The organism is Natronorubrum halophilum (assembly GCF_003670115.1).
In the GTDB taxonomy this organism is placed as follows: domain Archaea; phylum Halobacteriota; class Halobacteria; order Halobacteriales; family Natrialbaceae; genus Natronorubrum; species Natronorubrum halophilum.
In genome coordinates, this window is record NZ_QQTY01000002.1 from 729,915 (window position 1) to 840,451 (window position 110,537).

General features: G+C 64.1%; 122 protein-coding genes, 1 tRNA gene and 5 pseudogenes (2 of these 128 cut by a window edge). 74 read left to right on the top strand and 54 right to left on the bottom strand.

The annotated features are described in order from the left end of the window. The 4 genes in view from DWB23_RS09625 to DWB23_RS09640 are tightly spaced (at most 21 nt apart) and all read right to left on the bottom strand, a layout consistent with a single transcriptional unit that may run on beyond the window. On the bottom strand, window positions 1–305 hold the 5' portion of the coding sequence (locus DWB23_RS09625; protein WP_121742593.1) for a 30S ribosomal protein S3ae. Its footprint begins 337 nt before the window's first position; only the first 305 of its 642 coding nucleotides appear in the window; it begins with the start codon at window positions 303–305; the stop codon falls past the left edge of the window. Continuing rightward, window positions 298–597: a KEOPS complex subunit Pcc1 gene (locus DWB23_RS09630; RefSeq protein ID WP_121742594.1), complete on the bottom strand. Its 300-nt coding sequence runs from the start codon at window positions 595–597 to the stop codon at window positions 298–300. Before DWB23_RS09630 ends, DWB23_RS09625 begins: the two co-directional genes overlap by 8 nt. After that, the gene (locus DWB23_RS09635) at window positions 594–1,820 is read right to left on the bottom strand and encodes an exonuclease (protein WP_121742595.1); all 1,227 of its coding nucleotides are present in this window, start codon (window positions 1,818–1,820) and stop codon (window positions 594–596) included. Before DWB23_RS09635 ends, DWB23_RS09630 begins: the two co-directional genes overlap by 4 nt. Before the next feature lie 21 nt (window positions 1,821–1,841). Continuing rightward, window positions 1,842–2,309, bottom strand: coding sequence for a 30S ribosomal protein S15 (locus DWB23_RS09640; RefSeq protein WP_121742596.1), 468 nt, complete (start codon window positions 2,307–2,309; stop codon window positions 1,842–1,844). Window positions 2,310–2,876: 567 nt separating this feature from the next. On the opposite strand from DWB23_RS09640, the gene DWB23_RS09645 reads away from it, so the two are divergent. From DWB23_RS09645 to DWB23_RS09665, 4 genes and pseudogenes are all read left to right on the top strand, one after another. After that, a tRNA-Ala gene (locus tag DWB23_RS09645) sits at window positions 2,877–2,948 on the top strand. Window positions 2,949–3,106: 158 nt separating this feature from the next. Beyond that, window positions 3,107–3,349, top strand: coding sequence for a DUF7563 family protein (locus tag DWB23_RS09650; protein ID WP_121742597.1), 243 nt, complete (start codon window positions 3,107–3,109; stop codon window positions 3,347–3,349). Between the two features lie 560 nt (window positions 3,350–3,909). After that, complete coding sequence (locus DWB23_RS09660; RefSeq protein ID WP_121742599.1) at window positions 3,910–4,227, top strand: hypothetical protein; 318 nt, start codon at window positions 3,910–3,912, stop codon at window positions 4,225–4,227. Between the two features lie 2 nt (window positions 4,228–4,229). After that, window positions 4,230–4,533, top strand: a pseudogene (locus DWB23_RS09665) (DUF7845 domain-containing protein); the annotation flags it as partial. 56 nt (window positions 4,534–4,589) lie between these two features. Here the strand turns inward: DWB23_RS09665 and DWB23_RS22975 are convergent. Further along, complete coding sequence (locus DWB23_RS22975; protein WP_162989781.1) at window positions 4,590–4,949, bottom strand: YvcK family protein; 360 nt, start codon at window positions 4,947–4,949, stop codon at window positions 4,590–4,592. A 438-nt stretch (window positions 4,950–5,387) separates the two neighbouring features. Here DWB23_RS22975 and DWB23_RS24105 point away from each other — a divergent pair, with 438 nt between their 5' ends. The 3 genes from DWB23_RS24105 to DWB23_RS09680 are packed head-to-tail and all read left to right on the top strand — an operon-like array spanning window position 5,388 to window position 6,145. After that, window positions 5,388–5,558, top strand: a complete 171-nt coding sequence (locus tag DWB23_RS24105) for a DUF7692 domain-containing protein (RefSeq protein ID WP_455429439.1) — start codon at window positions 5,388–5,390, stop codon at window positions 5,556–5,558. 60 nt (window positions 5,559–5,618) lie between these two features. Further along, window positions 5,619–5,771: a hypothetical protein gene (locus DWB23_RS22980; protein WP_162989782.1), complete on the top strand. Its 153-nt coding sequence runs from the start codon at window positions 5,619–5,621 to the stop codon at window positions 5,769–5,771. Continuing rightward, window positions 5,768–6,145 carry a type II toxin-antitoxin system VapC family toxin gene (locus DWB23_RS09680; protein ID WP_121742601.1) on the top strand — a complete coding sequence of 126 codons (378 nt, stop codon included), beginning with the start codon at window positions 5,768–5,770 and terminating at the stop codon, window positions 6,143–6,145. Before DWB23_RS22980 ends, DWB23_RS09680 begins: the two co-directional genes overlap by 4 nt. A 12-nt stretch (window positions 6,146–6,157) precedes the next feature. Here the strand turns inward: DWB23_RS09680 and DWB23_RS09685 are convergent. Then, window positions 6,158–6,489, bottom strand: a pseudogene (locus tag DWB23_RS09685) (hypothetical protein). Window positions 6,490–6,684: 195 nt separating this feature from the next. Between DWB23_RS09685 and DWB23_RS09690 the strand changes: the two are divergent. Then, entirely contained in the window at window positions 6,685–6,870 is a 186-nt protein-coding gene (locus tag DWB23_RS09690; RefSeq protein ID WP_121742602.1) for a hypothetical protein, read from the top strand. Between the two features lie 183 nt (window positions 6,871–7,053). Here the strand turns inward: DWB23_RS09690 and DWB23_RS09695 are convergent, their stop codons facing one another. Both DWB23_RS09695 and DWB23_RS09700 read right to left on the bottom strand, forming a co-directional pair. Further along, on the bottom strand, window positions 7,054–7,476 hold the full coding sequence (locus DWB23_RS09695) for a type IV pilin N-terminal domain-containing protein (protein ID WP_394341745.1): 423 nt from the start codon (window positions 7,474–7,476) through the stop codon (window positions 7,054–7,056). A gap of 84 nt (window positions 7,477–7,560) precedes the next feature. After that, window positions 7,561–7,980, bottom strand: a complete 420-nt coding sequence (locus tag DWB23_RS09700; protein ID WP_121742603.1) for a type IV pilin — start codon at window positions 7,978–7,980, stop codon at window positions 7,561–7,563. Between the two features lie 358 nt (window positions 7,981–8,338). On the opposite strand from DWB23_RS09700, the gene DWB23_RS09705 reads away from it, so the two are divergent. From DWB23_RS09705 to DWB23_RS09715, 3 genes are all read left to right on the top strand, one after another. Next, window positions 8,339–8,518 (top strand): hypothetical protein, encoded by a 180-nt coding sequence (locus tag DWB23_RS09705; protein ID WP_238717382.1) that lies wholly within the window; start codon window positions 8,339–8,341, stop codon window positions 8,516–8,518. Between the two features lie 91 nt (window positions 8,519–8,609). Then, window positions 8,610–9,050 carry a response regulator gene (locus DWB23_RS09710; RefSeq protein ID WP_121742604.1) on the top strand — a complete coding sequence of 147 codons (441 nt, stop codon included), beginning with the start codon at window positions 8,610–8,612 and terminating at the stop codon, window positions 9,048–9,050. Window positions 9,051–9,095: 45 nt separating this feature from the next. Continuing rightward, window positions 9,096–9,629: a hypothetical protein gene (locus tag DWB23_RS09715; protein ID WP_162989784.1), complete on the top strand. Its 534-nt coding sequence runs from the start codon at window positions 9,096–9,098 to the stop codon at window positions 9,627–9,629. 180 nt (window positions 9,630–9,809) lie between these two features. Here the strand turns inward: DWB23_RS09715 and DWB23_RS09720 are convergent, their stop codons facing one another. After that, window positions 9,810–10,196 carry a hypothetical protein gene (locus DWB23_RS09720; protein ID WP_121742606.1) on the bottom strand — a complete coding sequence of 129 codons (387 nt, stop codon included), beginning with the start codon at window positions 10,194–10,196 and terminating at the stop codon, window positions 9,810–9,812. 843 nt (window positions 10,197–11,039) lie between these two features. Between DWB23_RS09720 and DWB23_RS09730 the strand changes: the two genes are divergently transcribed. Then, window positions 11,040–11,327, top strand: coding sequence for a HalOD1 output domain-containing protein (locus tag DWB23_RS09730; protein WP_121742608.1), 288 nt, complete (start codon window positions 11,040–11,042; stop codon window positions 11,325–11,327). A 159-nt stretch (window positions 11,328–11,486) separates the two neighbouring features. On the opposite strand, the gene DWB23_RS09735 is transcribed toward DWB23_RS09730, so the two are convergent. The 6 genes from DWB23_RS09735 to DWB23_RS09760 form a co-directional block, all read right to left on the bottom strand. Further along, window positions 11,487–11,633, bottom strand: coding sequence for a DUF1328 domain-containing protein (locus DWB23_RS09735; RefSeq protein ID WP_121742609.1), 147 nt, complete (start codon window positions 11,631–11,633; stop codon window positions 11,487–11,489). Between the two features lie 236 nt (window positions 11,634–11,869). Beyond that, a complete protein-coding gene (locus DWB23_RS09740) occupies window positions 11,870–12,256 on the bottom strand; it encodes a helix-turn-helix transcriptional regulator (RefSeq protein WP_121742610.1) in 387 nt (128 codons plus the stop codon). A gap of 202 nt (window positions 12,257–12,458) precedes the next feature. Continuing rightward, entirely contained in the window at window positions 12,459–12,689 is a 231-nt protein-coding gene (locus tag DWB23_RS09745; protein ID WP_121742611.1) for a SelT/SelW/SelH family protein, read from the bottom strand. Window positions 12,690–12,757: 68 nt separating this feature from the next. Further along, window positions 12,758–13,567 carry a 5'/3'-nucleotidase SurE gene (gene surE, locus DWB23_RS09750; protein WP_121742612.1) on the bottom strand — a complete coding sequence of 270 codons (810 nt, stop codon included), beginning with the start codon at window positions 13,565–13,567 and terminating at the stop codon, window positions 12,758–12,760. Between the two features lie 47 nt (window positions 13,568–13,614). Continuing rightward, window positions 13,615–15,189, bottom strand: a complete 1,575-nt coding sequence (locus DWB23_RS09755; RefSeq protein ID WP_121742613.1) for a small ribosomal subunit Rsm22 family protein — start codon at window positions 15,187–15,189, stop codon at window positions 13,615–13,617. Further along, a complete protein-coding gene (locus DWB23_RS09760; protein WP_121743069.1) occupies window positions 15,186–16,037 on the bottom strand; it encodes a prephenate dehydrogenase/arogenate dehydrogenase family protein in 852 nt (283 codons plus the stop codon). Before DWB23_RS09760 ends, DWB23_RS09755 begins: the two co-directional genes overlap by 4 nt. A gap of 173 nt (window positions 16,038–16,210) precedes the next feature. Between DWB23_RS09760 and DWB23_RS09765 the strand changes: the two genes are divergently transcribed. Beyond that, a complete protein-coding gene (locus DWB23_RS09765; protein WP_121742614.1) occupies window positions 16,211–16,942 on the top strand; it encodes a GNAT family N-acetyltransferase in 732 nt (243 codons plus the stop codon). 88 nt (window positions 16,943–17,030) lie between these two features. Next, on the top strand, window positions 17,031–18,074 hold the full coding sequence (locus DWB23_RS09770; protein ID WP_121742615.1) for an NAD(P)/FAD-dependent oxidoreductase: 1,044 nt from the start codon (window positions 17,031–17,033) through the stop codon (window positions 18,072–18,074). A 189-nt stretch (window positions 18,075–18,263) separates the two neighbouring features. Here the strand turns inward: DWB23_RS09770 and DWB23_RS09775 are convergent, their stop codons facing one another. Then, entirely contained in the window at window positions 18,264–19,451 is a 1,188-nt protein-coding gene (locus DWB23_RS09775) for a M24 family metallopeptidase (protein WP_121742616.1), read from the bottom strand. 129 nt (window positions 19,452–19,580) lie between these two features. Between DWB23_RS09775 and DWB23_RS09780 the strand changes: the two genes are divergently transcribed. Further along, window positions 19,581–20,726, top strand: a complete 1,146-nt coding sequence (locus DWB23_RS09780; protein WP_121742617.1) for a LolA family protein — start codon at window positions 19,581–19,583, stop codon at window positions 20,724–20,726. 139 nt (window positions 20,727–20,865) lie between these two features. Next, window positions 20,866–22,170 (top strand): 3-phosphoshikimate 1-carboxyvinyltransferase, encoded by a 1,305-nt coding sequence (gene aroA, locus DWB23_RS09785; RefSeq protein WP_121742618.1) that lies wholly within the window; start codon window positions 20,866–20,868, stop codon window positions 22,168–22,170. Window positions 22,171–22,233: 63 nt separating this feature from the next. Here aroA and DWB23_RS09790 read toward each other — a convergent pair whose 3' ends face one another. Next, a complete protein-coding gene (locus DWB23_RS09790) occupies window positions 22,234–23,265 on the bottom strand; it encodes a hypothetical protein (protein ID WP_121742619.1) in 1,032 nt (343 codons plus the stop codon). Between the two features lie 263 nt (window positions 23,266–23,528). Between DWB23_RS09790 and DWB23_RS09795 the strand changes: the two are divergent. From DWB23_RS09795 to DWB23_RS09825, 7 genes and pseudogenes are all read left to right on the top strand, one after another. Then, window positions 23,529–24,766, top strand: a pseudogene (locus DWB23_RS09795) (alkaline phosphatase family protein). A gap of 116 nt (window positions 24,767–24,882) precedes the next feature. Further along, window positions 24,883–26,025, top strand: coding sequence for a thiolase family protein (locus DWB23_RS09800; protein WP_121742620.1), 1,143 nt, complete (start codon window positions 24,883–24,885; stop codon window positions 26,023–26,025). 79 nt (window positions 26,026–26,104) lie between these two features. Continuing rightward, window positions 26,105–27,256: a chorismate synthase gene (gene aroC, locus DWB23_RS09805; RefSeq protein ID WP_121742621.1), complete on the top strand. Its 1,152-nt coding sequence runs from the start codon at window positions 26,105–26,107 to the stop codon at window positions 27,254–27,256. An 83-nt stretch (window positions 27,257–27,339) separates the two neighbouring features. Beyond that, window positions 27,340–27,774 (top strand): universal stress protein, encoded by a 435-nt coding sequence (locus DWB23_RS09810; RefSeq protein ID WP_162989785.1) that lies wholly within the window; start codon window positions 27,340–27,342, stop codon window positions 27,772–27,774. A 118-nt stretch (window positions 27,775–27,892) separates the two neighbouring features. Further along, on the top strand, window positions 27,893–28,975 hold the full coding sequence (locus DWB23_RS09815) for a thiamine pyrophosphate-dependent dehydrogenase E1 component subunit alpha (RefSeq protein ID WP_121742623.1): 1,083 nt from the start codon (window positions 27,893–27,895) through the stop codon (window positions 28,973–28,975). Continuing rightward, entirely contained in the window at window positions 28,975–29,982 is a 1,008-nt protein-coding gene (locus tag DWB23_RS09820; RefSeq protein WP_394341747.1) for an alpha-ketoacid dehydrogenase subunit beta, read from the top strand. Before DWB23_RS09815 ends, DWB23_RS09820 begins: the two co-directional genes overlap by 1 nt. A gap of 13 nt (window positions 29,983–29,995) precedes the next feature. Further along, complete coding sequence (locus DWB23_RS09825; RefSeq protein ID WP_121742625.1) at window positions 29,996–31,045, top strand: NAD(+)/NADH kinase; 1,050 nt, start codon at window positions 29,996–29,998, stop codon at window positions 31,043–31,045. 8 nt (window positions 31,046–31,053) lie between these two features. On the opposite strand, the gene DWB23_RS09830 is transcribed toward DWB23_RS09825, so the two are convergent. Beyond that, window positions 31,054–32,910 carry a 2-oxo acid dehydrogenase subunit E2 gene (locus DWB23_RS09830; RefSeq protein ID WP_121742626.1) on the bottom strand — a complete coding sequence of 619 codons (1,857 nt, stop codon included), beginning with the start codon at window positions 32,908–32,910 and terminating at the stop codon, window positions 31,054–31,056. Window positions 32,911–33,143: 233 nt separating this feature from the next. Here DWB23_RS09830 and DWB23_RS09835 point away from each other — a divergent pair, with 233 nt between their 5' ends. Both DWB23_RS09835 and DWB23_RS09840 read left to right on the top strand, forming a co-directional pair. Continuing rightward, window positions 33,144–35,048 (top strand): 2-oxoacid:acceptor oxidoreductase subunit alpha, encoded by a 1,905-nt coding sequence (locus DWB23_RS09835; RefSeq protein ID WP_121742627.1) that lies wholly within the window; start codon window positions 33,144–33,146, stop codon window positions 35,046–35,048. Window positions 35,049–35,050: 2 nt separating this feature from the next. After that, window positions 35,051–35,986, top strand: coding sequence for a thiamine pyrophosphate-dependent enzyme (locus DWB23_RS09840; RefSeq protein ID WP_121742628.1), 936 nt, complete (start codon window positions 35,051–35,053; stop codon window positions 35,984–35,986). A 151-nt stretch (window positions 35,987–36,137) separates the two neighbouring features. On the opposite strand, the gene DWB23_RS09845 is transcribed toward DWB23_RS09840, so the two are convergent. Continuing rightward, on the bottom strand, window positions 36,138–37,307 hold the full coding sequence (locus DWB23_RS09845) for a LolA family protein (RefSeq protein ID WP_121742629.1): 1,170 nt from the start codon (window positions 37,305–37,307) through the stop codon (window positions 36,138–36,140). Window positions 37,308–37,433: 126 nt separating this feature from the next. Then, entirely contained in the window at window positions 37,434–37,760 is a 327-nt protein-coding gene (locus DWB23_RS09850) for a hypothetical protein (protein WP_121742630.1), read from the bottom strand. Window positions 37,761–37,964: 204 nt separating this feature from the next. Here DWB23_RS09850 and lrpA1 point away from each other — a divergent pair, with 204 nt between their 5' ends. From lrpA1 to DWB23_RS09865, 3 genes are all read left to right on the top strand, one after another. Beyond that, window positions 37,965–38,393 carry an HTH-type transcriptional regulator LrpA1 gene (lrpA1, locus tag DWB23_RS09855; RefSeq protein ID WP_121742631.1) on the top strand — a complete coding sequence of 143 codons (429 nt, stop codon included), beginning with the start codon at window positions 37,965–37,967 and terminating at the stop codon, window positions 38,391–38,393. Between the two features lie 75 nt (window positions 38,394–38,468). After that, entirely contained in the window at window positions 38,469–38,966 is a 498-nt protein-coding gene (locus DWB23_RS09860) for an SRPBCC family protein (protein WP_121742632.1), read from the top strand. A gap of 92 nt (window positions 38,967–39,058) precedes the next feature. Further along, window positions 39,059–39,676 (top strand): nitrous oxide reductase accessory protein NosL, encoded by a 618-nt coding sequence (locus DWB23_RS09865; RefSeq protein WP_121743070.1) that lies wholly within the window; start codon window positions 39,059–39,061, stop codon window positions 39,674–39,676. Between the two features lie 40 nt (window positions 39,677–39,716). On the opposite strand, the gene DWB23_RS09870 is transcribed toward DWB23_RS09865, so the two are convergent. After that, window positions 39,717–40,580 (bottom strand): DMT family transporter, encoded by an 864-nt coding sequence (locus DWB23_RS09870; RefSeq protein WP_121742633.1) that lies wholly within the window; start codon window positions 40,578–40,580, stop codon window positions 39,717–39,719. A gap of 154 nt (window positions 40,581–40,734) precedes the next feature. Here DWB23_RS09870 and DWB23_RS09875 point away from each other — a divergent pair, with 154 nt between their 5' ends. Further along, entirely contained in the window at window positions 40,735–41,634 is a 900-nt protein-coding gene (locus tag DWB23_RS09875; RefSeq protein WP_238717383.1) for a DMT family transporter, read from the top strand. Between the two features lie 23 nt (window positions 41,635–41,657). On the opposite strand, the gene DWB23_RS09880 is transcribed toward DWB23_RS09875, so the two are convergent. From DWB23_RS09880 to DWB23_RS09895, 4 genes are all read right to left on the bottom strand, one after another. Continuing rightward, the gene (locus DWB23_RS09880; protein ID WP_121742634.1) at window positions 41,658–41,873 is read right to left on the bottom strand and encodes a helix-turn-helix domain-containing protein; all 216 of its coding nucleotides are present in this window, start codon (window positions 41,871–41,873) and stop codon (window positions 41,658–41,660) included. A 109-nt stretch (window positions 41,874–41,982) separates the two neighbouring features. After that, window positions 41,983–42,825: a BKACE family enzyme gene (locus tag DWB23_RS09885; RefSeq protein WP_121742635.1), complete on the bottom strand. Its 843-nt coding sequence runs from the start codon at window positions 42,823–42,825 to the stop codon at window positions 41,983–41,985. After that, window positions 42,822–43,070, bottom strand: coding sequence for a hypothetical protein (locus DWB23_RS09890; protein ID WP_121742636.1), 249 nt, complete (start codon window positions 43,068–43,070; stop codon window positions 42,822–42,824). The genes DWB23_RS09885 and DWB23_RS09890 overlap by 4 nt, the downstream gene beginning before the upstream one ends. A 115-nt stretch (window positions 43,071–43,185) precedes the next feature. Continuing rightward, window positions 43,186–43,812, bottom strand: a complete 627-nt coding sequence (locus DWB23_RS09895) for a class I SAM-dependent methyltransferase (RefSeq protein ID WP_121742637.1) — start codon at window positions 43,810–43,812, stop codon at window positions 43,186–43,188. A gap of 289 nt (window positions 43,813–44,101) precedes the next feature. Here DWB23_RS09895 and DWB23_RS09900 point away from each other — a divergent pair, with 289 nt between their 5' ends. Next, window positions 44,102–44,728, top strand: coding sequence for a TlpA family protein disulfide reductase (locus DWB23_RS09900; protein ID WP_121743072.1), 627 nt, complete (start codon window positions 44,102–44,104; stop codon window positions 44,726–44,728). Window positions 44,729–44,770: 42 nt separating this feature from the next. On the opposite strand, the gene DWB23_RS09905 is transcribed toward DWB23_RS09900, so the two are convergent. From DWB23_RS09905 to DWB23_RS09925, 4 genes are all read right to left on the bottom strand, one after another. After that, complete coding sequence (locus tag DWB23_RS09905) at window positions 44,771–44,962, bottom strand: helix-turn-helix transcriptional regulator (RefSeq protein ID WP_121742638.1); 192 nt, start codon at window positions 44,960–44,962, stop codon at window positions 44,771–44,773. Between the two features lie 3 nt (window positions 44,963–44,965). Then, the gene (locus tag DWB23_RS09910) at window positions 44,966–45,361 is read right to left on the bottom strand and encodes a hypothetical protein (RefSeq protein ID WP_162989786.1); all 396 of its coding nucleotides are present in this window, start codon (window positions 45,359–45,361) and stop codon (window positions 44,966–44,968) included. Window positions 45,362–45,670: 309 nt separating this feature from the next. Next, entirely contained in the window at window positions 45,671–48,154 is a 2,484-nt protein-coding gene (locus tag DWB23_RS09915; RefSeq protein WP_121742640.1) for a DNA topoisomerase I, read from the bottom strand. Window positions 48,155–48,484: 330 nt separating this feature from the next. Then, window positions 48,485–48,712, bottom strand: coding sequence for a DUF7860 family protein (locus DWB23_RS09925; protein ID WP_121742642.1), 228 nt, complete (start codon window positions 48,710–48,712; stop codon window positions 48,485–48,487). Window positions 48,713–48,877: 165 nt separating this feature from the next. On the opposite strand from DWB23_RS09925, the gene DWB23_RS09930 reads away from it, so the two are divergent. After that, window positions 48,878–50,335, top strand: a complete 1,458-nt coding sequence (locus tag DWB23_RS09930; RefSeq protein WP_121743073.1) for an MATE family efflux transporter — start codon at window positions 48,878–48,880, stop codon at window positions 50,333–50,335. Window positions 50,336–50,367: 32 nt separating this feature from the next. Here the strand turns inward: DWB23_RS09930 and DWB23_RS09935 are convergent, their stop codons facing one another. Further along, window positions 50,368–51,939, bottom strand: a complete 1,572-nt coding sequence (locus tag DWB23_RS09935) for a flippase (protein WP_121743074.1) — start codon at window positions 51,937–51,939, stop codon at window positions 50,368–50,370. Between the two features lie 120 nt (window positions 51,940–52,059). After that, a complete protein-coding gene (locus DWB23_RS09940) occupies window positions 52,060–52,449 on the bottom strand; it encodes an FxLYD domain-containing protein (RefSeq protein ID WP_121742643.1) in 390 nt (129 codons plus the stop codon). Window positions 52,450–52,728: 279 nt separating this feature from the next. Here DWB23_RS09940 and DWB23_RS09945 point away from each other — a divergent pair, with 279 nt between their 5' ends. Continuing rightward, complete coding sequence (locus tag DWB23_RS09945) at window positions 52,729–53,658, top strand: sulfide-dependent adenosine diphosphate thiazole synthase (RefSeq protein WP_121742644.1); 930 nt, start codon at window positions 52,729–52,731, stop codon at window positions 53,656–53,658. A 219-nt stretch (window positions 53,659–53,877) separates the two neighbouring features. Here DWB23_RS09945 and DWB23_RS22985 read toward each other — a convergent pair whose 3' ends face one another. After that, the gene (locus DWB23_RS22985) at window positions 53,878–54,048 is read right to left on the bottom strand and encodes a hypothetical protein (protein ID WP_162989787.1); all 171 of its coding nucleotides are present in this window, start codon (window positions 54,046–54,048) and stop codon (window positions 53,878–53,880) included. 1,034 nt (window positions 54,049–55,082) lie between these two features. On the opposite strand from DWB23_RS22985, the pseudogene DWB23_RS23860 reads away from it, so the two are divergent. The 3 genes and pseudogenes from DWB23_RS23860 to DWB23_RS09960 all read left to right on the top strand — a co-directional run. Next, window positions 55,083–55,316, top strand: a pseudogene (locus tag DWB23_RS23860) (AAA family ATPase); the annotation flags it as partial. Between the two features lie 18 nt (window positions 55,317–55,334). Continuing rightward, window positions 55,335–55,667, top strand: a complete 333-nt coding sequence (locus tag DWB23_RS23865) for an ATP-binding protein (RefSeq protein ID WP_338067812.1) — start codon at window positions 55,335–55,337, stop codon at window positions 55,665–55,667. 227 nt (window positions 55,668–55,894) lie between these two features. Beyond that, entirely contained in the window at window positions 55,895–56,470 is a 576-nt protein-coding gene (locus DWB23_RS09960) for a hypothetical protein (RefSeq protein WP_162989788.1), read from the top strand. A 321-nt stretch (window positions 56,471–56,791) separates the two neighbouring features. Here DWB23_RS09960 and DWB23_RS09965 read toward each other — a convergent pair whose 3' ends face one another. Beyond that, window positions 56,792–56,965: a DUF1059 domain-containing protein gene (locus DWB23_RS09965; protein ID WP_121742648.1), complete on the bottom strand. Its 174-nt coding sequence runs from the start codon at window positions 56,963–56,965 to the stop codon at window positions 56,792–56,794. A 361-nt stretch (window positions 56,966–57,326) separates the two neighbouring features. On the opposite strand from DWB23_RS09965, the gene DWB23_RS09970 reads away from it, so the two are divergent. From DWB23_RS09970 to DWB23_RS09985, 4 genes and pseudogenes are all read left to right on the top strand, one after another. Beyond that, on the top strand, window positions 57,327–58,229 hold the full coding sequence (locus DWB23_RS09970; protein WP_121742649.1) for an NAD-dependent epimerase/dehydratase family protein: 903 nt from the start codon (window positions 57,327–57,329) through the stop codon (window positions 58,227–58,229). Between the two features lie 60 nt (window positions 58,230–58,289). Beyond that, a pseudogene (locus tag DWB23_RS09975) lies at window positions 58,290–59,050 on the top strand (DUF7001 family protein). Between the two features lie 109 nt (window positions 59,051–59,159). Continuing rightward, on the top strand, window positions 59,160–59,570 hold the full coding sequence (locus DWB23_RS09980; RefSeq protein ID WP_121742650.1) for an acyl-CoA thioesterase: 411 nt from the start codon (window positions 59,160–59,162) through the stop codon (window positions 59,568–59,570). A 72-nt stretch (window positions 59,571–59,642) separates the two neighbouring features. Next, on the top strand, window positions 59,643–60,983 hold the full coding sequence (locus DWB23_RS09985; RefSeq protein ID WP_121742651.1) for a metallophosphoesterase: 1,341 nt from the start codon (window positions 59,643–59,645) through the stop codon (window positions 60,981–60,983). A gap of 59 nt (window positions 60,984–61,042) precedes the next feature. Here the strand turns inward: DWB23_RS09985 and DWB23_RS09990 are convergent, their stop codons facing one another. Continuing rightward, window positions 61,043–61,795 carry a class I SAM-dependent methyltransferase gene (locus tag DWB23_RS09990; RefSeq protein WP_121742652.1) on the bottom strand — a complete coding sequence of 251 codons (753 nt, stop codon included), beginning with the start codon at window positions 61,793–61,795 and terminating at the stop codon, window positions 61,043–61,045. Between the two features lies 1 nt (window position 61,796). Beyond that, the gene (locus DWB23_RS09995; protein ID WP_121742653.1) at window positions 61,797–62,696 is read right to left on the bottom strand and encodes a thiamine-phosphate synthase family protein; all 900 of its coding nucleotides are present in this window, start codon (window positions 62,694–62,696) and stop codon (window positions 61,797–61,799) included. Window positions 62,697–62,948: 252 nt separating this feature from the next. Between DWB23_RS09995 and DWB23_RS10000 the strand changes: the two genes are divergently transcribed. Together DWB23_RS10000 and DWB23_RS10005 are read left to right on the top strand one after the other, a co-directional pair. Further along, window positions 62,949–64,847 (top strand): hypothetical protein, encoded by a 1,899-nt coding sequence (locus DWB23_RS10000; RefSeq protein WP_121742654.1) that lies wholly within the window; start codon window positions 62,949–62,951, stop codon window positions 64,845–64,847. Between the two features lie 6 nt (window positions 64,848–64,853). Beyond that, the gene (locus tag DWB23_RS10005) at window positions 64,854–66,170 is read left to right on the top strand and encodes a DUF7405 family protein (RefSeq protein WP_121742655.1); all 1,317 of its coding nucleotides are present in this window, start codon (window positions 64,854–64,856) and stop codon (window positions 66,168–66,170) included. Between the two features lie 69 nt (window positions 66,171–66,239). Here the strand turns inward: DWB23_RS10005 and dcd are convergent, their stop codons facing one another. Beyond that, window positions 66,240–66,842 carry a dCTP deaminase gene (gene dcd, locus DWB23_RS10010; RefSeq protein ID WP_121742656.1) on the bottom strand — a complete coding sequence of 201 codons (603 nt, stop codon included), beginning with the start codon at window positions 66,840–66,842 and terminating at the stop codon, window positions 66,240–66,242. A 59-nt stretch (window positions 66,843–66,901) separates the two neighbouring features. Then, window positions 66,902–67,474, bottom strand: a complete 573-nt coding sequence (locus DWB23_RS10015; RefSeq protein WP_121742657.1) for a YIP1 family protein — start codon at window positions 67,472–67,474, stop codon at window positions 66,902–66,904. A gap of 91 nt (window positions 67,475–67,565) precedes the next feature. On the opposite strand from DWB23_RS10015, the gene pth2 reads away from it, so the two are divergent. After that, entirely contained in the window at window positions 67,566–67,904 is a 339-nt protein-coding gene (gene pth2, locus DWB23_RS10020) for a peptidyl-tRNA hydrolase Pth2 (protein ID WP_121742658.1), read from the top strand. Window positions 67,905–67,943: 39 nt separating this feature from the next. On the opposite strand, the gene DWB23_RS10025 is transcribed toward pth2, so the two are convergent. Continuing rightward, a complete protein-coding gene (locus DWB23_RS10025) occupies window positions 67,944–68,543 on the bottom strand; it encodes a GNAT family N-acetyltransferase (RefSeq protein ID WP_121742659.1) in 600 nt (199 codons plus the stop codon). Window positions 68,544–68,676: 133 nt separating this feature from the next. Here DWB23_RS10025 and DWB23_RS10030 point away from each other — a divergent pair, with 133 nt between their 5' ends. Next, window positions 68,677–68,934 (top strand): hypothetical protein, encoded by a 258-nt coding sequence (locus tag DWB23_RS10030; protein ID WP_121742660.1) that lies wholly within the window; start codon window positions 68,677–68,679, stop codon window positions 68,932–68,934. Window positions 68,935–69,103: 169 nt separating this feature from the next. Here DWB23_RS10030 and DWB23_RS10035 read toward each other — a convergent pair whose 3' ends face one another. Both DWB23_RS10035 and DWB23_RS10040 read right to left on the bottom strand, forming a co-directional pair. Next, the gene (locus tag DWB23_RS10035; RefSeq protein WP_121742661.1) at window positions 69,104–69,343 is read right to left on the bottom strand and encodes a hypothetical protein; all 240 of its coding nucleotides are present in this window, start codon (window positions 69,341–69,343) and stop codon (window positions 69,104–69,106) included. Window positions 69,344–69,504: 161 nt separating this feature from the next. After that, on the bottom strand, window positions 69,505–69,666 hold the full coding sequence (locus DWB23_RS10040) for a hypothetical protein (protein ID WP_162989789.1): 162 nt from the start codon (window positions 69,664–69,666) through the stop codon (window positions 69,505–69,507). 140 nt (window positions 69,667–69,806) lie between these two features. On the opposite strand from DWB23_RS10040, the gene truD reads away from it, so the two are divergent. Further along, on the top strand, window positions 69,807–71,165 hold the full coding sequence (truD, locus tag DWB23_RS10045; protein WP_121742663.1) for a tRNA pseudouridine(13) synthase TruD: 1,359 nt from the start codon (window positions 69,807–69,809) through the stop codon (window positions 71,163–71,165). Window positions 71,166–71,283: 118 nt separating this feature from the next. Then, window positions 71,284–71,595 carry a hypothetical protein gene (locus DWB23_RS10050; protein ID WP_121742664.1) on the top strand — a complete coding sequence of 104 codons (312 nt, stop codon included), beginning with the start codon at window positions 71,284–71,286 and terminating at the stop codon, window positions 71,593–71,595. 58 nt (window positions 71,596–71,653) lie between these two features. On the opposite strand, the gene DWB23_RS10055 is transcribed toward DWB23_RS10050, so the two are convergent. Beyond that, window positions 71,654–72,169, bottom strand: coding sequence for a hypothetical protein (locus tag DWB23_RS10055; protein ID WP_121742665.1), 516 nt, complete (start codon window positions 72,167–72,169; stop codon window positions 71,654–71,656). 120 nt (window positions 72,170–72,289) lie between these two features. Between DWB23_RS10055 and DWB23_RS10060 the strand changes: the two genes are divergently transcribed. Next, window positions 72,290–72,733, top strand: coding sequence for a zinc ribbon domain-containing protein (locus DWB23_RS10060; protein ID WP_121742666.1), 444 nt, complete (start codon window positions 72,290–72,292; stop codon window positions 72,731–72,733). Window positions 72,734–72,805: 72 nt separating this feature from the next. Then, a complete protein-coding gene (surE, locus tag DWB23_RS10065) occupies window positions 72,806–73,636 on the top strand; it encodes a 5'/3'-nucleotidase SurE (protein ID WP_121742667.1) in 831 nt (276 codons plus the stop codon). Between the two features lie 77 nt (window positions 73,637–73,713). Here surE (DWB23_RS10065) and DWB23_RS10070 read toward each other — a convergent pair whose 3' ends face one another. Beyond that, on the bottom strand, window positions 73,714–75,012 hold the full coding sequence (locus DWB23_RS10070; RefSeq protein ID WP_121742668.1) for an MFS transporter: 1,299 nt from the start codon (window positions 75,010–75,012) through the stop codon (window positions 73,714–73,716). 500 nt (window positions 75,013–75,512) lie between these two features. Between DWB23_RS10070 and DWB23_RS10075 the strand changes: the two genes are divergently transcribed. The 6 genes from DWB23_RS10075 (at window position 75,513) to DWB23_RS10100 (ending at window position 77,975) form a co-directional block, all read left to right on the top strand. Then, on the top strand, window positions 75,513–76,268 hold the full coding sequence (locus DWB23_RS10075; RefSeq protein WP_121742669.1) for a DUF2103 domain-containing protein: 756 nt from the start codon (window positions 75,513–75,515) through the stop codon (window positions 76,266–76,268). A 116-nt stretch (window positions 76,269–76,384) separates the two neighbouring features. Further along, window positions 76,385–76,588, top strand: coding sequence for a hypothetical protein (locus DWB23_RS10080; RefSeq protein ID WP_121742670.1), 204 nt, complete (start codon window positions 76,385–76,387; stop codon window positions 76,586–76,588). A gap of 73 nt (window positions 76,589–76,661) precedes the next feature. After that, window positions 76,662–76,925, top strand: coding sequence for an eL43 family ribosomal protein (locus DWB23_RS10085; RefSeq protein ID WP_121742671.1), 264 nt, complete (start codon window positions 76,662–76,664; stop codon window positions 76,923–76,925). Between the two features lie 22 nt (window positions 76,926–76,947). Further along, entirely contained in the window at window positions 76,948–77,082 is a 135-nt protein-coding gene (locus tag DWB23_RS10090; RefSeq protein WP_121742672.1) for a DNA-directed RNA polymerase subunit P, read from the top strand. Window positions 77,083–77,092: 10 nt separating this feature from the next. After that, on the top strand, window positions 77,093–77,359 hold the full coding sequence (locus DWB23_RS10095; protein WP_121742673.1) for a KEOPS complex subunit Pcc1: 267 nt from the start codon (window positions 77,093–77,095) through the stop codon (window positions 77,357–77,359). Window positions 77,360–77,480: 121 nt separating this feature from the next. After that, a complete protein-coding gene (locus DWB23_RS10100) occupies window positions 77,481–77,975 on the top strand; it encodes a DUF2243 domain-containing protein (RefSeq protein ID WP_121742674.1) in 495 nt (164 codons plus the stop codon). A 40-nt stretch (window positions 77,976–78,015) separates the two neighbouring features. On the opposite strand, the gene DWB23_RS10105 is transcribed toward DWB23_RS10100, so the two are convergent. Then, entirely contained in the window at window positions 78,016–79,089 is a 1,074-nt protein-coding gene (locus tag DWB23_RS10105; protein ID WP_121742675.1) for an iron transporter, read from the bottom strand. Between the two features lie 108 nt (window positions 79,090–79,197). On the opposite strand from DWB23_RS10105, the gene DWB23_RS10110 reads away from it, so the two are divergent. The 3 genes from DWB23_RS10110 to hflX all read left to right on the top strand — a co-directional run bounded on the left by DWB23_RS10110 (window position 79,198) and on the right by hflX (window position 81,494). After that, window positions 79,198–79,599, top strand: coding sequence for a prefoldin subunit beta (locus DWB23_RS10110; protein WP_121742676.1), 402 nt, complete (start codon window positions 79,198–79,200; stop codon window positions 79,597–79,599). Continuing rightward, entirely contained in the window at window positions 79,600–79,857 is a 258-nt protein-coding gene (locus DWB23_RS10115; RefSeq protein WP_121742677.1) for a DUF3194 domain-containing protein, read from the top strand. It abuts the gene before it with no gap. Between the two features lie 323 nt (window positions 79,858–80,180). Further along, the gene (hflX, locus tag DWB23_RS10120) at window positions 80,181–81,494 is read left to right on the top strand and encodes a GTPase HflX (protein WP_121742678.1); all 1,314 of its coding nucleotides are present in this window, start codon (window positions 80,181–80,183) and stop codon (window positions 81,492–81,494) included. A gap of 199 nt (window positions 81,495–81,693) precedes the next feature. On the opposite strand, the gene DWB23_RS10125 is transcribed toward hflX, so the two are convergent. Together DWB23_RS10125 and DWB23_RS10130 are read right to left on the bottom strand one after the other, a co-directional pair. After that, window positions 81,694–82,599: an NmrA/HSCARG family protein gene (locus DWB23_RS10125; RefSeq protein WP_121742679.1), complete on the bottom strand. Its 906-nt coding sequence runs from the start codon at window positions 82,597–82,599 to the stop codon at window positions 81,694–81,696. Window positions 82,600–83,173: 574 nt separating this feature from the next. Further along, window positions 83,174–83,728 carry a GMP synthase subunit A gene (locus DWB23_RS10130; RefSeq protein WP_121742680.1) on the bottom strand — a complete coding sequence of 185 codons (555 nt, stop codon included), beginning with the start codon at window positions 83,726–83,728 and terminating at the stop codon, window positions 83,174–83,176. A gap of 241 nt (window positions 83,729–83,969) precedes the next feature. Here DWB23_RS10130 and DWB23_RS22990 point away from each other — a divergent pair, with 241 nt between their 5' ends. Together DWB23_RS22990 and DWB23_RS22995 are read left to right on the top strand one after the other, a co-directional pair. Continuing rightward, entirely contained in the window at window positions 83,970–84,143 is a 174-nt protein-coding gene (locus DWB23_RS22990) for a DUF7556 family protein (RefSeq protein WP_162989790.1), read from the top strand. A gap of 94 nt (window positions 84,144–84,237) precedes the next feature. Then, window positions 84,238–84,375: a hypothetical protein gene (locus DWB23_RS22995; protein ID WP_162989791.1), complete on the top strand. Its 138-nt coding sequence runs from the start codon at window positions 84,238–84,240 to the stop codon at window positions 84,373–84,375. 198 nt (window positions 84,376–84,573) lie between these two features. Here DWB23_RS22995 and pan1 read toward each other — a convergent pair whose 3' ends face one another. After that, a complete protein-coding gene (gene pan1, locus DWB23_RS10135) occupies window positions 84,574–85,791 on the bottom strand; it encodes a proteasome-activating nucleotidase Pan1 (RefSeq protein WP_121742681.1) in 1,218 nt (405 codons plus the stop codon). 125 nt (window positions 85,792–85,916) lie between these two features. On the opposite strand from pan1, the gene DWB23_RS10140 reads away from it, so the two are divergent. From DWB23_RS10140 to rad50, 3 genes are all read left to right on the top strand, one after another. Next, window positions 85,917–86,186, top strand: coding sequence for a MarR family transcriptional regulator (locus DWB23_RS10140; protein ID WP_121742682.1), 270 nt, complete (start codon window positions 85,917–85,919; stop codon window positions 86,184–86,186). A gap of 564 nt (window positions 86,187–86,750) precedes the next feature. Further along, window positions 86,751–88,145 carry a DNA double-strand break repair protein Mre11 gene (mre11, locus tag DWB23_RS10145; RefSeq protein WP_121742683.1) on the top strand — a complete coding sequence of 465 codons (1,395 nt, stop codon included), beginning with the start codon at window positions 86,751–86,753 and terminating at the stop codon, window positions 88,143–88,145. Next, window positions 88,142–90,874, top strand: coding sequence for a DNA double-strand break repair ATPase Rad50 (rad50, locus tag DWB23_RS10150; protein ID WP_121742684.1), 2,733 nt, complete (start codon window positions 88,142–88,144; stop codon window positions 90,872–90,874). Before mre11 ends, rad50 begins: the two co-directional genes overlap by 4 nt. Before the next feature lie 75 nt (window positions 90,875–90,949). On the opposite strand, the gene DWB23_RS10155 is transcribed toward rad50, so the two are convergent. The 3 genes from DWB23_RS10155 to DWB23_RS10165 form a co-directional block, all read right to left on the bottom strand. Beyond that, window positions 90,950–91,429, bottom strand: a complete 480-nt coding sequence (locus DWB23_RS10155; protein ID WP_121742685.1) for a DUF7346 family protein — start codon at window positions 91,427–91,429, stop codon at window positions 90,950–90,952. 68 nt (window positions 91,430–91,497) lie between these two features. Next, complete coding sequence (locus DWB23_RS10160) at window positions 91,498–92,022, bottom strand: DUF7322 domain-containing protein (RefSeq protein ID WP_238717384.1); 525 nt, start codon at window positions 92,020–92,022, stop codon at window positions 91,498–91,500. Window positions 92,023–92,112: 90 nt separating this feature from the next. Beyond that, window positions 92,113–92,295: a DUF7331 family protein gene (locus DWB23_RS10165; RefSeq protein WP_121742686.1), complete on the bottom strand. Its 183-nt coding sequence runs from the start codon at window positions 92,293–92,295 to the stop codon at window positions 92,113–92,115. Window positions 92,296–92,436: 141 nt separating this feature from the next. Between DWB23_RS10165 and DWB23_RS10170 the strand changes: the two genes are divergently transcribed. From DWB23_RS10170 to DWB23_RS10200, 7 genes are all read left to right on the top strand, one after another. After that, a complete protein-coding gene (locus DWB23_RS10170; RefSeq protein WP_121742687.1) occupies window positions 92,437–95,166 on the top strand; it encodes a DNA-directed DNA polymerase in 2,730 nt (909 codons plus the stop codon). 337 nt (window positions 95,167–95,503) lie between these two features. Continuing rightward, window positions 95,504–96,415: an ABC transporter ATP-binding protein gene (locus tag DWB23_RS10175; RefSeq protein WP_121742688.1), complete on the top strand. Its 912-nt coding sequence runs from the start codon at window positions 95,504–95,506 to the stop codon at window positions 96,413–96,415. 61 nt (window positions 96,416–96,476) lie between these two features. Next, the gene (gene sufB, locus DWB23_RS10180; protein WP_121742689.1) at window positions 96,477–97,907 is read left to right on the top strand and encodes a Fe-S cluster assembly protein SufB; all 1,431 of its coding nucleotides are present in this window, start codon (window positions 96,477–96,479) and stop codon (window positions 97,905–97,907) included. Between the two features lies 1 nt (window position 97,908). Next, window positions 97,909–99,129 carry a Fe-S cluster assembly protein SufD gene (gene sufD, locus DWB23_RS10185; RefSeq protein ID WP_121742690.1) on the top strand — a complete coding sequence of 407 codons (1,221 nt, stop codon included), beginning with the start codon at window positions 97,909–97,911 and terminating at the stop codon, window positions 99,127–99,129. A gap of 158 nt (window positions 99,130–99,287) precedes the next feature. Further along, entirely contained in the window at window positions 99,288–100,253 is a 966-nt protein-coding gene (locus DWB23_RS10190) for a hypothetical protein (protein ID WP_121742691.1), read from the top strand. A gap of 141 nt (window positions 100,254–100,394) precedes the next feature. Next, window positions 100,395–100,889: a M41 family metallopeptidase gene (locus DWB23_RS10195; RefSeq protein ID WP_121742692.1), complete on the top strand. Its 495-nt coding sequence runs from the start codon at window positions 100,395–100,397 to the stop codon at window positions 100,887–100,889. Between the two features lie 142 nt (window positions 100,890–101,031). Beyond that, a complete protein-coding gene (locus DWB23_RS10200) occupies window positions 101,032–101,466 on the top strand; it encodes a metal-dependent transcriptional regulator (RefSeq protein ID WP_121742693.1) in 435 nt (144 codons plus the stop codon). Between the two features lies 1 nt (window position 101,467). Here the strand turns inward: DWB23_RS10200 and DWB23_RS10205 are convergent, their stop codons facing one another. The 4 genes from DWB23_RS10205 to DWB23_RS10220 form a co-directional block, all read right to left on the bottom strand. Beyond that, complete coding sequence (locus DWB23_RS10205; RefSeq protein WP_121742694.1) at window positions 101,468–101,908, bottom strand: DUF6653 family protein; 441 nt, start codon at window positions 101,906–101,908, stop codon at window positions 101,468–101,470. A 52-nt stretch (window positions 101,909–101,960) separates the two neighbouring features. Then, the gene (locus tag DWB23_RS10210) at window positions 101,961–103,760 is read right to left on the bottom strand and encodes a phospholipase D-like domain-containing protein (RefSeq protein WP_121742695.1); all 1,800 of its coding nucleotides are present in this window, start codon (window positions 103,758–103,760) and stop codon (window positions 101,961–101,963) included. 122 nt (window positions 103,761–103,882) lie between these two features. Next, window positions 103,883–105,244 (bottom strand): HEAT repeat domain-containing protein, encoded by a 1,362-nt coding sequence (locus DWB23_RS10215; protein WP_121742696.1) that lies wholly within the window; start codon window positions 105,242–105,244, stop codon window positions 103,883–103,885. 72 nt (window positions 105,245–105,316) lie between these two features. Then, window positions 105,317–106,042: a protein sorting system archaetidylserine synthase gene (locus DWB23_RS10220; protein ID WP_121742697.1), complete on the bottom strand. Its 726-nt coding sequence runs from the start codon at window positions 106,040–106,042 to the stop codon at window positions 105,317–105,319. A 122-nt stretch (window positions 106,043–106,164) separates the two neighbouring features. On the opposite strand from DWB23_RS10220, the gene DWB23_RS10225 reads away from it, so the two are divergent. The 6 genes from DWB23_RS10225 (at window position 106,165) to DWB23_RS23725 (ending at window position 110,127) form a co-directional block, all read left to right on the top strand. Further along, entirely contained in the window at window positions 106,165–106,599 is a 435-nt protein-coding gene (locus DWB23_RS10225) for a cupredoxin domain-containing protein (protein WP_121742698.1), read from the top strand. 304 nt (window positions 106,600–106,903) lie between these two features. After that, window positions 106,904–108,415: a phosphoenolpyruvate carboxykinase (ATP) gene (locus tag DWB23_RS10230; protein ID WP_121742699.1), complete on the top strand. Its 1,512-nt coding sequence runs from the start codon at window positions 106,904–106,906 to the stop codon at window positions 108,413–108,415. 202 nt (window positions 108,416–108,617) lie between these two features. Then, window positions 108,618–108,809 (top strand): HEWD family protein, encoded by a 192-nt coding sequence (locus DWB23_RS10235; RefSeq protein WP_121742700.1) that lies wholly within the window; start codon window positions 108,618–108,620, stop codon window positions 108,807–108,809. A 111-nt stretch (window positions 108,810–108,920) separates the two neighbouring features. Next, window positions 108,921–109,223 carry a divalent-cation tolerance protein CutA gene (gene cutA / locus DWB23_RS10240; RefSeq protein ID WP_121742701.1) on the top strand — a complete coding sequence of 101 codons (303 nt, stop codon included), beginning with the start codon at window positions 108,921–108,923 and terminating at the stop codon, window positions 109,221–109,223. 116 nt (window positions 109,224–109,339) lie between these two features. Continuing rightward, complete coding sequence (locus DWB23_RS10245) at window positions 109,340–109,828, top strand: 50S ribosomal protein L11 (protein ID WP_121743075.1); 489 nt, start codon at window positions 109,340–109,342, stop codon at window positions 109,826–109,828. A 164-nt stretch (window positions 109,829–109,992) separates the two neighbouring features. After that, complete coding sequence (locus DWB23_RS23725; protein ID WP_275086300.1) at window positions 109,993–110,127, top strand: hypothetical protein; 135 nt, start codon at window positions 109,993–109,995, stop codon at window positions 110,125–110,127. Window positions 110,128–110,230: 103 nt separating this feature from the next. On the opposite strand, the gene DWB23_RS10250 is transcribed toward DWB23_RS23725, so the two are convergent. Next, a protein-coding gene (locus DWB23_RS10250) for a hypothetical protein (RefSeq protein ID WP_121742702.1) crosses the window boundary here: on the bottom strand, window positions 110,231–110,537 show its 3' portion. The gene runs 302 nt beyond the window's last position; 307 of the gene's 609 nt are visible here — the last part of the coding sequence; its start codon lies beyond the right edge, outside the window; its stop codon occupies window positions 110,231–110,233.

Sequence of the window (110,537 nt, forward strand, 5' to 3'; positions counted from 1 at the left end):
GCCTCGATCTTCGAGGCACCGCGTCGGACCAGCGAACGCAGGTAGTCGCGGGTCAGCGAGTGTTCGACGAACTCCGTGTACGCCGAGTCGCTGCCGACGTCGTCGATCTTGAAGGTCAGCTTGGTGTTGTTCTCGCTCGCGTTGTTGGTCAGGTCGCCGAGCGTCGTTTCGATCGTTCGGCCGTAGACTTTCTCCGGTTCGTCAGCGGGGGTTTCGCCGAGCTCCTTCCGGTCGAACTGCTCCGGTGCAAGCACGGTGTACCACCGCTTCTCCTGTTTTGCGCGTGAAACTGATCGTTCACTCATTGTGTGTTGTGTGTTCTGGATTGTGGTCGGACACAGGTCCCGTGTCCGTCGGTTGATCGTGCTGTCCGGCTCGTGCCTGCGCGGCGACGTCGACCGCGACCTCGAGGTTGACGACGTAGTCGTCGACCGTCGAGTGGAGCCCGCCGGTCGAGTCGCGGTCGATCCGCGTGACGACCGCATCGCCGTCGTCGGCAACGACGGTCTCCATCTCGTCGGTGTTGTCCGGGCGCAGCGCCCGTGCGACGAGCGCCGGATCGTCGTGCTCCGTCCGGATCGTCGCTCGTCGACTCACAGTAGGTCCCTCACTGTCGCGATGATCGTCGATTCGTCCCTCCCCGTGTCGTACCGAAGGTAGCCGCGGCGGCGACCGCTGTCGTACGCGATGGTTCCCTCGTGGCTCGGTTCCGAGTCCGCGTTCGAGTCCGCGTCGGCGGCGGTCTCGAGTTCCCGCGCAACGGCCTCGACGGTCGCGCCGAGAGCGTCGTCGTTGCGGGTCGCGATCGCGGACTCACCGGTACCGATGGCGAGGACGACCGGTTCCGGCGATCGAAACGCGACGGCGAGACGGGCGACCGCCTCGACCGGTCCGTCGTCGACGCCGACGACGAACAGCCCGTCGTACCGCCCGGTCGAGCCGGCCTCGAGTGCCAGCTGCGCGCGACGGCCGTACTCGCGCCACGCTTCGAGCGCGGGTTCGTGGGCGTCGTGGCCCATCGCGAGCGCGGCGCCCGTCCCGGCTTCGGCCCGGGCGGTCGCCTCGAGGACGTCGGCGTAGCCGCCGACCGTCGCGAACGCGTGCTCCGGCGTCGCGTACGGGCGAAGCGCCCGCTGAACCGTCTCCGCCGCGCCCGCGTCCGCTCCGTCGGCACCGACGACGTCGAGCGCGACGGCGGAACCGATCGCTCGATGGTCGTCCGCGTCGAAGGATTCGGGCTCGTCGAGGTCGACGGCGACACCGGCGAGAGCGTCGCGGGCGGCGTCGATATCGCCCGACCACGACGCACAGAGGCGCGTCGAGTGGGCGACGCCGTCGACCGGGTCCGCGGTCGGAACCGCGACACCCGGACGGCGCTCGACGAGACCGCGTTCGCGTGCGGTCTCGAGAACCCACTCGCTCTCGCCGGCACCCGGTTCGACGTCGGCGGCAACGAGGCCGGCGAGTGCGAGTACGGGATCCGGTGTCGTACCGAGTTCGCGAGCGAACTCGAGCGCGGCGAGCGTGGCCGGCCGATCGTCCGCGTCGAGTCGGGTCACGTCCGCATCGACGGCGCCGACGCCGATCGTTACGTCGTCCGCTGCCGGTTCTCGAGCCCGAACGCGTGCGGTTCGATCCGCGACGGTCCGATCGACGCTCACCTGAAACGGCGTCCCGCGTTCGGCCAGCGCCCTCGCGAGGAGGCCGCTCGCGGCGAGTGCGTCACCGTCGGCTCGGGCGACGATATGGACGAAGCCGGCGCTCTCGAGTCTCCTCGAGGCGGCGGACGGCGACTCGGCGGAACGACCCTCGGTTGCCATTGTGTACAGGGATGGGGGCGCTTACTCCTCGAGGAGTTCCAGCGCGACGTCGTAGGAGTACTGGAAGTCCGCCTCGAGTTCGTTGCCGCGGTAGTAGTTGGCCAGTCGGCGCACTTTCGACTCCGTGTTCTGCAGGGCGCGCTTGTTCTGGTAGTCCTGTGGGTTCTGCTGGATGTGCTCGCGCAGACGCACGGCACGGACCATCAGGTTCCGCAGGTCCTCGGGAAGGTCGTTGTCCGCGTCGTTTTCCTCGAGGATTTCGGTGAGCTTCTTGCCGGTCGCCAGCTTGACGTCCGGAATCGGCGTGCCCGTGACACCCTCGTCACGCAGCTTCATGCCGATCTGGCTCGGTTCGTAGCCTTGCTCTGCTAGTTCGACGACTCGGTCTTCGATCTTGTCCGAGTCGACGTCGCTCCACTCCGGCGGTTCGTCTGCCGCTGGCTTGTCCGAACCGGACGAGCCTCGGCGGCGGGTGTGCATTCGTGCCATTGGCTGAGGATAGGAATCGCACTGACCGCTCGAGTTACTCAACAGTCGGACCACCCGGCTGTCGTGCACTTCCGCAATCCCAAGCCATCCGAAACAGTGGATGGCACAGTCAGATTTGCGGCCGTGCGCTTCCCAGGGAACGGTTCCGGTCGGACGGACTAAAGGGTTTCTAGACCGGCCCGTGGTCCCGCCTGCGTGCGAGTCGGCCGAGCGATACGGTCTTGAGACGGCTGTGGTTCTACAGCAGCGTTCGAATTCTCGCGGATGCTCGACGGTCAGCCACACGGATTCACGTGATGCGCGTGCATCTTCTCTCGTGACGGGTGCTAGCAGCGGTTCGTCGCTCACGGCTATTTCAACGCCTGTCCTCGCGACGGGTCGGAGCCGCAGATCTGTGCGTGTCTCGTCTGAATCGTACTGTCTAGCTACTGGCTGTTGATTTGCGGGTTCGGAGCCGTTTTGAGGGGACCCTCGAGACGGACCCGACCATGTGAGTCACAAGCAGGGATGGCTCGAGAGTTTCGAGGGGTTTATCTATTCCCGAGGGAAATCAACGAATGCGAACGAGGGCTCGTAGATCAGCGGTAGATCACTCCCTTGGCATGGGAGAGGCCGCGGGTTCAAATCCCGCCGAGTCCACTCGAAATTAAACGTTTCCCGAGGGTTCCTACATTTCGAGTAGAAGCGCTGTTCTCCGTAGGATCGTCCGAATCGCTATTTGAGGTATCTCCATCTACAGGAGAGTTCAACGGGTTCCCTTGCGCGGGTCCCTACCGTCCTGTGGCTCGCAGAGGGAGGTGGTCGGCGTGACGATCGCCCCGTGGCCGTCTGCCAGCACCGAATCGACGTGCCGTCACTGCGGCGCGTACGTCACGGACCAGTTCTGCCGCGTCTACGGTGACAACGACGATCGGATCCACCGTTACGGCGAGTGCGACAGCTACCGACGGCTGACCCGCGGCTCCGCCACCGGTGTCGATTTCTCGATTCCCGACCCCGAGACGTCGCCCGGTCGTCACAGAGGTGAGGCCGATGTGTAACGATCTGTTCGTCCCGGCGAGTCGGCTGTACAACGTCGACAGTCGGACGCCCATAGCCCATCAAGTGAGTGACGCCGACGTTCGGCGCGCGCTCGAGCAGCGAGAGATTCGGGCCGATGGCGGTAACGTCTCGAGCGGTACTGTTCACTCTTCGGTCAACTCACTGGAAGCAGATTCGTCGTCAACATCTTCAATTAGACGAAACTCGGTTGACCCACAGTCGCAGGTCTCGCTTCCGATCGGCTGGATGTCGCCAGTAGGCAATTGGCGAGCCGCGTATGCAGAACCGCATTCGGCACACTCAGCTAATTCCCTCTCTATGTCATCCCTATCTGCCATACTTTGCCGTCTAAGAGGGCCTGCGTATCGAATTAATTTTTCTATTCAAAAAAGTGCCAGCCGATGTTCACTACAGCCGGATACTGAACTCGACGACGAGGGTTCGCGATGAATCGCCTCGTCGAGTCTGACGAGGAACGGTGCGGCGATCGTATCGACGGACTCCGCCGACTGTGTTCCGACTGCACGCGCGACGTTCGCGACGCGCGGGAGGGACCGCTATGTGTTCGCGGACGTCCGCCCTCGAGAGTTCGAAGGCCAGCGCTGACGCCGATCGTGACCTCAAGGCCGAACTCTCGAGTTCGGCAGCTGGCCAGACTGGAATTCCCGTCGATGCAATCTGCGTGGGCTGTGGGCGAACGCACGTCAAACGCGCCCGTCCCGAGGAGATGGACCAGGCCCCGCACGTCGATCCGACGACCCTCGAGGCGGCGGACTGCACGTCGTTCAAACACGTCTGCTACCCGTTCCAGGGGGCGACGTGGTGGAATCCGGTGGCTGTACTGACCGAATTGCTCGAGTCGGAGGACGGTGAGTAGTTGTGTCGCAAATCGAGACGACGCCTCACGAGATCGAGGGGAGCCGTTTGAGGGGTATCTCGAACTGAATATCGAGGTCGACGGCGAGCCCTGGCTCTTCGAGTTCGGTACAGCAAGTCCGGGTTCGCGCTGCGGCTGTCGGACGGGATAAACGCTGAATGGCTATACGAATGGAATATCGTAGGTCGCGGACGAGGTGAACGAAAGGCGTCGTTCAATATCTCGCCGCGGTTTCCGAATATGCGCCACTGGGAAACCGGCGGCCCGATACAGCTTCCCTGGGAGAATCAGGTGGGCGAGGTCGATGCATCTCAAGCGGTAAGTACAGATGCTTACTGACCGATTCAGAGACTGACTGAGGTTTAACACTCTGACCGATAGATGCCAAATTGCGGCTCATTAGTGTCGTCTGGCTGGATTGTGAACCGATATGCTCTGCAATCCGCATCTGTATTAGCAGCCCGAGCCCAGAATTCACCTTCCGTATCTTCAGGTCGTCGAGCGAGGTTGAAGTATATATCATATACACCGGGGGCTTCGGGGAGGTCTTCGACTTCCCGGACGGTAGGTGGCTCGCCGTCCGCTGGTGGAACCGCCGTAAATTCACCGTACACTTGTTCGCCGTCATCCTCGACGATTACCAACACCGATTGTTCGTCCGTCGTGTAATTATGGAACTCAACGGTACCTATCCTCGCCTCCTGTTGTTCAGACCACGCCACCTCAAAACACCCAGCTAAACCCATACTACAGATCATACTCCCGCTTTGGAGGAACCGACGACGAGAACTCAGGGACATAGGTAGATGTATTTTCACCTTGATAAATATCTTATCATAGACAGGAAACACCCTGTCCGGTCGCACTGTAAACTCCCTGTACTGAACGCGAGATCCATAGAACCCCGAGAAACCAGATTTCGATACGAATCCTTGGTTGCACGCCGATAGATCCGGTTTCCCAAATATGCACACGAGATCGGAAATGCCGTGTGCATATTGTGTGACGATCGCCGCGAGGAACCCCGGAACAACTCTGAAAGAGTGATAGAAACACCCCGATTATGGGCTATGGGCGGCGTTGAGTGAGTCGAAAAAACTAGGATTCGGGGGTTCGTGTGTACGAGTATGCGAATCCGAACCGACGACTATGCACACCGAATGGACGCAATTGAACGAGCAGCCCGCTTCTATGACTGTAACAAGACTCGAGCAGTGGTGAGTGCCTGCGACGACGTGCCTCATCTGGTTGCAGCTGCCGCCAGGTCCTCGAGCGACGACTTTCGAGGTCGAGCGTACGGTACTGGTCGACCGAGGGTCGACCGAGAGTAGACCGAAACTGCGATTCGAATCGCCAGTAGGCTTTTGCAATTAGACCGGCAATCGTTCTGTGTGAGCCTCACAACCGACGACTTCGCCGAATTCATGGCTGGTGACCCTGAGGATGACGAAGACGTTCCACTCGGTGACGCGCTTCGAGAGTTGGCTGTCGACGAGGAAGTTGATTCTGTTGAAGCGGTCCGAGATGTTCGCGAGCGCCTATGAAGCTCAAACGTTATGTTGCAGCTGTTACGAAGGATACAGACCGTTCTGACACTGCTGTTCGTGTTCTCAACGACTCCGGTGAGACCTATACCTCGGTGCTAAATCTCATGGAACTACGAACTGTACTCACAAAAAAGAAAAAGTTCGAACGCGAACGCGTTGAGCAAATCGAGCAGCGAGTTAGTTCCAGAACGACTGTAACGTTTCCCGATGCCTCGGACATGGTGAACGCAAACCAACTTCAAGACGAGACGTTGCTCTATCCGATGGATGCTATCGTGTTGGCTGCCTCGAACGCCGTCGATGCAACTCTTGTTTCGTTTGACGGCGAACTACGAGACCACGGTGCAGAACGTCCGCAAGATCTCGTCTAAGCGGACTGATCCTCAGAAGATATCCGTAATTGCGATTTTTGCTTGCTCGGTTCCGCGGTGATCGCCGCCCCCGTACCACCGGAACAGCGGGAGATCGCCCGCTCGAACCATCTTGTCCTTGACGACCGTGCAGCCGGAGCGCCCATGTGGCCGATAGCCGACGAAGCAACACCAGCCGTCCGCTCGCCGAAGCTTTTCGTGATAGGCTTTGTAGACCTTGAAGTTGCCCGGCTGGCCGTCGGCCTGCTCGAGCATCGTACTCTTAACTTGACGGGCGTTCCGTTTCCGAACCTGACGTCGTGCCAGCTGGCTCGCTCGAGTTTGAAGCATCGCTTCTTGTCCATCCGTTTCTCGCAGGCTGTTCCGAAGTGGTTCGTTCGCTTCGATCAACTCCGAGTCATGGCTGACGAATCGAGCCAGGAACGTACTTCTACGGGAGGCTAAGTGCCATACAAGCACCCGTTTCCCCGCCCTGACGAAAAGGTCAGGGAAACCAAGGTTCACCGACCGTTATACCAAGGCAGGTTGCCGCCAGTCGCATGGCGCTGAACAAACTCAGACAGTTAGGCCAGAACTCTGCCGGGATTACGCTGCCGAACGACGATCTCCGAATTGAGGGCCTGCTCGACGAGAACGGGAGCGTCGACGATGAATATCACTTCCACGTTCGTCATATCGGTGACAGTGAGTGGACGCTCGAACTCGTTGAAGGGATTGATACATGATGAGGCCATGATGACGGAAATTTCATATCCGAAATCCAATTATTGCCGAAGTGTAGGTGTTAGTCAAATCCCTGAACATTAATATCGATGCTAGATCTATATTATATGAGTGTAGGATCACACCATATATTGCTACATAAACTCTTGTAGAAACACCCAGAAAGAAGACCGAAAAAGAAAGGGTTAGGGTTCGTGTTCGGCGATGATATTCGATGTATCGTCGCTTTCCCATACGATGGTTACTTTATCAATTGCAGTCCCAGAGCTATGGGAGTACGAACTTCCAGTTATCGTAGTTGGTGTCCCATCGAATGTAACCTCCACCTCGTCAGCAGATCCAGTGGCAGTAGTGATATCTATCGTATCTCCAGCAGTGTATTCTCCGCTACCACTGCCGATGACACCACTTTCTGTGTTCCCATCTACAGTAACCCTAATTGTAAGATCACTCATACTAATGTCATCGCCACTGGTGTGTGATACAGCGAAGTCGGACCCACTACTTTCCCATTCGTACTGCGCACTAGGTGCACTTTCGTCAAGATTGCCCATAGCCAGTACGAACGCCGCAATCACGGCTGCGAGAATTACAGTGATTGTCACCATCAATATCACGCCAATAACTGGCGATACGGCTCACTGTTCTTCACTACCAATGAGTTTTCTGCGATACTTTTTAAAATCCATTGTTTAGTATGATTCCTCAGCGATAACACTTGAGGAGCCATCTCCTTCCCACACGATTTGGAAGTCACCAGAATCGGTGTCGTAGACGAATGTTTCGCCTGCAGTCCAAGTATCTCCGGATACACTCACATCGGAATTGGCATCTTCGCCTCCACCGTTGAACGCAAGATTGTCCGTTTCGATATCATCTCCGCTAGTCAGTGTAACTGTGACTCTGTCGTCTGTACCGAAAGTTTGTACTTCCCATTCGTATTGTGCATTGGGTGCACTTCCGTCAAGATCACCCATATCCAGCACGAATGCCGCGATCACAGCCGCGAGAATGACGGTAATCGCAACCATCAAAATCACGCCAATAACTGGTGATACTGCCCGTTCGTCTTCGCTTCCGATCAGCTTGTTTCGGTATTTGCTTAGATCCATAGTTGGATTTCTGTTTACCACGCACCCTTCGACGGTGAGAACGCTTCTTTGGGGAGTGTGGTAGCGCCCCGGTGACGCTCGAGGGGGATTGGAAACCGCACCACCTCGGCGTCGCCTTCTCGTCGTCGTCGGGTTAATCTCACCGAGAGAATTCGGGGTATATATAATTAGTTGATAGTGAGAAGGTTCTTGACAAATAGAATAAACGACACGGTTTCAATGCTGATAATTAGGTGGGTACAGAAGAGCTACAGTAGTGTCTTGAAGCCACGCAGTCATGCGATATCAAATGTGAGACCGTAGACGGTACCATTTTTCCATCTCGATGTAAACTTCGCCTCTGGAGTGGGACGCCCCGTTGATCGCCGAGCGCGACCTCGCGCGCACCTACGACGGCGGTGCGTACAGCGACCCGTGGACCGCCGTTCTCGACTACCAGGCGGTGCTTCGCTACGCGAGCCAGCATCCGAACAAGGGTTCGCACGCGATCGCGACCACACTCGAGATCCGCGGCCTCGAGGTAAACCCTGTTACGTGAGTCGTTCCACAACCGATGACGATCGATTGAATTTCTGCCTCTAAGTCATCTCTCCGAATCCCTTATACCCGTCAATCCGAATCATCACCCTATGGGAAGCGGATCATCGGAGGCGGTAATACTGTTAGTAGAAGACAACCCCGGTGATGTTCGCCTTATCGAAGAAGCCTTCACAGACGGCAACATCGAAAACACGCTCAACACCGTCACTGACGGCCAAGCGGCGCTCGATTTCATCTATCGACGCGGAACGTACGAGGACGCTCCTCGACCGGATATCGTACTGCTCGACCTGAAACTGCCGAAAGTGAACGGCGAAGACGTCCTACACGAAATCAAACACCACCCCGAACTGGATCACGTTCCAGTGATCGTCCTCACCGGGATGGACGAAGACCTGATCGAATCCCGCGACCTCGATCACGATGCGGACGAAGATGCAATCCTCGAGAAGCCGATTGATCCCGGCGAGTTCGTTTCGATAATTCGGTCGTTCGAGCAGTTCCGGTTGGCAGTTATGCGAGAGGACTGATGGGGAGCGCGTCGATGGTGTCTGTTACTGTGCGAACCGATACGTGTGCTCTCCGTACCTATCGCCGAGAGCACCGAGCCTCTCAATTCAGGGGCGAGCCACCGTGTCCAGTCACCCACAGAATCACTGGATAGGGACCTAACAGCTATCGTATTCCCGGTCATAGACGTACTGATGGACGACGTAGTCGGCATTACGCTGGTCTGCAACGAAGAGTACGGAGCGCAGTTCGAAGACGGATTATTCGAAAACACGGTGGGAATTACTATCGAGGGAATCGTAGACCCATCCACAGTTCGGGACGGTTGGGACCCGTCAGGGACAGGTTGTGTAATCAGCGTCGATACTCGGCACGAACCACCGATAGAGCCGATCTACGAGTATCTCCGCGAAAATTGGCAGGAACAGCCCGTTATCGTCGCATCGGACGAAGGTGAGGACGTTGAGTTGATCAGTAAACTCGTCAACGACGAGAAGGGGGACTACGTTTTTCTACCGGAGGGAGACATTCCGTTCGGATTGCTCTCAGCCCGGTGCAAACGGCTTACCACGGACGAGGAACGCAACAGCACGGAATGAGAAGACATCGCCGATCGGGATGGTCGCTTGCTCGACTCCGCGGTGATCAACCGGCGAAAACCCGTGGACCGCGGTACTCGATTATCAGGCGGTCATGCGGTGCGCGAGCGAGCAAGTCGAACGCGGGTTCGCACGCGACCGCGACAGCCCTCGAACTCCGCTTTGCGCGTCCACAGCTACTCACTCTCGAGCCCGCTCTGCCCGCGCTCGAGCGTCCGTAATCTTCCCATCTAACTTCTTCAGCACAGTGTATTTGAACTCGTCGGGCATCTGGCCGTAGGTCACGTCGACGGTAAGCATCGCGTCGCAGTCGTCGACGATTTCGGGAGCCCACTTGCCGCGGGCGAGCTTCGACTCCTCCGTCACGACCAGGTCGCCGTCCTCGAGATCGAGAAACGCGGTCACGATGGTCCAGATCTGGGGATCGCTCGTGGTCGCCTCGTCGAACAGGGTTTCGAGCCGCGAGTCCTTGATCGGGTTCTCCGCCACTTCGTCGCGCAGGTCCTCGAGCGCGTCGGCCAGGGCCTCGTACTCGGCGGCAGTGCCGTCCGACTCGTCGAGAATCATCGACGCCACCCCGCGTCGTCGGTGTTGGTACGCATCTGTACGAAGAGGTTGTGACTGGATCCCTAAGACTCCCGTCCTTCGGTCGGCACGGACGACTGCGGTGCCGGTCCGCCACCGGTCGGCGCTCTCGAGCGGGAACCGCCGCTCGAGTCACGACCGGAGCGAGTTCACTCCACTCCGGTGTCGACGGCTGGATCCTCGTCGGAATCGGATACGACTTCGAACGAACTCCCGCCACACGAGCACCCGCGTAACGCCGTCTTTGTGTGCCATCCCCACTGGCCGGAGAACACGAACTGCAGGAGAGAAGCGTTCTACTTCGAAACCGCGTGCCGGATGAGAAATCTCGATTCGAGTCCGGTGTGAGCAGAACGGTCGGGACGCATTCCACGCAGATCGATGACCGATCCGTCGGCCTCCGTGACAGTCACTGCGCTCTCGAGGAGATGGGGGCCCAGATAAAACAACGACCGTCCGAATCGGTCAGGAGCGACGTACACGAACGGACGGTATCGTTCTATCAAACGTAGTGACAACCTATTTAATATTGGTCCTGTCCACGGGATTCGTGTGACGCTGATCGATCAGTTTCGGGGAGTGTGTTCGGGGTGTGCGCTGGTAGTCGAGAGTCATCGGCCGTTGATCCGAGCGCCGGCAGTCACGACCGGCGACGGGATAGTGGCCTCGAACTCAGTCGGTCACGCTCGAGGATCGTGGGTCCGGTCGGCAGCGCACCCGGATCGAACGAAACGACGGGCGTACGCGGGCGTCGAAGCCGCGAGACGCTAAGTCACAGCAAGGAATTCGCTCATGGATATCCATCACTCGAGGCCGAATCGACGGATGTCGGCGCAGCAGTATCAGGACGGGATTATCCTCGACGTCGTTGAGGCACTGGCCGAGGCCGATCGACTCGATCTCGAGGAAGTCGAGTACACCCTCTACGAGTACATCAATCCGGAGGTCCTGACGCAACTGGCCGACGACCGGGGGAGCACGTGGGAGTTTACGTTCGAGGTCGCCGACCACGAGGTAACGATCACGAGCGACGGCCGACTGTTCGTCGACGGCATCCTCTGTCGGACCGACCTGACACTGAACCGATTCTCGTCGGGTTGCGCGTACAGCTGACGCTGGGCGTGGGTACGGCGATCCGTCCAGCGACTACGTCGAGTGTACCGTTCTACGAGCTCGACGACGAGCGACGGCAGTAGCGGGCGGCGGTCGATTCGGAGTTCCGACCGCTGCGGTGTGTTCGGTCCCGTTACCGGTCGCGCTACCGGCAGTCGCTTACAGCAGGAACGAGACGACCGCGAGGACCAGGAAGAGTATCACGAGCCACTTCGCGATGGTCATGGTGATGCCGGCGACGCCAGTCGCGCCGAGTGCGCCGGCGATGATTGCGATCACGAAGAACAGCAGTGCGAGTTCTAACATACATGTTGTGACGACAGTCCGAGTGAAGTGAATTCGGCCTGAATACGCCACGTAGCGGTCGTGTATTCGCTGTGAAAGGATCTGTTCGCCGGACTACTTCGCGACGGCTGCGGCCGTAGACGACGTCGAAGCGAACGCTCGAACCGTCGGTTAGGGGTCCGGTTTCGAACGGCGGCCGAAAAGCGGACAGGTCACGTGCTCACACGCAGCACACTGTACTCGACGAGCCGAACTCGTTACTCGTTGAGGTGGGAGCGGTACCCCTTCGGCTCGAAGCCGCGCCGGCAGACGACTCGTTTTCGACCGACCGTGATCGCACTGACCTGCCCGTCGTCTTCCATCCCGCTGATGACGTCCGCGAGATGCTCGTCCGACCAGCCGGTTTCCTGGCGGACGGTCGCTCGATCGACGCGGCCGCCGCGTTTGACCAGTAATCTGAGAATCTTGTCTTCGTCCGGCAGTTCCTGTTCGTTGACTCCGTACTCGATCTCCTCGGCGTAACTCAGTGTTTCCTCGTCGACGCCGTCCGATTCCTCACTCGAGGACTCGTCGCCCGATCCTTCGTTCGTCGAGCCGTTCGACCAGAGAGACGAAAGACGGGCCCAGAGTGCGTTAAATACCATTGTTGATCACCGTATGCGGAACCGATCGTTTGTTGAACGCGCATCTACCGTGAGTGTATATTTCATTTGTTATGTATTCCTGTCGCTGTTAGGTACGGTATGACTATCATAATGCTTCCGTTGGCGAATAGCGACGGCCTTGCGACCCGCAAGTCAGTTATCAGTTCGCCGACCCGACTCGGTCGTCGCTCGAGGCCGGAACTCATACTCGATCACGAACCCGTCGGACGATTTCGTCGACGTCGTACGATTCCTCGCTCTTCTCGAAGACCACCTCGTCATCGACGCGAACCGCGAAGACACCGTTTGCACCCGTAACGAGCGTCACCGCCTCGAGTTGTTCGCCGAACGTCGACAAAAGCGCGTGCTGGAGGTCCTCGGCGCGCTCGAGGAATCCACACGGCACGCAGTATTCGATTTCGACCCTCGCCATGGCTGACGGTTCATCACCCCGATACAAATCAGTTCGGTAGCAGGTGCATTCTCGCTGACGTATCGGCCCTAGCACCGGTCCAGTGATTCGGCGGGGCCCGGATAGCCTTTCGCGAGCGCCGTCAGCGCCTCGGCGTGGGTCGTCGTGTGGGGAGCAGTGAGCGGAGAGACGCTGATGCGGCCCTCGACGACGGCTCGGCGGTCGGTTCCCTCGGGATCGGGGAGGGTTTCGGGATCCATCCGCTCCCAGACGCGGTCCGTAAGGTGAATGCGAGCGCCGTCGCGTTCGGCGTCCATGGCGTAGCGTTTCGACGGGTCGGTGATCTCGATCGGCGCGGGCTCGCCATCGGGAAGGGGGACGTTGACGTTGAGGTACGCGGCGTGTTCGAAGACGCCGGCCTCGAGGGCGCGCTCGACCAGGTAGGACGTTACGCGGGTCGCTTCGGCATAGTCCTCGATGGCGAGGTTGATCTCGCTCAGCGGCGTCCCGTCGACGGGGATGTACATCGACGTTGCGATCGCGGGAACGTCGAAGAAGGCGGCCTCGACGGCGGCGCTGACCGTCCCGGACCGGCCGAGAACGTACTCGCCGAGGTTCGCTCCCTTGTTACAGCCCGCGACGACGACGTCCGGCTCCGGGCCGAGTTCGGCCAGTCCGGCGACGACGCAGTCGGAGGGGGTGCCGAAGACGGCGTAGCCCAGTTCGCGCTCTTCGACGTCGACCTCGTGCGACATCGATCGGCCGCAGGCGCTCCGGTCGGTTGCGGGGGCGACGACGGTCACGTTGGCGCGTTCGGCGAGGGCGTCGTGTAGTGCCCGAATACCGGTGCTATCGATCCCGTCGTCGTTGGTCAGCAGGATCTCGAGGGGATCGCTCATATCAATCGGGTCGGAAGCCGGTGCGAAAAGCCCACCGCTTCGGCGAGTTACCCGATCCGGTCGACGACCGTCTGCTCGTCGACGACCAGGTTGTAGGCCCCCTCGTCGTCGTTCCAGAGCGCGAGGATCTGCTCGAACGAGCAGACCTCGCCGTACTCGGCCTCGAGCAGCGGGCGGTTGAGCGAAGTCTCGCTCGTGAGGACGGCGTAGTGGTCGATGGTCTCGCTCCCGTCGCTGATCTTGAACAGGGGGTTCGAACCGCTCGAGCGGCCGCCGTCGGAGCCGCCATCGCTCAGCGAGCGGCTGAGTTTGGCCGCGACGAGATCGATCCGGTTGGTGACGTGTCCCTCCATGTCGGCCATCCTCGCCCAGTCGGCGGTCTCGAGCGAGAGGTCAATTCGCCGCGTTCCGTCGAGTCGCAACAGGGAGTAGGAGAACTGCACGTCGACGTTGACGAACTCGTTGGGGTCGTGTTCGTCGTCGTCGGCCGGCGTCGCGTCCTCGAGTTTTCGCTGGAAGGAGGGAACGTCGATATCGGGCCTGACGTCGAACGACCAGCCCCGATCCGATGGACGGGCGTCCGGCCAGAGTCGGACGGCGGGGCCGTATATCGTTACCCGCCCGAGTCTGTCGTCGGCGTCTCCTGCGGTCTCGGTACCGTCGTCGGCCCCCTTCCCGCCCAGCTCCGCCGGCGTCCACACCCGCTCGTCCTCGAGTTCGCGTTCGACCTCGCGAAGCTGGATGCTGGTGTTCTTGTCCGCGGGGGCCATCGCGAGCAGCGTCCCGTCCGGCGCGAGCATCTCGAGCGCCGAGCGGAGGACGGCCGTCGGGTCCTCGAGTTCGCTCACGACGTTCGCGGCGATGATGAGGTCGAAGCCGTCGTCGGGTGCGGTCGGCTCGAACCCGTCTCCGCCGGTACCCGCGTCGGCGACGACTCCCGGGTCGAACGCCTCCGCGGTCGTCCGGTGGATCGTCGGGTGGACGTTCCGGCCCGTCTCCGCGAGCAGTTCCTCGAGAACGTCCGCGGCCGCGCTGGGTTCGACCGCGTGGTAGTCGAGCAGGGAGTCCTGTGGCAGGAAGTCGGAAAGGCCCAGCGCGGGGCCGCCGACGCCGGCTCCGATATCGAGTACGCGCAGGTTTCGACCGAGGAGGCCGCGCTGGGCGAGATCGTTCAGGGCGTACTGGACGGCGGCGTAGTAGCCCGGCAGGTGATAGATCGCGTAGCCCGCGGCGACGTCCTCGTCGTAGTCGACCGGTCGCCGGTCAAGGTACTCGGCCTTGAATCGCCGGATGGTCGACCGCAGGAGGTCGCCGGTCGCGTCTTTGTGCCAGTCGACGCCGTAGCGTTCGACCAGCAGGTCCTCGAGTCGCCTTTCGTAGGCGGTCGGGAACTGCCGGACGGAGCCCTGCATTGGCGGAACCGGCTCGTCGTCGACGGGGACGAATGTGCCGTCGTCGCGCTCGAGCAAGCCGAGATCCGGGGCCGCCTCGCGGAGGTGCTGGCGAACGACGGCCGGGTGGGGGGTCTCCTCGATGTAGTCACAGACTTCTTCGGGGTCGATCGGTCTGACGTTGCGCAGGTACTTGGCGTTCGAGCGGACGGCCTCTCGGTGATCACTCATTCAGTGGGGTCTCCCTCGGTTGGTTCTTCGGTCGCGTCGTCGTCGATACGTTCGTCGGTATCGGTCGGCTCGGTACGACTCGCACGCTCGTCGGTACCGTTCCCGTCCGGCTGCCACTGACGGGCCGCGTCTCTGTACAGCGACTCGAATTCGTCGGCGTCGGCGTCGGCGATCGCCGCGGCGGCGTCGGCGACCGCGTCGGCTCCCCCGAACGTCCGCTGGATATCGGCGTAGACGCGCGGCGTTCCCTCGGTCATTTTCTCGGCCAGCGCCCCGAGTCCCTTGTAGATCGGCGTCTCGAATCCCTCCGGCACCGACTCCGCGGCGAGGGCGAACGAGAGGACGGCGGCGTGGGTCGCCGCCTGAACCGTCTCCATCGACTCGTCGTGTTCCGCCGCCGTCGTCTCGAGACAGTCGTTGCCCCGGGCCGCGAACTGCTCGAGCAACGCGTCGATCGTCGGCCCCGCCTCGTCGCGGACGACGGCGATCGAGCCGGGCGCTCGTTCGGGCGCGAAGAGCGGGTGGAGGCTCGCTCGCTCGAGGCCCGGTGCGTGTTCCGCCATCGCCTCGAGCGGGGGTTCCATCACGCCCGAGACGTCGACGATCGCTCGTTCGGCCCGGTCGGCGTGGTCGGCGATCGCGTCGACCACGTAGGGCATCGGTACGGCGAGACAGACGACGTCGTAGCTGTCTTCGCCTTCGAGGGCGGCGGTTCCGGCGTCGCCCCCGACTGCGCCGGCTGCCGTGGTTGCGGCGTCGGCATCCACGTCGGCGAACGCGACCGTGGCGTCCGTGGCTCGGCCGAACCACGTCCCCATCGATCCCGCGCCGACGATCAGTACGTCCATCGACGTCATCTACCCCCCGGCGTTGCAAAAGGCGTTCGATCGCCCCGACTCGAGCGATCGTTCGCCCGCTCGAGGTGCCGTCGCGACGGTTGCGTGATCGATTTCATCGCCCCGTTTCGTGTCACTTGGTAGCAATAGACAAGCTCTAAATCCTCATTTTCCGTACGTGCGGTATGGGAGCGACTGAACGACCGACGTTTGCAACCGACGCCAGCAGGCGTCTCTACGAGTACGTCGAGCGCAACGGGACCGTCGAACGGCACAAGTTACTGGACGTCGTCTCGCTCTCGTCCGAGGAGTTTCAGTCCCACCTCGAGCGGTTGAAAGCGGACGGCTATCTGACAGAGGAGGACGGAACGCTGCGGATCGAACTCGAGTTCGGTGCGGTGACGGCGTACGATATCGACGACCTCCGATTCGTCGTTCGCCCCGGCCGCCAATCCGATTTTGACGGCCTTATCGAGACGATACGGGACGTCACGTCGGCCGAGACGTACGTCGTCGCGGAGACCATCGCCGAGGAACTGCTCTACGAACACGCCGTCACCAGACACAACACCGTGAAATCGCGGATGTTCTTCGTCGCGACGGTCGACGGCGACGTCGTCGGCTGGACCCACCTCGATCTCCCGCAGACAGAGCGGCTGCAGGGGACTGCACAGCAGACCGTCGGCGTCCGGGAGGCGTACCAAGGGAACGGAGTCGGGAACAAGCTCCTCCAGCGCGGCGTTGAGTGGGCCGAAGCCAACGGCTACCGGAAGGTGTACAACAGCGTTCCGATCACCAACGACCGGGCGCTCGAGTTCCTGACGGTTCACGGCTGGGACACCGAGGCGATCCACAAAAACCACTACGCGATCGACGGCGAGTACGTCGACGAAGTGGTGATGGCGCGCGAGCTGTAGCCGTCGCGGTCGGCGGGAACCGGGTCGGACGCCGTCGGCCCGCACGGTCGGTGCCGGGATACTTGGGCGGCCGGCCCGTGTATCGACTATGGTACGAATCGGTATCGTCGGCGCCGGCGTGGCCGCCGCAGCCGCGGCGCATGCGCTCGAAACCGCGCTCGAGAACCCGTCGGTGACGGTCCTCGAGAAATCCCGCGGGCTGGGTGGGCGGGCGGCCACGCGACGCCGCGGCGACGCGCGCTACGATTACGGGGCGAATTACGTCAGGTCCGATGACCAGCGGGTGGTCGACCTCCTGACGGAGACGCTCGAGACCGAGGGGCTCGTCGACATCGTCGAACCGGTTTGGACGTTCGATAACGCGGGTGAGGTTTCGGAGGGCCGGGACGCCGACGACCACAAGTGGACCTACGAGTCAGGGCTGACCCAACTCGCGAAGCGACTCTTCGCCCGGACCGACGCGACGATTCGCCGCGAAACGCGCGTGGAGACGCTGCTCCGGGATTCCGAGGCCGGGACGTGGCGACTCGAGGACGCCGCCGGCGATCGGTGGGGTCCCTTCGATGCGGTGTTGCTAACCCCGCCGGCTCCACAGACCGCCGAACTGTTGCGATCGGCAGAGTGGGACAGCGACGTTCGACGATCGCTCGTCGCAGCCGTCGGGACCGTCCCCTATCGAACGATCTGGACGGGGGTCTTTCATTACCCGTTCGAACTCGAGGTGCCCTACTACGCGCTGGTCAACACTGACAAGGCCCACGAGATCGGCTGGATCTCCCGCGAGGAGTGTAAACGCGGCCACGTCCCCAGCGGCGAGTCGCTCCTGATCGTCCAGGCCAACCACGAGTGGTCCGTCGATCGCTTCGACGAGGATCCCGCGGACACTCTCGAGGAACTCGCCGAACTGACCGCGGACGTGATCGGTGACGACCGGCTGCTCGAGCCCGACTGGACGGACCACCAGGGCTGGCGGTACGCGCTACCGGAGGCGGGTGTCGACCGAGAACCGCTCGAGCGAGCCGAAGCCGAAGGCCTGTACTGTCTCGGCGACTGGGTCGCCGGCGAGGGTCGGTTACACGTCGCGTTACGGCGCGGTCTCGAGGTCGGTGAACGCGTTTCGACCGAAAAATAAGTTCGATGTCCAGTGCGGTACACTTCGAGATGTTCGCTGCTCACACTGGCAGCAGGGATTTCCACGTCCTCCCCAACCGATTCGCTCGTTCCCGGTAGTCACTCGCTCATCCCTCGCGGTTCGAATCGCGGTTCGCTGGCGCTGAACCGCGATTCAGCGCGCCACTCGAAACCGAACCGTAACCGATTGTTACTCGCTCTTGGGCTCGAGTCCGACCCGGTACTCCGTCAGGTTCTCGTAGCCGTCCTCGGTGACGACGACCAGATCCTCGATCCGAACGCCGCCGACCGCGGGGTCGTAGATGCCGGGTTCGATCGAGATCACGTGGCCGGCCTCGAGTTCGCCGCCGGACGGCGAAACGCTTGGCTCTTCGTGGATGTCCAGGCCGACGCCGTGGCCGGTGCTGTGGATGAACCCCGTCTCGGTGCTCGGGTCGCTCCGCAGGGTGGCGTAGCCGGCGTCCTCGATCACGTCGCAGGCCACCCCGTGGACGTCCGCGCCGGTGACCCCCGCTTCGACGGCCTCGAGGGCGGCCTCGTAGGCGTTCTTCGTCACGTCGTACCGTCGCCGAGCTTCCTCGCCGGGGTCGCCGCGAGCGAAGGTGCGCGTCATGTCCGCGAAGTAGCCCGTCTCCTTGTTCCGCGGGAAGATATCGATCACGATCAGTTCGTCGGCCTCGAGCGGGCCGCTCCCTCGGTCGTGGGGGTCGGCACCGTCGGCTCCGCAGGCGACGATCGTGTCGTCGAGTCCGCAGCCGTGGCGGAGAAGCGTGATCTCGATCTCCGTCTTGACGCGCTCGCTGGTGAGCGGCTCGCCGTCCCGGAGGAGCGTTCCGTCTTCGACGGCCGCGGTCGCGATCAGTTCCTCGGCGGTCGCCATCGCCGCCTCGTTGGCCCGTTGGCTCGCCCGAATCTGCTCGAGTTCCCAGTCGGTTTTCGTCGCGCGGATCCTCTCGATGATCCCCTCGGGTTCGACCGTTACCGAGACGTCCTGCTCTCGGAGTCCGTCCGCGGTTCCGGTCGGGAAGCTGCGCGGGACGGCGATCGAATCGACGCCGTGGTCGTCCAGAAACGCCGCGAGCATCCGGTACCTCGCCTCGGAGGAGCCGTACTCCGCGACGAGTTCCTGGTAGTCGTAGGCGGAGTAGCGCGTCACCGAATCGGCGCTCGAGTCCGTGCTCGCACGCCCGTACTCGAGCCCCGAGACGAGCAGATGGATCCCGTCCCGGGTAACGAGCGTCTGATAGGGATCCGGCGCGGTAAAGCCGGAGACGTACCGCTGATCCGAATCCGACGCGTCGTCGTCGATCAGGTAGCCGTCCAGTTCGTTCGCCTCGAGGGACTCGTACAACGGAGTGAGATCGACGTCGACGCTCATACGGTGGTGTGTGGGGACCGACCACATAATTCCGACGAGTTCACTCCGTCGAGGACCACGCTCGTGAGGTCGCTGGCAGAATCCGTTCGGATCCACAAGATTATCAATAAAAGAGGTACTCGAATGCGTATGAACCGTCGACGGGTTCTGGTGACGGGGGTCGCAGTCACGCTAGCCGGTTGTGTCAGTTATCCTGACGGCGAAACGGACGGACCGACCGGCGACGAACTCGTCGCGGACGCGATCGACACGCGCCGCCGGATGAGCGATCTTACGGCCCGTCGAATCGTGACGGTCAAAACGCCGGCGGACACGATCAAGCGCACGGAACGCGTCGTTCGCGAACCGCCGGCCAAACAGCGCATCGAGGTGCTCGAGTCGACCGACGAGAGCGTGCCGGTCGGCTCGATCAGCGTCACGAACCGGGAACGGACGTGGGAGTACAACCCGGCAACTGAGGTCGTCGACCTGCAGAACCACCCGAACAAGGTCGACACTGACCGGACGCTGAACGTCCTCGAATCCCTCCTCGAAGACTACCGACTCGGGTACGAGGGGACGGCGACCGTCGATGGACGCGACGTCCACGTCGTCGAGACGGAGCCGCCGATCGACGAGAGCCGGATGGGGATCGATCTCGTCGTCGGGGACACGACGTACGTTATTCCGCTGGACTCGAGCGACGACCTCGAGGAACTCGACGTCTCTCGAACGGTCTGGATCGACGACGAGCATCGGTATCCCGTCAGGGAGGAGAACGCGGTCAGCGACGACGGCGAGACGCTCCATCGTGTCACGGTCACGTACGAGGACCTCGAGATTGATACGGGGGTCGACTCGGAGACGTTCACCTACGTGCCGCCGGCGGATACGACCGTCGTTACCGACGGACCGAAACCCGACGGCGTCTTCGAAACGATTGGCGACGCGACGGCGGTCGCACCGTACGAGCTACCGGAGCCGGATACCCCGGAGCCGTACGTACTCGATCGGGTCACCGTCGTCGATCAGGGCGACCGGTTCGGGACGACGACGACGTTGTGGTACGACGACCCCAACGTTGTCGCACGCGAACTCTACGTGACCGTTCGAGAGGTCCAGCGATTCAGTCCGGACGTCCTCGAGAAGATCGAAATCGACGACCGGCCGGCGTACTACCGCGACGGCCGAATCCAGAGCGTCTTCTGGGCCTGCGACGAGTTGAACTACGAGGTTTCGAGTCTGACCGAGGGAGAGCCCCTGCGCGAGATCGCGGCGTCGATCGGCTGTTCGTGAGGCGTCCTGCTCGATAGCCGCCGTCTCACGCCACGGGGAGAATTTCCGTACTACTACAAGTCGGCTAACCCACATCGGACGCGGCTGCAATACTGCGAGTATCGGTATCGGTAAGGCGGGGCCAGCCGACAGATCGACCATGAACGTCACGATCACGCCCTCGAGCGTCGAGGGATCGGCGCGGGCACCGCCCTCGAAGAGCTACACGCACCGGGCGATCCTCGCCGCGGGCTACGCGAACCGAACGACCGTTCGAGACGGCCTCTGGAGCGCGGACACGCGGGCAACCGCCCGCGCGGTCGAACTGTTCGGCGGCGACGTCGAGCGACGCGAGGACGGGACCCTCGAGATCGACGGCTTCGACGGACGGCCGAACGTCCCCGCGGACGTCATCGACTGTGATAACAGCGGGACGACGATGCGCCTGGTCACCGCGACGGCGGCGCTAGCCGACGGCACGTCGGTGCTCACCGGAGACGAGTCCCTGCGCTCGCGGCCGCAGGGGCCGCTGCTCGAGGCGATCACCGATCTCGGCGGCGGCGCGTTCAGTACTCGCGGAAACGGCCAGGCTCCGCTGGTCGTCACCGGACCCCTCGCGGGCGGCGAGGTCTCCATTCCGGGCGACGTCTCCTCGCAGTACATCACCGCCCTGCTGATGGCCGGTGCGGTCACCGACGAGGGGATCGACGTCGTCCTCGAGACGGAACTCAAGTCCGCGCCCTACGTCGACGTGACGCTCGAGGTGCTCGCCGACTTCGGCGTCGACGCGCGCCAGACCGAGGACGGGTTCGCGGTCGACGGCGGACAGTCCTACGAACCGGTCGGCGGCGAGTACGCCGTCCCGGGTGACTTCTCGTCGATTTCCTACCCGCTGGCGGCGGGTGCGATCGCCGGTGCTGACGGTGAGGAAGTGCGCATCGAGGGGGCGAATCCGAGCGCGCAGGGCGACACGGCCATCGTCGACATCGTCGATCGAATGGGAGCCGACGTCGAGTGGAATCGGGAGGCGGGCGTGATCGAGGTCTCGAGGGCTCCGCTCTCGGGGATCGAGGTCTCCGTCGAGGACACGCCGGACCTGTTGCCGACGATCGCGACGCTCGGTGCCGTCGCCGACGGCGACACGCACATCGCGAACGCCGAGCACGTCCGCTACAAGGAAACCGACCGCGTGAGCGCGATGGCCGAAGAGCTCGGAAAGATGGGCGTCGAAACGACCGAAGAACGCGATTCGTTGACGGTCCATGGGAGTGACTCGAGCCTCTCGGGCGCGACCGTTCGCGGACGGAACGATCACCGCATCATCATGGCGCTCGCGCTCGCCGGACTGGTCGCCGACGGCGAGACGACCGTCGAAGGGGCCGACCACGTCGACGTCTCCTTTCCCGGGTTCTTCGCCATGCTCGAGGAGTTTGGCGTTTCGCTCGAGCGCGACAACGGGGAGTAGCGACGGGGTGATGTCTCGTCCGAGAACGCCCGCGCGATCACCGCGCTCGAGGACGGTGACGGATCACTCCGGGATCTGAAACCGGTCGAGAATGATGTAGTGTTCGTCCTCCGGTCCCCGCCACGCGATCCCGAGGTACTCACCGGGGTCGGCGCTCGGCACCTCGACCTCGAGCGAATCACCGACGCCGACCTCGCTGGAGAACTGGTCCTCGGAGACGCCGGCCTCGAATTCTACCTGAACGTTGTCGCCCTGAAACGACGGACCGCCCTCGTGGACGATCGTCACCGTCTTCGCGTCGGGATCGTACGCGAACGAGAACTCGACCATCGGCGCCGGGTCGTCCTCGTCCACCTCGTCGTAGTCCGGACTCGGCGGGCCGACTCGAGCGATGCTCGTCGCGGCACCGCGTATCGACTCCGCTTCCTCCAACGCCGACTCGTCCCACTCCCTGTTCGTGAGGAACACCTGTTTCGACCGGTCGAAGTCCTCGCTTTCGGGCGTCTCGCCGTACTCGAGCGTCGCGCGGTAGACGCCGTCGTGGTGTTCGGTGAATTCCGCGTCGCGTCCGCGGACCGACTGCTCCTCGTCCGATTCGGCGTAGAACCGACCGATCCAGAACTGATGGGTCTCTCTCCCCTCATAGTAGGCCTCGTCAGCGTAGGCGTGGATCTCCCACTGTTCGCCGTCGGCGTCGTACACTGGGGCCAGAAAGAGGTGCGCTGCGTCGTCGGTCGTGTCAATGACCGGATCGACTGTTAATTCGGGAGTCGACTCGTCCGATTCGGTCGACGGGTCGAACTCGAGAACGCGTTCGTACCACCAGACGACTTCGGAACCGCCGGCGTAGGTGAGCGTCTGGTCGTCGTCGAACGACACCGATCGATCGCTGACGGCGTCGACGTCGACCCGATAGACGCCGTCGGCCGTGGACTCCAGATCCGACGGAACGTCCTCGTCGCCGTTTTCGGCGGATTCCGCGGACGGATCGTCGTCGGTTCCGTTATCGTCGGAGGGATCGTCGCTCACGCAGCCTGCGGTACCGGCCGATCCGGCGACGAGCGTCGCGAGTAGAATCTGACGGCGGTGGACCATGTCGGATAGTTGTCAACGAATCTAATAAGTTCTGCGGTGCGACACGTGTCGAAACGACGTTCACACTCGTGGGGCCGATCGTCGACGGCGAGACGGTCGAGGACTGCGACGCGGTCGCCGTCCCTTTCCCCGGCTTTTACGGGAGGCTCGAGGTGCGGGACGCGATCGCGACTCGCGCGTAACCGGGTCGCGCCGCTCGAGCGGATCGTGCGCCGCGGTACCGAACACGACCTTTTACGGCCGTCGCCGCCGATCCACCAGCCATGCTTCAATCGGGTATCGAGGACCGACTGCGCGAGACGCACCTCCGGGACGGCTCCCTCTACCCGGCGTACGACTCGTTTTGCTTCGCGAACGTCCCGCACACCGTCGCGTCGCTCCTGGGCGCGGAAACGGGGCGGACGCTTCCCGACGAGGCGCTCGCAGGCGTCGAAACCGACGTCGAGACCGTCGTGGTCGTCCTGCTGGACGGCCTCGGACTGAACCGGTGGAAGAGCGGTCGGGGCGACGTCCCGTTCCTCGAGCGGTTCACCGAGCGCGGCACCGTCACGCCGCTGACGTCGGTCTACCCGTCTGAGACCGCGGCGGCGATGACGACCTACCACACGGGGTCGCTGCCTGCGGATCACGGCGTGATCGGGTGGAACGTCTACGAACCGAGCGTCGGAACGTCGTTCGAAGCCCTGCCCTTTGCGACCAAGGACGGCAAAGCGCCCGCGGGGCTCGAGCCCGAGGACGTTGCCGACGCCGCTCCGTGGATCGAGAGTCTCGAGCGCGACGTCGACGTCCGCTACGTCACGGGCTTCCCCGAGGACGACGCGTTCGTGACGAACCACGAGTACGAGGCCCTCGACGACCTCGGCGCGCCCCTCGAGCGAGCGGTCGACGCGGCCGACGCACCCGCCTACGTCTTCGCGTACGTGCCCCACCTCGACGCCGCCGCTCACCGACACGGGAGACGTCGGACGAGTACCGAGAGACGCTCGCGGACGCGTGTACGCAGCTCGAACGCGCGTTCGCGAGCGTCGATCCGGAGACCGCCGCCGAGACGCTGGTGCTCGTCACGGCCGACCACGGCCACGTCGACACCGACCCGGAGCGAAACGTCGACCTGACCGATTTCGACGCGCTCGAGGACGGTCTCGAGCGCGACCCCGACGGGGAGCCGATCCGCTACGCGGGGAGTCCGCGCAACGTCCACCTGCACCTGCGGGACGGGACCGTCGAGCGCGTCCGCGAGGAACTGACCGATCGGCTCGACGCCCGCGTCTTTCGGCGCGAGACCGTCCTCGAAGGCGACCTGTTCGGCGACTGTGCGCCCTCCGAGACGTTCCGGCGCCGACTCGGCGACCTTGTCGTCAGCCACCGTGAGCTGGGCGTCTGGTACGGCGGCGCGTACGAACCCGACGAACTCGACCTCGTGGGGATGCACGGCGGACTCCACCCCGACGAGATGCTCGTACCGTTCGCGGCGTGCCGGCTCTCGGCGCTGCGGGAGTGAGTCCATAGGATAACGTGCGTAACCATATATACAGTTCAAGTTTACAATGGATGGAAAACTCAGTGGACACTTACCGATGTACCTAGCTATATGTGGTCGCACGAACGTGATAAACCATGGTAGATACCACGCCGGTAATCGTTAGCGCGGTGCGAACGGCACAGGGCAGGGAAGACGGCGCGCTCGCCGAGTTCCGCAGCGAGGACCTCTCGATCCCGCTGGTCAACGAGATGCTCGCGGAGACGGGGCTGTCGGGTGACGACATCGACGACCTGATGTGGGGTTGTGCACAGCAACGCGACGAGCAGCGGGCGAACGTCGCCCGACAGATCGCCCTCTTCTCGGATCTCGGGGAGGGCGTCCCGGCGACGACGATCGACCGCCAGTGTGCCTCCTCCGCGCAGGCGATCATCAGCGCCGCGGACTCGATCGCCGCGGGGCGCCAGCAGGCGGTGTTCGCCGGCGGCGTCGAGAGCATGAGTCGCGTAAAGATGGGCTCCGCAGAGAGCGGGAGCATGCACCCGAAACTCGACGAGGAGTACGGCATGGAGAACCTCCAGATGGGGATGACCGCGGAGAAGGTTGCCGAGAAGTACGACGTCTCCCGCGAGGAACAGGACGAGTACGGCGCGCGGAGCCAGCAGCGCGCCGTCGAGGCCACCGAGGAAGGCAAATTCGACGACGAGATCGTCCCCCTCGAGACCGAAGACGGGACTCACGACGAGGACGAGGGCCTGCGTCCCGGGACCACGGCCGAGAAACTCACCGAACTTCCCTCCGTGTTCAAAGAAGACGGCACCGTCACGCCCGGCAACGCCTCCCAGATCGCCGACGGTGCGGCGGGCGTTCTCCTGACCAGTCGCGAGTTCGCCGACGAGAACGATCTCGCAGTCCTCGCCGAAGTCGGCACGAGCTACGTCGCCGGCGTCGATCCGACCGAAATGGGCGTCGGCCCGGTCCCCGCGATGGAGGGGCTGCTCGAGCGCGCCGGCCGCGAGATCGACGACTACGGGCTCGTCGAGATCAACGAAGCGTTCGCCAGTCAGATGCTCTACTCCCAGCGGGAACTCGGCATTCCGGACGACCGACTGAACGTCAACGGCGGGGCGATCGCCATCGGCCACCCGCTGGGCTGCTCCGGCGCGCGCCTGCCCGTCACGCTGATCCACGAGATGAACCGTCGCGGCGTCGAGCGCGGGATCGCAACCGAGTGCGTCGGCTTCGGTCAGGGCGTGGCGATCGAGTTCGAACTGGCCTGAGGCGACTCGAGCGTGGGTCCGGTGGTCCCGCCGACCGAACCCTGCACCGCTAAGTGTCCCCATCCCCGAGAGTGGCGTAATGAACGGCAACCGCTTCGGTCGCCTCTTTCAGGTGACCACGTTCGGCGAGAGCCACGGGGAGGCGATGGGCTGTACCGTCTCGGGGTGCCCCGCCGGCCTCGAACTCTCCGAAGAGGACATTCAGGAGGATCTGGACCGTCGGAAACCCGGGCAATCGATGATCACGACCAGTCGCGGCGAACCCGACGCCGTCTCGATCAAATCGGGCGTCCAGGACGGCTACACGACGGGGACGCCGATCGGGCTGATCATCCAGAATAAGGACGCGCGCTCGGGCAAGTACGAACCGTTCATCACCGCGCCGCGGCCCAGCCACGGCGACTTCACCTACTCGGCGAAGTTCGGCACCCGCAACTGGGGCGGCGGCGGCCGCTCCTCCGCGCGCGAGACGGTCAACTGGGTCGCCGCGGGAGCTATCGCGAAGAAGCTGCTCTCCCAGGAAGGTATCACGCTCAAGGCCCACGTGAACCAGATCGGCGACGTCGAGGCACCCGAGGTGAGTTTCGAGGAGATCCTCGAGCACAGCGAGGAGAACGACGTGCGGTGTGCCCACCCCGAATCGGCCGAGGAGATGCAGGACCTGATCGCCGACTACCAGGAAGAGGGCGACTCCATCGGCGGGAGCATCTACTTCGAAGCGCGGGGCGTCCCCGTCGGTCTCGGCGCGCCGCGGTTCGACTCCCTCTCGGCGAGGCTCGGGCAGGCGATGATGGCGGTCCCGGCGACGACGGCCTTTGAGTTCGGCCTCGGCACCGAAGCCGCCGAGTGGACCGGGAAGGGTCGCAACGACGACTGGGAGTTCGATGACGGTGGCGACCCGACGCCCGTCGAGAACGATCATGGCGGGATTCAGGGCGGCATCTCGAGCGGCGAGCCGATCTACGGCGAAGTGACGCTCCACGCGCCCACGTCGATCCCGAAGAGCCAGCAGACGGCCGACTGGGAGACGGGGGAACTCAAAGAGGAGAAGGTCATCGGCCGTCACGACCCCGTCCTGCCGCCCCGCGGCGTGCCGGTCGTTGAGGCGATGCTCGCGCTCACCCTCGTGGACTTCATGCTGTTGTCGGGCCGGCTGAACCCGGACCGCGTCGACGGAAAGCCCGGCGAGTACGACACGGACTACCACCCGAGCAACCCGCAAAACGAGTAGGCGTATCGGACGGGGTCGGTGTGATCTTGATGGGCGGTGTGCCTCGAGGAAAGGCTAGTGGTCGTTCGGCGCGAACCGATACTATGGAAGCCCATATTCTCGTCCCCGTCGACGCCTCGTCCAGTTCCGAGAACGCCTTTGACTACGTCTTAGCGGAGATGCCGGAGCCGAGGATAACCCTTCTGCACGTGCTCAACCCGCTCACCCTGTTCAACTACCCGACCGCCGAGGGGTTCGATTTTGAGAGGGCGAAAGGAACGGAACGAGAGCGGCGTGAAGCCGTCCGGGAGATCTTCGAGCGGTACCGCGACAAGGATGAGGCGCGTGATCGAGAGATCGAGGCGGTCATCCAAGCGGGGCATCCCGCGGAGAAGATCCTCGAGTACGCCGAAACCGAGGACGTGGACCACATCGCGATGGGAAGCCGTGATCGGAGCAAACTTGAGGAGGCAGTACTCGGGAGCGTAGCCAGGGGCGTCGTGAAGCGCTCGACGGTCCCCGTGACAATCGTCCCGTAAATCGATGCGAAACGCGATCGATTTCGGCGAACGTACCTGCCGCACTGAATAGACGGTGGTACCATCATGTGGTGTCTGCTAGTATTTATTATGCGGGTCGTGGTAACGTGTGACGACCATGGCAGATTTCGACCTGGAGAGCGCGGAGGGAAGACTCGAGGCGCTGCGCCGAATGGTGACTATCCGCGCCTTCGACGAGGAGGCGGGGGATCGATTCGCCGACGGCGAGATACCGGGGTTCGTTCACCTCTACATCGGCGAGGAGGCGGTCGGCGTCGGGACCTGCGCGGCGCTCGAGTCAGACGACTACATCGCGAGCACGCACCGCGGCCACGGCCACTGTATCGCGAAGGGATTGGACCCGAAGCTGATGATGGCCGAACTCTACGGCAAGGCCGACGGCTACTGCAACGGGAAGGGCGGATCGATGCACATCGCCGACGTCGACGCCGGCATGCTCGGCGCGAACGGCATCGTCGGCGCGGGGCCGCCCCTGGCCACCGGCGCGGCGCTGACCATCGACTACCAGGACCGCGATCAGGTCGCGGTCTCCTTTTGCGGCGACGGCGCGGTCGCACAGGGGCAGGTCCACGAGGCCATCAACCTGGCGGCGACGTGGGACCTGCCGGCCGTTTTCGTCGTCGAGAACAACGGCTACGGCGAGGCGACGCCGCTGGACAAACAGCACAACGTCGAGAACCTGAGCGACACCGCCCAGGCCTACGACATTCCGGGATTGACCGTCGACGGAATGGACGTGACCGCCGTCGCGGAGGCCGTCGCGGAGGCTCGAGCGCGCGCCCGCGCCGGCGACGGGCCGACGTTCATCGAGGCGAAGACCTACCGCTACCGCGGCCACTACGAGGGCGACGAAGAGCCCTACCGCGACGCCGACGAGATCGAGCGCTGGAAGGACAGAGACCCGATCGAGTCGTTCAAACGGCGGTTGATCGACCGCGGCGAACTGACCGAAGACGAGTTCGACGACCTGCAGGCCGAGGTCGACGCGATCATCGAGGAGGCCTGCGCGTACGCCGAGGAAGCGCCCGCGCCGTCGCCCGCCGAGGCTTACGACGATATGTTCGTCGACACGCCGCCGGAGATCGAACGGTTCGCGGAGGCGGCGCGGACGCAGACGGACGGCGGACGTGCCGGGTACGGGAGCGGCGACGACACCGACGGCGACCACAGAGGTGACTGATCATGGCACAAACGGAACTCGAGCGAGCGGAAGAGACCGAGACGATGACCGTCCGCGAGGCCATCCGACTGGCCCTGCGAGAGGAACTCGAGCGCGACGAGGACGTCTACCTGATGGGCGAGGACGTCGGCCTGTTCGGCGGCGTCCTCGAGGTGACCGGCGACCTCTACGAGGACTTCGGCGAGGAGCGCGTCCGGGATACCCCGATCAGCGAGGCCGGATTCATGGGTGCCGCGACCGGATCGGCGGCGACCGGCGCGCGCCCGGTCGTCGAGCTCATGTTCTCGGACTTCGCGGGCGTCTCGATGGAACAGATCATGAACCAGATGGCGAAGATGCGCTACATGTTCGGCGGGAAGGCGGAGATGCCGGTCACCGTTCGGACCACCGAGGGCGGCGGTATGGGTGCCGCGAGCCAGCACTCGGGGACGATCCACAGCTGGATCGCCCACTTCCCGGGTCTGAAGGCGGTCGCGCCCGGCACCCCCGAAAGTGCGAAGGGGCTGACGAAGGCCGCCATCCGCTCGGACGATCCGGTGTTCGTCTTCGAGAACAAGATGATCTACGAGCAACGCGGCGAGGTCCCGACGGACGAGGACTTCGTTGCCCCGCTGGGAGCGGCCGCCGTCGAACGCGAGGGCGAGGACGTCACCGTCGTCGCGACTCAACGACTCGTCGGCGAATCGCTCGAGACGGCCGACGACCTCGCGGGCGACGTGAGCGTCGAGGTGATCGACCCGCGCTCGCTGTACCCCCTCGACACGGAGACGATCGTCGAGAGCGTCCGCAAGACGGGGCGGCTGATCGTCGCCGACGAGAGCCCGCTGTCGTACGGCACGCACGCCGAAATCGTCGCCCGCGTCCAGGAGGAGGCCTTCTTCAGCCTCGACGCGCCGATCCAGCGCGTCGGGACGCCCGACACGCACATTCCGTTCAGCCCGACGCTCGAGCAGGAGGTCCTCCCCTCCGGCGACGACGTCAGAGACGCGATCGATCTGCTCACCTGAGAGGAATCGAGCAGTGACACGCCCACGCGTCGGCGTGATCGCGAATCCCGCCGCGGGCCGCGACATCCGCCGACTTACCGGCGGCGCGAGCGTCGTGGACAACTACGCGAAACGGCGGGTCGCCGAGTGCGTCTTGGAGGGGCTGACCGTCGCGGTCGACCGCGCGGAGGCCGCGTTCATGCCGGATCGAGCGGGTATCGCCCGCCACGCCATCACCGAATCACCGCCGGAAGTCGATGCGAGCGCGCTCGAGATGCCGGTCGAGAGCTCTGCAGCCGACACCCGTACGGCGGCGGCCCGGTTCCGGGACGGAGCGGACGCCGTCGACGTTGCGATCGTTCTCGGCGGCGACGGCACGACCAGAGACGTCTCCCTCGAGATCGGCGACGTGCCGATCGTGTCGGTCTCGACCGGAACGAACAACGTCGTTCCCACGCCGGTCGACGGCACCGTCGCCGGCGTCGCGGCGGGGCTGATCGCGAGCGGTGTCGTCTCCCCGGACGAGGCGACCTCGCGTCACGGGCTGGTCGAGGCGCGGGCGGAGACGCCCGCCGGCGAGCGCGAACTGACCGGGCTCGCGACGCTCGAGGTTTCCTCGCAGTCGTTCGTCGGAACGCGCGCGCTCCTCGATGCGAGCGACCTGCGGGGAGGCGTCGTTTCGCGCGCGCACCCTGGAGACATCGGCCTCGCAGCCATCGCTGGCTCCATCGAACCGGTGGAACCCGACGAACCCGGCGGGATCGGCCTCCGGCTCACCGACCCGGCGGACGCCTCTCGAACGGTTCGGGCGGTACTCGCACCGGGCGTGACCGCGACCGTCGGTATCGAGGCCGTAGAACGCCTCGAGTGGAACGAGCCCGTCCGCTTCGAGATCCCGGACGGCGTCGTCGGGGCTGACGGCGAACGAGAACTCGAGCTGACAGACGCGGCGGTCGAGTTCGCGCCCGTTCCCGACGGTCCGCGGCTCGTCGACGTGGACGCGACGCTCGAGGCGGGCGCGCGAGCCGGTGCGCTCGAGGCAGATCGGATGCCGATCGAGGAGGACCGAGAGAACGCCGAGTAGAACCTCCCTCAGACGCGCTCCCAGGAGAGATCCAACTCGAGGTCCTCGCGGAGCAGTTGCGAGACGTGACAGCCGCGTTCGCCGATCGTGACGATGCGGTCGATCGTCTCGTCGTCGGCGTCGGTCTCGAGACGGACCGTCGGTTCGATGTGTTCGACGGAACCGCGGTCGGGCGCTCCTTCCGCCGTGACGTCGATCGCTCCGATCGCGACGTCGCGCTTTTCCGCCTGATAGCGGATGCTCAAGGAGAGACACGACGCGAGCGAGCCGAGGAAGACGTCGACCGGCGTCGGCCCGGTTTCCGCGCCCCCAGCCTCCTCGGGCTCGTCGTATCGCCACTCGAACGACCCCGCTTCGACGCGACCGCCCATTCCGTCGGGGTTGTGCGCCGTGACGCGTCGGCCCGGCATCTCCGTTTCCGTCGCCGTCGCGTCGCCGGCGTCGCTCGCCGAGCGGGGTACTTCGTCCGGGAGCAGCGACCACGGGTCCTCGACGTGCGAAACGAGCGACTCGAGAAAGCGCGCGGCGTCGGCCCCGTCGACCACTCGGTGGTCGAACGAGAGGTCGAACGGGAGGTGACGTCGCCACGTCGGGGCGTCGTTCTCCCCGCGGACGGGTCGTTCCGCGATCGCGCCGACGCCGAGGATGGCGACCTGCGGCGGGTTGATGACGGGATCGAACGACTCCACGCCGAACACGCCGAGGTTCGTCACGGTGAACGTCCCACCGGATAGATCGCCCATCGTGTACTCGCCGCTGGTCGCCCGCTCGACGAGTTCTCGCCGATTCTTCGCGATTTCCGTCAGCGACGAGCCGCCGACGTCCTCGAGCACCGGCGCGATGAGCCCCTGTTCGATGTCGACGGCGACCCCGACGTTGTGATCTTCCCACAGTTGGTGGACGTCGTCTTCGAACGTCGCATTGAACGCGGGGTGCTCCGTGAGCGCCGCCGACACCGCGAGCAAGAGCACGTCCTGAATGGAGACGTCCGCCTCGAGGGCCTCATCCGCGGCCTCGGCGGCGGCGAGCAGTTCTTCCGCGTCGCCCTCGCGGGAGACGGTGACGTGGACGGCCTCGCGGTAGCTCTCACCCAACCTCGAGGCGATCGTTCGGCGCATGCCGTCGAACGGGCGCTCCTCGCGGAGCGTTCTGGCGTCGCCGCCGGATCCGACGGCGTCGGATCGTTCCGCCGCAGCTTCGACGTCTGCTGCGCCGATAGCCCCCTGATAGCCCGTTCCGTCGACGGTCGCGAGGTCGACGCCCAGTTCGTCGGCCCGTTGTATCGCCCGCGGTGAGGCCCGTACGTCGTCCGCAGACCCTTCCTCGGAACCGCCCGAGTCGGCCGCCGCTTCGACATCGTCTTCGCTGATCGCTCCCTGATAGCCCGTCCCCTCGACGGTCGTAAGGTCGACGTCCAGTTCGTCGGCTCGCTCCCGCGCTCGAGGCGACGCGCTGATCTTCCCGCCGTCGCCGGTTCGGCTCGATTCCGTCGAACCGTCCGTCTCGGCCGTCGACGAACTCGCTTGTGCGGGCTCAGCGGCCGACTTCTGTGGCTTCGTTTCGGGTTCGGCCTCCTGTTCCTCGAGATCGGCCGTCGCTTCCCCCTCGAGGTCGCTAATGTCCTCGTCGGCCGGCGCGATGATACCGATGGGGGTTCCCGGCGGAACCGTACCGCCCGCTTCGAGATACACGCGGTGAAGGACCCCATTTTCGCGGGCGTCGACGTCGGCCACACTCTTCTCGGATTCCACTTCGACGACGGTCTCGCCCTCCGAAACCGCGTCTCCCTCGTCGACGTGCCACTCGAGGAGTTCTCCGCGCTCCATCTCCAGACCCAGCTTCGGCATCCTGACAATATATCCCATGATATAGTGACTCAATATCTGATTATATAAAGCGTCCCCTCGCTCGTGTCCTCACCGAATTCGTACGTTTCAAACTCCAAATAACATTATCGTTCCACAATGTCGCTCGGCTTTACCTACGAATTTCACGGTCGTTCATTCTTCACGATAGATCTATGTTAATGTATAGCAAAGGCTTTAGGGTAAGTGGGACAAAATTCCGGTACGGTTGGCCAACTGGCCACTGATCTACTATGAGCGACGACGAACTTATCTGGCGAATCGCAGGCGGTTCCGGTGACGGAATCGACTCGACGAGCCAGAACTTCGCGAAAGCGCTGATGCGCTCGGGGCTCGACGTATTCACTCACCGCCACTATCCGTCGCGGATCCGCGGTGGCCACACGTACGTCGAAATTCGGGCCGCAGCCGACGAGGTACAGTCACGAGGGGATGGCTACAACTTCCTGCTTTCACTGGGCGACTCCTTCGCCCGCAACCCGCAGGAAGAGGCCTATTACGGCAACGAAGAGATCAAGCCACTCTCGGAGAACTTAGACGAACTGCGAGAAGGAGGAATCATCGTGTACGACGAGGGCCTCATCAGCGAGGAGGACGTCGAAGCGATCAACCTCGAGGAGCGTGCCGAGGAGAACGACTGGCACGTCTTCCCGATGGACCTCCGCGGTCTCGCCAAGGAACACGGCCGCGAGGTCATGCGGAACACGGCCGGCGTCGGCGTCACCGCAGCGCTGTTGGACATGGATCTCGAGCACATCGAGAACCTGATGTCCGATGCGATGTCCGACGACATTCTCGAGGCGAACCTCGAGATTCTCCACGAGGCCTACGAGACCGTCAACGAGGAGTACGAGTTCGAACACGACCTTCGTGTCCCGACCGGCGAGCACGAGACCGAACAGGCGCTCCTGTCGGGTTCGAACGCGATCGCCTACGGCGCGATCGACGGTGGCTGCCGATTCATCGCGGGCTACCCGATGACGCCGTGGACGGACGTGTTCACCATCCTCACCCAGAACTTCCCGGAGATGGGCGGTATCTCCGAACAGGTCGAGGACGAGATCGCCGCCGCCGCGCTGGCCGTCGGTGCGAGCCACGCCGGTGTCAAAGCCATGTCCGGCTCCTCCGGCGGTGGCTTCGCGCTGATGAGCGAACCGCTCGGACTCGCCGAGATGACCGAGACGCCGCTGGTCCTCGTCGAGTCGATGCGCGCCGGTCCCTCGACCGGACTGCCGACCAAACCGGAACAGGCTGACCTCGAGTTCGTTCTCTACACGAGCCAGGGCGACTCCTCGCGGGTCGTCTTCGCGCCGGGGAACATCGAGGAGGCCTACGAGCAGACCCGCCTGGCGTTCGACATCGCCTGGGAGTACCAGATCCCGACGATCATCATCTACGACCAGAAGCTCTCCGGCGAGAACAAGAACGTCGACGTCGAGTTCTTCGACCGCGAACCGGAACCGGGACTCGGATCGACGCTGACCGAGGAGGAACTGAAGGAAGCCGCCCACGACGTGAGCGGCAAGTTCAAACGCTTCAACTACGAGGACGCCGAGAACAACGTCGCCCCGCGGTCGCTTCCCGGCCAGAAGGGCGGACGGTACCTCGCGACCGGCAACGAACACAGTCCGGTCGGACACATCGAAGAGGATCCCGACAACCGCGTCGCCCAGATGACGCGGCGGGTCGAGAAACTCGAGTCCATCCGCGAGGAACTCGACGAAGAACATCCCTCGAACCAGACCTACTTCGGCGACGAAACGGCCGACTACGGGATTATCACGTGGGGTTCGAGTCACGGCGCCGTCGCAGAGGCCGTCGAACGCCTGAACGACGATGGTCACTCCGTCAAGGGAATCACCGTCTCGGACATGATGCCGTTCCCCGAGCAAGAGGTGACCGAGTTCATCGAGAGCGTCGACGAAGCGATGGTCGTCGAGATGAACGCCACCGCACAGTTCCGCGGCCTGATCCAGAAGGAACTGGGTCGCTTCGGCGAGAAACTCACGAGCCTGCTCAAGTACAACGGCAACCCGTTCGAACCCGCAGAGGTCGTCGAAGGATACGAGGTCAACCTCGCCGAGGATGACCGCGAACCGACCGCGCAGGTCCGAATCGAACCTGCTGCAGGTGATTAATCATGAGTGCATTCAACGCAATCGGTGAAGAACGAGAGATCGACCGGGACGAGTTCACGCCCGGTGTCGAACCGCAGCCGACCTGGTGTCCGGGCTGTGGCGACTTCGGGGTCCTGAAATCGCTGAAACAGGCCCTCCCCGAAGTCGGCAGGACGCCTGAAGAAGTGCTGACGGTGACCGGGATCGGCTGTTCCGGCAAGCTGAACAGCTACCTGGACACGTACGGCTTCCACACGATCCACGGGCGCTCGCTGCCCGTCGCTCGTGCCGCGAAGCTCGCGAACCCGGAACTCGAGGTCATCGCCGCGGGCGGTGACGGCGACGGCTACGGGATCGGTGGCAACCACTGGATCCACACGGCCCGGGAGAACCACGACATCACGTACATCGTCTTCAACAACGAGATTTTCGGCCTGACGAAGGGACAGACCTCGCCGACGAGTCCGAAGGGTCACAAGTCCAAGACGCAGCCCTCGGGCAGCGCGAAGACGCCGCTGCGACCGCTGTCGATGTCGCTGAACGCCGGCGCGAGCTACGTCGCTCGGACGGCCGCCGTCAACCCGAACCAGGCAAAGGAGATCATCGCGGAGGCCATCGAACACGACGGCTTCGCCCACGTCGACTTCCTGACGCAGTGTCCGACGTGGAACAAGGACGCCCGTCAGTACGTGCCCTACATCGACGTCCAGGAGTCCGACGATTACGACTTCGACATCCACGACCGGCGCGAAGCCGCCGAGATGATGCACGAGACCGAGGACGTGCTCAAGGACGGAACCGTCCTCACCGGTCGGTACTACGTCGACGACGACCGACCGTCCTACCAGCAAGAGAAGACCGCCGTCGGCGAGATGCCCGACGAACCGCTCGCGGAGCGGTACTTCGACGACGACGCCGAGTGGGAGCGCAGCTACGACCTGCTCGAGCGCCACACCTGAACGCGACGGCCGATATCGAGACGCGGTTCGGCGTTCGATTTTTTTTGGGACGAACGGAGAGCAACGGGAGACGTGAGTCCGATCACCGCTCGTTTTCGGCCGGTCGCCGGCGCGAGCGATCCGGACGCGAGTACGATTCTGGACGCGGGATTCAACAGTTCGTTTCGAGCGACTCACCGACTGAAACGGCCGTCCCGCGCTCGTACGACGCATCGGCGAAAACCGAGTAGTACACGCCGTCGCACGACCATTGGAGTTCCGTTCCCTCGTCAGTACGCTCGATCGCTCCCGATACGTCGCCGACGGTGACCGACTCCCCGGTGGTCGCGAACAGACGCGGTCCGTCGCTCGTGGTGACCGTAACCGGGCTTTGGTCCCCGTTTCGGTAGGACAGCGACACCTGCGTTCGATTTTCGTCGGGGAACTCGTATTCGGTGACGCCGTCGAGTTCGACGGCGTCGGGGAGCGCTTCAGCCGCCGGTTCGGCGACCGCGAACGGAACGGTCGCATCGGCCTCGTCGATCGTGTCGTACTGTTCGATCGACGGGAACGAGAACTCGGAGGCGTTTTCGTCGCCATCGCTTTCGTTCTCATCGGTCGACGTCTCCGGCGGTTCGAACAGGTCCTCCTCGAGTCCCGCGTCGATCGAGAGGTTCCAGTAGGTCGTCTCAAGTTCGATACCGTCGCCGGCGATCGCGTGTTTGACCGGGAACATCGTCTCCTGATCGAGCCAGAGTTCGACCCGGTCGGCGCTTCGTTCGTAGGGTTCTCCCTCGGCCGTCTCGAGCGCAAGCACGTACTCCGTATCCCCGACCCGAACGCTAATCGAGCGCTCGATCGTCTCGTTCCCCGGGGGATCGAGCGCGACGCGGTAGACGTCTCGACCGTCGATCGTCGTCTCCTCGATGGACGTCACGTCGTACGCCTCGACGTACTTCTCGGGTTGCCCGTAGAGCCCCTCGAGGAGGGATTTCGCGTCCGGATCGATCTCGAAACTGCGCACCGAGTCGTTCTCGAGATCGTGGAAGTAGCGTTCGGTGCCGTCGTTGACGATGACCATGTCACCCGTCTCGATCCGACTGCTGCCGTCGGCGCGCAGCCAGACGGTTTCCGTGTGCGTGGACGTTTCACCGTCGATCGTTTCGCGAACTTCGACCGTCGCGGCGAGTTCGTCGGGCGCGTTCGTCTCGTCGAGTCGCTCCTCGAGATGGGCCTGTGAGACGCCCTCGTCGGGGAGTGCGACACAGCCGGCAGTCAGGAGTGCGAGTACGGAAACCACCAGGAAGCAGACGGGGACGCGGCCGGCGTCGCTGGAGACCATAGTCGATGAATCGGGAGCCGACGCATATTATGTCATCGGTCGCGAGTGACACACGGGCTGGACCGAGAGGAGAACGATCGTCTCCGAGACTGTGGCGCGCCGGGGGAACGGGTTTCGGTGACGGCCCTACTGATCGTACTCGCCGCGGTAGCCCACGCCCCGTGCGAACAGTTTCGTGAGGTAGCTCAGAACGAGCAAGGTGACGATCAACCCGCCGAGCGCGACGGGCTGGAAGCCGTAGATCATCTCCCGAACCGCGTAGGCGACGACGAGAACCCCCATGAACAAGGCCGTTCCGCCGGCCCACCGGGAGACGTAAGCCGGATCGACCGACTCGTCGTAGTCGGCGTGGAGGTCGGCCCGCCCGCGGATACCGATGAGGTAGCCGAGGCCCACAATTGCGATTCCGCAGACCAACCAGACGGCCCCGCTGATGATGTTCGGGTCGACCATGTCGTTCGCTGAAACTGGGATCAGCGGGCGAATAAGTCCGACGGTCCAGCGGCCGAACGAGACCCGCGCCGAACACCGGTCGGCAGTTCGATGATAGGTATCCGAATTCGAGAGAGTTACCCCTCGAACACCGACGCTTCCGTCGGGTTACCGGTCGTTTTCATATACAAAAGATATTTTTCCGTCGGAGCAAAACAGAGTAGTATGAGTACACAGGCGACGGAAGATCGCATCCTCGAGGTTCTCGAGGAGGATGCCCAGGCGTCCTACGCCGAGATCGCCGACCGGGCAAGCGTTTCGAAACCGACGGTGCGAAAGTACATCAACCAACTCGAGGAGGACGGCGTGATCGTCGGCTACTCGGCCGACATCGATCCCAAGAAGCTCTCGAGTAAGACCATCGCGCTGGTCGGACTCGACGTCGCGAGCGAGCGCTACGTCGAGGCGACGAAGGCGCTCAAGGATTTAGCGGAGATCGAGGCTCTCTACAGTTCGAGCGGCGATCACATGCTGATGGCCGAAGTTCGCGCCGAAGACGGCGATGCGCTCGGCGAGATCATCTCCGAGAACTTGCTCGAAATCGACGGCGTCACCGCGGCTCACCCCTCTTTCCTGCAGGAACGGCTGAAGTAGTCAGCCCGTTCGACAGTCTCGACCACACACTGTATGGCTATCCCGTTTTCACCCCGGCCAGCGTAGGGCGACGCGATGCCATCGTACGACCGTCAGACGACGATCGACGCACCGCTCGAGGACGTCTGGCAATTTCACTCGGGGATCGAGGCGCTCGAGGCGGTGACGCCCGAGTGGATGGGGCTTCGTGTCGAGTCGGTGATCGGACCGGACGGAGAGCCGGATCCGGAGCGACTCGAGGCCGGGTCCGAAATCTCGCTGTCGATGCGGCCGTTCGACGCGGGGCCGCGACAGTACTGGACGTCGCTGATCACGGAGCGTGAGCGCGGTGACGGGAGCGCGTACTTCCGCGACGAGATGGTCCGCGGGCCGTTCGATCGCTGGGAGCACACGCACGCCTTTTACGCCGACGGCGATCGGACGCTGCTCCGGGACCGCGTCGAGTACGACCTTCCGCTCGGTGGTGTCGACGAGATCGGCGGGATCAACAGCGTCGTGTCCGCGGTCTCGCAATTCGGTTTCGAGACCATGTTTCGGCCGCGTCATCGGGCGACGAAGGCGCGCCTCGAGTGAGTACCGCAAAACCGGTTCGTTCGGAGACGATCGGCCGCTCGTTCAACGATCGAACCACGCTCGTTTTGGTGGTCGGTTCGGTAGCTCTACGTATGAGCGAACACGATGATCCCCCCATCGCCCGACGGCGGCTTCTGGGTCTGCTCGGCACGGGAGCGGCGATCGGTCTCTCGGGTTGCATCGGCGATGGCATTGGGGGGCTCGGGAGCGACGATACCGGGGGTGAGACCGACGGCGCGGACACGAGTCAGTCCTACGCGCCGAACGTCGACCAGCACCCGGGCGACGAACCGATCGAGTTCGACGAGAGCCACCACTGTGCGGTCTGTAATATGAAACCGATCGACTACCCCCAGTGGCGGAGTCAACTCGCCCACGAAAACGGCGAGGGCGCGGTTTTCGATACACCCGGCTGCCTGTTCGCCTACACCGTCGCGACGTCGTCCGGCTCGGAGATCGTCGGGGCCTGGACGACCGAGTTCGAGACGGACACCCTCCTCGATGCCAGCGAGGCGCACTTCGTACTGATCACCGACGCGGACGCCGCTGACGATCCGATGAAGATCAATCCGCGCGTGTTCGGCAACTACGACGACGCCGTCGCGTACCTCGACGAGTGGGAGGCAGAAGCGCTCACGGAAGACGACATCATCGGTCTGGACGACGTCGATCGCGAGACCGCGTCGATATACCGCGAAAACCGCATCTAATCGGCCTCGGTCGGAGCCGTCGACCGCTCTCCGTTCGTTTTCACCGGCGGATCGCGAGAACGCCGGCGACGATCAGTCCACCGCCGACGACCGTCGTCGCCGTCACCTGTTCGCCGAGCGCCACGGCGCCGAAGACGACGGCCACGGCCGGTTCGATCGTACTCGCGATACCCGCTTTGCTCGAGCCGATCCGTCGCAATCCGGCGTACAGCAGGAGGATCGGCGCTGCGGTCGAGAGCAGCGCCAGCGCGGCCAACAAGCCCCAGGCCGTCGTCTCGGTCGCCGACGGAACTGCGAACGTCCCCATTGCGAGGCCGATTCCGAGGAACGAGATTCCGGCCGCCGGCAGGACGTGCGCCGAAAGCAACTGCGAACCGACCGACTCGAGAACGCGCTCGCTTCCCATCATGTACCCCGCGTAGCTCACGGCGGCGACGAGGACGAGGAGGACGCCCCGGGGGTCGACGCCGCTCGGATCCGCGCCGACGATCAGGGCCACGCCCCCGAGCGACAGACAGAGCGCGGCGAGGAGTCTTCGATCGACCCGCCGGGGATTCGTGACGGCGGTGACGGTGATGATTATCGCCGGATACGTGTAGAGAACGATGGCGACCAGTCCCGCGGTCAGATACTCGAGCCCCCAGAAGTAGAAGCCGCTCATGGAGCCGTAGCCGGCGACGCCGAGGACGATCGCCCAGCCGAGCGTTCGGCCGGTGAGAATCCGGGCTCGCCCTCGAACGGCGAGGAGGAGCCAGAGAGTAATCGAGGCGAAACCGAATCGGAACGCGAGTACGGTCGGGATCGACAGTCCGACGTCGTTCGCGACGATACCGAAGACGCCCAGGGTACCGAACCCCGCAGCCGACGCGAGGACGTACGCGATCCCGACCGTCTCCTCGTCCATGTGTCGAGTATCGTGTTCTCGAGCCTATATCGTCGGCGGTCCGGCGTTCCCCTGTCGTCTCGTCGATGGCCCGTGAGACCCACGAGTTGCGACCGGTCGGGCGGACCGTTTCGGAATCGGTTTGCGTGATCGCGGTATTCACACCGACGTACGCGTGTCCGATCTCGAGGTGGCGCCGACCGTCGCGCTCGCGTTTGCGGTGTTCGCGGCGAGCACCAGCGCCGTTTTGGTCCGCTGGAGCACGGCTCCGAGTTCGGTCGCCGCCTTCTATCGGGTGTTGTTTACCACGGCGATGGTCGCCCCCGTCGCCTTCCTGTGGCATCGCGAGGAGTTCGCGCGGCTCTCGCGGCGCGATCTCGGCTTCGCCGCCGTCGCCGGGGTCGCGCTCGCGATTCACTTCGCGGCGTGGTTCGAGAGCTTGAATTACACGAGCGTCGCGGCGAGCGTCACCATCGTCCAGGGCCAGCCCGTTTTCGTGGCGCTCGGCGCTGGGCTCCTGCTCGGCGAACGGATTAGCCGCGAGACGGTGCTCGGCATCGCCGTCGCGATTGGCGGTGCCGCCGTGATGTCCCTCGGCGGTGCCGGGACGGCACCCCTCCCCGATGCGACGCTGTACGGCAACTCGCTCGCGCTGCTCGGCGCGATCACCGTCGCGGGCTACGTGCTCACCGGTCGATCGGTCCGCCAGCGCGTTTCCCTGTTCCCCTACGTTACCGTCGTCTACACCGCCTGTGCCCTGACGCTGTGCGTGCTCGTCGGCGTACAGGACCACGACTACGTCGCGTATCCGGCCCGCGAGTGGCTGCTCTTTTTCGCCATGGCCGTCGGCCCCGGCGTCTTCGGACACACCGTCGTCAACTGGGTGCTCAAACACCTCGAGTCGGTCGTTGTCAGCGTCGCGTGGCTGGGCGAACCCGTCGGCGCGACGATACTCGCGCTCGTCTTGCTCGCGGAGGTTCCCGACGCGGTAACGGTAGTCGGCGGGCTCGTCGTCCTCGCGGGAATCTACGTGACGACGATCGAGCGAGAACGGCGGCGCAAACCGGCGGAGTAACGGCCGTCGGTGCGGCGAAACTGCTACTCCGTGAGCGTCACGAGATAGGCCTCTCCGGTGTCCGTGATAGTGTAGACGCCACCGGCAATCTGTCGAACGTGACCGTCGGACTGGAGCTCACAGCACTGCTTGGTGACGGTCACCGGATGCGCCTCGAGCGCCGCCGCCAGCGACGTCACTTCGGTTGGCCCGCGCTCGGCGAGGAGGTCCAAGAGCCCCCGGGTCGAGCAGTGGGTCATTGTGGTAACACAGATCACGGTAAAATATGCCATAATATTTTCGGTGAACAGGGAAGTGAGACGAATCGACGTCACGTCTCCCATTCGGCGGACTCGCGAGCGACTGCGCTCAGAGGCCGAGGATCTCTCGTGCCTGCTCCGGCGTCGCGACCTCGCGACCGAGTTCGGTGGCGACGCGAACGACCCGCTCGACGAGCTGGGCGTTGCTTTCGGCGAGTTCTCCCTGCCGGTAGTAGACGTTGTCCTCGAGCCCGACGCGGACGTGCCCGCCGAAGAGCGTCCCCATCGTCGCGAACGGCAGTTGGTGACGGCCGAAGCCGAGCGTGTTGAACAGCGCGCCCTCGGGCAAATTGTCGATCGCGTTCAGGAAGTTTCGCGGCCGCGGCGGGGTCAGCGTCCCCGGCCCGAAGATGAGCGTTGCGTACACCGGCTCGGCGAGGTCGCTGCGCTCGAGCAGTCCGTGAACCTCGTTCAGGTGGCCGTCGTTGAACACCTCGAGTTCGGGCTTGATCCCGCGGTCGACCATCTCCGCGTGCAGCGAGTCGACCAGTCCGCGGGTGTTCTCGCTGGTGAGGTGGTCGTACCGGTTCAACGGCCCCATGTCGAGCGACGCCATCTCCGGTGCCGGATCGGTTCGTAGCGGGAGGTGGCGGGCGTCGTCGGGCGCGCCGGTTCCGCCGGTCGAGTGCTGGATGATCACGTCGTCGGCACGGCGGCGGATCGCGTCGTCGATCTCTTGGAAGCGCTCGGTCTCGAAGGTGCGTTCCCCGTTCGGCCGACGCGCGTGAACGTGGACGACGGCGGCACCGGCCGCTTCAACCGCGGCCGCCACGCGGCCGATCTCCTCGGGCGTCTCCGGGAGGTTCGGCGTCGTTTCCTTGCCGTGGACGCCCCCAGTCAGCGCCGCCGTGATAATCAGCGGTTCGCCCTCGAGAAAGTCCGCGTAGCTCATTCGTCGCCTCCGGTTTCGCTTCCGTCGGCGGCGTTTCCGGTCCGCCGATCGGTAGCGCCGCCGTCGGTACCGGCGTGCTCGAGGAAGATCTCGCAATGTCGATCGTGTGCGAGGTCGTACCGGTCGTTACAGATGTCGGCGCGCATCGGCTGTACGAAGCGGTCGGCCGCGGTACAGTAGGCCCGCGGTTCGTCGAAGCGCCGATCGTCCGATTCGTCCCGATACGCCAGATACGGGCAGGTCATGCAGTAGTGTTGTTCTCGAAGGCCGTTAACGATTCGTCGGCACCGCCGCGTCAGTGACGCCGCTCGCGGGGCGGGATTCGTGCGATCGATAGTCGAAGTCGTAACACGGAGTGGGTTACCACGACTCGAGGTCGCGCGCCGCGAGTTTCGGATACGACTGGGTGCCGCCGCTCGAGTTGCGAGCGACGAGCGTGGCGACCGCGGCGATCCCGCCGGCGACCGGACGGCGGCGCTCCTCGTAGGAGAGGATCGTCAAGTCGAGGCACGCCCGGAGGAGGTCGTTCGAGCGGTACCGATAGCGCTCGCTCGAGGGGCCGACCTCGACGGGGTCGCTCGAGCGAAGGTGGTGTTCGTAGACGAACACGCCGCCGGGTGCCAGCGCCGCTTTGAGCGCGGGCAGGTGCTCGAGCGCCGAGAAGAAACTCACCGTGATCACGTCGTAGGCGTCGTCCGCGAGGTCGAGATCGGCCAGATCCGCCCGCAGCCAGTTCACGTCGACGCCGCGTTCGTCGGCGCGCGCCTCGGCTCGCTCGAGTGCCGCGTCGGAGATGTCGACCGCGTCGACGTCGTAGCCGTGATCGGCGAGAAAGAGCGCGTTGCGCCCGGTGCCGGTGGCGACGTCCAGCGCCCGCCCGTCCGGAAGGGTGGTCAGCCGGCGTTCGAGTTCCGGAACGGGGTCGTCGGGGAGTTCGAACTCGACGCTGCTGTACTTCTCGTTCCACCGTTCGCGTTCGCCCGTCATAGCCGTGTCAACGGGCGAGATCCATTTGATCGTTCGCACCGTTGTGGCCGCTTGCCCGCTTCGGTGGCGCTCGATCACCCAACTCGAGCGCTTTCGGAGCGGTCGCGCGATTCCCGTATCGAACCAGTGGACCCTTTTCCCTGTAACTCGTAGGGTCGCCCATGCAGCGTCCCTCGTTTCAGTGGGGTACCCGTTCGATACCGTATTCGAGCCGGCGTTCGGCTGGCGAAACCCGCACTCACCGTTCCGGTATCGGCGCTGGCGGTCGTCCGGCGGCGGTGGTAACGCCATGAATCGGCGCGAACTCGTCGCCGGGATCGGCAGCGTCGGCGTGCTCGGCGGCGGGGTGGGTGTACTCCGGCGTGGTCTCCCGTCGTTCGCCACCGACGATTCGGGGACGGACGAGGACAGCTACGACCCGCTCGAGGTCGAGACGATCGACGCTCGAGGAAGTGAGGCCGGATCGCTCACCGTTCCGGACGGGGCGGTCACGGCGATCATGTTCTTTACGACCGGCTGTGGGAACTGCCAGGCCCAGATGCCACAACTCGCGGCGGCCCGCGAGCAACTCGTCGACCAGCACGACGACGCGGTTCAATTTCTCTCGGTGACCTACCAACAGCCCGAAACGATGTCCGACGACGACCTCCGGGAGTGGTGGACCACCCACGGCGGGGACTGGAACGTCGGCTACGATTCAGGCCTCGCCAGTTCCTACGGCGTCGTCGGTTTTCCGGTGACGATCGTCGTCGACGCGAGCGGTGACAAACACTGGCAGGAAAACGGCGTGCAGCGCTCCGAGACGATCGTTCGGGCCGTCGAATCCGTTCTCGAGGAGGAGGAAACCGATACGGGCGACAGTCCCGAAAACGATTCGGACGGGAACGCATCAGAGGCGGATGGGGACTCCGTTTGAGAGGAGTTGTGCTTTTCGCTGAACAGTGTACGTACGTCTCAGTTATTCCGGACTGAACAGGTCCTCTATCGTACAGTCAAAATACTCGGCGAGTGCGAAGGCGAGTTCGAGCGACGGGTTGTACCGCCCCGTTTCGATGGCGTTGATCGTCTGCCGGGTGACTCCCACTTCTTTGGCCAGTTCTTCCTGTGTGATGTCGCGTTTGGCCCGGTAAACCTTCAATTCGGTGTTCATGAATTACTCGAGGTACGTGTAGTAGCCGAAGTACAAACAGTAGATCAGCAGTCCACCGAACACGTACGCTATTCCAGCGATCTCCTCGGGGAAGATACCGAACGCGACATCGACCAGTATTATCGACATCAATATCCAAAACGAGTTGATTCCAACCCGTCCGTACACGTTACCAGTTCGCTCATCTCCCAGCGCCTTTCGGTCGCGGCTTGCAGACACCGCCCGATACCCGAGAAACGCGAGAATGTTCACCGGAACGAGCAGTATCAGATAGCTCACTACCGGAAACTCGTAGTGCTGAAGCGCAGCGACACTCCCGACGAAAGCTACGACAGCACTCGCTAACAAGACGTATCCAATTCGTTTCTGACGTGAGATATTCGCGGAGACATCACTCATACTTCCACCCCGTGCGTTGATGCGGTACAGATAGCCCAACGAGCCGATAAGCAACGTCGTGTTTTAGCGACAATATGGTAAGCTCATTTCCCATAATGAGTAGCATAGTATACGCTCACTTAAGTTTTCCTCCAACCATGGATAACAGAAATAAGACGCGTACACGTGGCTGGTATCTTCTCGTGATCGGCAATCTGGGATGTGAGCGATGATCCACGGACGGCTGCCGAAACTGGACCGCGGAGGGAGCCCATCGCGGAACTCGCGAAAATAATTGCTCGAGCGGTTCGAAAGGGAGGCGACCGCCGCTCAGGCCTTGGCCTGCCAGGTCCGAACTCGGTCGGCGCTGACGCCCTCGACGTCCGCGGCGATAGCGTCCGGATCGGCCTCGGTCAGATCGGCGAGGCTCTCGACGCCCGCGTCGGCGAGCTTTTCGACCGTCTTCGCACCGACGCCGTCGAGCGCCTCGAGGTCGGAGCCGGTGTCGCTCTCGCGGGCCTGGAACTCCTGGTAGTTACAGATCGGACAGCCCAGTTCCCAGGGCTCGTCGCCGCTGTGGATGACGAGTTCGGGTAACTCGTGTTCCTCGCAGCGGTCGTCCGTGACTTCGATATCGCCCCGCCGCGGCAGCGGCAGGGAGTACTCGCAGTCGGGGTAGCGCGTACAGCCGACGAGGCGTGAGCCGCTCTGGAGGGTCTTGACGGCGAGTTCGCCGTCGTGCGCTTCGCCACAGTCGGGACACGCCCCCAGAACTGGCCCCTCGCCCGCATCCTCGGACTTACAGAGCGGACAGCCGTGGACGAAGGTCTGGCGTCCGGCGAGCATCTTGATCTCGTTCAGGCCGTGCTCTTCGCACTCGTCCTCGAGGATCAGCGGCTTGCCCGTCGACGGCAGCGGTAACGTGTTTTCGCAGTCGGGATAGCCGTCGCAGCCGACGAAGTAGGAGCCGTGGCGACTGCGCCGAACGAGCAGGTCCTCGCCGCACTCAGGGCAGGGACCCAGCCGCTTGTCGTCCTTGAGGGACTTCCGAAGCTGGTCGCCGATCTCGTCCCGGGAGTCCGCGAGGTTCGCGAAGATTTCGTCCAGCATCTCCCGCGATTCGTCGGTGACGTCGTCGAGCGTCGCCTCGCCGCTCGCGATGGCGTCCATATCGGCCTCGAGTTGGGCGGTCATCCCCTCGCTGACGACGCGGTCGGCGTAGCCCTCGGCGGCCTCGACGACGGCCATCGCGAGTCGAGTCGGCCGCGGCGGATCGCTCTCGACGTAGCCGCGGTCGTACAGCTTCTCGATGATGTTGTGACGGGTCGACTTCGTCCCCACCCCGAGGTCCTCCATGGTCTCGATGAGCCGGGACTGGCCGTAGCGCCGCGGCGGCTGGGTCTCTTTCTCCTCGAGTTCGACGTCGGTCAGCGAGAGCTCCTCCCCCTCGTCGACGTCGGGGACGAAGTTCTCGCTGGTATTGAAGTAGGGGTAGACGTCGTGGTAGCCCGGCTCGACGAGCCGTTTTCCGTTGGATTTGAGGCGGTAGTCCTCGACCTCGCTGACGACCTTGAGGTGCTCCCAGACGGCGGCCTCGGCGACCGTCGCGTAGAACCGGCGGACGACGAGTTCGAAGATCTCCCACTCGTCGTCGCTCACGTCGCCGCGGGTCGGAATCTCGCCCGTCGGATGGATCGGCGGGTGGTCGGTCGTCTCCTCGTCGCCCTCGGTCGGGTCGATCTCGTCGGCCTCGAGCAGGGACTCGGCCGATTCGCCGAGCGTCGGGTGACCGACGAACTCGTCGAGCAGTTCGTCGGGCTCGAGGTCGTCGGGGTAGACGGTGTTGTCGGTTCGCGGGTAGGTGATGTAGCCGGCCGTGTAGAGGTCCTCGGCGATCGACATCGCTCGCTTTGCGGTGTAGCCGATCGCGCTCGCCGCGCGGATGAACTGGGTCGTGTTGAACGGCGTCGGCGGCGTGTCGGTACGGGTTCGGCGGTTGACGTCGACGACCGTCGCTGTATCGCGCTCGGCGAGCGTCTCGTAGACCTCGGTGGCGACCGCTTCCTCCCAGACGCGTTCGGCCTCGTTGTCGTCCTCGTCGCGGTAGAAGTACTGCGCGTCGAACGTCGCTTCGTCCGCCTTCGCGAGGTCGGCGAACAGCTCCCAGTAGGTCTCGGGGTCGAAGGCCTCGATCTCGCGTTCGCGGTCGACGATCAGCTTGAGCGTCGGCGACTGCACGCGACCGACGGAGATGAAGTCGTTGCCCAGCTGGCCGGCCGACAGCGAGAGGAACCGGGTTAGCGCCGCGCCCCAGATGAGGTCGATGATCTGGCGGGCCTCGCCGGCCGCGGCGAGGTCGAAGTCGAGTTCGTCCGGTTCATCGAAGGCGCTCTGGACCTCGTTTTCCGTGATCGAGGAGAACCGAACGCGGCGGATCGGAATCTCGTCGTTGACCTCGCGGACGATCTCGTAGGCCTCCTTGCCGATGAGTTCGCCCTCGCGGTCGTAGTCAGTCGCGATGGTCGCGCGCTGGGCCTTCCGGGCGAGGATGCGCAGCGTGGCGACGATGTTCTCCTTGGTAGCCGTCTTCTCGACGTCGGCGTGAATGAGTTCGGCCGGTTCGACGTCCCGCCAGTCCGAGTACTCCGAGGGGAAGTCGACACCGACGACGTGGCCCGATAGCCCCACGCAGCGCTTGCCGCCCCACTCGTAGACGTTGACGCCGTTCTCGCGACTCGAGTCGAACGTGCCCCCGCTCAGGATGTCGGCGATCCGTCTCGCGGCGTTGTCCTTCTCCGTGACGATCAGTTCCACGGCGGATCACCTCCTCGAGCAGTCGGTTCCGCTTTGCGTGTACTCGGTTGCATTGTCGCTCGCTACGACTGAGGATCTGATAACGCTTTCGCCAAAACCGGACGACAGCGCGGGTGTGCGTGCGCTCGAGCGGTTGCGCGTGCGCGAGGACCGTGAATACCGGAACGCACCGAACGGTCCATCCGACCCGGCGGACTGTTCGTAATACTGAGATCAGTGTCGAACGGGATCATCGTGACCGACGAGCGCTCGAAGGAGGGAAGAAAAACGCCCGTATTCGGGTCTCGCGTGGCCGGATCGGTGCTCGTCCGCGGCGGTTGTCGATTCCGGCTACTCGGTCAGCGGGAGGAGCACGCCGAAGATCCAGGGCGTGAAAAAGGCGACGACGAGGCCGAGCGCTTCGCTGTACAGAAACAACGTGTGTTCCCAGGCGGGGAGCGTTTCGAACAGCATCGAGCCGAGGAGTTCCCCGCCGGCACCCAGCGTGAACAGGCTGAGCCCGGTGAGAAATCCGGCTTTGATCAACAGTGGATAATCGAGGTTGCCGTACCGTCCCATACCCACTATACTTGGCGGCTCAAAATAATCGTTTTGACCCGCCGGCCGCGCGAGATCCGGCAACCCGTCCCGCGAGGCGAGCCCTTTTCTCTCGCCCGGGAGAGACACCGACAGACACGAGACGTGACAGAAGCAGACGCGGAACCCGAGCGCAAGCGCGTCGATATGACGACCGGGGCGATCCCCCCGAAACTGTTACACCTCGCGTGGCCGCTGGTGCTCGGCAACCTGCTCCAGACGGTGTACAACCTCGCGGACGTGTTCTGGGTCGGCCGCGTGAGCAGCGAGGCCGTTGCCGCCGTCTCCCTCATGTTCCCCCTCTCGTGGATGTTCGTCTCGACGGCGATGGGGATCACCGCGGCGACCATCGCGCTCGTCTCCCAGTACGTCGGCTCCGACGACGACCGGATGGCCGACAGGGTCGTCGCCCAGACCGTCTTGCTCACGCTGGTCGTCTCGAGCGTCCTCGCCGTTCTCGGCCTCTCGTTCCGACGCTCCCTGCTCACCCTTATCGGTGCCCGCGAGCAGGTGTTCGTGGAAGCTCTCGCCTACATCGAGGTGATCTTCCTCGCCTTGCCGCTCACCTTCCTCTTTTTCGCGTTCCGATCGTCGCTGCAGGGTGCCGGCGACACGAAGACGGCGATGTGGCTCGTCTTCGTCTCCGCGGGGATCAACGTCGTCCTCGACCCGTTCCTCATCCTCGGCTGGGGGCCGTTCCCCGCGATGGGCACCCGCGGTGCGGCTATCGCGACGTTCGTCTCCCGCGCGTTCGCCACCGTCGCCGGGATTTACATCCTGCTCGACGGCCGCTTCGGCGTTCGCCTGCGACTCGCGGATCTCACACCCGACGCGGCCATCCTGAAGCAGTTGGTCGATATCGGCTACCCGTCGACGATCGACGGCTGGGCGCGCAGTTTCGCGTCGGTCGCGATGGCCGGCTTCGTCGCCCGCTTCGGGGCGAACCCGACGGCGGCGTACGGCATCGGCCTGCGCCTGATGTCGGTCACGTGGGCGGTTTCGGGTGCGGTGGGGAACGCGACGGCGACTGGCGTCGGCCAGAACCTCGGCGCGAAAACGCCCGCTCGAGCGGCGGCCGTCGTGCGAACGGCAACTGCGGGGACGATGGTCCTGATCGGCGGTGTCGCGGCCGTGCTGATCGCCTTCCCGGCACGGGCCATGCGGATCTTCGTCGGCGATCCCGACGTGATCGCCGAGGGGGTCGTCTTCCTGCGGATCATCGCGCCGTTCTGGGCGCTGTTCGCCGGCGTGATGGTGATCCAGGGAGCGCTCCGCGGTGCCGGCAACACGAAAGCGGCGATGGTCCTCTCGTTTCTCTCGCGGTGGATATTCCGGGTGCCCGTCGCCCTCGTTCTCGCCTTCGCCTGGACGCTTTCGGTTCCCCGGTTCGGGCTCACGATTCGCGGCCTCGAGTGGGGGATCGACGGAATCTGGTGGGCTTACGCGTTCGGAATGGCCGCCTCGTTCGTCGTCGCCGTCGTCTGGTTTCGACTCGGAACGTGGACGGACGGCGTTATCGACGACGGGGGCAACTCGGACGACGCGTCGGGGCCGCAACCGGGGCGGTCAGGGAGCGAACACGACGAGGAACTGATCGACGACTGACGGGAAGAGCGCGTCCCACGATCGTCGACCGCTCAGTTGATCGGGAGCCACTTTCGGAGCGTCGGACTGAACTCGGCGGCCATCTGGGCGTCTTCGTCGGTGAACGCGTTCGTCGCGATCAGCGTGAACGCGTAGGTACCGACGACGACGATCGGGAGCACGGCGGCGGTGAGTGCGTCCGACTCGAGGACGTAGACGACGGGGAGGCCGGCGACGATCGCCGGAACGCCGGCGCCGACGATCTTGGCGAAGTCCCTCGTGAAGGGATGGATGCCGTCGAAGTGGTAGATCTCGACGAGGGTGAGTCCGCCGACGAGAAAGAGCGCGGTCGCGGAGCCGATCGCGGCCCCCTCGATCCCGACGATGGGGACGAGCACGAACGAGACGACGAGGTTTACGCCGAAGAGCACGAGCGTATTGGCGAAGACGATCCGCGAGTAGCCCAGTCCCTGTAACAGCGAGCCGTCGGGGCCGCCGAAGGTGACGTTGAACAGGAACGCGCCGGCGAGGAGGACGACGACCAGGTTTGCTTCGGCGTACTGGGGCGTGTACAACACCGCGAGGTAGGAACTCGAGCCGAGCGAGAGGAAAATCGCGATCGGCAGCGTGATCCCGGCGATCCAGCGGGCCATGATCCGGAACCGCTGTTCGACGAGGTCGATATCGTCCCGCGTTTCGGCGATCAGGGGCTTGAACACGGGCGAGAGGGAGTTGAAGATGATCATCAGTCCCGAGCCGAGCATGTACCCGACGCGATAGATGCCGATATCGTCCGAGTTGAGGAAGAAGCCGAGCACGAAGTAATCGACGTGCCCCATCAGAACGAAGACGACGCTGGTCATCGCCAGCGGGACCGAGTACTTGACGAGCGGGGCCGGTGCAACGAGTTCGATCTCGGCCGTCAGCAGGTCCCAGGCCTTGTAGACGAAGACGGCCGTGCCGATCGTAATCGCGACGAAGAGGCCGACGACGTAGCCGACGATGAGTCCGAGCAGCCCGTAGCCGACGAGCAGGAGGCCCGCGGTAACGGCGAATCTGACGGTCGGACGAACCAGATCGCGCATGATGACCCGGTACTGGAGTTTCTTGATACTGTAGTAGGAGGTCAACAGGACGTTGTAGACCGCCAGCATGGGAATCGTGACAGACAGGAACAGGAGTGCGATCCGCATCGCCGGCTCCTGAAAGAGGTCGCCGATGTACCCGGCGCTGAGGGCGAGCGCGCCCGCAACCAGCGACGAGGTGACGAGGACGGTCGCGGTCACCTGCACGATCACGCCCTTCGCCTTCCCGCGCTCGCCGTCGGCTAGATACTGCGGAACGAAGTAGTCGATCGCCAGCGGCAGGCCGAGGTTCGCAAAGACCTGCATGAACAGGATCACCGAGGTCGCCAGCACGAACAGCCCGTAGACCGAGGGGCTGACGTATCGGGTCATCAGCATGACGATCGCGAAACCGAAAGCCCCCTTCATGACGTTCCCGACGAACGTGATGCTCCCTTGCTTTGCGAGCGTGGAGACGCCTTCGTCGCGGTCGGATTCCGAACCGGAGTTGGGACCGGGTTCTAGACCGTCGCGGTCGGGGTTCGGATCTGGCTCAGTCATGCGAGTTGGTTCCTCCGTGCGGTCGTGTCCGTCCTCGCGCCCGTCGGCGCACCGGTCCGCGCTCACTCGCGAACCGTTCGAACGAGTCGATCCGGCGTTTCGAGGCTGTGCTCGTGGCCATCAGACCCCCGTCGCTGGCTCGAGTTCGTACGTCGCGACGGCGGCCGCATCCGCACCGAATCGGGGAAACTCGACGTCGAACGGCCACTCCTCGTCCTCCGGGTCGTCCACGTCGACGCTCTCGATGACGCTCTCGAGTTCCTCGCCCTCCTCGTCGAAGAACGTCGCCCGGATCTCGATGTAGCTGAGCGTTCTCTCGCCGGCGTTCCTGACGACGCCCCAGACGACCACGCGTTCGTCTTCGGTGCCCGGGTTCTCCCGAACGAGGTCGTCCCAGACGATCTCGACGTCGCCCGGTTCGGTGATCTCCTCGCCGTTGTCTTCGAGAAACTCGAGACAGCCCGAAAACGGAACGAGGACGGCAAGCGAGAGAAACGCACGACGGTGCATCTGGCTACTGTAGACGAGGCTGATCCTTCAGCGTTCGGGTATCATTGCAACTGAAAGTATAGCAGCCGCTATCGAACTCGAATCGGACCCGCGGGTCGCGTTTCGGGACCGACTCGAGCACCCACCTTCCGAGCGGGAGCCGGCCACGGCGTCGATACCGAGGACGAACGCTCTCCGACGATTACGCTGTTATCCGTCGAAAAACGGTTTGAAAGTCGAATATTCAGCTATCGAGCATCACGACAGACTTTTCACCACCGGATCCTACCACCTAGTTGTATGAGCGACTTCGAACAGTTCAGTCAGGTCGGCGAAGCCGACGTAACGCGCGCAATCGGACAGGAGTGGACCGAGGAGTTCATGGACTTCTCGGACTCGGACGTCATCATCGTCGGCGGCGGCCCCTCGGGGCTGACGGCCGCGAAGGAACTCTCCGAGCGCGGCGTGAAGGTCATGGTCGTCGAGAAGAACAACTACCTCGGCGGCGGCTTCTGGCTCGGGGGTTTCCTGATGAACAAGGTGACCGTCCGCGACCCGGCCCAGCGGGTCCTCGACGAACTCGAGGTCTCCTACAAACAGTCCCAGGATAGCGAGGGGCTCTACGTCGCGAACGGGCCCGAGGCCTGTTCCGGGCTGATCAAGGCCTCCTGCGACGCCGGCGCGAAGATGCAGAACATGACCGAGTTCACGGACATCGTCATCCGCGAGAACCACCGCGTCGGCGGCATCGTCATGAACTGGACGCCCGTCCACGCGCTGCCTCGAGAGATCACCTGCGTCGACCCGATCGCCGTCGAGGCGGATCTGGTCATCGACGCGACGGGCCACGACGCGATGGCGGTCACCAAACTCAACGAGCGCGGCGTCCTCGACGCGCCCGGTATTCAGGACGCGAAAGAGCGCGGTCAGGTCATGGATCAGACCGATTCGGACACCTACGGCGCGCCCGGCCACGACTCGCCCGGCCACGACTCGATGTGGGTCGGCGAAAGCGAGGACGCCGTCGTCGAACACACCGGACTCGTCCACGAGGGCTTGATCGCCACCGGGATGGCCACCGCGACGACCTACGGCCTCCCGCGAATGGGGCCGACGTTCGGTGCCATGCTCGTCTCGGGCAAGCGCGCCGCACAGGTCGCACTCGACGAACTCGAGGTCGACGCCGCCCCCGTCGAACTGACCTCGCGGGCAACACCCGCAGACGACTAAGACGGCCCGTCGTACCGATTTCCCGGCGCAACCGCGGGACGTTCGACGGTGCGTCGTAACTGACGGACAACGGTCCGTATGAACGCCGCGTCTCGAGTCGCTGGTCGCCCGATCGGATCGACACCGGGCCGCAGGCGCGGGGCGATCGCTCGCTCGAGTTTTTGGCGATACAGTTCAACAACAAAAGAAATTATTTCTATCCGTAATCGAGAGGGTACGTCATGACGGACCGAGGACCGACGATCGTTCTCCGACCGACGCGCGGGGTGACCGCGACCGAATGATCTCCGAGAGGATCGAAACCGACCGATCGTTACCGCCCGCCGGAGCGATCAGCCACGCGCTCGAGTCCCACGCCGCGAGGGCGGTCGGTCCCGACGCACGACTCACCAGACTCCACCGCGTCTTCTACCCGGTGTTCAGAGTCGAGTACCGCTACAGCGGGTCCGGCGGACTTCCCTGGAGCGACCGAACCGACCGCGGCGCGACGCTGCTCGACGGTCTCTGGTCGGACAACCACGCCGCCCTCCAGCGGTATCGGTCGGGTACCGACTCCACCGAAACCGTCTCGCTCGAACCGTACGACTTCGGCCACGACGAGGCGGGGCTGGGCCGAACGGTGTTGCTCGACTTCCAGGTGTCGACCCAGCAGGCCCGACGACTGCTCCCCGAGCGACTCAAGGACGTCGCCGAGTCGGCGGCGTTCGGGGACCCGGAATCGATCACGGCCTCCTTCGCCGATCAACTGCGCGAGACGTTCGGCCTTCCGGCCGATCTCGACCCCGGCTCGTTTCAGGGGATCACCGACGTGACGCGGGTCTATCTACCGTTCTGGGTCTGCGAGGTGTATCGGCCCGACGAGCGCGACCTCATCGGTGCCGTCCGGGACCGCGCGGACACACGAGCGGACGGCGACTCCCGTCACGAGTGGCTGTCCGCGTTCTTCCGCGAGGACAAGAGTCGCCTCGCGCGGTACACGCACTCGTCGATCCGCCGAACGACCGAACCGAGCGACGCTTCCGGGCGGGACGACCGCGACGACACCGACGACGGTGGAGCCACGTCCCCGGCGGACACGTCCGACGAAGTCGACGACAGCGGTTCCGAGGCCGACGACCGGAAAATCGAAGATCGATCGTCGGAGGACTCGACCTCCCCCGGAAACGACGCCGCGGAGCGGCGAGCGGATCGAGACGACGCGGTACAGCCCGAGGAGGCGGACCTCGACGCCGAGACGCTCGTCGATCCGAGTCCGGACCGCTGTTTCGGCGACGTCGGCGGGATGATCGAGTTAGAGCAGACGCTTCGCCGGTCCGTCGTCGGTCCCGTCCAGCGGTCCGACGAGTTCCGCGAGTACGGGCTCGAAAACCTACGTCGCCGGCGCGCTCGCGGGCGAACTCGGGGTCGCCTTCCTCGACGTCTCGCCCGCGGAGTTGACGAGCAAGTGGATGGGCAAACCCGCACAGAACGTCGCCGACCTCTTCGAAATCGCTCGGCAGAACGCTCCGTGTCTGGTCTTCGTAGACGAACTCGACGCCATTGCCGGCACTCGCGGCGGCCACGACGGCGCGAGCCAGCGCCAGATGGTCAACCAGTTGTTGACCGAACTCGAGGCCCTCGACGGGGAGGTCGTCGTCGTCGCGGCGACGAACCGCCTCGAGGACGTCGACGACGCGGTGTTACGGTCCGGTCGCTTCGACGAGCGCGTCGAGGTTCGCCCGCCGGACGCTTCCGCACGAAAGGCCATTCTCGAGGTCCACCTCGGGGAACGGCCCGTCGTCGACGACTGCGACTGGAGCGAGATCGTCGACCGCACCGACGGGTACGCTGCGAGCGACCTCGCCTTGCTGGCGGACAACGCGGCCCGTCGCGCGATGCACGACGGCGACCCCGTCCGAGAACGACACCTCCTCGAGGCGGCGTCGGAGCTGTCCTCGAGCCTCGCGACGGCCGGCGAGCAGGCTACCGCCGCCGGGGTCTCCGATCGGCGATCCGACACCTGGTACTAACGAACCGGCTCGGTGAGCGCCACTCCGGCTCTCTTGAAACCTTCTGAGAGTGACAGGAGTGGCATAGTGAATATAGAGGAGGAGTTCAGCACAGCGACCCGGTTTATTTCATGGAGAGTCCAATAGATACGGCGTTCAGTAGCTATGCCTGTCGAGCGCTTCGAGAAGGGTCAAAAATCGGATTGTCCCTGGGAAAGTATTTATTTGCATGCCAAATCAGAATGAATATGAAACGACGTACGTTCGTTGCGGGCACTGGAATCGCTTTCTCTCTGACCGTCACTGGCTGTCTTGATGAGGTTTCCACTTCCAGAACGCCTGATGGCAATGATGACGCTACTGAAGATTCCAACGAGCAAAACGACGAGACGGGTAGCCAGCCAGTTGACGACGACTCGTACACCTACGACGAATCGAGGCACGACCCGATATTTGTAGAGAACACGATAGAGACGGAGATCGTCGTGGAATTACACGTCGAACGGAAATCCGATGAAAAAGTCCTCATCGATAACGTGTACGCCGTCCCCCCAGAAACGGGGATTGAGATTCCAGATATTGCCAAGGTAGGGAACGAATATACAATCACAGCCAAATATAACGAAATGGTTGATACGTTTGACTGGAAGGTTCCTACATGCGCTCATGTGGATGGGCCTGAAGTGGGTGGCGAGGATGCTCTCGGGGTAAAAATAATCGACGATGAGCCACATATTTTTAGTACCCCTTGTGATGTGGCAGGCGCAGGAGACGATCTAGATTTGACGTACAGTGATCACGAGAAGTACGTGAAAGATACATAGTGGAGCGGTATCTGCTCCCTCTGTACTGAGCGTTCGCCCCCTTCGCGTTGAACGCGCTCTACGGAGTGCTCCGTTCGCGCTATCTACTCATCTGAGCGTTCTACCAGAATACGTATGGGAACAGCGTGCGAGATACAGGGTCTATCGCCGGCATATTGGAGAGAGCGTTATAGAGCGACTCCAGCGTGCCTGATAGGTCACCTGCTGATTCGCTCAGTGTGGGAAATTATGGTACCGCGTCGGCGGATCGTTTTCAGCGTTCGTAGAGACCAGCGTAAAGAATGCAGTAGAAAGAGGTAGTAACACGACATCGGGTTGTCGTTAGACGACTTGCATATGTTCGTTCTGGAGTTCGTCCTCCGTGTACTCTTGCCCGTGAACCTCCTGCATGTGTTTTTGGGCCAGTTCGACCGCCTCTTCTTCGTTTTCCGATTGAATGATGAATCGACACGTATCCGAGACCGATTCACAATCGAGTTTGTGCGCTTGTGCCATGGAGTCTCTCCCCGTTCTACCAGTTCTGTTAGCGCTCGATAATGTGTGCAATGATACCGAGCACCAAGACTACTACTCCAATACAGTACTTAGTTGTATTTGGGAAGGCGGGTTACAACTACGCAGAGAATCCAGCAATCGTCCGTCCATCGGAGTACACACAGTTCCGTGATCGAGCGGATCTTCTATCAGAGCCTTACTCGAGATGATCCTGCCTGGCACCGTTTGAAAGTACCGAGTACGCGCCCCGTATTCAGCATGGCCTCGAGGTACTGTCAGCGAATGTCGAGTTCAACGGAGCCGCCGCTACCACACTGCACGAATCCACACTATTTTCGCGGTGCAAGCGCAGGATTCGGGTATGAACCTCGTCGTTACCGGTGCAACCGGCGGTGCGGGTAGCTGGGTCGTCGATCACTTCGCGAGCGCGGGCCACGATGTCGTCGGTATCGACCTCGAGCGGCCGCCGCGCGAGCCCGAGAACGCGACCTTCCTCGCGGCCGATCTCGCCGAGCAGGGACAGGCGTGGGAGGCCGTCCTCGATTCGGACCCGGACGCGGTGATCCACTTCGCGGGGGTTCCGCGGATGGGGATCGCGTCCGGCACCGAGACGTTTCTGAACAACGTCTCGAGCACCTACCACGTCTTCGAGGCCGCGGGTCGGGCCGGTGCGGACGTGATCTGGTCCTCGAGCGAGAGCCTGTACGGAATGCCGTTCGCCGCGGAGCCGTTCCTACCGGAGTACCTGCCGATCGACGAGGCGCATCCGATGCGACCGGAAGACGGCTACGGGGCCTCGAAACTCGTCGGCGAGGAACTGGCCGCGAAGACGGTCCGAAAGCACGGGGTTTCGGTCGCCTCGATCCGTCCCTCGTGGATCCAGTACCCCGGCGAGTATCGGGCGACCGACGGCAACGACGCGTTCGATCCTCGGACGGCCGAGCCCAGCGGCAATTTCTGGTCGTACGTCGACGTGCGCGACGTCGTCTCGATCGTCGACGCCGCCGTCGATGCGGTTCTCGAGGGCGATATCGACGGCCACGAAGCCTACCACGCGATGGCCGCGGAGAACTATCTCGGACGCCCCACCGTCGAGGTGATCGAAGCCGTCTTCGGTGATCTCCCCGATGACTGCTCGCTCGAGGGCGAACAGTCGGCGTTCTCGACGGCGAAGGCGCGGACGGAACTGGGCTGGGAGCCCGAACACTCCTGGCGCGAGGCGGAAGACGAGACCGTCGACGGACCGGCGTTTCTGGAGGGGTAACGCGGAACCGTTCGAACGCGACCGCAAGCGTTTCACTTTATGGTACCACTAGGTAGTAGCATGGCCGATCGAGTGATTCTATACCGCGCCCCGACGACCGTCGCCGACGTCGATGCGATCGGCGACTGGCTCGAGTCCCGAATCGACGCGTCGGTGACGGTTCGCGACCGCTTTCTCGACGTTCACCGGACCGACGAACTCGCCGAACGCTTCGCCGAAGCGAGGGTTACCTCGCCCTACGAGCGGTCGACGGGGAACGCGATGCTCGGCACGATTCGGTACGAAGAACGCGCGCTCGAGGCCCCCGAACGCGAGGGTGGCGTGCTCTACGACGGCATCCAGATCCAGCGGGCGCTCAACAGCGCGGTTCCGGGGGACGAGCGCGGCCTCGAGACGCTCCACGTGCCGATTCTGGATCGAGCGATCGGCACGTGGGGCGATCACGACGGCCGATGGCACAAGCGGGTGTCCGTCCTCGGACAGCCGGCGCTGGTGTCGGTCCCGGGACTCTACGAGGCCCCGCAAAGCCCGAGGCGTACTACAGAGAAAAACAGCGCCACGCGCTGCTGTCGGGCGACGCGCCGCCGCGGGAGGTCCTCGAGAATCGGGTCGACGGCGAGTTTCTGGTCGCGGACGACCCTCGAACGACCGACGCGCTGAAGGGGTACGTTCTGCAGGCCGTCCACTACCTCGAGACCGGCGAGGCGTTCTGCGATCGGGAGGCGTGTCGCCTCTACAACGCGCACTACCACGAGGAACTGATCGACGCCCAGTTGCGCGACCCCCAGTTCTGTCCGTCGCACGCTCGAGCGTACGAGTAGGGCCGGAGCAGCGCCCGAATGGGATCGAACGGTGTCGCGAATTCGCACGCCGGAGCCGGGATTGCCAGAACCGGAGCCCTCTTTTGCGCCAGTCGGTTTTGACGACACAATGGCTTCGCCCTTCACCGTCGACGTCCCCGTTCGGTATCGCGACCTCGACCCGCTGAACCACGTCAACCACGCCGTCTACGCGAGCTACCTCGAGGCGTCCCGCACCGACTATCTCGAGGATATCGTCGGGATCGCCGCCGAGAACATCTCCTTCGTCATCGCGAACCTCGATATCGACTACGACCGTCCGATCACCATGGGCGACGATCCCACCGTTGCGCTGTGGGTTCCTCGACTCGGCGACTCGAGTTGCACCATGGAGTACGAGATTCGCGTCGACGGCGAGGTGGCCGCGACGGCCGAGACGACCATGGTTCATATCGATCCCGAGACGAAACGACCGTCGCCGCTTCCCGAGGAGATTCGCCGGCCGATCGCGGCGTACGAGGGCCTCGAAGTCACGGCCTAACGTTCGGCGGGGTATCCGCTCCTGTGCTGCCGGGAGCACCACTTTACGTGTCGGCCTCGAAGGTCCGTTCCGATGGCCGACGACGCCGACGGCCCGGTTTACTACGTGATCAGCGACCTCCATATCGGCGGCGACGAACAGCTGGGGGAGGTCGATTTTCTGGACGAGTTGCTCGGATTTCTCGAGCGCCTGGAGACGACCGACGAGGACGCGGAGCTACTGATCAACGGCGACGCGTTCGGACTGTGGGAGTTCACCGAGGTCGACGGTCTCGAGAAGTTCGACATCCTGACCGAGCGCTACCCCGAACTGTTCGAGCAGTTGCAGGCGACCGGCGAGTCGGTCCCGATCACGCTGTTGCCGGGCAATCACGACAGCGAACTCGCCGCGTACGACGAGTACGTCGAGCGGTTGGCCGAGTACAACGTCGACCTCGTCCAGTCCGAGTCGATCACCCGGTCGATCGGCGATCGGACGATCTGGTTCGAGCACGGGCACCAGCAGGATCCGAACAACCGATTCGAGGACTTCGGAAACGCCTACGAGACGCCGCTCGGCTACTTCTACAACACCCACGTGACGAGCCGGGCGGGCCGATTGTCCGATCGCGGGCGGTACAACTGGTTGAAGGACGTTCAGGCGATCACGCCGACCGAGCGCGTGCCTCGCTGGCTCCTCTCGAAGTACTTCTACCGCGAAATGAATCCGCTCTTGCGCTACGCCGTGATTCCGTTTCTGTTGCTGTTCAATATCAGCGTCCTCCTCGCGGTGCTGGCGGGACTGGACGTGATGGGCATCTGGACGATGCCGGTCGCGACGACGGATGCGGTTCTCGCCCGGTTGGGCCTGGTCGGAGAGGCCGTCCACTTCCTTCTCGTCGTGAACGTCGCTGTTGCCGGCATGATCATCCTCATCGGTATCCCGGTGTACTTCGTCCTTCGTGACGTCGGAGAGACCGTCGAGCGGTTCGGTATTTTCGAGACGGATCTCACGGTCGACCCCGAGGAGCCGTACGAGGAGGCCGCCCGGGAGGTGTTCGCCGATCGGCCGGAGACGGCGGTGTTTTGCTACGGCCACACCCATCGGCCGGGGGTCACCGAAGTCGACGGCAGGTTGCTCGTCAACACCGGAACGTGGCTCAAGCGCCTCCACCGGCGAGACGTCGTTGCCGGGGTACTCCCGCCGGTGTTCTACCCGTCGTATCAGCTGTGCGCCGTTCGCATCAGCGCCGTCCCCGACGGCGTGGCTGTCGAGTACGAGGAGATCGGAAAGCCAAGCCCCAGCGCGGAAGAGATCACCCTTACCGAGCGCCTGCTCACGCTGGGCCGGGAGCCGACACCGGAGCTGCCCGAGCGATCGGTCGTCAGCGCCCGGGTGCCGGAATCCGCGTCCGCGTCCACCGCGGACGAATGACCGAACTCGAGCCGCGTCCGATCGACGGCGATCAGTCACTCGAGACGACCGTCCGTTCGTCACTCGAGTCGTCCGCCGGTTAACCGAACGACGCCGAAGACGTGCGTCTCGTCTGCGACGGCCGCCGACCGCTCGCGGAGACGCGTGTGGGCGGCGTCGATCTTCGCGTCGAGTTTCAGATGGGGCTCGTTCTCGTAGCGCAGTTTCGTCGTCGGCGGCGTCGAGAGGACGACGATCGCCCGAAAGACGGCGTTGACCGGCGGCGCGTACCACGCCTCGCTCCGAGCGGCGTTGGCGAGAACGACGTGCCCGCCGGGACCGACGAGGTCACACCAGTCGTCGACCGCGCCGGCGGGGTCCTCGAGCATGCCGACGACGAACGTCGCGAGGAGCGCGTCGACGTCCGTTCCGGCGTCCAGCGTACCACCGTCCTCGTCGCTTCCGCCGTCATCGCCGGGCGGACCCAGCGGCGGCCGCGTCGCATCACCCCGAACGACGTGGACGTTGTCGTACTCGACCGTCAATTCTCGCGCCCGCTCGAGGACCGGGCCGGTGAAATCGATCCCGATCACGGTTCCGTCTGAACCGACCTGCTCGCGCAGATACGGCAGGTTCGCGCCCGTCCCGCAACCCATCTCGACGACGGTATCGCCGGGCTCGAGTCGGCAGGCGGCGGCCGCCCGTTTGCGTAGCGACGGAATACCCGGCGTTCGACGCGCGATGACGTCGTAGAGCGCCGCCCAACGGCCGTAAAACGCCTGCGCGTCTTCGGGTCCCACGCGCGCTCGCAGCGTGGAGCGAACTCCCGGCATCTCAGATCAGCGAGCGGACCGTATCCGAAACCGATTCCGCGTCCGGGCCGAGGACGTAGATCAGCGGCTCGATACCCATCCCGCCGGTCTGGTATAGCACCGTCGCCGCCGGCTCGTCTTCGATCGCAGCGCCGATGCTCGAGGCGATGTCACTCGACTCGTCGAACTCGGCGATGACGTGCCCGCCCTCGGTCACCTCGGCGAGCAGATCGGGATCGTATCTGATGTTGATCGCCGCTGACGCGTCCGCGCCGTGGTTGCGTGCGGCGAGCAACACCGTCGCGACGTGTTCGGAGACGCCGAACTCGGGATCGGCCGGCACCGTCGCCTTGCCCTTGACGTCGAAGATTCGTCCCGGAACGCCCGCGACGTCGTCGACGTCCTCCGCGTCGGGGGTGCAGGCGACCAGGTTCGAACCGACCGCCGGGATCAGCCCCGCGAAGCCGCTTGCGTTCTCGAGGATGCGGAGCCCGCGCCGGAGCGAGGAGAGCACCCGCTCGCTGGTGCGCAGATCGTTTTCGGGGTCGTGGACGCGGAAACTCGAGCCGTGATCGGCGAGTTCGGGAACGGCGTCCTCGTGAAGCTGTGCCAGCAGGTCTCCGCCGGTCTCGAGGGTCCGGATCAGCACCTCGATCTCGATCAGCGCCTGGACGGGCGTGACGTCGCCGTCTGCCAGCCCGTCGGCGAGTTCCCCGACCAGCGCCTCGACGCGTTCGTCGCCGGCGATCCGGTCGTTGGTTGCGACGTCGCCGTGGGCGTACTTCGAAACGGCGCTCTGGCTGATGCCGAGAACCTCGGCGACCTCTCTCTGGGTGAGTCCCCGCTCGCGGAGCTCGGCCGCGAGTAGCGACCGAACCGTGGGCAGAAACTCGTCGACGACGATCTCTTCAACGAATTGCATTTGTTATTCGGTGGTAGGACAGGGCGCGGGATAACTCTGTATCCTCGGTGCTCGCGACGGCTGGGGTCGCTTCTGGAGCCGCCGCGCGTTCGGTCGCACACGTCCATTCGCGCTCGAACGATCCCGCTCGTCACCGGCCCGGAACTGGAGCCCGCACTGGGTGTCTCCCCGGGACGGACGATCCGTCGTGGCGCTACCGCTGTGTGAGAAATGACCAAAACGTCCTATAGCAGGGTAATATACCGCCGTCATATGGCTGACGGCGATATCTCTCGACGCGAGTACGCTAAACTGACTGCACTGGGCGGGGGTGTCGCGGCGCTCGCAGGGTGTATGGAGTTCGGCGGAACCGACGATCCATCGGACGGCGAGTCGGCGGCCGAGATCCCGCCGGCACGAATGGAGACCGCCGGGTTCGCCGCCGTGCGGCGGTTCGACAACGGGAACTACAAACGAATGCACACCTACCGCAAGCGTCGGGCGATCGAGACGCTCCTGACCGATCCGGAGGTGCAGGCGCTCGTCGACGACTGGATCGGGAGCTTCGAGGCCTACGAGGTGCTTACCAACCACCTCGAGACGGTTAGCCTCCAGGGTCCGACGTCGCTCCGCGTCGACGAGAGCGGGTTCCCGGACGGCGAGCAGGGCGAGTTCGAGGTCACGGCGGAGAATCGACAGACGGTCTACGGCATCGTCGATCGCCGCCGCGACCAGATCGTCGCGCTCGAGATTACCGAGCCCCAGGATATCAGCTGGACGGTGACTCAGAGCCCCTACCAGATGGCGCTGGGGGAGGCGATCCACGACGCCGAGGCGGTCCAGGACGCGTTCGGCGACATGAGCGAGCGGGAGTGGTACCCGTCCTGGAAGGGGGCGACCGGGAGTTACACGGGACTCGCGGACCTCCCGCACGGTGCCGGCGGAACTGCGGTGATGCACGTGAAAGACGACGGCGAGTTGCAGATCGTCAGCGCGTTTATCGACGGATCGGACCCCCAACAACCGGAGATCATCGACGTCTCGATCCTCGATCGGGCCGTCGAGTACCCGCCCACCGAACTCGTCGAGACGATCGAGCCGGCCGCGGAGTCGGTGCTGGACGCGGTTCCGGGCGTTCCGACGGAGCAGCGGCCGTACTATACGGCCAACGACGGCCACCACCGGATCGAAGCGCCCGACGAGTCGTTCGAGCAGGATGAGTGGGCCGTCGAGTGGGAGCGCGCGGACGCCCAGGGGGTGACCGTCGGCGCGTCCTACCGGGACAGCCCGGTGTTCGAGGCGATGAACAGCCCGATCACGTACACGGGATACTACCTGCCCCCGCGAGAGGGGCGAAACACTCGCGAGTGGTACTTTCCGGACGACGACACCGTCTTCAGCGGCGACCTCCTCTTCTGGGACCTCCACAGCTCGGACGTCGGCGGCCCAGGACTACTCGGGAAACTCGACTTCGCCGCGCGCGCGAACGTCCCGAGCGGGTTCCAGCTGAAGACCCACTACCACTCGAGTGCGATCGGCTCCGAAAGTATCGACTTTCACTCCGGGCTCCGATTCGGCCCCTACAACTACGATCTGGCTTACGAGTTCTACGCGGACGGGACGTTCACGCCGATCTTCCGGCGAACCGGCCCGGGTTTCCTCACGAAGTTCACCCAAAAAGTGGACGAGAACGCCGAGACCTACGGCGAGGGCGGTTCCTACGAGGAGCCCGTCGTCCAGCATTACGTCTCGACCCAGGCGATCGACGTGACGCCCGGCACCGAGGACGGAGTCGCGGTGGAACTGTTCGACGGCGACGAGTGGACGGCACCGGAAACGGAGTTCTACCTCGAGGGCGAGCTGGGGATGATCGCCCGATTCAGCAACCCCGACGGGTCGGAGACGATCGATATCCCCCTCCGTGACGACCTCGAGATCGTGGTGGTTCGACGGGACGAGTCGGAGATCGGGCCGGGAGAGTATCCGGCCCATCGGCTTTCTGATGCGGAGGCCGATCTCTATCACCCGGCCCAGTACGTCGACGACCAGCCCATTCAGGGCGAACGCGTCGTCGTCTGGCTGCTCATGATCGGGGCGATCGATCAGGCGCCGTATCCGTCGGGGCTGACGAACTTCGTCACGACAGCGCGGCTGACGCTCTCGGGGTACTGACGACGGATGGGACCGCCGTCGCCACCCGTCGATCGACCGGACGCGACGACGACGGAAGGCCGGTCGCGACGAGCGATTCTGCGCGCGGCGGTTGCGACCGGCGGAGCCGCCGCGCTCGCCGCCTGTCTTAACGATGACCCGATGGTGGATGCCCCCTCGGGCATCGGGGACCCCGGCTCGCTCCCGGATCGCCAGCACGCCTGGAACGACGTGCTGGCGGAGGACCGGGACGGCAACGTCAGCCCCCCGGAACACCACGTCTTCTTGCGACTGGCGCTGTCGACGGAGCCGACTGACGCGGCCCGCGACACCGTGACGACGGCGCTCGAGGAGGTCGAACGCGCGATCGAATGGAGCCCGGAGGGAATCCTCTTCACGCTCGGGTACACGCCCGCGTACTTCGGTCGCTTCGACGCGCCACTCGACGACGCCGTCGATCTCCCTGAACCGGATCCGATCGCCGTCCTCGCGGCCGAGAGCGACGTCAGCATCGATACGAACGACGCGCTCTTGCACCTCGCGAGCGACGACGCCGCCACGGTGCTCGCTGTCGAAAACGCCCTGTTCAGCGACCGCGATCGACTCAACGGGCGGTCGATGTCGGTATCACTCGAGGGAGTCTTCGAGCGGACGGGTCGTCGGACGGGGTTCGTCGGACCGGGCCTGCCGGCCGACCGACAGCGCGGGCTCGAGGGCATTCCGGACGGCGAGCCGGTGCCCGAGGAGGCGCCGTTCTTCGTGGGGTTTCGGTCAGGGTTTCGATCGAGTCAGGCGACCGAAGATCGGGTGACGATTCGAGAAGGCGCCTTCGCCGGCGGATCGACGCAACACGTCGAGACGCTCGACCTCGACCTCGACGTCTGGTTCGACGCGAACGACCACGACGAACGCGTCGCGCGCCTGTTCAGCCCCGATCACGCCGAGCGAGAAGCCGTCGGCGAGTACGGCGAGCGCCTCGGAACCGACACCGACGTCGCAGCGGTCGCAGATGCCGTCCACGACCATGCCAGCGAGCGAGGTATCGTCGGACACGCCCAGAAGCTCGCTCGAGCGCGCGAAGACGGGGATCCGGTGTTGCTCCGTCGCGACGTGAACACGACCGACGGCGACGTGTGTGGCCTCCACTTTGTCTCGCTCCAGCGAGAACTGAGCGAGTTCACCCGGGTGAGAGAAGCGATGACTGGCGACGAATTTCGACGACACGGCGTCGGCCCGCGCCAGGGGAACGGCATCCTTCGGTATATCCGCTTGCGGCGCTGGGGCGACTATCTCGTGCCGCCCCGGTCGATTCGTGCGCTTCCGACGCCGGCTCCTGAGACGTGAATCGTCGACGGAGAGTGACCGAGCGTCCGCCGCTCGAGGAGCCGGTCCCCGGCGCGGAGGGCGAGCCGGTCACTCCCCGCGCTCGAGCTGGTCGCCGCCGAACTCGTCGTCGCTCTGGATGCGCGAGGCCTGCGGGCCGGCCTGATCCTGGTACTTCGAGCCGCGGTCGCTGCCGTAGGGTCGCTCGGCCTCCGTTTTGAGCTCCGTAAACGTCAGCTGCGAGATCCGCATGCCCGGCGTAAGCGCGACCGGAGCCGAACCGAGATTCGAAAGCTCGAGCGTGATCTGGCCCCGGTAGCCGGGGTCGCAGAGCCCGGCCGTCGCGTGAACGACGACCGCAAGCCGGCCGAGCGACGACCGCCCTTCGACGTGGGCGATCAGGTCCGCCGGAATCTCGACGCGCTCGTGGGTGGTTCCCAGCACGAAATCGCCGGGATGGAGGATGAAGTCGTCGCCGTCGTCGACGACCGTTTCGCTCACGTACTCGTCGACTTCGTTCTCCGAGTTCGGATGGATACAGGGGATGTTCGTCCGCTGGAACTCGAGGAACTCCCGGCCGAGACGGAGGTCGACGCTCGCCGGCTGAATCTGTAGTTCGGGGTCGTCGAGCGGGTCGACGACGAGGTCACCGTCCTCGAGGCGTCGCAGGATGTCCGCGTCGGAGAGGATCATACGCGAGCAATCGAACGGCGGGGTGTAAACGATTCGGGTTCAGACCGACGACCGGCAACTCAGGCTACCGACGGGAGAATCGGGACGAGCAACAGCCCCGCACAGATCGCCGCCGCGAGCAGGGCGGTCGCCGTCGCAGTCGATCGATCGAGGTCGAAGTCGGCCTGAAGTCCGCCCCGCCAGATGTAGGCGGCCCAGCCGCAGGCGAGCAGCGTGAGCGGAACGAACAGCCAGATATCGGTTCCGGCGGGACTCCCCGTCGAATCGGCCTCGAGCAGGACGAGCGCGTAGAGGAGGAGATTCGAGACCACCTGTCCGGCCAGCAACGGGACGAGTCCCCAGGCCGCGAGAGTCAGCGCGTCGGCCGGCTCGCCCGAAGCGCCGATCACGTATCCGAGTCCGTAGAGGACGACCGTCGGAACCACCCAGTAGAGCAACGTCGCCTCGAGGGTTTGCAGCACGAACGACACCGTCACGGGAGCGAGGTCGAAATCGCCGGTGACTCGCCAGAGGATCGCGACGGCGACGGAGCCGAGCCAGTACGCAAGCGCGAGTCCTACTGCTCGCTGCAGGGAGAACGCGTCCGTTCGGTTGAAGTACTCGCTGGGGGCAACGAGTGGCGTGTCCAACATATTTCAGACGAAACAGACAGGTAGTAAAACAGTTCGGGTTCGCGCTATCGCTTTCGCCGCGGCTATAGGGACCGACGTTCTCGGATCGAGCATGAAACAGGCCATCGTCGCCCGCACCGACATCGGAATGGGACAGGGAAAGCTCGCCGCGCAGGTCGCTCACGCGTCGCTGTCGGCCTTCGAGAAGGCGGACAGCCAGCTCCAGAACCAGTGGAAACAGAGCGGCCAGAAGAAGGTCGTCCTGAAAGGCGAGAGCGAACGGCAACTGCACGAACTCGCCGCGATCGCCGACAGCGAGGGGATTCCGAACGCGATCGTCAGAGACGCGGGTCACACCCAACTCGAGCCCGGAACCGTCACCACGCTGGCCGTCGGCCCGGCGGCGGACGACCGCGTCGACAGCGTCACCGGCGAACTCTCGCTGTTCTGAGTTCCGCTGAAGCGACGACGGAGAGCGCGGCCTCGAGGCTCAGTCGCACCGGTTTCGTCGCCATTCCGCCCGCGAAATGCTGTAGCGGATGGAATCGCGGGGCTCGCCGTCGATGATGATGTCGTTCCGAATCCGGCCTTCCTTCTGCCCGCCGAAGCGGTCGACGTACGCCTCGATGGCCCGCCGTGAGGAGTCGTTCTCGGGGTCGTGCGTGACCGCGACGACCTCGAGATCGAGTCGATCGAACGCGAGCTCGAGGAGCCGTCCCGCCCGTTCGCCCGAATAGCCGCGTCCCCAGAACGGCTTTCGAAGCCAGACGCCGAGGATCGCCAGGCGTCGCTCCCAGTCCGGATCGAGGCCGGCGAGCCCGGCCAGTTCCCCCGCGCGCTCGCCCTCCTTCGGACGGATCACGTAGGTCGCGGTCTCGCCAGCTTCGAACTGGTCGCCACACTGTTCGACCCAGTCGAACGCCTTCTTCGGCTGGGTGTAGGGCTCCCAGGTGACGTACCGCGTTATCTCCTCGATGTCCGGCGCGCCGACGCGGACGTGCTCGTACAACTCGAACGCGTCGATACCGTCGGGGTGCAGTCGCTCGTACCGGAGCCGTTCGCTCTCCATCTCGGCGGGAAATAGCGACATAGTACGAACAGCCGGATACTCGTAGAAAAACGTATCTTTCGCGACCGACCTGGCGCAAACTGAGTGGGGAACCCGTCCGGTTCCGTCGAGATCAATAGATACTTATCTATCCGACAACATATTTCCGGTTACAATGTCAGTCCTCTCGACAGAAGACGAAGGGAAGTTCCTGATGGACGTCAGGGGCGAACAGATCGGTATCGTCACGGAGATCGATCCCATCGAACAGGTCGCCTTCGTCGATCCCGAGCCCAGTCTCACGAACGCGTGGATCCAGAGTCTCGGGCGCGGCGACGCCGGCGAGGACGACCTCGAGATTCCGAGCGAAAACATCGAAACGATCACCGACTCGGAGGTCCGCGTCGACGCGGACCTGAGTAGCGAAACGTAACGCCGCGTCCGTCGCACGCGATGGCCGTCCGCGGACCGGTCCCCGAGACCGACACTCTTTCGTAGCCGTCGGGTGGATTCCGTCAGTTCAGTATAGTAATAACTGAAAGTCAATGCACGCCCCATCGCGTAGCCGTCATGCGATGGGGTGTAAATCGTTTCAGTTGTTACTATAGCCAGAGCGCCGCGCCGAGGAGGAGTACCAGTACGACCGTCGCGCCGATCCGGGCCGTTCGTTGCTCGAGCGGGCCGTCGATGCTCGCGAGCGCCACAAGAAAAACCGGGACGAGTCCCATCCCGAGCAGGAATGCCGGACTGGGCCACTCGCCCGTCACGAGCGAGACGAGACCGATTCCGATAGCCAGCCCGAGCGCCATCTGGAGCGCCCGACGAGCGTCCACGCGATCCATACGGCTCCTTCGGCGGACCTGTCAATAACGTGTTCGGTATCTGGACTCGATATCGGTGCTTTGTATCAGCAGTCGGTATCGGCACTGAGTATCGGTACTTGAGAATTCGAGTCGGAGCGACTCCGACACGGGAGAGTCGCGTGATCGCGGGACGACGATGCTCAGTCAGCGACGGACTGCGCTCCGGTCGGACCGTGTTGTGAAACCAGGTGACCGGCGACTTCGCGATGCGTGTGGCTCCCGACGAGATGATCGTCGAGGCTGCGGTCGAGGGCCAGCGTCTCCTGACAGATCGGACACGTGGTCGGCAGTTGGAATGTCACGTTCCACGAGTCGGTCCCTGCGGACAAACCGAAACAGCCTGCATACGCTCGCCCGTTGGGTTCGATTCGACCCCTCGTCGTCAGCGTCGCTGCGAGAACGAACCGATTTATCCCCCGCAGCCGAAGCACCGCCAATCAGCATGCGCCCCGCCCATCCTACAGAGCAGGCCGTCGGTATGGCACACTACGTCAGCGACGCCGACGGCGTCGGCGGCCACCTGCGCGAGGACGACGAGCACTTCCGGGTGCGCGAACTCGAGCGCTTTTCGACCGAGCCGATCGACGCGCCCACGGACGCCTACCCCCATCTCGTCTTTCGGGCGACGCTCTCGGGGTGGGATACCAACGACTTCGCGTCCCGGCTCTCGAACGCGCTCGAGATGTCTCGAGAGCGGGTCAACTGGGCCGGCACGAAGGACAAGTACGCGGTGACGACGCAGCTGTTCTCGGTCTACGGCGTCGACCCCGAAGACCTGCCGGACGTCGACGGTGCGGAGGTGGAGGTGGTCGGACGGGCGGGCCGATCCCTCGAGTTCGGCGACCTCGCGGGCAACGCGTTCGAACTCGTCGTCAGCGATCTCGGCCGGCCGGAAAACGCAGCGGCGATCGCGGCGGAACTGCACGCGTTCGGCGGCCTCGAGTCGGCGAGCTCCGACGACGAAACTTCGGTCTCGGTCGGCGTCCCCAACTTCTTCGGCCAGCAGCGCTTCGGCAGCCGTCGGCCGGTGACGCACGAGGTGGGCCTCGAGATCGCCCGCAGAGACTGGGAGGGAGCCGTGATGGCCTACCTCGGCAATCCCACCGATGCGGAACCCGAGGGTACGCAGGCGGCCAGAGCGTTCGTTCAGGAAACCCGCGACTGGCAGGAAGCCCTCGAGCGCTTCCCCAACCGCCTGCGCTACGAGCGTTCGATGCTCCACGGCGTCGTGGAGTGCGACGGCGAGCCCGGTCCCAAGGACTTCAGGGCCGCCCTCGAGCGCGTCCCCTCGAACCTCCAGCGGCTGTTCGTCCACGCCGCCCAGTCCTACGCGTTCAACCTGATGCTCAGCGAGCGTCTCGAGCGCGGCCTGCCGTTCGACCGCCCCGTCGAGGGTGACGTCGCCTGTTTCGCCGACACCGACGCCCCCGAGGGTCTCGAGTTGCCCGACACCGATCGCCTCCAGCGGGTCGACGAGCGCCGCGTGTCGTCGGTGACGCGCCACTGCGAGCGCGGCCGGGCGTTCGTCACCGCCCCGCTGGTCGGCACCGAGACCGAACTCGCCGACGGCGAGCAGGGCGAGATCGAACACGCCGTCCTCGACGACCTCGGCCTCGAGCCCGCGGACTTCGACCTTCCCGGGGAGTTCCACTCGACCGGCACCCGGCGGGCGATCCTGGTTCGGACGCCCCTCGAGTACGAGACCGACCCGCTCACGCTCTCCTTTGCGCTGCCGAAGGGATCGTACGCGACGGTCGTCCTGCGGGAGTTCCTGAAGGTCGATCCGGTCGATCTGGGCTGAGGTCACGGCATCGATCGCTCGTCACCGGCGCTGGCGGCAGATTCATGTCGCCACGGCGAATGGTTTCGAGACAGCTGTCGGCAAGCCGCGGCGAGCCGGCGCAGGTGCTCACACGATCATGATCGGACCGAATCAGGATTCCGAACTCGTCGACTGGCGGAAAACCACCGTCGACGGGCGGACGGTGTACGAACTCGAGTACGACGGCCCCGTTTCGGAGCCGACCGGCCAGCCGCGAACGCTGTTCGGCGCGAGCAGTGGCGGCACGGTCCCCGCCGGCGAGCAGCGCGTTCGCTTACCGGACGGTGAGCAGATTCCGGCGACCGAAGCGACGTTCGAGGCCGAGGGGTCGACGCTCCGAATCCGCCGCGAAGAGTCGTCGGCGCTGGACCGGTTCTTGCGATACCTTCCCTGGTGGACTCGAGCGTGAGCGATGGCGTCGAACGGGACGAGCGCTCGCGCGAGGCGAATGCGGTTCCCTGCCGACCTCAGTCGAGATAATCCCGGAGCACCGCACCGAAGCCGGCGGCAGCGATACAGAGCGAGAGGAGGCCGCCGATCCCGGTCAGCGCGAGCGCGCCACTGAGTCCGGCGGCGACGAGCAACGGTTTCAGCCAGCCGTCCTCGCGTCCGACCAGTCGGTCGGCGATGGCGAGGTACGCGATGACGCTGCCGATCGCCCCCACCAGATACGCGACGATCGCGAGCGGAATGGCCACGATGATTCCGACGATGGTGATGACGAGTAGCAGCGTCAGGACGAACAGACCGATCAGCGAGAGGATCCCGTAGACGAACGCGTTCACCGGATCCTCGAGTACGTCGGCCATCATTCGCTCCGTGTACTCGGGGGCGACCGCGACCATGATCGCCCCGACGACCAACGTCGTCAGGAACGACCCGATGGCACTGCCGACGAGGCCGCCGGTCGTGCCGATGTCGACCCCCGGGTCGACCTGTACGACCAGTAGCTCCGCCATCACCGAGTGAACGAGTTCGATCACGACTACTGACGACTAACTGCAGCGAAATAAACGATCCTGTTGGAAGCCTGTCCCCTCAGACGAACGAACTTACTCCCTCCGCGCTAACAGGCTTTTGTTCGCTCGAGTCCTCCTCTCCCCATGCGAAGTACTCGCTTGCAACAGCAGATGGACGACCTCGTGGCACAGGGCTGGACGCTCGAGGACGAGGACCGCGACCGCGTCGTCATGGTCGATCGGGAGTTCGGCTCGGTCGGCTCGCACATCCTCGTCGCGCTACTGACGATCTGGTGGACCATGGGGATCGGAAACGTCCTCTGGGGGGCGTACAACTACGTCTCGAACTCTCAGCGACGGGTGCTCTGGGAGGACACGACCGGGTGTCCGTCCTGCGGAGCGGACGTCGCCGTGGATGCCGCCTACTGTCCCGCCTGTGGTGACGACCTCGAGCGCAGCGTCGAGAACGCGGCTATCGACGAGAACGGGTTCGCCTGCCCGGCGTGTGAGGCGGTCGTCACCGAAGGCTCGCGGTACTGTCCGGCCTGCGGGACGAAACTCGCGGACGTGATGGAGCCGTCGGAGTGATCGCGAGGCCTCCCTCGGATCGCTCGCGGTGAATAGATACTCGTATCCAGCCCCGTCCCCAACCCGGACGGTATGGACGAGCAACCGAACATTCTCCTGACGAACGACGACGGGATCGACGCGCCGGGCATTCGGGCGCTCTACGAGGCGCTTTCGACCGTCGGTTCGGTCACGACCATCGCGCCGGACCGGAACCAGAGCGCGGTCGGCCGATCGCTCTCCTACGGCCGCACGAGTTCAGAGACCGACGACCGCTCGCTGGATCTCGAGGGCAGTGCCTTCACCTCGCCGGTCCCTCACACCGATCACGAGATCGGCTATGCCGTCAACGGAACGCCCTGTGACTGCGCCATCGTCGGCGTCAACGCCATCGAGCCCGAACCCGACCTCGTCGTCTCGGGCTGTAACGCCGGGGCCAATCTCGGAGCCTACGTCTTCTCGCGCTCGGGCACCGTCAGCGCCGCGATGGAGGCCGCTTTCCTCGATACGCCGTCGATCGCCATCTCGCTGGACACGCTCGGACTCGAGGGTGACCTCGAGCCCGCACAGTTCGAACGCGCCGGTGAGATCGCCGCGACGCTCGCGAGCGGCGTCCCCGGTACGGGCCTGTTCGACCGCGTCGACTATCTGAACGTCAACGTGCCGCGTCCGGATAGAGAGCCGAGCGGCTTCGAACTCACCCGTCCGACCGAGGTGTACGAGATGGATGCCACCCTCGAGAACGGCCGGTTCCAGTTGACCAACCGGCTCTGGCAGCAGATGGCGAACCGGGACATCCCCGATCCAGACGATACGGACCGCCACGCGCTGCTCGAGGGGAAGGTCTCGGTGTCCCCGATGACGGTCCCCTACGACGTCGTGGACACGGAGCCGGTTCGGAACATCCTCGAGCGGATTCTATAGCGGTAGGTTGCGTTTGCTACGTGTGCGAGCGCACGAAGGGATCTCACGTGAGGAGGGTAGTGACTGGGGCGATCGCGTTACTCCGGCGATTGGCTCGTCTCGGTTTGTAGACCGAAGTCGCTCGGCGTGGCCGCTTCAACGGCAGGGAGCCGTCGAAGCCGTGGACGCAGGAGGACGTAGACGGCTGTAAAACCGAAGCCGCTAGCGGCCAGTGCCATGGTTGTCGTTGTTCCCACGGACTCGGCGACGATGCCGCCGACAAGTGAACCCAGCGGAAGCGTCGCCCCCGAGGCAGTGCCCTTCGTCGCGGAGACTCGACCGAGCAGGTCCGGCGGGAACACCCGCTGATTCAGGGTCGACGTAAGTACGCCTGAAACGCCAGCAGGAACCCATGCGAGACCGAACAAGACGATCGTGAGCGCCGCCGATGGTGCGAACACCGCCGCGATCCAGAAACACGCACCCAACCCGTGCGAAATGAGTACTGTCCCATAGGGAATGCCTTCGACGTACGGGCCGACGACCGATCCGATGAGGCGGCCAATGCCAAGCGCTCCCAGCAGCAAGCCGTAGGCCGCGGCTCCGCCGAGACCGTCGCCGAACGCCGGGAGAATCGCCAGCGTGACCCCGATCGTGAAGTTTGCGACGGCGGTTGTCAGCATCAGTTCGATGAAGACAGTCCCCCGGAGGATATCAACACCGGCCCGTAGATCTGATCCGTACGATCGGAGTACGGATTCGACGGTCGGTTCGGATTCGTTGGTTCCCTCCGTCTTGTCCGAATTCACGGGAGTCCCCAGCGTGATACCGGCGAATAGTACCGCAGCGGCGGCGAAGGTGAGCGAGTCGGCGAGGAATAGCGCCGTCACCCCGAAGACGGCGATGAAACCGCCTCCGAGCGCATCGAATACCATATCCAGTCCGAGCGTCACCGTCGCTAAGGCGGAGTTGGCCCCGGAGAGTCGGTCGTCATCGACGATACGAGGGAGGAGTGCGGACTCCATCGGTGCCATTAGCAGCGTTGCGAGCATGAGAACCGGAGCGACGGCGAACAACACGCCGACGCGTAGCTGTCCGGTTACCGCTGTGAGCGGCAGGACGAGTACGACAATGCCCTGGATCACCTGCGATCCGACGAGGATGGATCTGAGCGGCAGGCGGTCGACGAGTGGCCCGGCGAATACTTGCAACAGCCACGGGAGCAGCAGTATCGCGTTCAGAGCGCCAGTGACGAGACTCGAGCCGCTTAGCTCGAACGCGAGCCAGAGGACGGCTACCGTGTAGAGGCTATCGCCAGCGTTCGTCACGAACTGTCCGGCAAAGAAGCGCCGGAAGTCACGGTTCCTACACAGCGAGCGCTCGGTGGCGGCGGTCATTGCGTCCCACCCCCGGGGAGCGTCAGCGAGTCTCCGGGTGGTGCGAGTGAACGGTTCGACTCCGGTTCGAACGTGAGTACGTGGTCGTGTGAGCCCCGGCAGTAGACCGGAAACTCGGCGGATGTCGGCATGTGCGTGTGCGTAGTCGAGAGGAAGTGCGTCTACCGAGGAGGTAGCGAAACGAGCCCGAATGCTGCAGCTATCGGGCCCGTCCAGAAGCCGGAGGCGAACGGGGGTTGAACACCGGGCGAACCGCAAGCCGGCAGGTCATAAACGAACTATCACTACCGTTCGTAGTGTCGGTTAAATATGTTTTGGTACGTGCCTTTCTTTGGATTTGACACCGAGCGAACGGGTGGTCAGTAGAACGGCGATACCGAGAGCGAGTTGCACGAGTGGTTCCGAATACCAAAACCGTACTCCTGACACGACCGCCGAGAGGCGGCGAGCGTCCCGGTCGAAAACCCGTCGGTTTTACACGCGCGTCGTGAACCACCGCTATGGAGTGTCGCCACTGCGCCTCGCCGCTCGAGAAACCCGGGGACTACTGCCTCGTCTGCCGGGCACAGAACACCGAGGCGATCGTCCTCGAGGCGGGACGCGATCGAGCGACGCTGACGATGCTCGCGGGCGACGGCGACGACGAAGACCCGTCGACGACCGAGATGGACGATCCGGTACTGGGCGAGACGACGATCACCACGACGCCCGAAGACGGCGAGAACGAGGTCGTCGAACTGCGGAACTTCGCGGGCCAGATCGGCGACGAAATTCGGCGCAAGCGGCCCGAAGAGGTCTACGCGGGCGGGGAGCGCGAGGTGATCCGAGCCGTTCGAGAGGACATCCACCACCCCTTCTACCGCGTCGGCGACGAGGATCCCGTCGAGGCGGTCCTCGAGCGCCGCGGCAATCGCGCCCTCGACGTCGTCAACACGCCGCCGGCGGAGAAGATCGGCGGCAGCCACACGACGCTCATCGGAGGCCGCACGGGGATGCGGGTCATCCACACCGTGGCGGATCATCCCCACGTCAAGAAGGTCATCCCGGGACCCATCGACGCCGGCGGGAAAGGCTCCCAGTCTGGCCTCCGGGCGAAGGTCACCCGCGCCGACGACGGCGGCAACGTTCGCATGCTCATCCGGGACGGCTCGAGCGTCCAGGAAAACCGCGTCGTCACGACCGCTCGAGATCGAGAGATGGGCGAGCGGATCCGAGACGACCTGAACGACGTACTGGACGAGTCGGAGTTTCAGTGACCGCCGCGACGACCCGGACCGTTCTCGGGCAAATACTGTCACGACCTGACGGAAGTGACACTGCCTGCTGGTTGTCGGCCCCTTATCCGACCGGGCGTAATTAGATATAATTAGCCATGCTCGAGCGTCCCGACGCCGTCCTGGCCGCGATTCCGCTGCTCGCGGTAAGCGGGCTCGCCCTCCGATCGGTCATCGTAGTGACGGGGCTCGGAACGGGACTGCTTGCCGCCCCGCTGGCCCCCGTCGGCTACCTCGCCGCCCTCGCGTTGGTCGTCCGGGAGTTGTTCAGCGGGCCGGTCGCGGAACGGGCCGACGGGTAGGCGGTGAGCGCGGCGGTTCGGTCCGTCGCGACTCAACAGGTTTAAGAATCCGCTGGGGATAGCTAGTCCTACTATGGCCAATAACGGAATCGTTGGTAGCGCAGGCCGCTTTGGTGCACGCTACGGTCGTGTTGCTCGACGTCGCGTCAGCGAAATCGAAGACGACATGCAAAGCTCCCAGGTCGACGGTGACGACGTGACGCGCGTCGGCACCGGTATCTGGAAGAACGAAGAAACGGGAGAGGTCTTCACCGGCGGTGCCTACCGGCCGGAGACGCCCGCCGGCCAAACCGTCAAGCGTTCGATCCGCGCTGCACTGGCCGAAGACGACGAATAACGACGACCGACACTGATTCAGTATGAGTTACAAATGCTCCCGCTGTAAACGCGACGTCCAGATCGACGAGTACGGCGGCGTCCGCTGTCCCTACTGTGGCCACCGCGTGCTCCTGAAAGAGCGCAGCCGCGACGTCAAGGAAGTCGCCGTCGAGTAACGATTCGCCCGTGTCTTCTCACGACGCGACTCTCGAATTTTCGTACGAGACGCCGTCTTGCGCACGGATCGTCGCCGAAAGCGTCGCCCGCGAGATCGGCGAGATCGACGACGAGCGCTCCCGAACGACGGTCGAGCGCGACGGGTCGGTCGTCCGAATCGAGATCGCCGCCGCGGACCTGATCGCGCTTCGAGCCGCGCTCAACACCTGGTTCTCGCTGGTCGACGTGGCCGAGCGAACGGCAGCTATCGGTGTAGCGTCGCTCGAAGGGCGTTGATCGACGAGGGCGCGTCGGTCCACGTCGGGTGCTCGCGAACGCCTCGAGCGAGTCGACGATTCCGTCTCGGGATGGCAGTTGCCTGTTTCCGTTTTTTGCCCGTCGAGGGTGAGGATGAGTTATGACGACGGTCACCAGTACCCGACGCCGGCTCCTGCTGGCGGGCGGGGCGATCGGGTTCGGGTTCGGCGCTGTTATCGACACCGTGCTCTTCCACCTGATATTCCAGACGCACCACCTCCTCTCGGGGTACTACGATCCGTACAGTCTCGACGGACTGCGGACGAACGTCATGTTCGACGGGCTCTTCTTGCTGGCCACGCTCGGGATCACGGCCGCCGGACTCGGGCTACTCTGGGTCACCGTCAACGGGACCGCCGAACGGTTCTCGACGCGGTACCTCGTCGGTTGGATCGTCGTCGGCGCGGGCGTGTTCAACGTCTACGACGGCATCGTCGACCACTACGTGCTCGACCTGCACAACGTCGTCCACGGCACCGAGGCGTGGAACCCCCCGTGGATCGGCGTGAGCCTCTTGTTGCTCGCGCTCGGATGGGGTATCCTTCGAACGGTCGACGGGCACGTCCCGTCCGCCGACGCGAGCCGGCTCGAATAACGAATTCCGCCGGCACCGAGCAGACTGACGGACGGCGACGCTATCCGTCGAAGGGGATCGTCACCGTGTTCCGCTCGAGGAACGCCGTTTCGTACCCCTCGTGGCGTGCCAGCTGCGGCGGCGTCTCGAGGGTGATCGACAGCTCGTCGCCTCGCTCGAAGTCCCCCGGATCGATCGACGTTCTGTAGTGATGTCCGTACCGCGGGTCGATCGTCTCCTGAAGCGAGCCACCGGCGATCCCCTCACCCGCTCGAGAAACCGTCGCGGAGAGGGAGGCGAACGGGAGCGGATACCGGTTGTGCGCCGTCCGTAGCGCTACTACGAGCGCCGCCGTTCCGTTCCGATCGCTCTCGACGAATGCGGCGGTGGAGACGATACCGTCGTTCGTTTCGGAGCCGACTCGAGTCACGCGCTCGCCGTCGAACGCGGACTCGACGCGCTCCCCGCCTCGGTCCGCCATCGGCTCGAGCGCATCGGGGTCGCCGCGGCCCTCGTCCTCGTCGATCAACCGGCGCTCGAGGCCCTCGATCTCGGCGGCCTCGTACTCGAACTCGAGATCGACGGTCGTCGGCTCCTCGAGCCCGTCCGCGAGCGCGCCGACCGCGTCGGCGCTCGTCGCTCCGATTCGAATCGTCGCCGAGTACGTGCCGTCGCCCTCGAGCGGGACGTTGTCGCCGTAGTGCGGCCCCATGCGCTGGGAGAGCATCGGCCAGAGGGACCGACGATCGACGAGGCCACCGTCTTCGGCCGCCCCGTCTCGCCGTCGGATCGCCGCGGTCACCGGCGAGGGGATGATCGCACCCGTTTCGGTATCTCGGACGTCGACCATCAGGTGGAGCGCGTGCCGCGAGCGGATGTCGGCCCGGCTTCGCTCGTCGCCGGCGACCGGCCAGAACGAGTGGGGACGCGACGCCAGCAGCGCGATCTCTCGACCGTCCGCAGTCGCCGTCCCGTAGGTCACCATCCCGTCGGCGTGGGGCGGGACGTAGACCTCGTCGGGCGGGTCGACGACGAGTTCGCGCCAGGCGTCCTCCCGCCGGAGCGTCTCGAGGCAGCCGGCCGAGGCGGCACTCAACAGGCAGCCGCCGGCAGCGAGTACCGTTCGCCGTCGCATCACGACCACCACGACTGCGTTCCGGATAGGGATGCGGGTTGCACGTCCCGGCCCCGCTGATCGACGTCAAAGCTTGGCTTTATCAGTCCGGAGGGCGACGGTCGAAATATGCAAGGTAATCTACCCCCGGAAGCACAAGAGAAAATCGAACAGCTTCAGGACCTGCAGGAGACCGCACAGCAGGTCGCCGTCCAGAAGCAGGAAGCCGAATCGAGCCTCACCGACTCCAAAAACGCCCTCGAAGAGCTCGAGAACATCGACGACGACACCGCCATGTACCGCAAGGTCGGCGAACTCCTCGTCGAGACCGAGTACGACGCCGCGGAAGACGACCTCGAGGACAAGGTCGACTCCCTCGAGATCCGACTCGAGACCCTCGAAAAGCAAGAAGAGCGCGTTCAGGAGCAGTTCGAGGACCTGCAGGGCGAACTCGAAGAGTTGCTCGGCGGCGCGGGCGGCGGCATGGGCGGCCCGGCCGGCCCAGGCGGCCCGGGTGCTGGCGGCGCATAAATGTCGACGACGGACGAGCCGTCGGACGAAACCGTCGTCCAGACGGCCTCCGACGCTGCGGAAGGCTACGTCTTCTCGCAGTACAAGCAATCGGCGGTGCGTGATATAGACGTCACCGTAACCTTCGAGGACGGCACCCTCGAAGTCGACGTCTATCTCAACGCACCCGACGACGGGGACGGACCCGACCCCGAACGGGTTGCCGACGATGCCGCGCTCGCCGCGCGGGAGGCGGTCGACGACCTGTTCGCGGTGTAAGGGGCGTTTCGATTCCTCTCGACCGCTCGACACCACAGAGCGGTGCGTCCCTCGAGCCAGGACCCGATCGCCTTCCGTTCGGCTTACTGACCGGTCCACAACTGATTTGTAGTTCGCCCTCGAGTTTCGAACCGAGACTGATGGAGATCCTCTCCTTCCGCTGAACCGGGTGTTGCGCTTCCGTCGTACCGGACGGTACGAGCAACCAGTCGGGACGCGAGCACCCGGTCGTGTTCACACCGTGAGCCCCGGCTCCGCGGTTCGCTCGAGTTAGGGTTCCAGTATCGATTTTCGACAGCCATGCAGCCACACCACCAACACCAATGTCACGAACACACGATCGACGCACAGTCGTTGCGAAACGATCGGCGACCACCCCCGTCGAGACCGCCGAGATTCGGGCGCTCATCCGTGCGGCCGGTGACGACGTCGTCGCCGAGGTAACACAGGCCGGCCCGGAAGACGCCGGAACGTACTTCGGCCGCGGCAAAGTCCGCGAACTCGCCGAAACCGTCACCGACCGCGATGCACAGCGCGTCGTCGTCGACGGCGAACTCACGCCGAGCCAACACCACGCTCTCGAGTCGATGCTCCCCGACGGGACGGCCGTCGTCGACCGGTACCGACTCGTCCTCGAGATCTTCGAGGCCCAGGCCGGAACCCGACGAGCCCAGCGACAGGTCGAACTGGCTCGGCTCCGATATGACCTGCCGCGATTGATCGAGTCCGCGGACGAGGGCGCGCTCAACAAAGGGACCGAGAAGGGATCGCCGGTCTACGACGTTCGCGACCGGATCGATCGCCTCGAGCAAACGCTCGAGGAACTCCCGAATCCGGCCGAGCAGTTCCGCCGGCGTCGTCGCGAGGAGGGGTTCGACCTCGTCACGATCGCGGGCTATACGAACGCCGGCAAATCGACGCTGTTGCACCGACTCGCGGACGACCTCTCGCTCGAGGAGTCCCGGGCCGACCAGGAAACGGAGCCGGCGGACTCGACGGAGAACGCCACCGCGGCCGTCGCGGATCGGCTGTTCGAGACCCTCGAGACGGCGACGCGGCGGGCGACCATCGACGGTCGGCCGGTGCTCGCCACGGATACGGTCGGCTTCGTCGACGACCTGCCCCACGACCTCGTCGAATCGTTCAGTTCGACGCTGTCGGAGGCGGCCGCGGCGGACGTCGTCGTACTCGTCGCCGACGCGAGCGATCCGCCCGAGCGGTTTCGTGATCGACTCGAGGTCTCGCTCGAGGTGCTCGCCGCACAGGGCGTCGACGACGACCGAATCGTTCCCGTGTTGAACAAGGTCGACCGGCTCTCGAAGAGCGAGCGAACCGGCCGACTCGAGCGTGCACTGGGCTGTCTGCCCGCCTCGGCAGCGGAGCCGATTCCGGCGAGCGTCCTCGAGGGGACGAACCTCGAGGCGCTCCGGACGGCGATTCGCGACCGACTGCCGACGGAGTCGGCGACGATACGGATGCCCAACTGCGACGAGGCGATGGCGCTCGTCTCGGAGGCCTACGACCGGACGAGCGTGGAGTCGGTCGACTACGACGGGAGCGAGGTGCGACTCGAGTGCCGGGGTCGGCCGTCGGTCCTCGAGCGGTTCCGAAGTCGGGCCGCGGCGCTGACTCGGTAGTCGGCTTCGGGCGGGTTCAGTTCGTAGCAGACTGGGTTGTAGCGAGCGAACGGAGATCATCGTGATCGGACCAGGTGCCGTGGTACGTGGGCTCAGACGTGATCGGTGAATCAGATGTAGTACGCGAATCAGACGTGATACGCGGATCACTGCCGCTGGCGCGGTTTTCGTCGGTGGCAGAAAACGAATTCGCGTCCGTTTATTGCATCGCTTTGACCCAGCCGGGAACGGACGCCATGCCCTCCTTGTCCTCCCAGCCGTTCTCGCGGAGGTAGGACTCGAGATCGGTGAACGCGAAGCCGAACCGGTCTTCGAGGGCGGGGATGTCCGCGCTGTAGCCGACTTCGTTGAACCACTCGCACATGACGGTGAACTCCTCGCCGAAGGAGTCGTAGGCGTCCTCGATGGGGACGTGGACCGGCTCTACGTCACGGCCGGTGACCTCGGAGAGGACCTCGGCCGTCTCGGCGAGCGTCTTCTCGTCGCCCGCGAGTTCGACGCGCTCGCCGACGAACTCCTCGCGGTTCTCGAAGGCGACCGCGGCCGCGCGGCCGACGTCGTCGGTATCGATCATCTGGAGGCTGACTCCCTCCTCGAGCGGGAGCGCAATCTGGCCGTCTTTGACGACGTCCTCGGCGAAGGCCTCGAGGTTCTGGAAGAAGAACACGGGCTGGAGGACGGTCAGCGGCAGGTCGAGGTCCTGGGCGTGCTGGTCGATCTCCCAGGCGGAGTCGAAGTGAGGGACGCCGGTCTCTTTCTCGTGGCTGCCGACGCCGCTGAGGACGAACTGGTCGACGCCCTCCTCGGCCGCGACCGCCGCGACGTTCTTGCCCTGCTGGACCTGCTGCTCGTAGCCTACCGTCCAGAAGTTGGTGACGGCGAAGACCGCGTCGACGTCGGCGACGTGGGGCGCGAGCGATTCCCTGTCGTTCAAATCCCCCTCGACCATCGTCACGCCCCGATTGGAGAGTTCCCGAGCGCGCTCGCTCGAGGCGTCGCGGGTCAGTCCGCGGACGTCGAAATCGGCGTCGGACTCGAGGAGGTGTTCGACGACGCTTCCGCCTTGATTACCGGTGCACCCGGTGACGAGGACGCTCGTGGTCATGTTAGTTCGTCCCTCCGAATCGGTCGCTGGCGGGTGGAGACGATACGACCGCAGGTGGAACGCGCACAGCTAGTTTCATCACGGTACCTAGTTCGGCTCCGAACGCGTATATAGCGCCGGCGACACGATCGATACTACCTAACACCGGTGTTACCGACACCCCCGTGAAGGAGATGTTGGGAGTGATGACGCAGTTGCGCGTCTCCCACAAACGGCTCCCATGGCTGCATTCCTGGCGTCGTCGGATCGGTATCTTCTCTGGCGGCAATAGCGGCCGCTCGTGGGTAGTAAAGAGACGGGGTAGGTCAGTCAACGTGACTACACGTGGAAACCACGCGAGTCGAAAGGTGGCTGCCTGACCGTGCCGCCTATTCGCCCCTCTTTTCCACCGCTACAAAACACCTCCGGTACTCCGTTCTGGTACGCGCCGAGTTTTCGGGACCATCGCTCTGCGGGCTGCGCGGTCTGTACCGAGTGGTGTACGGTTCACCCGTATACCGTCGCGGCGGCGGATCGATCACTCGTCGGAATTTCAACGGCGACAGAAGAACCAGTGTTCGGCTCGGGCGGGTCACTACTGCGATTCGCAGATCTCGAGGAAGTTCTCGAAGATTTCGTCGCCCTGCTCGGTGTGGGCGACCTCGGGGTGCCACTGGACGCCGTAGAGGTCGCGGTCGGTGTCGCTCATCGCTTCGACGTCGCAGACGTCGCTTCGGGCCGTCAGTTCGAATCCCGCGGGCAGTTCCTTGACCTCGTCGGCGTGACTCGCCCAGACCCGAGTTTCGGGGTGGAGCGAGCCGGTCAGCGGGTCGTCGCTGTCGACGATGTCGACGTTCACGTCGGCGTAGCCACCGTACTCGCCGCCCCCGACGCGACCGCCCAGTTCGTCGGCGATCAGCTGCATGCCGAGACAGATGCCGAGCACCGGGACGTCCGCCTCGAGGTACTCGACGGACTTGCCGATCCGGTCCATATCCGGGCCGCCCGAGAGAACCACGCCGTCGGCATCGACGTCTTCGGGTGGTGTCTCGTTGTCGATCAACGCCGTGTCGACGCCGAGGTCGCGAAGCGCTCGGCGCTCTAGGTGGGTGAACTGGCCGTGATTGTCCACCACGACGATTTTCGTCATTAGGTATGCCTAGCCAGTCACCCGGTAAAAACGGTCCGGAAACCGATCTCCGTTCGGCGCGACTCGGCTACCGGACGCTCCGACGCGTCTCTCGTCAGTGGTTGTCGATCACGACCGTACCGTCCACATATCGTGATAATTATTGCTATTTTCACTCTTTCTGGCCGATACAGTGACTTCTTCCAGCAGTGACTGGACGCATACCAAAACGTTCATGCATGCGGGTGGAGTACCGCCACATATGACACTCGAGGCCGAGTCTATCGGGAGTCTGCCTGTAGACGACAGCGACGTCGTCGCTGCAATCGATGAAATCGACGGACGCTCGCAGCTCGTTATCGCCGATATCGCACGCGACGACGTGTGGCTTTCGATGGCCGAGCGAGATGCCGTCTCGCTGGAAACGTGGCGGTAACGGACCGTCGCTGACCGTCCGTTGTAGCCGCTCGGAAGCCGGGGTCGTCCCCGGTTCCGGTACGTTTATGCTGTTCTCACCGAACGATACCGGTATGGCAGTCGATCTCAACGAGTTCGAGCATCCGTCGTGGATCACCGCGGCCGGAACGGGTCTCGGCTATCTACTGATCCTCGCCGTGTTGACGGTGGCGCTGTTTATCGTCCCGTGGCTGGTCTTTGCGGCGCTATAGCGCCGTAATCGAGGTCTCGAGGCCACCCCGTTCGCAGATCCGCGCCGCGCCGTTCCGACCGTTTTGCGAGTCGGCCTCTGTAGTTCGTCACCCTCGAGTGAGCGCTACGGTCTTGTCCGCGGACTGAAACCGCCGGCAAAGTCGCTCTCGAGTCGACGGAAATCGGGGCCACCGACGGGACGGCGAAAAACGACCGGTCTAGGCGAAGGTCTTCGAGACTTCGTCGGTCTCGTCCGAGTCTGCCTGAACCTTCTCCCAGGCGTTGCGGAAGTCCTCCATCCGAATTTCGGTACGCTCGTCGCGGATGGCGAACATTCCGGCTTCCGTACAGACGGCCTTGACGTCGGCACCGGAGGCCTCATCGGCGTCTTCGGCCAGTTCCGCGAAGTCGACGTCGTCGGCGACGTTCATCCCGCGGGTGTGGATCTGGAAGATGATCTCGCGACCCTCGGCGTTCGGCTTGGGGACCTCGATGAGGCGGTCGAATCGACCGGGGCGAAGGATCGCGCGGTCGAGCATGTCGAAGCGGTTAGTCGCGGCGATGATCCGGATCTCGCCACGCTCTTCGAAGCCGTCCATCTCCGAGAGCAACTGCATCATCGTCCGCTGAACCTCGGCGTCGCCCGACGTTTTGGACTCCGTTCGCTTGGCGGCGATGGCGTCGATCTCGTCGATGAAGATGACGGCGGGTTCGTGCTCGCGGGCGACCTTGAACAGGTCGCGGACGAGCTTCGCGCCCTCGCCGATGAATTTGTGGACCAGTTCCGAGCCGGCCATCTTAATGAAGGTGGCGTCGGTCTGGTTGGCGACGGCTTTGGCGAGCATCGTCTTGCCGGTCCCAGGCGGACCGTACAGGAGGACGCCGCTCGGCGGATCAATTCCGACGTCGTCGAACATCTCCGGCTTCTCGAGGGGCATCTCGACGGTCTCGCGGACCTCCTGCATCTGCTCTTCGAGTCCGCCGATGTCCTCGTAGCTGACTTCCGGGCTCTCGGTGACCTCCATCACGCGAGCGCGCACGTCGGTCTCGTTCGAGAGGGACTTGACGATCGAGAGCGAGTTGTTGACTGCGACCCGGGCGTCGGGGTCGATCTCCTCACGCAGTTCGTCCGTGACCTCCGTCAGTGCCTCCTGGTTGTTCCCGTGCTGTTTGATAATGACGCCCTCGTCCGTGATCTCCTGGACGGTGGCGACGAACAGCGGTGACTGCTTAAGTTTCTTGTTCTCGTGAGTTAACCGCTCGAGTTTCTGCTGGTACTTGTTATTCTCGGCGTTGGCGTCGAGGAGCTTGTCCCGCATCTCCTCGTTTTGCGCCTCGAGGATCTCCAGCCGTTCCTCGAGCGTCTGGATCTTCTCCTGTTGGGACGCCTCGTCCTCGTCGTATGGGAGGTCGACGTCGTCCACGGTGTCGCTCATCACCCGTCCTTTGGGTGTTGGTTCATAAGAGACTTCGGGTAGGTGCACCGGCGGCCAAAAATATAACCACTGGGCATTTATCGAAACAGAAAATATTATCAGCTTGTATCCGAAACGGGGTAGTGATGAGTGCTTCAGAGTCGTTGCGACAAGAAACCGACAACCGGGGGACGTGGGACGATGTCAGAGAGCTACCGCCGAGTGCCAAACTCGTCGCGAAGGTGCTCGAGTACAACGACACGATGACCCAACAGCAGATCGCCGACGAGACGCTGCTGCCGTCGCGGACGGTGCGCTACGCCCTGAACCGCCTCGACGAGGAGAGCGTCATCGACTCGCGATTTTCGTTTTCCGACGCCCGCAAACGACTGTACAGCCTCGATATCGAGGCCTGAATAGACGGTCGGACGATCGACGCGTCGACGGTTCGTTTTCCTCCTCCGATCCTTCTATTCTGGTTCGATCGGTCGTTACGGCTTCCCGACGTTCTATTCCGGGCTCCGGACTCCCTCGAGCTCCGGATACCGATTTTGGGTGCGCGGTGGCGCGCGCCGAGTCGCGGCGAGTGACTAACGAGACGCGACTCAACACCGTGCGAGGGATGAGTGAGTGAGCGTAGCGACTGAACGAATCGGCTGGGGAGGAGGTGGAAATCCTCGTGTCCACGTTTGCAGAACGCTCGCCTACGAGTTGATCACACTGGCGGCTAGGGACTCCACATCCTCCCCAGCCGATTCACTCGCTCCCGAAAGTCGCTCGTTCATCCCTCGCACGGTGTATCGACCGCCCTCACTATCGTTCGGTCGGACGACAGCGCGCGCCACTGCACGAAATGCTGCCAATCGGCTGTTGTGGGGGTCTTTTTTCGCTCACAGGAGACCCCACTACTGTACGAACTTCGTTTCACTTTCAGTTCGGTCGCGGAACCCCTTTAGGGCGGGCCTGCCAACGAACGGACAATGACACGGGTGATACATACGGGCGACACCCACATCGGGTACCAACAGTACAACGCGCCCGAGCGACGCCGGGACTTTCTCGAGGCCTTTCGATCCGTCGTCGAGGACGCGGTCGCCGAGGACGTCGACGCCGTGATCCACGCCGGCGACCTCTTTCACGATCGACGGCCGGGACTGGTCGACCTGCAGGGCACCGTCGAGATCCTCCGAACGCTCGCCGACGCCGAGATCCCCTTTCTCGCCGTCGTCGGAAATCACGAGGGCAAACGCGACGCACAGTGGCTCGATCTCTTCGCCGATCTCGGACTCGCGACGCGACTCGGTGCCGAACCCGAAATCGTCGACGACGTCGCCGTCTACGGCCTCGATTTCGTCCCCCGGTCGCGACGCGAAGCCCTCGAGTACGAGTTCGCCCCCGTTCCCGAGGCGGCCGAACACGCGGCCCTCGTGAGCCACGGGCTGTTCGAGCCGTTCGCCCACGCCGACTGGGACACCGAACGGCTCCTCGAGGAGTCGACGGTCGAGTTCGACGCCGTCCTGCTCGGCGACAACCACAAACCCGACACCGCGGACGTATTGGACACGTGGGTTACCTACTGCGGCTCGACCGAACGGGCGAGCGCGAGCGAACGCGAGGACCGGGGCTACAACCTCGTCGACTTCGAACGCGACGGAGACGCGTCGGTCGCGATCAGCCGCCGCGGACTCACCGACACGCGCGAGTTCGTCTTCGTCGACGTCGAACTCGAGGACGGCGAGGGAGTCGACCGCGTGCAAGAACGCGTTCGCCAGCACGACCTGGCGGACGCCGTCGTCATCGTGACGCTCGAGGGCGAGGGCCGACCGATCACGCCGGCGACGATCGAGGAGGCGGCTATCGATCGCGGCGCGCTCATCGCCCGCGTAAACGACCGCCGGGAACTGCCCGACGAGGACGAGGAGGTGTCGGTGAGCTTCGCCGATCCCGACGCCGCCGTCCGCGAGCGCGTTCGCGAACTCGGATTGAGCGACGCCGCCCTCGACATCGACGAGACCGTTCGGAACGACGAACTGGTCGATTCGAACGTCCGCGAGACCGTCGAACGGCGCGTCCGCGAGCAGCTCGAGGACGATGCGGCCGCGTTCGTCCCCGCCCCGGAACGCGAGCCGGCGGACGAGGACGTGACGACGGTTGCGGACCAGCTTACAGCGGACGAAGCGACGGGCGAGACCGACGCGACCGAGGAAGCGGCCGCTGAGGGCGACACAGCCGACGAGACATCGACAGATAGCGCTGCAACCGACGAGAGGCCGCCGGACGACGACACGGCGGTGGACGCAGCCGGGACGGACGACGATACGAAAAGCGACGAACCGGCCGATGCCGACACCGCATCGCTGGGTGATTTCGCGTGAGAGTCGACCGGCTCCGACTGCTGAATTTTAAGTGCTACGGCGAGGCCGAACTCGGCTTGGAGCGCGGCGTCACCATCGTTCACGGCGTCAACGGCAGCGGAAAGTCGACGCTGCTCGAGGCGACCTTCTTCGCCCTCTACGGCTCGAAGGCGCTGGACGATCGCACGCTCGACGACGTGATCACGACCGGCGAGGAGGAGACGGAGGTCGAACTCCGATTCACCCACGACGGCCGCGAGTACCGCGTCGAGCGCCACCTCAAGCTCAGAGGGGATCGCGCGACGACCACGAAGTGCGTCCTCGAGACGCCCGGGGAGACGATCGAGGGCGCTCGCGACGTTCGCCGGGAGGTCACCGAACTCCTGCGGATGGACGCCGAGGCGTTCGTCAACTGCGCGTACGTCCGCCAGGGCGAGGTCAACAAGCTCATCCACGCCTCGCCGAGCGATCGACAGGACATGATCGACGACCTCCTCCAGTTGGGGGCGCTCGAGGACTACCGCGAGCGAGCTAGCGACGCTCGGCTGGGCGTCAAGACCGTACTCGACGGCCAGCGGGAGGTCCTCGAGAACGTCCGCCAGCAGGTCGAACAGAAGGAGGACAAGGAGCTCCACGAGCGACTGAACGGCCTCGAGACCCGTCGCGCGGACGTAGCCGAGGAGATCGAGAACTACGAGGCCCAGCGCGAGCAGGCCAGAAATACGCTCGAGACCGCCGAAGACGTCCTCGAGCGCCACGAGGAGACCCGCGAGGAGATCGAGACGCTCGAGACGGAGATCGACGACCTCCGATCGAAGATCGAAGCGACCGAACGCGAACGCGAGGACGCCAAAGCGGAGATTCGAGACCTCGAGGAGCGACGCGAGGAGCTCGCAGCCGAGCGCGACGAACTGCTAGCGGACGTCGAACTCGACCCCGGGGCGGACGGCGGAGACGACGCAGTCGAGGAGCGCATCCGCGAACTCGAAGCCCGCGACGAAGACCTCCGGGACGACCTCGAGGAGGTGCGCGTCTCGATCACGGAGACCAGCGGCGAGATCGAACGCCTTCGCGAGGAGGCCGACGACCTCGAGTCCCAGGCGGTGGACGCTCGCGAGGAGGCCGACGAACTCGAGGCGACGCTCGAAACCGACGAGGAGGCCATCGAGGATCGCGAGGCGGATCTGGAGGATCTCGAGGAACAGATCGAGACGGCGCGCGAACAGTTCGACAGCGGCGAGGCGTCTCCGACGCCTCGGGAAGGCGGTGAAACCGCCGACGCACCGGTCGAGTTCGGCGAGGCAACCGCTCACTTCGAATCCCTCGAGACCGACCGCGAGGAACTGACCGACGAGATCGGCGATATCACGGCGGATATCCGGACCGTCGAAAACGCCATTGAGGAGGGCGAAGCGCTGCTCGAGGAGGGCAAGTGTCCCGAATGCGGCCAACCGGTCGAAGACTCGCCCCACGTCGACGTGTTAGCCGAGAAGCGCGAGGAACTCGCCGACCTCGAGGATCGACTCGAGCGGCTCGAGGACGACCGCGACGACCTCGACGAGCGGATCGAGCGCGCCGAGGAACTCCGCGAGGCCGAACGACGGGTCGACCGACTCGAAGAGAACCGCGACAACATCGAGACGCTGGTCGCGGAAAAGCGCGAGACGCTCGAGAACCGACGCGAGCAGCGCGACCGTCTGCGCGAGGACGCGGAACAGTACGAGACCGACGCCGAGGAGAACCGCGCGAGAGCCGCGGACCTTGATAGAGAGGTCGACGACATTCGATCCGAACTCGGATCGATCAACACCGAGCGCGGCGAGATCAAGGACGATCTCGAGTCGCTGCGCCGCGTCGCCGAGATCGACGTCGAGCGCGCCGATCTCGCGACCGACGTCGAAAACCTCCGGGAGCGTCGCCGGGACTGGCAGACGATGAACGACGAGCGCCGCGAGACGCTCTCGAGCAAACGCGAGCGCAAGCGCGAGCTCGAGTCGGAGTTCGACGAGGAACGCATCGAGACGGCCCGTACGGACAGGCAAAACGCCGAGAACTACCTCGAGAAGGTCGACGCGAAACTCGAGGATCTCGAGGCGAAGCGGACGAACCTCCAGAACGCGATCGGAGCCGTCGAACGGGAACTCGAGGAACTCGAGGAGCGACGCGAGGAACTCGAAGCCCTCGAGGAGCGATGTGAGCGACTCGACTCGCTGTACGACGAAGCCGAGACGCTGCAGGCGACGTATGCGGACCTCCGGGCGGAACTGCGTCAGCGCAACGTCGAGACCCTCGAACGGCTGCTCAACGAGACGTTCGAACTGGTCTATCAGAACGACTCCTACGCGGCGATCGACCTCGACGGGCAGTACCGACTGACCGTCTACCAGAAGGACGGCGAGGCGCTCGAGCCCGAACAGCTTTCGGGCGGTGAACGGGCGCTGTTCAACCTCAGCCTGCGGTGTGCGATCTATCGGCTACTCGCCGAGGGGGTCAAGGGAACGGCACCGCTACCGCCGCTGATTCTGGACGAACCGACGGTCTTCCTCGATTCCGGCCACGTCACTCAACTCGTTTCGCTGATCGAATCCATGCGGGATCTCGGCGTCGAACAGATCGTCGTCGTCAGCCACGACGAGGAACTCGTCGGCGCAGCGGACTCGATCGTCCGCGTGGAGAAGGATGCGACCTCGAATCGCTCGCGCCTCGAGTCCGGCGAACCGCCGGAAATCGCGCTACTCACGTCCGACTAGGAGCTACTCGACGTACGAATCGAGCAGCGGAAGACAGCAATCGTGCCGGTGACCGCCGGCTGTGCTCTCCTGCCGTTATGACGTATTAGACGTTTCAGTCGCCGCCTCGGCGACCGCGTCCGGGTTGGTTTCGTCCGTGCGGATCGATTCGAGCGCCTGCTTACACGTCTCGGTAATTCGATAGCCGCGCTCGCCAGCGACCTCCGTCTCTTCGATCAGGTCGGCGGTTGACAAGACCGTGAAACGACCGTGGAGATCGCTCTCACAGAAGTCGTAGGCGTTGAGCACCGTTCTCACGGCGAGCGGTCCGCGGCTCTCGAGTTCGATCAGAAGGCCGAGGGTTGCCTCGTCGTGGACGGTCGTAACGAGCGTTCGGACCGGACCGGAGACGCTTCGGGCGGCGGTCTCGAGCGGAGATTCGTCGTCGAGGTCCTCCAGGCGGTCGTTCTGGACGTAACACTCGTTTCCGTTGTGTGGATCGCGCACGAGACTCGCGTGTTCGGACCGTTTGAGAAGCAGGTATCGTTTGCCGGTGTCGTCTTGGACGGTTTTCATGATCGGTCGGAATCGTCCGGTAACTGGTGTTCGGAGAGCGTCCCTCAAGTAGTTTCGGCTGTCCCCAGTTATTTCGAGTCGGCGGTGGTGTCGTCGGAGTGTTCGCTTTCGAGGGGTTCGTCCTCGAGTTCGAGCGGTTCATCGCTCGCTTCGGACTCTCGTTCGTCCGGGTCGTCGTCCCGGTTATCCGCCGTCGAGGAAGCGTCGGTCGCGCGCTTGAAGTTCCGATAGCGGCGAATGCCGAACCCGGTGAAGACGAGGGTGACGGCCAACAGATAGGCGCTGTACGTGACGTTACCCTCGAAAATCAGGAACATCAGACTGAGTGCGAACGCGAGGACGGCGACGTTGATCACGAACACCAGCGCCCAGAAGTGTCGGAGGGTTTCGCCGTCGACGTCCGTTTCGGAGCTCGACAGGTCGGGAATCTCGGCTTCGTCCGCCTCCATCTCCGACCGCAGGTCCGACCAGAGGCCCGATCCGGCGTCCTCCGTCGGGACGCGTGGGATCGTGATGGAGTCGCTATCCGGGTCCCTGAACTCCGCTTCCGGATCGTACTCGTCGGGTTCGTTCTCGGTCCGATCTGATACCACACATGGATAGTGGGCAACTCAAATAAAAAGCGTTCGCGTTCGAAGCGAACGGACCAGTGTACTGTCCGAAAGTGTGCGCGCCGGACCAGTTCAGGCGAGTTCCGTCAGGGTGAACGTTCTGGAGGTTTCTACCCACGCGAGCGGATTCTCGGAATCGTAGAAGACGACTCCGTCGTCCGTCTCGTAGGACTCGATGGTCGCGGTGCCCGCTGGCTCACTACACGGCTCGCCTCGGTCCGTCGTATCGTCGTTGATGTGGGTGGACACTTCCATCACCTGACTGTATGGTATGTGTTACCACGTTATATGTCTTGTTGCCCCAGCAATATTGCGACCGGGCGGTGGGTTCCGGACGAACGGAATCGTGAATCGAAGTGTGGGGGTTTTTATTCGGCGACTGCCAATCCAGAGACCATGACTGAGGCGGGCCAAACTGGACTCACGGAGTTTTCCGGTGAGTCCGACGAGCGACCGGACGAGGAAGCGGTTGCCATCGCAGGAAACGGTGGATCGAGCGCCGGAGAGGTGATCGACGTCGTCGAGGAAACGCTTCCCGAGGCGACCGGTGAGCTCGAACTCGCCGTGATGCAGGTCGACTACACCATCGCCGGCTACGGCGACGAAGAACGCCCGATCATGCACGTGTTCGGGCGCACGTCCGAGGAAACCCTCGAGCACGTCCAGGTCGTCGGTTTTCGACCGTACTTCTACGCGCCGACGGACTCCCTCGAACGCCCGCCCGAGGAACAGTACGATCGGCTCACGGGGAGCCGCGAGGTCGGCGAGGACGGCGAGCCCTACGAAAGCATCCGCGGCGAGAAGCTCACCAAAATCTTCGGCCAGACGCCGCGGGACGTCGGACAGGTCCGCGACGAGTTCGACCACTACGAGGCCGACATCCTCTTTCCGAATCGGTTTCTGATCGACAAGGACGTTCGTAGCGGGATTCGCGTTCCGGAGCGACGCGCCGACGACGACTCGCTGGTCGTCCCCCACGACGAGGTCGAGGCGACGGCCGTCGACGTCGATCCGCGAGTAAACACCTTCGACATCGAGGTCAACGACCGCGCGGGATTCCCGGAGGACGGCGAGGAACCGATCGTCTGTCTCACGAGTCACGACTCCTACCGCGACGAGTACATCATGTGGCTCTACGAGGCACCCGTCGGCGACGGGGAGATTCCGACGGAGATCGAGGACTACGAGCCGATCGAGAGCGATATCGAGCACGAGATCCGGAGCTTCGACGAGGAGGAGGCGATGCTCGAGGCGTTCGTCGACTACATCCGAGAAACCGACCCCGACATCCTCACGGGTTGGAACTTCGAGGACTTCGACGCGCCGTACTTCCTCGACCGGCTCGAGGTGCTCGAGGATCCGACCCACGACTACGACCTCTCCATCGACCGCCTCTCTCGAGTCGACGAAGTCTGGCGGAGCAACTGGGGCGGTCCCGACATCAAGGGTCGAGTCGTCTTCGACCTGCTCTATGCCTACCAGCGGACGGTGTTCTCCGAACTCGACTCCTACCGGCTGGACGCCGTCGGCGAGGCGGAACTCGGCGTCGGCAAGGAACGCTACGCCGGGGATATCGGCGACCTCTGGGAGGACGATCCGACGAGGCTGCTCGAGTACAACCTGCGGGACGTCGAACTCTGCGTCGAACTCGACCGCCAACAGGAGATCGTCACCTTCTGGGACGAGGTGCGTTCGTTCGTCGGCTGCAAACTCGAGGATGCCCCTACCCCAGGAGATGCAGTGGACATGTACGTCCTTCACGAGGCCTACGGACGGTTCGCGCTGCCCTCGAAGGGCCAACAGGAGGCGGGCGAGGAGTACGAAGGCGGCGCGGTGTTCGATCCGATCACGGGCGTCAAAGAGAACGTCACCGTGCTCGACCTGAAGTCGCTGTACCCGATGTGTATGGTGACGGTCAACGCCTCGCCCGAGACGCGGGTCGATCCGGACGAGTACGACGGCGAAACGTTCATCGCGCCGACCAGACCCGAGCCGACGCACTTTCGCAAGGAGCCCGACGGCGTCATGCGGGAGATGATCAACGAACTGCTGGCCGAGCGCGAGGAAAAGAAGTCCCAGCGAAACCAGTACGATCCCGGCACGAGAGCCTACGAGCAGTACGACCGCCAGCAAGGGGCGGTGAAGGTCATTATGAACTCGCTCTACGGCGTGTCGGGCTGGGAACAGTTCCGGCTCTACGACAAGGAAGCGGCGTCCGCGATCACGGCCACCGGACGCGAGGTTATCGAGTTCACGGAATCCGCCGCGAACGAGATCGACTATCAGGTCGCCTACGGCGATACGGACTCGGTCATGCTCGAACTCGGACAGGACGTCTCGAAAGCAGACGCGCTCGAGCAGTCGTTCGAGATCGAGGAGTACCTCAACGAGCGCTACGACGATTTCGCACGCGAGGATCTCAACGCCGAGGAGCACCGGTTCCAGATCGAGTTCGAGAAACTCTATCGGCGGTTCTTCCAGGCCGGCACGAAGAAACGCTACGCCGGCCACATCATCTGGAAAGAGGGGAAGGACGTCGACGACGTCGATATTACCGGCTTCGAGTACAAGCGCTCGGACATCGCGCCGATCACCAAGGAAGTCCAACACCGCGTCATCGAGATGATCGTCCGCGAGGGTGACATCGAGGGCGCAAAGGAGTACGTGAACGCGGTCATCCAGGACGTGCGCGCCGGCGAGGTCTCGCTCGACGAGATCGGCATTCCCGGCGGCATCGGTAAGCGACTGGACAATTACGACACCGATACGGCGCAGGTTCGCGGCGCGAAGTACGCCAACCTCCTGCTCGGGACGAACTTCCAGCGGGGCAGCAAACCCAAACGGCTCTATCTCAAGCGGGTGGATCCGTCCTTTTTCGAGCGACTCGAGGCGGAGGAAGGGTTCGACGCCCGTACCGATCCCCTCTACGGGGCGTTCAAACGCGATCCAGACGTGATCTGCTTCGAGTACGAAGACCAGATTCCCGACGCGTTCGAGGTCGATTACGACACGATGCTCGAGAAGACGCTGAAAGGACCGATCGAGCGCATCCTCGAGGCGCTGGACGTGTCTTGGGAGGAAGTGAAAAGCGGCCAGGAGCAAACCGGATTGAGCAACTTCATGTGATCGGCCGAATCGGTTCGTTTCGCTGTCGTATCGGACGCCGCGATTCACGGGCCGATCGGACGCGAGTGGCCGTCGCCCGGCGCCGACTACCGAGTTGCCTCGGCGAGTTCGTACTGGACATCGTTCGCCGGGACGGTTCACCTCGAAGCCGTCGCGAACTCGTTGACAGACGATCGTAAACGCGGACCGCAGGCTACTAACTCGGTTCCGATAGTTATTATTCGAACGGAACAGGTGTTTTCGTTTCGGGAACTTATTTTACTGATGTGGGACCGTATCCAATTGGATACGAAACCGTTATGAGTCAGACGGCCCACGATTCAGACGACAGAATACTATGGCACGTCTCGAACTGAACAACCTACACGCGGAAGTAGCAGAGGGCGACGAGAAAATCCTCGAGGGCGTCAACCTCGAGGTCAATTCGGGCGAAATCCACGCCCTGATGGGGCCCAACGGCTCCGGGAAGTCGACGACCGCGAAGGTCATCGCCGGCCACCCGGCCTACGAGGTCACCGAGGGCGAAGTGCTGCTCCACCTCGAAGCGGGCGAGTTCGGCGACGAGATCGAGATCGACGAGGACCAGCGCACCTGGAACATCCTCGACCTCGAGCCCAACGAGCGTGCCGCACTCGGCATCTTCCTCGGCTTCCAGTACCCGGCCGAGATCGACGGCGTCACCATGACTAACTTCCTCCGAACGGCGCTCAACGCCAAGATTGACGAGCGCGAGGAACTCTTCGAGGACGAAGCCGACGCGGACGACGAGGAAGACGAGGACGAAGGCTTCGAGACCTCGCCGATGGAAGGCAACGTGGACGAGGGCGACGTCGGCGTCGCCGAGTTCCAGCAGATCCTCCAGGAGAAAATGGAGTCGCTGGACATGGACGAGAAGTTCGCCCAGCGCTACCTCAACGCCGGCTTCTCCGGCGGCGAGAAGAAACAGAACGAGGTCCTTCAGGCGGCCATCCTCGAGCCGTCGATCGCCGTTCTCGACGAGATCGACTCCGGGCTGGACATCGACCGTCTGCAGGACGTCTCCAACGGGATCAACGCGCTGCGCGACGAGGAGGGCACCGGCATCCTCCAGATCACCCACTACCAGCGAATCCTCGACTACGTCGAACCCGATCACGTCCACGTGATGATCGACGGCCAGATCGCAAAAAGCGGCGACGCCTCGCTCGCGGAGGAACTCGAGGACAAGGGGTACGACTGGGTCCGCGAAGAGGTCTACGGCACGGCGTAACCGAATGCAGCTAGAACAACGGTAATAACCCTGTAGCCGTAACCATATACACAATCAAATTATGAGTTCCGAACAAGATCACCTGAAAGACACTGACACCGAAGCGCGGTTCGAGTTCAAGAAAGACCAGAACGCCGCGGTGAAATCCGACAAGGGCCTGACCGAGGAGATCATTCGCATGATCTCCGACGACAAGGACGAGCCCGACTGGATGCTCGAGCGACGTCTCCGCGCGCTCGAGCAGTACCAGAACATGCCGATGCCGACGGACTGGCCCGGCCAGCCCGACCTGACCGAACTGGACATCGAAGAGATCGTTCCCTACATCCGCCCGGACGTCGACAAGCGCGAAGGCGTCGACGACTGGACGGAGCTGCCCGACGAGATCAAGGACACGTTCGACAAACTGGGCATTCCGGAAGCCGAGAAGAACGCACTCTCCGGCGTCGGTGCCCAGTACGAGTCCGAGGTCGTCTACCAGAACATGCAAGAGCAGTGGGAGGAGAAGGGGGTCATCTTCTGTAACATGGACAAGGCCGTCCAGGACCACCCCGAGCTCCTCAAGGAGCACTTCATGACGACCTGCGTCCCGCCGAGCGACAACAAGTTCGCCGCGCTCCACGGTGCCGTCTGGTCGGGCGGCTCGTTCGTCTACGTCCCCGAGGACGTCACCGTCGAGATGCCGGTCCAGGCCTACTTCCGCATGAACTCGGAGGGGATGGGCCAGTTCGAGCACACGCTCATCATCGCCGAGAAAGGGTCGGAGGTCCACTACATTGAGGGCTGTTCCGCACCGAAGTACGGCAGCCACAACCTCCACTCGGGCGGCGTCGAGGTCTTCGTCGGCGAGGACGCTCACGTTCAGTACTCGACCGTCCAGAACTGGTCGAAGAACACGTTCAACCTGAACACCAAGCGCGCCATCTGCGAAGAAAACGGGACGATGGAGTGGGTCTCGGGCAGCATGGGATCCAAAGCGACCATGCTCTACCCGTGTACGATCCTCAAGGGTCGCGGCGCGACGGACACCCACATCACTATCGCCTTCGCCGGCGAGGGCCAGAACATCGACACCGGCGCGAAGGTCTACCACAACGCGCCGAACACCAGTTCGACCATCGAGTCCAAGTCGATCTCCAAGGACGGCGGCCGCACCAACTACCGCGGCCTCGTCCACATCGCCGATGGCGCCGAGAACTCCTCGACTGCGGTGGAGTGTGACGCACTGATGTTCGACAACGAATCCACGTCGGACACCATGCCGTACATGGAGATCGAGGAGTCGAAGGTCGACGTCGCTCACGAGGCGACCGTCGGCAAGATCGGGGACGAAGACATCTTCTACCTCCAGTCGCGCGGACTAGACGACGACGACGCCAAGAAGATGATCGTCGCCGGCTTCATCGAGCCGATCACGGAGGAACTGCCGATCGAGTACGCGGTCGAACTCAACCGTCTCATCGAACTCGAGATGGAGGGGAGCCTCGGATAATATGAGCGCAGGAACACAGGTACACGCCAATCTGACCGACGCACAGGTGCGCGAAATCAGCGACAACCTCGGGGAGCCCGAGTGGCTCACGGAGACCCGTCTCGAGGCCCTCGACGCCCTCGATGACCTCGACATGCCGGACGTCATCCGGACGCCGGGGCGGGACTGGACGAACCTCCACGAACTCGACTTCGAGTCGCTCGTGGACCCGCTGAACGCCGCCGAAAACAAGGATCAGGTCGGTCCCGACGAAGCGGACGTGCTTCCGTGGGCCGAGGCCGTACAGGAGCACGAAGACCTCCTGAAAGAGCACTTCGGCTCGATCATCGATCCCCAGGAGAACTACCTGACCGCGCTCTCGACCGCCCTCTTTAGCACCGGCACGGTCATCTACGTTCCCGAGGGCGTCGACGCCGAGGACGTCACCATCCGGACCGAACAGAACTCTCGCTCGCTGTTTAACTACACGCTCGTGGTCACCGAGGAATCGTCTTCGGTCACGATCCTCGAGCGCCAGTCCACTGGTGCCAAAGCCGAGGAGCAGTACTACAGCGGCATCGTCGAGGTCGCCGCCGGCGAGAACAGCTACGTCCAGTACGGCAGCCTCCAGAACCTCTCGGAGGAGGCCTACAACTTCACCCTCAAGCGCGGCGTCGCCGACACGTACGCCACGATCGACTGGATCGAGGGCAACCTCGGCACGCAGTTGACCAAGACGGAGGTCTCGACGCTACTCGAGGGCGACTCCTCGGAGACCCAGATCGTCGGGGCCTTCTACGGTCACAACGACCAGCACTTCGACCTCGACGTGAAGGTCTGGCACCGCGCCGAGCACACGACGGCCGACCTCGTCACCCGCGGCGTCACCGACGACGTCGCCCGCTCGGTCTACGAGGGCGTTCAGGACGTCGGACGGGATGCCTGGGACACCAGCTCCTACCAGCGCGAGAACACGCTGATGCTCTCGGACGAGTCCGAGGCGGACGCCTCGCCGAAGCTGATCATCAACAACCACGACACCGAGGCCAGCCACTCCGCGACGGTCGGCCAGATCGACGCGGAGGATCTACTCTACATGACCTCCCGCGGTGTCGACCCGCGCGCCGCGCGCAACATGCTCGTCGAGGGCTTCTTCGTGCCCGTTCTCGAGGAAGTCGACGTCGACGAACTGCGCGAGGACCTCGAAGGCCTGATCGCCGAGAGGCTCCGCGAACGCGAGTAACGAGGAACTCGTCCGAACTCTCGTTTTCGAGAGCCGAATCGAACCGCTCTCCGGATCGTTTTGCGGGCGCTGTTCACTCGACGCTCGAGCGCTATCAGTTCCGTGCCCTCGCCGCGTCTGACGACGACTTTTATACCGGGACCTGATACCTCGGAACCATGCGGGCCCTCTCAATCGAACTCGAGGACGATCTCGTCGACGCGCTCGAGGCGGAGCGGGAACTGTTCGGGTTCGAGAGCCGGCAGGCGTACGTCCGGTGGATCATCGCGAATCGCGGCTCGATCGAGGCCGAGCAGCGAGCCGATCACGGCGGGGAGCGAGACCGGTCGATGGCCGATTACGATGCGCGACTCGCCCATCTCGAGGAGCGGGTCGCATCGCTCATGGAGACCATCGATCGCAACGACGAGAGCGACTCACGAGCGGACGGACCCGAACGGGCCACCGACGCGGCACGAACGACCGACGAGTCGGTGCTCGAAGTCCGCGGCTCCCCTCGAACCGTTCGGCAGAGCCCTGACTCGAGCGGTCAGTCGGCCGAGGAAGCCGCGGACTCGGGCCCGGCCGATCGAACGCGCGAGGAATCGGAGCCGGAGGGAGCGGCGGAGGCGAACTCGAGTTCCGGCGGACGGTCGGTCGACTCGTCGACCCTGACGCCGGAGCGCGTCGCGCGCATTCCGGAGGATCCGGTGCTGGAAGACGCCGGCGTGTTAGGCTCCGTCGAGACCGAGCGGCTCGACGAACTCTCCCGGCGGGCGGTTGCGAGTACGCGAAAACGCCTCGACAGGGACGTCCAGACGGGCCTCGAGTACGCGTCTTCGACCCGACTCGCCAGTAGCGACGTTCGCCCGGGCGAGGATATCACCGATCTCGACGCGCTCTCGGTTCCGGGTCGCTCGAGCGAGACGCTCGAGAAGCGCCGCCGCGCCGTCGGTCGAGCGCTGGCTTACGTGCGAGACGAGGGGTCGGCGCGACGGTCGGATTTCGTCGAGGCCCTGTACGCGGAGTGTCCGGCCGACTACGAAACGGCCGACGGCTGGTGGCGGTGTATCAAGGAGGGTCTCAAACAGGTCAACGTGGTCGACGGCGGTGACGGCGCGCGAGCGTGGCGGTATCGCGGCTGACTTCGGGGACCGTCCAGCCGAATATACTATCCGACCGCACCTGTGCGACGTTTGCGCGGTCGATACGGCACCGACGGTGATCCCGGTCTCCGAAGCCATCGAGTAGGGACGGTTAAGTATCAGCGGCCCGGACGACGTGATATGAGTTTGGGACAGCGTGTCTCGAGCGACAACCAGCTTACTCGGCTCCTCCAGATCGGGGTCGTTCTGGAGGAAGTCGTCGAGTCACGCGCCGCCCACCACCTCGACTCGCTCCCGCCGGACGCGCGAGCGGAGGTCGACGAGGCGGTGCGAGAGTTGCTCGCCGACGCCGCCGAGGAGTCCGCCGATCACCGCGAGCGACTCGAGGCGCTGATCGACGATCTCGAGGCTGAGACGGTCGCTTACGAGGAGATCAACGCATTAGTCGACGCCCAGTACGGACCGCCCGAAGATACCGACGGCGTCCTCTACGATCAGTTGGCGAACGAGGAGACGGCCTACAAGTTCTACGACGATCTGATCGATGCGATCGAGGCCTCCGACGCCGAGTTCGCCATCGACCGCCACCGACTGCTCGAGACGCTGTACGACATTCGCGAGGAGGAACGGGAGGGCGTCGAAGAGGTGACCGAAATCATGGAGTACAGAGCATGATCGGCGCGGTGTGGTACACGGTCGCTTCGATGTGCGGTGCTCTCACAACCGCGACGATGGAAAGACGCACCTGTACGGGCTCCCGGACTGTGGCGTTCCGGCGCGAAACTACCGCAGTGGACGGTCTCAACGGAGGGATACGATGAACACCGCAGACCAATATCTCAAGGCGATCTACCTCGCACAACGAATCGAAGAGGGGCCCGCATCGACCGGTACGCTGGCGGACCTACTCGAGGTCAGTCCGGCCAGCGTCAACGAGATGATCGGCAAACTCGAGGGCAGGGGGCTCGTCGAACACGAGAAGTACAAGGGTGCGAGCCTGACCGACGAGGGGATCGAACGCGCCCACGACGCCCTCCAGACCTACTGCATCATCGAGCGATTCCTCGCGAACGTCCTCGAGGTCGGGGAGTTTCGTGAGGAGGCGCGCGCGCTCGAGAGCGTCATCGACGATACCGTCGCCGGGCGTCTCGATACCATCATCGACCGGCCCAGCGAGTGTCCGGACTGTTTCGACCCGGAACAGGACTACTGCGAGCGACTAGAGGTCGGTCCCGAGGGCTGTCTGGACTGAGCTAGACCGACCGTTCGTCCTCGTAGAGTCGAGCCATTCGATCGAAAAACAGGAGCATCAACGCGAGCGACGCGACCGTTCCCACCCCCGTTCTGAGCGGCTGCCGGTTCGCGGCCGAGCGCAGCGTGAACAGGTAAACCGGCGCGCAGGCGAGCGTGAACCAGGTGTGACTCGAGGAAACCAGTCCTCGCTCGAGCCAGACCCGTTCGGCGAGGACGACGCGCGTCGCCCACGCGTCGTCTGTCTTCGGCGGGGAGAAGAGGAGCGGGTTCACGGCGACGAACAGGAGCGTACCGACCAGCAGCGGCCGACTCCGGCGGTAGATCGACGCAACGAGCAGGAGGTACGCCCCGACGAACGTCCAGACGCTTCCCGGATTCGCGTGACGGGACCAGAACAGGCGGTTCGCGAGGCCAGCTTCGGGGTCGGGCTGACTGATCATCTCGAGAGCGAACGTCGCCCGAAACCATAAACGTAAACGCTCCAGCCGCGTCTCACTCGGGATCTCCGAACCGGACGTACCGACGGCCGACGAACGCCGCGAGTGCGAGCGCGGCGAGGGTGGTGAGGGTCACGCCGAACGGGAGCCGCCACGATCCGCCGTCGGCCGACCAGTCGGCTTCGAACACGTCCGCGTAGTACGTCGCGACCGCTTCGCCGTGAAGCGCGAGGAGGACCTCCCGATTGTTCTCGAAGGAGTTCTCGTTCCAGTTGGCACTCCCGACGATCGCCGTCTCCCGATCGATGACGACGCCTTTCGCGTGTATCTTCTCGAACCGGTCGGTCTCCTCGACGAGTGTGACCTCGAGTGACAACGACTCGTCGGCGGCGATCCGCTTGAGTTCGTCCGCCAACGCATCGTTTTGTTCCTCGTGGTACCACGTCGAATCGAGCAGTATTTTCACGTCGACGCCGCGGCGGGCCGCCTCGATCGTCTCCTCGAGAACATCGGCGTCCGCGGCGATACTGGCCTGTTTGACGAGGATTTCGTCCTCGGCCGCGGCTAGCAGTTCGATCACCCGCTCCTCTGCGTTGTCCGGGGCCACGAGGAGTTCAGCGGACTCGAGCGGGACCGTCGCCGGTTCGTGTTCGGTGGGGAGCGCGTTCGAGGCGGACTCGACACCCTCATCGTCGACGAACGAGGTGCGTTCCCGGTGCGTCGCGCCGGATTCGGTATCCCACCCCTCGTAGTCGGTCCGGAACACCGTCGCGAGATCGGCGGCGAGCGTCGCGTCTTCGAGTCGAACGCCCCAGCCGCGACTCGAGGCACCGCCGATGCCCGACGGCTTCCAGTTCTCGCTGGTGACCAACACCCGATCGTCGGCGACGGCGTACTTCGGGTGATGGTAGCGATAGCGAGCGCCCTCCCCGCCGGTGACGCGAACGTCAACACCGCCAGCCTCGAGCGTTTCGAGTACCGGTTCGGTCGCCTGGGGCGTTCCACCGACGGGGCTCGACTCGAGGAGGACCGCAACGTCGACGCCGCGTCCGGCAGCCTCGACGAGATCGGCCGCGATCCTCTCGGAAGTGAACGTGTAGCCGGCGAGCAGGAGTCGGTCGTCGGCCGCGCGGATCGTCTCGCGCGGGATCTCGGGCGCGTCGGGAAGGACGAAGGCCGTCGCCTCGTCGACGTCAGCGCTCGAGACTGGCAGACAGGTCGCTCCTCGAGGATGCCAGACGCCCGCAGCGGGGGTTGAACTGGCCGTCCCCTTGCGATCGTCGGCGTTGCTTCGATACCACCGTTCGGCCAGGGGGGCACGGTCGTACGCGACCGTATCGACCGTCGTCGTCTCGTTTCGAAGCTCGAGGTCGTCACCATCGGCGGCGAGTCGCAACGTGCCCTCGAACTCGAGCACGGAATGGGCGGTGAGCCGCGCGGTAGCGTCGGGGTCGGCACTCACCGCAACGCGCCCGGAGACGGTCTCGTTCGGAAGGGAGGCGGTCGTGTGGCCGTCGGTGAGCGTCCAGTTCTCCAGGCGGGTCTCCGGCGGCGTCTCGAGGACGAGATACTCGCCGACGTTCCCGTGCGTCGTCGGGTTCGGATACAGTTCGACGATCCGCGGAGCGGCGACGGTGGCGTTAGTCGCGGTTGCGTCCGTTGCGTCGATCCCCTCTCGTCCGTCGGCCGCCCCCGGCACGCCGGTGGGACAGGTCTGATCGATATCGCCGACTTCCGGGTGTAGCGGCGCTTCGTCCGTCGCCGTCTCGCCGGGTGTAACCCCTCCCACCGTCGTTCCGGCGGCGACGAGTCCGAATCCGAGGAACGCAACGAGAACGGTTCGCCGGAGGTCCATCGATCGGTCTGGCCGCCCCTTACTATATAAGCACTCGGTGGGGAATCAGCGGCCGGCCTTGCAGTGACTCGGCCTCGCGGCCAATGAGCGATTCGGCAAAAACGGACCGCGCGCTCCGCTCTTCAGGCCGCCGGCTCGAGCGTCGCCTTCTCGGCTTCGGCCTGGACGAGATACGCGCGGTCGTCGCCGTAGTCGGCGACGATCTCGAGGGCGTCTCTCGTGCCGATACGGTTGAGCGCCCATGCGGCGCTGGCGCGGACGCGATCTTCCTCGTCGTCCGCGAGGACGTCTGCGAGCGGCTCGATGGCGCGAGTGTCGCCGATCAGGCCGAGCGCGCGAGCGGCCCAACTTCGAACGTCCGGGTTGTCGTCGACCAGTTGGTTGGCGATCGGCTGAACTGCCTCCTCGGCACCGATTTCGCCGAGCGCTCGAAAGGCCGGCTGCTGGAGGGTCGGGTTGGAGTCGACGTAATCGAGCAGCGTTTCGACGACCTCGTCGTCTTCGACGCCGATCTTCCCGAGGATGGCCATCGCCGCCGTGTCTCGTCGATTGGCCTTCTGGACCATCGGCTCGATGGCTTCCTCGGGCCCCATTCGCTCCAGGGCCTCCATGCAGTGTTCTTCCATGAAGTCGGAGCCGAACGTCTCGAGGGCGAGCAGGATCATCTCGACGTTGCCGCGCTTCTCGTGGACCTTGAGCGCGTGCCATTCCGGCGGGTAGTCCTTGACGTGGTCGAGCACGTCGTAGTAGCCCTCCCGGCGCAGTTGTTCGCGAATCTTGAGGTCGGTCCACTCGGTCGCGTCGTCGATATCGGACTCGAGGTCGTCGGTCGCGTCGAGCAAGCCCGCGATCGTCTCCGCGTCGTCGTCCGCGTCGAGTTCGGCGGCCTGGACGGCTCCGGCCGCCTCGTCGAGGGTTCCCTCGAGCTGTTCGGGAACGCCCTCGCCCTCGTTTGTCAGCGTGACGGCGCTACCGAGTAGGTCGTTGACGTCGTCGAGGAAGTCGTCGACGGCCTCGATCAGTTCGGCGTTGCCTTCCTCCGTCCAGCGAACGTCCGTGATCGATCCGCTCGCGCCGTCGATCGCGTCGACGACGTCCGCACCGTAAGGACCGCGCTGGTTCTCGAGGTCGGACTCGAGGTCAGAGACGTCGCTCTCGATGTCGTCGTAGCGCTCCTGAAGTTCCTCCTCCGGCGTGATCTCTTCTTCGTCCTCGTCGTCCTCGTCATCGTCGACGTCTTCGGGCTCCGGCGGATCCGGAATCTCGATCTCTTCGAACTCCTCGCGGAACGAGTCGATCTCCGCCTCGACGACATCGAGGTCGTCTTCGGTCTCGGCCGCCTCGAGATCCGTCTCGAGGTCTTCGATGTCCGCTTCGAACGACTCGAGGGCCTCGCGGATGGCCTCGAGATCGACCGGTTCTTCTTCGGTCGGCTCCTCCGCAGCGTCCGATCCGTCGTCACCGGCCGGCTCGTCCTCGCTCATGGTACCACCCGGGTCCGGAGGCGGCGCTGGCGCGCGACAGTGTACATACGTTACGGTCGTTGCAGGATCGCCCTAAGCGTTTCCATGCACTTCGGGCGCTGCCGGCTGTGCATCCTCGCGCCAGTAGAGCCACGGGCTGAGCGTCATGTAGGCGATGCCGAGGGTCAACAGCGCGTAGGGAAACGTTCGGCCGGCGAAGTTCGGGATGAGGATCGCGAGCACGTGGACGACGCCCATGATCGCGGCGTCGCGGGCGAGCAAGTCGGGGTACTGGATGCGCGACACCATCAGGTAGCAGAACGCGCCGGTGACCCCGAGAATCAGCAACGGGTTGGTTTCGCCCGCGAGAATCGCCGCACCGATCACCGTCGCGGCCAGCGTCGTCTGGACGCCCTCGGTGTGGCTTCCCGAGATGTCGTAGGCCGTGTACATCCCGAGGCGAGTGACGGCCATCGCGACGAACAGCGCGGAGATCACCGTAACGAGGAGGAGTTCGGGCGTTACCGTATCGAATCCGAGCTCGAACCCGTCGGTGATGACGACGAACGCGAGGACTGCGGGGGCGACGGCGAAGGACGCGACGTCGGCCAGCGAGTCCAGATAGGGTCCGGCGTCGGTGCCGCCGTATCGGCGAGCGAGGATGCCGTCCAGCCCGTCCGCGACGGCCGCAAACAGGATGAGTCGGGCGGCGAGGTCGATGTCGATAAAGGCGATAACGACAGCGACGAACCCCAGGGCAGCGTTGGCGATCGTCACTGCGTCGGCGATGCCGAGTCGCCCGACGAACCGGGGGAGCATACTCGCGGATTCGACGGGCAGTTACCTTACGTGTTTTCGTTTCGTCACGGAACCGGTCGATTCTGACCGCTTTCGACGATCGAACCGGGGCGGTTATATCGGAACTGTCCTAACGCGTTTGTATGAACAGGCGCGTCTATCTCGCCGCCGTCGGAACCGCCGCTTCCGCCGGATTGGCTGGCTGTTCGGCCGTTCGTAGCGCCTTCGAAGACGAGCCGTGTAGCGGCGACGACTGTACCATCGGAATGACTCGCAACGAGTTCCTCCCCGACGAGTACGAGGCGAGCATCGGCGAAACCGTGGTCTGGAAGAACACCAGCGGTGCCGACCACACCGTCACCGCGCTCGAGAACCACATCCCCGAGGACGCCGAGTACTTCGCAACCGGCGGCTACGAGGACGAGTCGACGGCTCGTGACGCCTGGGACCACAACGGCGGCGGCCTCGGACCCCGTGACACGTTCGAACACACTTTCGAGGTTCCCGGAACGTACGACTACATCTGTATTCCCCACGTCCGAGCGGACATGACCGGAACCATCGTCGTCACCGAGTGAGTTCTCCGGTCCGCGGGTGGAACGCTATTTTCGATACGTTTCAAGTGAGTTTTCGATACGCTTCGAGTGAGCGGGTTCTCACTGGCTCGCTCGAGCGCGTCACACCCTCGAGTAGAATTACTCCGTTTTCGAGTATATTTCCACAATTATCTGAAAACAGATAGGTTGTGGTAAACATGTTATATCCTATTTTTGGTCACACAGAGGGCTCTTTCATGCATATCTATACCGCGCTGGCTAGAAAGTGACACACGCTGAGTAGAATCCTCACGTTTATACATCGGGATGATGGTGCATGTGGTATATGTCCGAAACCGGGGCTGAGACCCGTCCGCTGGTCCGACAGCTTCCCGACCCAACGACTGCGTCGAACGTCCGGTACAACCCATCGCTCGCGGAACTTCGCGAACTCGCGGCCGACGACGAGACGACGACCGAGTTCGGATCGCCGTCGTACGTCAGCGAGAATCGATCGCGGAGCGCGGATCGGACGAAAAACACCGTCGATGACGAGTTCTCCGAGCACGATCACGAACTCGTCGACGAGGCGCTCGGCCTCGCCGGCGACCGCGAAATGGTCTGTGTCGACCGCCTGATGGGGCGTCATTCGGACGCAACGTTCTGTTGTCGTCTGTTCGTTCCCGTCGAACACGCCCGGATCGCACTGGGGTGGGCGAACCTGTTCGAGCCGACCGACGGCCGCGACCCAGATCTGTACACCGTCCAGCTACCCGACTACGACGAGACGGCGATCCGCGTGCTCCCCGAGGCCGGCGTGACCGCCGTGCTCGGAACCGACTACATCGGCGAAGCCAAGAAGTCGTTCCTGCGGCTGTTCATGTTTCGGCTCAAAGAACGGGGCGGACTCGGCCTCCACGCCGGCAGCAAGCGCGTTCGCGTTCGCGACGCCGACGACGAACTGCACACGGTGGGACAGTTGTTCATGGGTCTCTCCGCGACCGGCAAGTCGACGCTGACCTCCCACGGCTGCTGGCTCGAGGATCCCGAGGACGCCGCGATGTTGCAGGACGACGTCTGTGGACTCCTCCCGGACGGCTCCGTTCCCGGCAGCGAGGGCGAGGGGCTGTTCATCAAAACCATCGGTCTCAATGAAGCCGAGCAGCCGGAACTCTACGAGGCCGCAACCCACGAGTCGGCGGTTTTCGACAACGTCGCCGTCGACGACGACGGAACGGTACACTTCGACGAGGATCGGTACACCTCGAACTCCCGAGCGATCGTCCGGCGCGAGCACCTCGAGAGCGCCGACGATGAGATCGACCTCGAGCGGATGGATCAGGTCTTTTTCATCACCCGAAACCCGCTGATGCCACCGGTCGCGAAGCTGACCACCGAGCAGGCGGCCGTCGCTTTCATGCTCGGCGAGTCGATCGAAACCAGCGCCGGCGATCCGTCTCGAGCGGGCGAGTCGATCCGCGTCGTCGGCACGAATCCGTTCATCGTCGGCCCCGAGGGCGAGGAGGGGAACATCTTCCGGGGCCTCATCGACGCACTCGACGCCGAGTGTTACGTCATCAACACGGGCTATCTCGGCGCGAAGTCCAAAGATATCGGCGTGACGGAATCCGTGACGGTGCTCACCGAGGCCGCGCGCGGAACGATCGAATGGACCGACGACGAGCGAATCGGGCTGACGATTCCCGAGTCGGTCCCGCGACTGGACATCGAGGAGTACTACGTTCCCGATCACGTCGAGGACTACGACGAGGCCGTCGCGGCGCTGCGAGCCGAACGGCGCGAGTACCTCGCGCAGTTCGACGAACTCCGCGAGGAGATCAGAGACGCCGTTTACTGAACGAGTCGGCGGAGCGTCCGTCCCGTCGCTTTCGATGCGCGATGACGGCTGTTGCAGTGTTTTCGTTCCGAATCGCTCCGCTACGGGGTCGTCGTACGGACCGAAAAAGGGCGTGTTACCCAACGCGACTGTCTCTCCCGTTGAGAGGCAGCACTTGCCGGACAGGAATAGCGTTATGTGTGTGCAGTTCTCACAACCGGTAATGAGTCCACAGGTACGAACGCCAACGGCGCGCGTCTGCGAACGGTGCGACCGCGCGGAACACTGGGATACCACCCTCGAGGCGTGGCAACTCGTCCGCGAGGACGGCGAAAAGCAAGTCGGCAATCCGCACTGTCTCCACGAGTGGGATATCAACGGGACGTTCAATCCGGTCGTTCAGAACGAAAGCTAAGCGCTCGCCCGTCGGACGACGAATCGCTCGGTCGATAGTCGCCCCAGCGTCACATCCGCAGCGCGAGCACGGTGCGCGGATCTTTTTGCGGCGTCTCGCGTATTCGGACGTATGCCGACCGCCTATATTACGGTGCCACCGGCCGACGCCGACGAAATCGCCGAAACGCTGATCGAGGAACGGCTTGCAGCCTGCGTGAATCAGTTGTCAACCACGTCCACCTACCGCTGGGACGGCGAGGTACACCGCGACGACGAGGTGATACTGCTCGCGAAGACCACACCTGACGCCTACGATCGGTTGGTCGAGCGAGTGCGAGAGCGCCACCCCCACGACGTGCCGTGTATCGAGCGCTTCGACGAGAGCGACGTCCTCGAGTCGTTCGCGGCGTGGTGGGCGGAAAGCGTCGAGTAACGGAGCGGGGACCACGATGGGCGTTCTCCGCCGTTCCGACGGGTGCGTCAGTCGGTCACAGGCGGGGACTGCCCGAATTAGCAACCCTTAAAACTCGCGCACGGGTTTTCATGGGTATGGCTGGAACCATCGAAGTGCTCGTTCCGGGTGGCCAGGCCAACCCTGGCCCACCGCTCGGTCCCGAGCTCGGACCGACCCCCGTCGACGTGCAAGCTGTCGTACAGCAGATCAACGACCAGACGGAAGCGTTCGACGGCACCGAAGTGCCCGTCACCGTCGAATACGATGACGACGGCTCGTTCGAGATCGACGTCGGCGTCCCACCGACCGCGGCACTCATCAAGGACGAGGCCGGGTTCGAAACGGGTAGCGGCGAACCCCAGAAGGACTTCGTCGCCGACATCTCGGTCGAACAGGTCAAGAAAATCGCCGAGCAGAAACACCCCGACCTGCTCGCCTACGATACGATCAACGCGGCGAAGGAAGTCGTCGGCACCTGCGCCTCGATGGGCGTCACCATCGAAGGCGACGACGCTCGCGAGTTCAAGGAGAAGGTCGACGGCGGCGAGTACGACGACGTTCTTGCAGCCGAAGCGGAAGCGTAGTCCGCGAGCGTTCGAAACACACAGCGGACGTGTTTCGTGATGCTCGTCGACGGCGCGAAGCGTAATCGGTTCGGACGTCGACGCCGGACGAGACGTTTTTTCGATCCTCGACTCGAGAGCGACGGGTGTGCTAGTCGCGGGAGTCGCGCCAGCACGTGGAGATCGTGCGCAACGACGAGGTCGTCGGTCTCGAGATCGCGTCCGCGGCGCTCGAGTTCTTCCGGGACGCCGTCGATCCCGACGAGCGCGAATGCGTGTTCCTCACCACCGGAGTCACGACTGGCCGATACGGTCGATGATACGGGTCTGTCCCACTACCGCTCTGGCGACGACGACTCGAACGGAGCGATCAATGCGCTCGATAGCGGCCGAAAAACCGGTCACCGGTCGAGTGGCTCGAACCTATATTTTGTTCGCGGGAGGCACGGTTCGGTCGTCGGGTCTGGTCGTTCCGCCGGCGCCCATCAGCACGCGGACCCCGGCACCCGTGCCGAGTGATCCAGCGAGAACGACGGCGAGAACGGTTGTGACGAGCGACAGGCCGACGAGACCGCTGAGCAGGCTACCGACGAGGACGCCGGCCCACAGTTGATCGCGACCGAACCGCGCCGCGACCGACTGGCCGATCGCGACGAAGCCAATGGTGGTTAGCGCCGGTACGACGGTCAGACCGATGATAACTAACACCACGCCGAAGAACGTCCCGAGA

Bases quoted from the DNA above. Each gene is read 5' to 3' on its own strand.
- DWB23_RS09635 (WP_121742595.1), bottom strand. From the start codon at position 1,820: ATGGCAACCGAGGGTCGTTCCGCCGAGTCGCCGTCCGCCGCCTCGAGG.
- DWB23_RS09640 (WP_121742596.1), bottom strand. From the start codon at position 2,309: ATGGCACGAATGCACACCCGCCGCCGAGGCTCGTCCGGTTCGGACAAG.
- DWB23_RS09660 (WP_121742599.1), top strand. From the start codon at position 3,910: ATGTGTTCGCGGACGTCCGCCCTCGAGAGTTCGAAGGCCAGCGCTGAC.
- DWB23_RS24105 (WP_455429439.1), top strand. From the start codon at position 5,388: ATGGACGCAATTGAACGAGCAGCCCGCTTCTATGACTGTAACAAGACT.
- DWB23_RS09680 (WP_121742601.1), top strand. From the start codon at position 5,768: ATGAAGCTCAAACGTTATGTTGCAGCTGTTACGAAGGATACAGACCGT.
- DWB23_RS09690 (WP_121742602.1), top strand. From the start codon at position 6,685: ATGGCGCTGAACAAACTCAGACAGTTAGGCCAGAACTCTGCCGGGATT.
- DWB23_RS09695 (WP_394341745.1), bottom strand. From the start codon at position 7,476: ATGGTGACAATCACTGTAATTCTCGCAGCCGTGATTGCGGCGTTCGTA.
- DWB23_RS09700 (WP_121742603.1), bottom strand. From the start codon at position 7,980: ATGGATCTAAGCAAATACCGAAACAAGCTGATCGGAAGCGAAGACGAA.
- DWB23_RS09710 (WP_121742604.1), top strand. From the start codon at position 8,610: ATGGGAAGCGGATCATCGGAGGCGGTAATACTGTTAGTAGAAGACAAC.
- DWB23_RS09720 (WP_121742606.1), bottom strand. From the start codon at position 10,196: ATGATTCTCGACGAGTCGGACGGCACTGCCGCCGAGTACGAGGCCCTG.
- DWB23_RS09730 (WP_121742608.1), top strand. From the start codon at position 11,040: ATGTCGGCGCAGCAGTATCAGGACGGGATTATCCTCGACGTCGTTGAG.
- DWB23_RS09735 (WP_121742609.1), bottom strand. From the start codon at position 11,633: ATGTTAGAACTCGCACTGCTGTTCTTCGTGATCGCAATCATCGCCGGC.
- DWB23_RS09740 (WP_121742610.1), bottom strand. From the start codon at position 12,256: ATGGTATTTAACGCACTCTGGGCCCGTCTTTCGTCTCTCTGGTCGAAC.
- DWB23_RS09745 (WP_121742611.1), bottom strand. From the start codon at position 12,689: ATGGCGAGGGTCGAAATCGAATACTGCGTGCCGTGTGGATTCCTCGAG.
- surE (WP_121742612.1), bottom strand. From the start codon at position 13,567: ATGAGCGATCCCCTCGAGATCCTGCTGACCAACGACGACGGGATCGAT.
- DWB23_RS09755 (WP_121742613.1), bottom strand. From the start codon at position 15,189: ATGAGTGATCACCGAGAGGCCGTCCGCTCGAACGCCAAGTACCTGCGC.
- DWB23_RS09760 (WP_121743069.1), bottom strand. From the start codon at position 16,037: ATGGACGTACTGATCGTCGGCGCGGGATCGATGGGGACGTGGTTCGGC.
- DWB23_RS09765 (WP_121742614.1), top strand. From the start codon at position 16,211: ATGGGAGCGACTGAACGACCGACGTTTGCAACCGACGCCAGCAGGCGT.
- DWB23_RS09770 (WP_121742615.1), top strand. From the start codon at position 17,031: ATGGTACGAATCGGTATCGTCGGCGCCGGCGTGGCCGCCGCAGCCGCG.
- DWB23_RS09775 (WP_121742616.1), bottom strand. From the start codon at position 19,451: ATGAGCGTCGACGTCGATCTCACTCCGTTGTACGAGTCCCTCGAGGCG.
- DWB23_RS09780 (WP_121742617.1), top strand. From the start codon at position 19,581: ATGAACCGTCGACGGGTTCTGGTGACGGGGGTCGCAGTCACGCTAGCC.
- aroA (WP_121742618.1), top strand. From the start codon at position 20,866: ATGAACGTCACGATCACGCCCTCGAGCGTCGAGGGATCGGCGCGGGCA.
- DWB23_RS09790 (WP_121742619.1), bottom strand. From the start codon at position 23,265: ATGGTCCACCGCCGTCAGATTCTACTCGCGACGCTCGTCGCCGGATCG.
- DWB23_RS09800 (WP_121742620.1), top strand. From the start codon at position 24,883: ATGGTAGATACCACGCCGGTAATCGTTAGCGCGGTGCGAACGGCACAG.
- aroC (WP_121742621.1), top strand. From the start codon at position 26,105: ATGAACGGCAACCGCTTCGGTCGCCTCTTTCAGGTGACCACGTTCGGC.
- DWB23_RS09810 (WP_162989785.1), top strand. From the start codon at position 27,340: ATGGAAGCCCATATTCTCGTCCCCGTCGACGCCTCGTCCAGTTCCGAG.
- DWB23_RS09815 (WP_121742623.1), top strand. From the start codon at position 27,893: ATGGCAGATTTCGACCTGGAGAGCGCGGAGGGAAGACTCGAGGCGCTG.
- DWB23_RS09830 (WP_121742626.1), bottom strand. From the start codon at position 32,910: ATGGGATATATTGTCAGGATGCCGAAGCTGGGTCTGGAGATGGAGCGC.
- DWB23_RS09835 (WP_121742627.1), top strand. From the start codon at position 33,144: ATGAGCGACGACGAACTTATCTGGCGAATCGCAGGCGGTTCCGGTGAC.
- DWB23_RS09840 (WP_121742628.1), top strand. From the start codon at position 35,051: ATGAGTGCATTCAACGCAATCGGTGAAGAACGAGAGATCGACCGGGAC.
- DWB23_RS09845 (WP_121742629.1), bottom strand. From the start codon at position 37,307: ATGGTCTCCAGCGACGCCGGCCGCGTCCCCGTCTGCTTCCTGGTGGTT.
- DWB23_RS09850 (WP_121742630.1), bottom strand. From the start codon at position 37,760: ATGGTCGACCCGAACATCATCAGCGGGGCCGTCTGGTTGGTCTGCGGA.
- lrpA1 (WP_121742631.1), top strand. From the start codon at position 37,965: ATGAGTACACAGGCGACGGAAGATCGCATCCTCGAGGTTCTCGAGGAG.
- DWB23_RS09860 (WP_121742632.1), top strand. From the start codon at position 38,469: ATGCCATCGTACGACCGTCAGACGACGATCGACGCACCGCTCGAGGAC.
- DWB23_RS09865 (WP_121743070.1), top strand. From the start codon at position 39,059: ATGAGCGAACACGATGATCCCCCCATCGCCCGACGGCGGCTTCTGGGT.
- DWB23_RS09870 (WP_121742633.1), bottom strand. From the start codon at position 40,580: ATGGACGAGGAGACGGTCGGGATCGCGTACGTCCTCGCGTCGGCTGCG.
- DWB23_RS09880 (WP_121742634.1), bottom strand. From the start codon at position 41,873: ATGACCCACTGCTCGACCCGGGGGCTCTTGGACCTCCTCGCCGAGCGC.
- DWB23_RS09885 (WP_121742635.1), bottom strand. From the start codon at position 42,825: ATGAGCTACGCGGACTTTCTCGAGGGCGAACCGCTGATTATCACGGCG.
- DWB23_RS09890 (WP_121742636.1), bottom strand. From the start codon at position 43,070: ATGACCTGCCCGTATCTGGCGTATCGGGACGAATCGGACGATCGGCGC.
- DWB23_RS09895 (WP_121742637.1), bottom strand. From the start codon at position 43,812: ATGACGGGCGAACGCGAACGGTGGAACGAGAAGTACAGCAGCGTCGAG.
- DWB23_RS09900 (WP_121743072.1), top strand. From the start codon at position 44,102: ATGAATCGGCGCGAACTCGTCGCCGGGATCGGCAGCGTCGGCGTGCTC.
- DWB23_RS09905 (WP_121742638.1), bottom strand. From the start codon at position 44,962: ATGAACACCGAATTGAAGGTTTACCGGGCCAAACGCGACATCACACAG.
- DWB23_RS09910 (WP_162989786.1), bottom strand. From the start codon at position 45,361: ATGAGTGATGTCTCCGCGAATATCTCACGTCAGAAACGAATTGGATAC.
- DWB23_RS09925 (WP_121742642.1), bottom strand. From the start codon at position 48,712: ATGGGACGGTACGGCAACCTCGATTATCCACTGTTGATCAAAGCCGGA.
- DWB23_RS09930 (WP_121743073.1), top strand. From the start codon at position 48,878: ATGACGACCGGGGCGATCCCCCCGAAACTGTTACACCTCGCGTGGCCG.
- DWB23_RS09935 (WP_121743074.1), bottom strand. From the start codon at position 51,939: ATGACTGAGCCAGATCCGAACCCCGACCGCGACGGTCTAGAACCCGGT.
- DWB23_RS09940 (WP_121742643.1), bottom strand. From the start codon at position 52,449: ATGCACCGTCGTGCGTTTCTCTCGCTTGCCGTCCTCGTTCCGTTTTCG.
- DWB23_RS09945 (WP_121742644.1), top strand. From the start codon at position 52,729: ATGAGCGACTTCGAACAGTTCAGTCAGGTCGGCGAAGCCGACGTAACG.
- DWB23_RS09960 (WP_162989788.1), top strand. From the start codon at position 55,895: ATGAAACGACGTACGTTCGTTGCGGGCACTGGAATCGCTTTCTCTCTG.
- DWB23_RS09965 (WP_121742648.1), bottom strand. From the start codon at position 56,965: ATGGCACAAGCGCACAAACTCGATTGTGAATCGGTCTCGGATACGTGT.
- DWB23_RS09970 (WP_121742649.1), top strand. From the start codon at position 57,327: ATGAACCTCGTCGTTACCGGTGCAACCGGCGGTGCGGGTAGCTGGGTC.
- DWB23_RS09980 (WP_121742650.1), top strand. From the start codon at position 59,160: ATGGCTTCGCCCTTCACCGTCGACGTCCCCGTTCGGTATCGCGACCTC.
- DWB23_RS09985 (WP_121742651.1), top strand. From the start codon at position 59,643: ATGGCCGACGACGCCGACGGCCCGGTTTACTACGTGATCAGCGACCTC.
- DWB23_RS09990 (WP_121742652.1), bottom strand. From the start codon at position 61,795: ATGCCGGGAGTTCGCTCCACGCTGCGAGCGCGCGTGGGACCCGAAGAC.
- DWB23_RS09995 (WP_121742653.1), bottom strand. From the start codon at position 62,696: ATGCAATTCGTTGAAGAGATCGTCGTCGACGAGTTTCTGCCCACGGTT.
- DWB23_RS10000 (WP_121742654.1), top strand. From the start codon at position 62,949: ATGGCTGACGGCGATATCTCTCGACGCGAGTACGCTAAACTGACTGCA.
- DWB23_RS10005 (WP_121742655.1), top strand. From the start codon at position 64,854: ATGGGACCGCCGTCGCCACCCGTCGATCGACCGGACGCGACGACGACG.
- dcd (WP_121742656.1), bottom strand. From the start codon at position 66,842: ATGATCCTCTCCGACGCGGACATCCTGCGACGCCTCGAGGACGGTGAC.
- DWB23_RS10015 (WP_121742657.1), bottom strand. From the start codon at position 67,474: ATGTTGGACACGCCACTCGTTGCCCCCAGCGAGTACTTCAACCGAACG.
- pth2 (WP_121742658.1), top strand. From the start codon at position 67,566: ATGAAACAGGCCATCGTCGCCCGCACCGACATCGGAATGGGACAGGGA.
- DWB23_RS10025 (WP_121742659.1), bottom strand. From the start codon at position 68,543: ATGTCGCTATTTCCCGCCGAGATGGAGAGCGAACGGCTCCGGTACGAG.
- DWB23_RS10030 (WP_121742660.1), top strand. From the start codon at position 68,677: ATGTCAGTCCTCTCGACAGAAGACGAAGGGAAGTTCCTGATGGACGTC.
- DWB23_RS10035 (WP_121742661.1), bottom strand. From the start codon at position 69,343: ATGGATCGCGTGGACGCTCGTCGGGCGCTCCAGATGGCGCTCGGGCTG.
- truD (WP_121742663.1), top strand. From the start codon at position 69,807: ATGCGCCCCGCCCATCCTACAGAGCAGGCCGTCGGTATGGCACACTAC.
- DWB23_RS10050 (WP_121742664.1), top strand. From the start codon at position 71,284: ATGATCGGACCGAATCAGGATTCCGAACTCGTCGACTGGCGGAAAACC.
- DWB23_RS10060 (WP_121742666.1), top strand. From the start codon at position 72,290: ATGCGAAGTACTCGCTTGCAACAGCAGATGGACGACCTCGTGGCACAG.
- surE (WP_121742667.1), top strand. From the start codon at position 72,806: ATGGACGAGCAACCGAACATTCTCCTGACGAACGACGACGGGATCGAC.
- DWB23_RS10070 (WP_121742668.1), bottom strand. From the start codon at position 75,012: ATGACCGCCGCCACCGAGCGCTCGCTGTGTAGGAACCGTGACTTCCGG.
- DWB23_RS10075 (WP_121742669.1), top strand. From the start codon at position 75,513: ATGGAGTGTCGCCACTGCGCCTCGCCGCTCGAGAAACCCGGGGACTAC.
- DWB23_RS10080 (WP_121742670.1), top strand. From the start codon at position 76,385: ATGCTCGAGCGTCCCGACGCCGTCCTGGCCGCGATTCCGCTGCTCGCG.
- DWB23_RS10085 (WP_121742671.1), top strand. From the start codon at position 76,662: ATGGCCAATAACGGAATCGTTGGTAGCGCAGGCCGCTTTGGTGCACGC.
- DWB23_RS10090 (WP_121742672.1), top strand. From the start codon at position 76,948: ATGAGTTACAAATGCTCCCGCTGTAAACGCGACGTCCAGATCGACGAG.
- DWB23_RS10100 (WP_121742674.1), top strand. From the start codon at position 77,481: ATGACGACGGTCACCAGTACCCGACGCCGGCTCCTGCTGGCGGGCGGG.
- DWB23_RS10105 (WP_121742675.1), bottom strand. From the start codon at position 79,089: ATGCGACGGCGAACGGTACTCGCTGCCGGCGGCTGCCTGTTGAGTGCC.
- DWB23_RS10110 (WP_121742676.1), top strand. From the start codon at position 79,198: ATGCAAGGTAATCTACCCCCGGAAGCACAAGAGAAAATCGAACAGCTT.
- DWB23_RS10115 (WP_121742677.1), top strand. From the start codon at position 79,600: ATGTCGACGACGGACGAGCCGTCGGACGAAACCGTCGTCCAGACGGCC.
- hflX (WP_121742678.1), top strand. From the start codon at position 80,181: ATGTCACGAACACACGATCGACGCACAGTCGTTGCGAAACGATCGGCG.
- DWB23_RS10125 (WP_121742679.1), bottom strand. From the start codon at position 82,599: ATGACCACGAGCGTCCTCGTCACCGGGTGCACCGGTAATCAAGGCGGA.
- DWB23_RS10130 (WP_121742680.1), bottom strand. From the start codon at position 83,728: ATGACGAAAATCGTCGTGGTGGACAATCACGGCCAGTTCACCCACCTA.
- DWB23_RS22990 (WP_162989790.1), top strand. From the start codon at position 83,970: ATGACACTCGAGGCCGAGTCTATCGGGAGTCTGCCTGTAGACGACAGC.
- DWB23_RS22995 (WP_162989791.1), top strand. From the start codon at position 84,238: ATGGCAGTCGATCTCAACGAGTTCGAGCATCCGTCGTGGATCACCGCG.
- pan1 (WP_121742681.1), bottom strand. From the start codon at position 85,791: ATGAGCGACACCGTGGACGACGTCGACCTCCCATACGACGAGGACGAG.
- DWB23_RS10140 (WP_121742682.1), top strand. From the start codon at position 85,917: ATGAGTGCTTCAGAGTCGTTGCGACAAGAAACCGACAACCGGGGGACG.
- mre11 (WP_121742683.1), top strand. From the start codon at position 86,751: ATGACACGGGTGATACATACGGGCGACACCCACATCGGGTACCAACAG.
- DWB23_RS10155 (WP_121742685.1), bottom strand. From the start codon at position 91,429: ATGAAAACCGTCCAAGACGACACCGGCAAACGATACCTGCTTCTCAAA.
- DWB23_RS10165 (WP_121742686.1), bottom strand. From the start codon at position 92,295: ATGGAAGTGTCCACCCACATCAACGACGATACGACGGACCGAGGCGAG.
- DWB23_RS10170 (WP_121742687.1), top strand. From the start codon at position 92,437: ATGACTGAGGCGGGCCAAACTGGACTCACGGAGTTTTCCGGTGAGTCC.
- DWB23_RS10175 (WP_121742688.1), top strand. From the start codon at position 95,504: ATGGCACGTCTCGAACTGAACAACCTACACGCGGAAGTAGCAGAGGGC.
- sufB (WP_121742689.1), top strand. From the start codon at position 96,477: ATGAGTTCCGAACAAGATCACCTGAAAGACACTGACACCGAAGCGCGG.
- sufD (WP_121742690.1), top strand. From the start codon at position 97,909: ATGAGCGCAGGAACACAGGTACACGCCAATCTGACCGACGCACAGGTG.
- DWB23_RS10190 (WP_121742691.1), top strand. From the start codon at position 99,288: ATGCGGGCCCTCTCAATCGAACTCGAGGACGATCTCGTCGACGCGCTC.
- DWB23_RS10195 (WP_121742692.1), top strand. From the start codon at position 100,395: ATGAGTTTGGGACAGCGTGTCTCGAGCGACAACCAGCTTACTCGGCTC.
- DWB23_RS10200 (WP_121742693.1), top strand. From the start codon at position 101,032: ATGAACACCGCAGACCAATATCTCAAGGCGATCTACCTCGCACAACGA.
- DWB23_RS10205 (WP_121742694.1), bottom strand. From the start codon at position 101,908: ATGATCAGTCAGCCCGACCCCGAAGCTGGCCTCGCGAACCGCCTGTTC.
- DWB23_RS10210 (WP_121742695.1), bottom strand. From the start codon at position 103,760: ATGGACCTCCGGCGAACCGTTCTCGTTGCGTTCCTCGGATTCGGACTC.
- DWB23_RS10215 (WP_121742696.1), bottom strand. From the start codon at position 105,244: ATGAGCGAGGACGAGCCGGCCGGTGACGACGGATCGGACGCTGCGGAG.
- DWB23_RS10220 (WP_121742697.1), bottom strand. From the start codon at position 106,042: ATGCTCCCCCGGTTCGTCGGGCGACTCGGCATCGCCGACGCAGTGACG.
- DWB23_RS10225 (WP_121742698.1), top strand. From the start codon at position 106,165: ATGAACAGGCGCGTCTATCTCGCCGCCGTCGGAACCGCCGCTTCCGCC.
- DWB23_RS10230 (WP_121742699.1), top strand. From the start codon at position 106,904: ATGTCCGAAACCGGGGCTGAGACCCGTCCGCTGGTCCGACAGCTTCCC.
- DWB23_RS10235 (WP_121742700.1), top strand. From the start codon at position 108,618: ATGAGTCCACAGGTACGAACGCCAACGGCGCGCGTCTGCGAACGGTGC.
- cutA (WP_121742701.1), top strand. From the start codon at position 108,921: ATGCCGACCGCCTATATTACGGTGCCACCGGCCGACGCCGACGAAATC.
- DWB23_RS10245 (WP_121743075.1), top strand. From the start codon at position 109,340: ATGGCTGGAACCATCGAAGTGCTCGTTCCGGGTGGCCAGGCCAACCCT.